The 83,610-nt window shown below is 62.5% G+C and carries 68 protein-coding genes; 37 read left to right on the top strand and 31 right to left on the bottom strand.

Translation table 11 applies throughout. The annotated features are described in order from the left end of the window. The first annotated feature begins 188 nt into the window (after positions 1 to 188). Entirely contained in the window at positions 189 to 470 is a 282-nt protein-coding gene (locus NPS29_RS18210; RefSeq protein ID WP_274134134.1) for a hypothetical protein, read from the top strand. A 70-nt stretch (positions 471 to 540) separates the two neighbouring features. On the opposite strand, the gene NPS29_RS18205 is transcribed toward NPS29_RS18210, so the two are convergent. The 5 genes from NPS29_RS18205 to NPS29_RS18185 form a co-directional block, all read right to left on the bottom strand. Further along, positions 541 to 1,158, bottom strand: coding sequence for an FKBP-type peptidyl-prolyl cis-trans isomerase (locus NPS29_RS18205; protein WP_274134133.1), 618 nt, complete (start codon positions 1,156 to 1,158; stop codon positions 541 to 543). 85 nt (positions 1,159 to 1,243) lie between these two features. Next, on the bottom strand, positions 1,244 to 1,549 hold the full coding sequence (locus NPS29_RS18200) for a DUF6482 family protein (RefSeq protein WP_274134132.1): 306 nt from the start codon (positions 1,547 to 1,549) through the stop codon (positions 1,244 to 1,246). 283 nt (positions 1,550 to 1,832) lie between these two features. Beyond that, the gene (locus tag NPS29_RS18195; protein WP_274134131.1) at positions 1,833 to 2,321 is read right to left on the bottom strand and encodes a TIGR00645 family protein; all 489 of its coding nucleotides are present in this window, start codon (positions 2,319 to 2,321) and stop codon (positions 1,833 to 1,835) included. Positions 2,322 to 2,500: 179 nt separating this feature from the next. Further along, positions 2,501 to 2,830 carry a hypothetical protein gene (locus tag NPS29_RS18190; protein ID WP_274134130.1) on the bottom strand — a complete coding sequence of 110 codons (330 nt, stop codon included), beginning with the start codon at positions 2,828 to 2,830 and terminating at the stop codon, positions 2,501 to 2,503. Between the two features lie 185 nt (positions 2,831 to 3,015). Then, on the bottom strand, positions 3,016 to 5,448 hold the full coding sequence (locus NPS29_RS18185) for a Lon protease family protein (protein WP_274134129.1): 2,433 nt from the start codon (positions 5,446 to 5,448) through the stop codon (positions 3,016 to 3,018). A 281-nt stretch (positions 5,449 to 5,729) separates the two neighbouring features. Here NPS29_RS18185 and NPS29_RS18180 point away from each other — a divergent pair, with 281 nt between their 5' ends. Both NPS29_RS18180 and NPS29_RS18175 read left to right on the top strand, forming a co-directional pair. After that, positions 5,730 to 6,218, top strand: coding sequence for a DUF3015 domain-containing protein (locus tag NPS29_RS18180; RefSeq protein WP_274134128.1), 489 nt, complete (start codon positions 5,730 to 5,732; stop codon positions 6,216 to 6,218). A gap of 75 nt (positions 6,219 to 6,293) precedes the next feature. Further along, positions 6,294 to 8,153 (top strand): DUF4105 domain-containing protein, encoded by a 1,860-nt coding sequence (locus NPS29_RS18175; RefSeq protein WP_274134127.1) that lies wholly within the window; start codon positions 6,294 to 6,296, stop codon positions 8,151 to 8,153. A 156-nt stretch (positions 8,154 to 8,309) separates the two neighbouring features. On the opposite strand, the gene NPS29_RS18170 is transcribed toward NPS29_RS18175, so the two are convergent. After that, positions 8,310 to 8,507, bottom strand: a complete 198-nt coding sequence (locus tag NPS29_RS18170; RefSeq protein WP_274134126.1) for a heavy-metal-associated domain-containing protein — start codon at positions 8,505 to 8,507, stop codon at positions 8,310 to 8,312. Between the two features lie 155 nt (positions 8,508 to 8,662). Here NPS29_RS18170 and NPS29_RS18165 point away from each other — a divergent pair, with 155 nt between their 5' ends. The 5 genes from NPS29_RS18165 to NPS29_RS18145 all read left to right on the top strand — a co-directional run bounded on the left by NPS29_RS18165 (position 8,663) and on the right by NPS29_RS18145 (position 13,801). Further along, positions 8,663 to 9,043, top strand: a complete 381-nt coding sequence (locus tag NPS29_RS18165) for a hypothetical protein (protein WP_274134125.1) — start codon at positions 8,663 to 8,665, stop codon at positions 9,041 to 9,043. An 884-nt stretch (positions 9,044 to 9,927) separates the two neighbouring features. Then, complete coding sequence (locus NPS29_RS18160) at positions 9,928 to 10,140, top strand: DUF6124 family protein (RefSeq protein ID WP_274134124.1); 213 nt, start codon at positions 9,928 to 9,930, stop codon at positions 10,138 to 10,140. 80 nt (positions 10,141 to 10,220) lie between these two features. Beyond that, a complete protein-coding gene (locus tag NPS29_RS18155; protein ID WP_274134123.1) occupies positions 10,221 to 12,431 on the top strand; it encodes a heavy metal translocating P-type ATPase in 2,211 nt (736 codons plus the stop codon). Beyond that, positions 12,428 to 12,829: a Cu(I)-responsive transcriptional regulator gene (cueR, locus tag NPS29_RS18150; RefSeq protein ID WP_274134122.1), complete on the top strand. Its 402-nt coding sequence runs from the start codon at positions 12,428 to 12,430 to the stop codon at positions 12,827 to 12,829. The genes NPS29_RS18155 and cueR overlap by 4 nt, the downstream gene beginning before the upstream one ends. Before the next feature lie 156 nt (positions 12,830 to 12,985). After that, the gene (locus NPS29_RS18145; RefSeq protein WP_274134121.1) at positions 12,986 to 13,801 is read left to right on the top strand and encodes an Ig-like domain-containing protein; all 816 of its coding nucleotides are present in this window, start codon (positions 12,986 to 12,988) and stop codon (positions 13,799 to 13,801) included. A 103-nt stretch (positions 13,802 to 13,904) separates the two neighbouring features. Here the strand turns inward: NPS29_RS18145 and NPS29_RS18140 are convergent, their stop codons facing one another. Then, positions 13,905 to 14,798 (bottom strand): PA4780 family RIO1-like protein kinase, encoded by an 894-nt coding sequence (locus NPS29_RS18140; protein ID WP_274134120.1) that lies wholly within the window; start codon positions 14,796 to 14,798, stop codon positions 13,905 to 13,907. Between the two features lie 309 nt (positions 14,799 to 15,107). Beyond that, positions 15,108 to 17,453, bottom strand: coding sequence for an autotransporter outer membrane beta-barrel domain-containing protein (locus NPS29_RS18135; protein WP_274134119.1), 2,346 nt, complete (start codon positions 17,451 to 17,453; stop codon positions 15,108 to 15,110). Between the two features lie 638 nt (positions 17,454 to 18,091). Here NPS29_RS18135 and NPS29_RS18130 point away from each other — a divergent pair. The 3 genes from NPS29_RS18130 (at position 18,092) to NPS29_RS18120 (ending at position 22,577) form a co-directional block, all read left to right on the top strand. Next, a complete protein-coding gene (locus tag NPS29_RS18130) occupies positions 18,092 to 20,083 on the top strand; it encodes a hypothetical protein (RefSeq protein ID WP_274134118.1) in 1,992 nt (663 codons plus the stop codon). Positions 20,084 to 20,229: 146 nt separating this feature from the next. After that, positions 20,230 to 22,113 carry a hypothetical protein gene (locus tag NPS29_RS18125; RefSeq protein ID WP_274134117.1) on the top strand — a complete coding sequence of 628 codons (1,884 nt, stop codon included), beginning with the start codon at positions 20,230 to 20,232 and terminating at the stop codon, positions 22,111 to 22,113. A 41-nt stretch (positions 22,114 to 22,154) separates the two neighbouring features. After that, a complete protein-coding gene (locus NPS29_RS18120) occupies positions 22,155 to 22,577 on the top strand; it encodes a hypothetical protein (protein WP_274134116.1) in 423 nt (140 codons plus the stop codon). Positions 22,578 to 22,599: 22 nt separating this feature from the next. On the opposite strand, the gene NPS29_RS18115 is transcribed toward NPS29_RS18120, so the two are convergent. Then, positions 22,600 to 23,406 carry an AraC family transcriptional regulator gene (locus tag NPS29_RS18115; RefSeq protein WP_274134115.1) on the bottom strand — a complete coding sequence of 269 codons (807 nt, stop codon included), beginning with the start codon at positions 23,404 to 23,406 and terminating at the stop codon, positions 22,600 to 22,602. Positions 23,407 to 23,590: 184 nt separating this feature from the next. Beyond that, the gene (locus NPS29_RS18110) at positions 23,591 to 24,868 is read right to left on the bottom strand and encodes an acetyl-CoA C-acetyltransferase (RefSeq protein WP_274134114.1); all 1,278 of its coding nucleotides are present in this window, start codon (positions 24,866 to 24,868) and stop codon (positions 23,591 to 23,593) included. 234 nt (positions 24,869 to 25,102) lie between these two features. Here NPS29_RS18110 and NPS29_RS18105 point away from each other — a divergent pair, with 234 nt between their 5' ends. From NPS29_RS18105 to NPS29_RS18075, 7 genes are all read left to right on the top strand, one after another. Next, entirely contained in the window at positions 25,103 to 26,458 is a 1,356-nt protein-coding gene (locus NPS29_RS18105) for a 3-oxoacyl-ACP reductase (protein WP_274134113.1), read from the top strand. A gap of 49 nt (positions 26,459 to 26,507) precedes the next feature. After that, complete coding sequence (locus NPS29_RS18100) at positions 26,508 to 27,365, top strand: MaoC/PaaZ C-terminal domain-containing protein (RefSeq protein ID WP_274134112.1); 858 nt, start codon at positions 26,508 to 26,510, stop codon at positions 27,363 to 27,365. A 156-nt stretch (positions 27,366 to 27,521) separates the two neighbouring features. After that, positions 27,522 to 27,827 (top strand): nucleotide pyrophosphohydrolase, encoded by a 306-nt coding sequence (locus tag NPS29_RS18095; protein WP_274134111.1) that lies wholly within the window; start codon positions 27,522 to 27,524, stop codon positions 27,825 to 27,827. Continuing rightward, complete coding sequence (locus NPS29_RS18090) at positions 27,824 to 28,573, top strand: methyltransferase (RefSeq protein WP_274134110.1); 750 nt, start codon at positions 27,824 to 27,826, stop codon at positions 28,571 to 28,573. Before NPS29_RS18095 ends, NPS29_RS18090 begins: the two co-directional genes overlap by 4 nt. 20 nt (positions 28,574 to 28,593) lie before the next feature. Then, on the top strand, positions 28,594 to 29,217 hold the full coding sequence (locus tag NPS29_RS18085) for a DUF4136 domain-containing protein (RefSeq protein ID WP_274134109.1): 624 nt from the start codon (positions 28,594 to 28,596) through the stop codon (positions 29,215 to 29,217). 27 nt (positions 29,218 to 29,244) lie between these two features. Further along, complete coding sequence (locus NPS29_RS18080) at positions 29,245 to 29,811, top strand: DUF4136 domain-containing protein (protein WP_274134108.1); 567 nt, start codon at positions 29,245 to 29,247, stop codon at positions 29,809 to 29,811. A gap of 259 nt (positions 29,812 to 30,070) precedes the next feature. Continuing rightward, entirely contained in the window at positions 30,071 to 32,065 is a 1,995-nt protein-coding gene (locus NPS29_RS18075; protein ID WP_274134107.1) for a pilus assembly protein TadG-related protein, read from the top strand. A 236-nt stretch (positions 32,066 to 32,301) separates the two neighbouring features. Here NPS29_RS18075 and NPS29_RS18070 read toward each other — a convergent pair whose 3' ends face one another. Then, entirely contained in the window at positions 32,302 to 35,073 is a 2,772-nt protein-coding gene (locus NPS29_RS18070; protein ID WP_274134106.1) for a PAS domain-containing sensor histidine kinase, read from the bottom strand. After that, positions 35,063 to 35,521 (bottom strand): TadE family protein, encoded by a 459-nt coding sequence (locus tag NPS29_RS18065; protein WP_274134105.1) that lies wholly within the window; start codon positions 35,519 to 35,521, stop codon positions 35,063 to 35,065. Before NPS29_RS18065 ends, NPS29_RS18070 begins: the two co-directional genes overlap by 11 nt. 75 nt (positions 35,522 to 35,596) lie before the next feature. Here NPS29_RS18065 and NPS29_RS18060 point away from each other — a divergent pair, with 75 nt between their 5' ends. Continuing rightward, positions 35,597 to 36,067, top strand: a complete 471-nt coding sequence (locus tag NPS29_RS18060) for an A24 family peptidase (RefSeq protein ID WP_274134104.1) — start codon at positions 35,597 to 35,599, stop codon at positions 36,065 to 36,067. Between the two features lie 149 nt (positions 36,068 to 36,216). Continuing rightward, positions 36,217 to 36,984: a response regulator transcription factor gene (locus tag NPS29_RS18055; protein ID WP_274134103.1), complete on the top strand. Its 768-nt coding sequence runs from the start codon at positions 36,217 to 36,219 to the stop codon at positions 36,982 to 36,984. 160 nt (positions 36,985 to 37,144) lie between these two features. Here NPS29_RS18055 and NPS29_RS18050 read toward each other — a convergent pair whose 3' ends face one another. From NPS29_RS18050 to cpaB, 8 genes are read right to left on the bottom strand one after another with little or no spacing between them, the layout of a single operon-like run. After that, positions 37,145 to 37,429 (bottom strand): DUF3613 domain-containing protein, encoded by a 285-nt coding sequence (locus NPS29_RS18050; RefSeq protein WP_274134102.1) that lies wholly within the window; start codon positions 37,427 to 37,429, stop codon positions 37,145 to 37,147. Beyond that, positions 37,426 to 38,151, bottom strand: a complete 726-nt coding sequence (locus NPS29_RS18045; protein WP_274134101.1) for a tetratricopeptide repeat protein — start codon at positions 38,149 to 38,151, stop codon at positions 37,426 to 37,428. Before NPS29_RS18045 ends, NPS29_RS18050 begins: the two co-directional genes overlap by 4 nt. 9 nt (positions 38,152 to 38,160) lie before the next feature. Next, the gene (locus NPS29_RS18040) at positions 38,161 to 39,048 is read right to left on the bottom strand and encodes a type II secretion system F family protein (protein ID WP_274134100.1); all 888 of its coding nucleotides are present in this window, start codon (positions 39,046 to 39,048) and stop codon (positions 38,161 to 38,163) included. 1 nt (position 39,049) lies between these two features. Next, the gene (locus NPS29_RS18035; RefSeq protein WP_274134099.1) at positions 39,050 to 39,934 is read right to left on the bottom strand and encodes a type II secretion system F family protein; all 885 of its coding nucleotides are present in this window, start codon (positions 39,932 to 39,934) and stop codon (positions 39,050 to 39,052) included. A gap of 36 nt (positions 39,935 to 39,970) precedes the next feature. Next, a complete protein-coding gene (locus NPS29_RS18030) occupies positions 39,971 to 41,233 on the bottom strand; it encodes a CpaF family protein (protein WP_274134098.1) in 1,263 nt (420 codons plus the stop codon). Next, positions 41,230 to 42,429, bottom strand: a complete 1,200-nt coding sequence (locus NPS29_RS18025) for an AAA family ATPase (protein WP_274134097.1) — start codon at positions 42,427 to 42,429, stop codon at positions 41,230 to 41,232. Before NPS29_RS18025 ends, NPS29_RS18030 begins: the two co-directional genes overlap by 4 nt. After that, positions 42,426 to 43,682, bottom strand: coding sequence for a type II and III secretion system protein family protein (locus NPS29_RS18020; RefSeq protein ID WP_274134096.1), 1,257 nt, complete (start codon positions 43,680 to 43,682; stop codon positions 42,426 to 42,428). The genes NPS29_RS18025 and NPS29_RS18020 overlap by 4 nt, the downstream gene beginning before the upstream one ends. 21 nt (positions 43,683 to 43,703) lie before the next feature. Next, complete coding sequence (cpaB, locus tag NPS29_RS18015) at positions 43,704 to 44,657, bottom strand: Flp pilus assembly protein CpaB (protein ID WP_274134095.1); 954 nt, start codon at positions 44,655 to 44,657, stop codon at positions 43,704 to 43,706. Between the two features lie 321 nt (positions 44,658 to 44,978). Here cpaB and NPS29_RS18010 point away from each other — a divergent pair, with 321 nt between their 5' ends. Together NPS29_RS18010 and NPS29_RS18005 are read left to right on the top strand one after the other, a co-directional pair. Then, a complete protein-coding gene (locus NPS29_RS18010) occupies positions 44,979 to 45,173 on the top strand; it encodes a Flp family type IVb pilin (RefSeq protein WP_274134094.1) in 195 nt (64 codons plus the stop codon). 49 nt (positions 45,174 to 45,222) lie between these two features. Beyond that, positions 45,223 to 45,630, top strand: coding sequence for a response regulator (locus tag NPS29_RS18005; RefSeq protein ID WP_274134093.1), 408 nt, complete (start codon positions 45,223 to 45,225; stop codon positions 45,628 to 45,630). A gap of 590 nt (positions 45,631 to 46,220) precedes the next feature. Here the strand turns inward: NPS29_RS18005 and pbpC are convergent. Beyond that, entirely contained in the window at positions 46,221 to 48,545 is a 2,325-nt protein-coding gene (gene pbpC, locus NPS29_RS18000; protein ID WP_274134092.1) for a peptidoglycan glycosyltransferase PbpC, read from the bottom strand. A gap of 98 nt (positions 48,546 to 48,643) precedes the next feature. On the opposite strand from pbpC, the gene NPS29_RS17995 reads away from it, so the two are divergent. Then, on the top strand, positions 48,644 to 48,937 hold the full coding sequence (locus NPS29_RS17995; protein ID WP_274134091.1) for a hypothetical protein: 294 nt from the start codon (positions 48,644 to 48,646) through the stop codon (positions 48,935 to 48,937). A 197-nt stretch (positions 48,938 to 49,134) separates the two neighbouring features. Here NPS29_RS17995 and NPS29_RS17990 read toward each other — a convergent pair whose 3' ends face one another. Beyond that, positions 49,135 to 54,057 carry an alpha-2-macroglobulin family protein gene (locus NPS29_RS17990; protein WP_274134090.1) on the bottom strand — a complete coding sequence of 1,641 codons (4,923 nt, stop codon included), beginning with the start codon at positions 54,055 to 54,057 and terminating at the stop codon, positions 49,135 to 49,137. A gap of 284 nt (positions 54,058 to 54,341) precedes the next feature. On the opposite strand from NPS29_RS17990, the gene NPS29_RS17985 reads away from it, so the two are divergent. Continuing rightward, on the top strand, positions 54,342 to 55,682 hold the full coding sequence (locus tag NPS29_RS17985) for an MATE family efflux transporter (protein ID WP_274134089.1): 1,341 nt from the start codon (positions 54,342 to 54,344) through the stop codon (positions 55,680 to 55,682). Here the strand turns inward: NPS29_RS17985 and NPS29_RS17980 are convergent. The 5 genes from NPS29_RS17980 to NPS29_RS17960 form a co-directional block, all read right to left on the bottom strand. Next, on the bottom strand, positions 55,673 to 56,869 hold the full coding sequence (locus tag NPS29_RS17980; RefSeq protein WP_274134088.1) for a contractile injection system protein, VgrG/Pvc8 family: 1,197 nt from the start codon (positions 56,867 to 56,869) through the stop codon (positions 55,673 to 55,675). The two genes, NPS29_RS17985 and NPS29_RS17980, sit on opposite strands and share 10 nt — an antisense overlap. Before the next feature lie 290 nt (positions 56,870 to 57,159). Beyond that, positions 57,160 to 59,073: an arginine decarboxylase gene (speA, locus tag NPS29_RS17975; protein ID WP_274134087.1), complete on the bottom strand. Its 1,914-nt coding sequence runs from the start codon at positions 59,071 to 59,073 to the stop codon at positions 57,160 to 57,162. A 194-nt stretch (positions 59,074 to 59,267) separates the two neighbouring features. Continuing rightward, positions 59,268 to 59,639: a translation initiation factor Sui1 gene (locus tag NPS29_RS17970; RefSeq protein ID WP_274134086.1), complete on the bottom strand. Its 372-nt coding sequence runs from the start codon at positions 59,637 to 59,639 to the stop codon at positions 59,268 to 59,270. A 163-nt stretch (positions 59,640 to 59,802) separates the two neighbouring features. Continuing rightward, positions 59,803 to 60,348, bottom strand: a complete 546-nt coding sequence (locus tag NPS29_RS17965) for an NUDIX hydrolase (protein ID WP_274134085.1) — start codon at positions 60,346 to 60,348, stop codon at positions 59,803 to 59,805. Between the two features lie 3 nt (positions 60,349 to 60,351). Beyond that, positions 60,352 to 61,455: a DUF2333 family protein gene (locus tag NPS29_RS17960; RefSeq protein WP_274134084.1), complete on the bottom strand. Its 1,104-nt coding sequence runs from the start codon at positions 61,453 to 61,455 to the stop codon at positions 60,352 to 60,354. A gap of 353 nt (positions 61,456 to 61,808) precedes the next feature. Here NPS29_RS17960 and NPS29_RS17955 point away from each other — a divergent pair, with 353 nt between their 5' ends. The 13 genes from NPS29_RS17955 to NPS29_RS17895 all read left to right on the top strand — a co-directional run bounded on the left by NPS29_RS17955 (position 61,809) and on the right by NPS29_RS17895 (position 78,889). Further along, complete coding sequence (locus NPS29_RS17955) at positions 61,809 to 63,467, top strand: response regulator (RefSeq protein ID WP_274134083.1); 1,659 nt, start codon at positions 61,809 to 61,811, stop codon at positions 63,465 to 63,467. A 129-nt stretch (positions 63,468 to 63,596) separates the two neighbouring features. Further along, positions 63,597 to 65,381 carry a protein-disulfide reductase DsbD gene (locus NPS29_RS17950; protein ID WP_274134082.1) on the top strand — a complete coding sequence of 595 codons (1,785 nt, stop codon included), beginning with the start codon at positions 63,597 to 63,599 and terminating at the stop codon, positions 65,379 to 65,381. A gap of 153 nt (positions 65,382 to 65,534) precedes the next feature. After that, the gene (aroQ, locus tag NPS29_RS17945) at positions 65,535 to 65,987 is read left to right on the top strand and encodes a type II 3-dehydroquinate dehydratase (protein ID WP_274134136.1); all 453 of its coding nucleotides are present in this window, start codon (positions 65,535 to 65,537) and stop codon (positions 65,985 to 65,987) included. A gap of 80 nt (positions 65,988 to 66,067) precedes the next feature. Next, positions 66,068 to 66,529: an acetyl-CoA carboxylase biotin carboxyl carrier protein gene (gene accB, locus NPS29_RS17940; protein ID WP_274134081.1), complete on the top strand. Its 462-nt coding sequence runs from the start codon at positions 66,068 to 66,070 to the stop codon at positions 66,527 to 66,529. 17 nt (positions 66,530 to 66,546) lie between these two features. Further along, positions 66,547 to 67,911: an acetyl-CoA carboxylase biotin carboxylase subunit gene (gene accC / locus NPS29_RS17935; RefSeq protein WP_274134080.1), complete on the top strand. Its 1,365-nt coding sequence runs from the start codon at positions 66,547 to 66,549 to the stop codon at positions 67,909 to 67,911. Between the two features lie 280 nt (positions 67,912 to 68,191). Beyond that, a complete protein-coding gene (gene prmA, locus NPS29_RS17930; protein ID WP_274134079.1) occupies positions 68,192 to 69,070 on the top strand; it encodes a 50S ribosomal protein L11 methyltransferase in 879 nt (292 codons plus the stop codon). 42 nt (positions 69,071 to 69,112) lie between these two features. After that, positions 69,113 to 70,531: a DUF3426 domain-containing protein gene (locus NPS29_RS17925; protein WP_274134078.1), complete on the top strand. Its 1,419-nt coding sequence runs from the start codon at positions 69,113 to 69,115 to the stop codon at positions 70,529 to 70,531. A 303-nt stretch (positions 70,532 to 70,834) separates the two neighbouring features. After that, positions 70,835 to 71,848 (top strand): tRNA dihydrouridine synthase DusB, encoded by a 1,014-nt coding sequence (gene dusB / locus NPS29_RS17920; protein WP_274134077.1) that lies wholly within the window; start codon positions 70,835 to 70,837, stop codon positions 71,846 to 71,848. Next, a complete protein-coding gene (gene fis, locus NPS29_RS17915) occupies positions 71,845 to 72,165 on the top strand; it encodes a DNA-binding transcriptional regulator Fis (protein ID WP_007907419.1) in 321 nt (106 codons plus the stop codon). Before dusB ends, fis begins: the two co-directional genes overlap by 4 nt. Before the next feature lie 72 nt (positions 72,166 to 72,237). Further along, positions 72,238 to 73,845, top strand: a complete 1,608-nt coding sequence (gene purH / locus NPS29_RS17910; RefSeq protein WP_274134076.1) for a bifunctional phosphoribosylaminoimidazolecarboxamide formyltransferase/IMP cyclohydrolase — start codon at positions 72,238 to 72,240, stop codon at positions 73,843 to 73,845. Between the two features lie 194 nt (positions 73,846 to 74,039). Further along, positions 74,040 to 75,335 carry a phosphoribosylamine--glycine ligase gene (gene purD, locus NPS29_RS17905; protein ID WP_274134075.1) on the top strand — a complete coding sequence of 432 codons (1,296 nt, stop codon included), beginning with the start codon at positions 74,040 to 74,042 and terminating at the stop codon, positions 75,333 to 75,335. A gap of 91 nt (positions 75,336 to 75,426) precedes the next feature. Beyond that, positions 75,427 to 78,222, top strand: a complete 2,796-nt coding sequence (locus tag NPS29_RS17900; RefSeq protein ID WP_274134074.1) for a hybrid sensor histidine kinase/response regulator — start codon at positions 75,427 to 75,429, stop codon at positions 78,220 to 78,222. 67 nt (positions 78,223 to 78,289) lie between these two features. Further along, positions 78,290 to 78,889, top strand: coding sequence for a MarC family protein (locus NPS29_RS17895; protein WP_274134073.1), 600 nt, complete (start codon positions 78,290 to 78,292; stop codon positions 78,887 to 78,889). A gap of 5 nt (positions 78,890 to 78,894) precedes the next feature. Here NPS29_RS17895 and cobJ read toward each other — a convergent pair whose 3' ends face one another. From cobJ to cobG, 4 genes are read right to left on the bottom strand one after another with little or no spacing between them, the layout of a single operon-like run. Beyond that, on the bottom strand, positions 78,895 to 80,589 hold the full coding sequence (gene cobJ, locus NPS29_RS17890; protein ID WP_274134072.1) for a precorrin-3B C(17)-methyltransferase: 1,695 nt from the start codon (positions 80,587 to 80,589) through the stop codon (positions 78,895 to 78,897). 14 nt (positions 80,590 to 80,603) lie between these two features. Then, positions 80,604 to 81,338, bottom strand: a complete 735-nt coding sequence (locus NPS29_RS17885) for a precorrin-2 C(20)-methyltransferase (protein ID WP_425312530.1) — start codon at positions 81,336 to 81,338, stop codon at positions 80,604 to 80,606. Beyond that, positions 81,335 to 81,961: a precorrin-8X methylmutase gene (locus NPS29_RS17880; protein ID WP_274134071.1), complete on the bottom strand. Its 627-nt coding sequence runs from the start codon at positions 81,959 to 81,961 to the stop codon at positions 81,335 to 81,337. The genes NPS29_RS17885 and NPS29_RS17880 overlap by 4 nt, the downstream gene beginning before the upstream one ends. Then, positions 81,954 to 83,306 carry a precorrin-3B synthase gene (gene cobG / locus NPS29_RS17875; protein WP_274134070.1) on the bottom strand — a complete coding sequence of 451 codons (1,353 nt, stop codon included), beginning with the start codon at positions 83,304 to 83,306 and terminating at the stop codon, positions 81,954 to 81,956. Before cobG ends, NPS29_RS17880 begins: the two co-directional genes overlap by 8 nt. Between the last annotated feature and the right edge of the window lie 304 nt (positions 83,307 to 83,610).

The following is an 83,610-nucleotide window of genomic DNA, read 5'->3' as shown; positions in this document are numbered from 1 at the left end:
GCACGGCTTGCCGGCGGGAGCGGTGGATCAGTGACAAATGTGTGTCTGACACACCGCCCCCGCCGGCAAGCCGTGCTGCTACGGGACCGCGTCAACGCTGCATCAAAATGCGAATTAATCTCAAATAGATCCTTGCTATTCTTCAGATAAGAATTATTCTCATTGAAAGCCTTTCAAGGAGAACGAACATGACTTACCTGATCGATGCGTGGCTGGATCGCCCACACCCTTACCTGCGCATCCTGCACCGTGAAACCGGTGAGGTCTGTGCCGTGCTGGAAGAAGACGCTCTGGATGAATTGCGCGACCAGGGTGACCTGGACGTCCACAGCCTCAGCTCATCGGAGCCGGGTGTGCAAAAGGAGATGGTGCGCAGCCTGTTTCTGTTCTGCTATGCCCGAGCATTGCGCCCGGCCTGCGTAGAGCAGCTACAAGTTGCAAGCTTCAAGCCTCAAGCTGTTCGTCACTGACTGAACGCTTAGCGCCAGTCAGCAAAGAGCCGCTTTGACTTGCAGCTTGCAACTTGCCGCTTAAAGCTGCTTACAGTACGTCGAGCAGCTCTACGTCGAACACCAGCACGCTGTGCGGCGGGATGCTGCCAACGCCTTGTGCGCCGTAGGCCAGTTCGCTAGGAACGTGCAGGCGCCATTTGCTGCCGGCTTTCATCAGTTGCAGGGCTTCGGTCCAGCCGGCGATCACGCCGCCGACCGGGAATTCGGCAGGCTCGCCACGATCGTAGGAGCTGTCGAACACGGTGCCGTCGATCAGCATGCCGTGGTAGTGGGTGCGCACGTTGCTTTCGCGGCTTGGCTGAGCGCCTTCGCCGGAAGTGATCACTTCGTACTGCAGGCCCGAGGCCAGAGTAGTCACGCCTTCGCGCTTGGCGTTTTCAGCCAGGTACTCTTTGCCAGCACCGGCAGCGGCTTCGGCCTTGGCGGCAGCTTCTGCCTGCATGATTTCACGAATGACTTTGAAGCTTGCAGCCATTTCTTCCTGGCTGACGCGGCTCGGGACACCACCGAACGCATCGGTCAGGCCGGCGAGGATGGCATCCAGGCTGACACCCGGTGGCGGGTTGTCGCGCAGTTGGTCGCCCAGCTGACGACCAATGCCGTAGCTGACGCGGGTTTCGTCGGTGGACAGATTGACTTCGGACATGGTGCTGCTCCGTTGAAGGGCACCCGCAGGCACCCTGAACTAAAAGGCCGAGCAGCCTAGCACAAGCTGAAAACCGAGGTAATGACTACCAGGCCGAACGAATCGACATCGGCACCCGCACGGTCTGTTCTTCGTCATCACGGATGCCGCACATCTCGTCGTGCACCACGGCGTGAACCAGATTGAACGGCATCGGGGTGATCGCGTGCAGCACATCCCGGGCGTGCTCGACCGAGCGCAAGTGCAAGGTCTTGCCGTGGGCATCGTTCAAGGGGTGCGCCGCGCCGTGCATCCGCGCTTCGAGCAGATAAATGCCGCCTTCCATGGAGATCAGATTCAGCTCGTCGATATGCCCTGCGCTGGCGTGGGCGGTGAGTTCCTGTAGATTCATGAGAGGACCCTCGTCGATCTCGGACTTCTGTGAGCGAACTACAAGTTTCGCCCAGTCTGGCCGCAGATCAAGGGGCCGGCGGTGCCGCTGGTCTATTTGGTTGGCAACACCGACCGTAGCAGCACGGCTTGCCGGCGGGGGCGTCGTGTCAGACACGCATCTGTCACTGATCCACCGCTCCCGCCGGCAAGCCGTGCTGCTACGGGACGGGGGTAGGCCAACATCAATGTGGCTGACACACCGCCGTCGCGGGCAAGCGCGCTCCTACAGGGGGCAAGCTGGATCAATGCTTGGTCAGCTTGTCCAGATAACCCATCGCAAACGCCGATACGACGAAAGTCATGTGAATGATCACGTACCACATCAGGTATTGCGGCTCGATGTTCTTGGCGTCCATGAACACCCGCAGCAGGTGGATCGACGAAATCGCAACGATGGACGCCGCGACCTTCATCTTCAACGACGAAGAGTCCATCTTGCCCAGCCAACTGAGCTTCTCTTTACCCTCGTCGATGTTCAGTTCCGAGACGAAGTTTTCGTAGCCGGAGATCATCACCATCACCAGCAGGCCGCCCACCAGCGCCATGTCGATCAGCGACAGCAGTACCAGGATCAGGTCCGATTCGGCCAGCGAAAAAACGTTGGGGATGACGTGGAAGATTTCCTGAAAGAACTTCAGCGCCAGCGCCAGCAGGCCCAGCGACAAACCAATGTAAATCGGCGCCAGCAACCAGCGCGATGCGTACATGGCATTTTCGATAAAACGTTCCATTGAAACTCACAGTTGATTGAAAGCCCGCGAGTATAGGGCGAAGGCCGTGACACACAAGCGCTCGCGACAAGACTTGAAACAATTAACTTGAGAGGAAGGCTGATGCAGTACTCGACGAATTCCACGCTACAGCCCTGCCGTGCAGGAATAACAGACGTGGCCTTCGTCGAGGCAAGTTGTCAGTGGGCGGGAGAGGTTCGCTGGTTGTGAGTCGAGCCGTTGATCCGTCGCAGCTCGCCTTGCAGGTGCAGGCTCCAGATCGGTATCTCTTCTGCGGTCTGATAGCCATGCAGCGCAAGGCTTTCTGCAATCGCGTCAAGCACCGACTCGGCAGCGACCGGACCGTGAAACGGGCCTTGGGCTTTTAACGCGGAAGGCTGCTCCCCGGACATCCCGGCGGCAAACAACAGTGTCCACATACCGTTGTCACCAGACAGAGGGCGAATCACACATTCGATACGGGTCACCAGACCCAGGCATTGGCGAGTAAGACAGAGGCTGCGCGGCATGGCGAGCTCCTCATTGATTGCAGTATTCATTTCCTTGAACAGGCCAGGAAACGCGTCAGTCCTTTTGACAACTGCTGTAACGCGACAATAACGAACAAATACCCTCAAGGAAAAGAGTGAAAACAAAAAAGGGCGCCGAATGGTCATTTGGCCATCAGGCGCCCTGTTTAGTTGACGTCAAACACTCAACTTTTCAGTTCGGGCTGTAATTGTGGCGCCTCTTTTTCGAGCTCTTTGAGGTCCTCGTCACTGAGCATTTCAGCGATGTCGCGCAGGCGATCCACCACCCGCCCGTTGACCGAGTTTTCCGGGAACTGGCCTTCCTCGTCCACCTCGCCAACCGCTTCGCCCACCAGCAGGCTGAGGGCTTCGTCCACCTGACGCACGGCGTACACGTGGAACTGCCCGGCACGCACCGCTTGCAGCACGCGCTCGTCGAGCATCAGGGTTGCCACGTTGGCCTGCGGGATGATCGCGCCCTGATCGCCGGTCAGGCCTCGGGCTTCGCAGAGCCTGAAGAAGCCTTCGATCTTCTCGTTGACCCCGCCCACCGCCTGCACTTCACCAAACTGGTTGATGGAGCCGGTGATGGCGAAACACTGCTTGAGCGGCGTTTTCGACAGGGCCGAGATCAGCGTGCACACCTCGCCAAGCGAGGCGCTGTCACCGTCCACGTAACCGTAGGACTGCTCCAGCGCGATGCTCGCGGAAATCGCCAACGGAAATTCCTGCGCGTAACGGCTGCCCAGGTAGCCGGTAAGGATCATCACACCCTTGGAGTGAATCGGCTGGCCGAGGTTGACCTCACGCTCGATGTCGACGATGCCGCTGCCGCCCGGATAGACCGTGGCGGAAATCCGCGCCGGCACACCGAACGCCGAGTCGCCGACTTCCAGCACTGTCAGGCCGTTGCACTTGCCGACAGCAGCGCCTGCGGTGTCGATGAGGATGATGCCGGCGAGCATGTCGTCCAGAATCCGCGCCGACACCCGACCGGTGCGCGTGGCCTTGGCCTTGAGCGCGCGCTCGATGTGACCGGCGTCCGTGCGCTCATCGTTAGCCAGGCTGCGAATGAAATCCGCCTCGCTGACCAACTGGAACAGGTCACCGATGCGCGCCGACAACCGCCCCTGATGCTCGGCCAATCGTGCGCTGTAGGTCGCAAGGCGCGCCACCGCATCGGCGGTCAGCGGCGCCATGCCTTCTTCGGAGGTGCGCGTCTTGAGCAACTGGGCGAACTGCTCCAGGCTCTCGTCGACCATCGGGATGTCTTCGTCGAAGTCCACCAGCACCCGGAACATCTCCTGGAAGTCCGGATCCAGGTCCTGCAGCGTGTAGTACAGCGACCGCGCGCCAATGATGATGACCTTGACCTGCAGCGGGATGGTCTGCGGGGTCAGGGTTACGGTGGCAATGCGGCCCAGCTCGCCCAGCGGCGATTCCATTTTCAGCTTGCGCGATTGCAGCGAGCGCTTGAGGGCGTCCCACACGAACGGCTCGCTGAGCATCTTCTCGGCTTCCAGAATCAGGAAGCCGCCGTTGGCCCGATGAAACGCACCGGGGCGCAGCTGGCGATAGGTGGTGTACAGCGCGCCCTGGTCGGTGCTGTATTCGATACGGCCGAACAGGTTGTCGTAGGTCGGGTGCGGTTCGAACACCACCGGCGCCCCGCCGCTGGCCGAGTGACCCACCACCAGGCTTGGGCAGTATTGCTCTTCGAGCAGCTTGCGCGCCTGGGCGTCGGTCTTGCTGTCGTCGACCAGTTGCTCGACGACGGTTTTCAGCAGGTTGACCTGCATCGCCTGCAAGTAGGCGCACACTGCCGCGTTCTCGGCGTACTGCTCCGACAGCGGCGCCAGCAGCGGCTGCAGGGCCAGGATGATGGTCTCTTCGTTGAGCTGACGCATCTGGTTATTGGACTCGCGCTTCCATTGCGGCAGGCTCGCGAGTTCCTCGTTCAGGCGTTCTTCGAGCGCCGAGATATCGGTGTGAAAACGTTCGCGCTCGGCTTCCGGCAACTGCGAAAACTCGGCCTCGTCCAGCGCCTTGCCTTCGAGCATCGGGGTGAAGGCGATGTTGCTGCTGTCGCGGTACAGGGCGATGTCTTTTTCCAGCGCCAGGCGCTCGATCACATCCAGGGCGCGGTCATAGCGTTGATTGAACGCGCGGTCGATGGCGCTTTTTTTCTGCTGGTAGGACGGATGCTCGAACACGGCAGGAAAAGTCGACAAGAGGTTGTCGACCAGCCCGTTGATGTCGGACATGAACGAGCTGGCACTGCCCGGTGGCAGCTCCACGGCGCGTGGCTCGCGGGGCTCGTCGAAGTTGTTGACGTAGACCCAGTCCGACGGGGTCTGCATGCGCTTGCCCTCGGCCTTGAGGTAGCGTTTGACGAACGAGAAGCGACCGGTGCCAGGCTCGCCCATGACGAACACGTTGTAGCCGGGGCGCGGCATCGCCACCCCGAATTGCAGGGCCTCGACCGCTCGTTCCTGACCGAGCACGCCGCGAAAGGGTTCCAGATCGTTGGTTGTCGTGAAGCTGAACTGTTCAGCGGAGAAGGGACGGGTCAGCGCCTCAGGCGCAAGTCGCAGGCTGGCAGCTACAGAATCGGGCATCGGACATCCTTACATCAGGCGGGGCAGATGGGGGCATTCTGGCGCTCGGCGCACCAGACTGGCAAGGAAGGAAACACCTGAATATGTTTTAGCTTGATGAACATTCCCACAGCCTTTTAAGACGCGGCCTGCATACAACAAAACGCAATAAATCACGGAACGTTCAGATCCTGCCTAAACTCCAACCTGCGCGGCCGGTAACAAATCAATAAACCGGCCCTCCCTGGCCCTGTTTTCGGCCAGGAATCCGACCCTTGGTTGAAACAACAGAGACTAAAGCTATGAAACGGATTCTTCTTGGTACTCTCTTCGCCGCTGTGTCCATAAACGCCATGGCTCAAGCTCCCGGCGGTCCAGACTGCGGTTGGGGCAACATGCTGTTCGAAGGGCAGCGCGGCACCCCGGCACACTTCCTCGCTTCCACCACCAACGGCACCTCCGGTAACGCCACTTTCGGCATGACCTCAGGCACCAACGGCTGCTCCACCAACGCGGCCCTGACCTACGGCGGCAAGTCGTGGCTGGCCATGAACGGCATGATGGACGAACTCTCCAAAGACATGGCCATGGGCCAGGGCGAGGCGCTCACCACCTACGCGGTCGTGCTCGGCGTGGCACCGCAGGATCGTGCCCGTTTCGCCGCAGTCACTCATGACCACTACCAACAGATCTTCAACAAGGCTGATGCCACTGCCGAGGACGTGCACACCAACACCCTCGACGTGCTGAAGAACGACCCGGCTCTGGCCAAATACGCAACCCAGGCCTAAAGTCGCGCAAACCTGCCCTCTTTCGAGAGGGCAGGCATTCACTGCTTCCGATCCCATCTGACTAGTTGCCAATCTATGCTCAAACGCCTCGCCTGGCTGGCGCTCTGTGTCTGTGCCCCGCTGTCTGCCGCACCGCAAGTCGACCAAGATCGTTTGCAGCAACTGGCCTCCTCCAGATTCTGGATTGCCATCGGACATTACGAAGCCGGCAAGCTCGGTGGCTGGCGCAGCTATGTGGACGATGCCAAATTCTTCCTCGCCAAAAACGGCGCCCATGACCCGAAGGCCGAACTGGCCGCAACCCTCGAGGCGATCTACCGCCCGGTCGTTGCAGGGCAGGAAGATGCACATCCGCAGTGCGTTTACCCTTCCCGCACCCGTTACCTGCGCGACGAGCTGAAACTGACCGACCTGCCTGCCGTCGATTGCAAGGAGTTCAACAAGTGGTTTTCTGACGTAGCGCCGGACAGTACGGTGATGATCTTCCCTGCGGCCTACCTCAACAGCCCCTCATCGATGTTCGGCCACACCCTGCTACGCATCGACCAGGCTGACGTGCAGGCCAACAAGACCGCCCTGCTCAGCTATGCGATCAACTTCGGCGCCTACATCGAAGGCTCCGACAACAGCATCCTCTATGCCTGGAAAGGCTTGATGGGCGGCTACCCCGGCCTGTTCGCGCTGGTGCCCTACCAGGAGAAACTTTCCGAATACAGCAGCCTGGAAAACCGCGACTTGTGGGAGTACCGCCTGAACCTGACCCCGGAAGAAACCCGGCGCATGGTCGAGCACGTGTGGGAACTCAAGCAGATCCGCTTCGGCTATTTCTTCTTCGACGAAAACTGCTCCTACCGCCTGCTGGAACTGCTGCAAGTGGCGCGCCCCAGCCTTGATCTCACGCCGCAGTTCCGCCTGACCGCCATCCCCACCGACACCGTGCGCGCGGTCAAGGAGGCCGGGCTGGTGGAGAAGATCGACTATCGGCCCTCCAAGGAGCGCGAGTTGCTCAGCCGCGCCGAGCCCCTGAGCCACGATGAAAAGCAGCAGGTGCTGAAAGTCAGCGCCGATCAGAAGCAGATGCAAAGCCATGATTACCTTGCTCTGCCCAAGGAGCGCCGGGCGTTGATTCAGGACGCGGCCTACCGCCTTGAGCGTTACCGCGCCAATGGCGAGGAACGTGACCCTGCCCGCTCGCAGCGCAGTTATGACCTGCTGCGCGCCATCAGCACCAACCCGCCGCCGGCCCTTGAAATCGAGCGACCCGGCCTGCCTGAAGACGGCCATGAGTCGCGCACCTGGCAACTGGGCGTGGGCACCCGTGATGACAAGGCCTTTGCCGAATATGGCCTGCGCATGGCCTATCACGACCTGAACGACAACGCCTATGGCTTCCCCCTGGGCGCGCAGATCGAGATCCTGCAGCTCAAGCTGCGCCAGTACGAAGACAGCCACTGGCAAGTGCAGCGGCTGGACCTGGCAACCATTCGCTCGCTGACCCCGCGCAATGAGTTGCTCAAGCCCTGGTCATGGCAAGTGGCTGGCGGCCTTGAGCGAGTGCTGGGCAAGCACGGCGACGAAAATCTGGTCAGCCACGTCAACGGCGGCGCGGGCGGCACCTGGAAACTGGGCGACGACGTATTGGGCTTTGCGCTGGGCACGGTGCGGCTGGAGCACAACAATGACTTCTCGGCCCTCGTCTCACCGGCAGCGGGCTTCAACACCGGCGTGCTGTGGCGCAATCCACTGGGCAATTTTAGCCTGGAAACCAAGGGCGACTACTTCACCAACGGCGAGGTGCGTCGCACGATCAGTCTGAATCAGCAGTGGGAATTGTCGCGCAACCTGGGCGTGCGCCTCAGTGCGCAACGGGATTTCAGCCAGATGAGTTCCCCGGTGAACGAGGTGATGCTTGAGTTGAAGTGGTATCACTATTGACCAGATCGTTCCCGTATCGCGGGCAAACACAAAACCTGTAGGACCGCGCTTGCCCGCGACGGCGGTGGGTCAGCCAACCAATCTGTCACTGACACGACGCTATCGCGAGCAAGCTCACTCCTACAGGAGATCGGTTGCAGACCCTTCGTGTGATGGTCACGCAATCTGGACGCTGTAACCCTCTTCTTCGATCAACCCGATCACTTGTTCCGCCGCCAACCGGCTTTGCACGGCCACTTCGCCTTTGGGCAGGTCAACCTGCACCTCGGCGGCCGGATCTTCGCCCTTGATTGCATTGGTCACCGCGCGAACGCAGTGGCCGCAGGTCATGCCTTGAACGTTGAATGTTTGCATCGGATGACTCCTCGCTGGAAGAAATGTGACCAGATGTCGTGATCTTCCACCTTCCCACCATGGCAAGGTCAAGTTTGTGGCGTTTCTGCCGGGCTGGTATTCCATGGAAAGCTGAGCCAAAGTGTTTCATCAACGTACATCAGGAGACATCGGCCATGGGCTGGTCAGCCTTTCGCATTGCAGGTTTTATCGGTCTGGTGGCCTGCGCATCCTGGGCACAGGCCGATCAGGATTATGGGGTGCTCATCATTTCTCGCGAGCGGCTGGAAGTGGCGACGTCCTGTGAGATTGGCATTTACATGCAGGATCAGTTGGTAGGCCGGCTGTTTCAGGAGGAGTCGCGTTCGTTCAATCTGCCGGCGGGGGATCTGTCGGTGCGCCTGCGGGTGTTGCCGGGGCAGGCGCCGGGGTGTTTGCCGGGGATCGAGGCGCAGAACAATACGCGGCTGCATATTAATGCGGGGGACGTGTTGAAGTATCGGATCGCGTCGGGGCCTAATGGGATGTATCTCAAGCGGGCTGAGTTGAATTATTGATGGGTGAGGCTGCGCCCTGTGGTTCGGCGGTTTGTGAGCATATCCGTTTATGATTTTGACCCGGAATCAGCCTTCCGCCCTTACGGCGGGTCACTTTTGGCATTCGCCCCAAAAGTAACCAAAAGGTCTTGGCGACAGGCTGGGGTCCTTCGGACTTCCCTCGACTCCGGCGCCGTTCCGGGGGCACGCCGTGATGGGCCGTCCCTGGCCCGCACGGCTTTCGCGGCATCCATGCCGCTCATCCCCCTACACAACGCCTGCGCTCGGCCTGGCGCCTTAACGTCGCATTCGGCGGCGCCTGTGCCATCGCGCACAAAGATCAAGAGCAAGATCAAAATCTAAAGCACACCACCGTCCCGTAGCAGTCCGGCTTGCCGGCGTCAGCGTCTTCGAAATCGCCGACGCCGGCAAGCCGGACTGCTACGGGCGGGTTACCTCACTCCTGTAGGAGCGCGCTTGGTCTGGGCCGCATTCGGACGACGGCGCCCTTGAGATCGCCCCCGCCGGCAAGCCGTGCTGCTACGGGGGTGTGGTGAGATTGCGCTGGCGTTCGGAATCGCCATTTCCTGCAACACATCTGACGGTTTGTAGCCCCTTTCTGACAGGCTTCTCCCTTTCTTATGCAGGACATTTCCTAGAAACTCTCAGGCGCTTGTGCAGCGCGATCTGAGTGCTAATCTGCGGCCGTCGCTGGGAATCAGCGATCGGGTTTAGCAGCCTGAATCAACTCAGATCAACGCACTCCATCCTATGGTGGCTTTGCGCGGGGCACCTTCGGGTGCGCCGGGTTCTGAGGTCCCGGTCTGCTAACCCGTTGTCAAAGCCGCCACCCTTCATTTGTTTAGCAGCGAAGATGCCGGTGGTCCCAGACCTCAGGATGAAAAATGCTAAAAATCACCCCCGACCCACCCAACCCCACACTTGAAGACTCCCTCGCCCAGATCTCCGGGCTGTTACGCTGCGCCAAGGCTACCGCCTACGAAAGCGCCGACGCTCAGAGCGGCAGCAAGCGCGATCTGGCGTTTTCCGTAGTGCATCTGATCGACATGGCGCGAACCATTGCCGAGCAGTCGCTGGACCAGATCGAAGTGCGTTGATGCGCTGAAAAACGGGACTTGACCTTGCCAACGTGGCAAGGTTGATCCTTGCTGGCAATAGCCTTCAAGGAGTGTCCGCGATGCCCAGTCCTCAGACGTTTGATCTGCCCATCACCGGCATGACCTGCGCCAGTTGCGCAGGCCGTGTCGAGCGTGCGTTGCGCAAGGTGCCCGGCGTAACGGTTGCGACAGTGAACCTTGCCAACGAACGCGCCCACGTCGAAGTGCAGGAGCGTATCGACCCCGCCAGCCTGATCGCGGCGGTGGACAAGGCCGGTTACGGCGCAACCCTGGAGCAGGACCGTGCCGCGCAGCAGGCCGATCAGCTCAAGCGCCACGACAGCGAGCGCTGGCATCTGCTGCTGGCGATCGTCCTGGCCTTGCCGCTGGTCCTGCCGATGCTGTTGCAACCCTTCGGTATCGAGTGGATGCTGCCCGCCTGGGTCCAGTTCGCCTTGGCAACCCCGGTGCAATTTTTCCTCGGCGCGCGCTTCTATGTCGCCGCTTACAAGGCCGTGCGTGCGGGCGCGGGCAACATGGATTTGCTGGTGGCGCTGGGCACCAGTGCCGGTTATGGCCTGAGCGTCTATCAGTGGCTGGCCAGCGCCCATCACGACATGCCCCACCTGTATTTCGAAGCCTCGGCGGTGGTCATCACTTTGGTATTGCTGGGCAAATACCTGGAAAGCAGCGCCAAGCGCCAGACCGCCAGCGCCATCCGCGCCCTCGAAGCCTTGCGGCCGGAACGGGCGATTCAGGTGGTCGACGGTCAGGAGCAAGAGGTAGCGATCAGCGCGCTGAAGCTGGGCGATCAGGTGCTGGTCAAACCCGGCGAACGCTTCCCGGTGGACGGCGTCGTGATCGACGGCCAGAGCCACGCCGACGAAGCGCTCATCAGCGGCGAGAGCCTGCCGGTGCCCAAGCAGCCGGGCGACAAGGTCACGGGCGGTGCGATCAACGGCGAAGGTCGTCTGCTGGTGCGCACTGAAGCCCTGGGCGGCGAAACCGTGCTGGCGCGGATCATTCGCCTGGTCGAAGATGCGCAATCGGCCAAGGCCCCGATCCAGAAGCTGGTGGAAAAAGTCAGCCAGGTGTTCGTGCCGGTGGTCCTGCTGCTTGCCCTAGCCACGCTGGGCGGCTGGTTGTTGGCCGGAGTGCCACTGGAAACTGCCATCATCAACGCCGTGGCCGTGCTGGTCATCGCCTGCCCTTGCGCACTGGGGCTGGCCACGCCGACCGCGATCATGGCCGGAACCGGCGTCGCGGCGCGCCATGGCATCCTGATCAAGGACGCCGAAGCGCTGGAGCGTGCCCATCAGGTGAGCGCAGTGGTCTTCGACAAGACCGGCACATTGACCAGCGGCACACCACGCATCGCCCACATGACCGCCATCGATGCCGATGAGAACACATTGCTGCTGATGGCCGGAGCGCTGCAACGGGGCAGCGAACACCCACTGGCCAAGGCCGTTCTGGACCTCTGCGCTGAACGCAACCTCAAGCCCGAAGACGTCAGCAACAGCCGCTCCCTCGCCGGGCGCGGTATCGCCGGCACGTTGCATGGGCGCGAACTGGCGCTGGGCAACAAACGCCTGCTGGACGAAAGCGGCCTGGCTGCCGATGCCCTCGCAGGCACCGCAAGCGATTGGGAAGCCGAAGGCCGTACGCTCTCCTGGCTGATCGAAACCGCTCCGCAGCCCCACGTGCTCGGCCTGTTCGCCTTTGGCGATACCCTCAAGCCCGGCGCCGCGCAGGCCATCGTGCAACTCAAGCAACGGCACATCAGCAGCCACTTGCTGACCGGCGACAATCGCGGCAGCGCCAGAGTGGTCGCCGAGGCGCTGGGCATCGATGACGTGCACGCCGAAGTCCTGCCCGGGGACAAGGCCGCCACTGTGGTTGCATTGAAGAAAACCGGCGTCGTGGCCATGGTCGGCGATGGCATCAACGACGCCCCGGCCCTGGCCGCCGCCGACGTGGGCATCGCCATGGGCGGCGGTACCGACGTGGCCATGCACGCTGCAGGCATCACCCTGATGCGCGGCGACCCGCGCCTGATCCCCGCCGCCCTGGACATCAGCCGCAGGACCTACGCCAAGATCCGCCAGAACCTGTTCTGGGCCTTCGTCTACAACCTGATCGGCATCCCGCTGGCCGCCTTCGGCCTGCTCAACCCGGTGCTTGCAGGCGCAGCCATGGCGTTATCCAGCGTCAGCGTGGTGAGCAATGCACTGTTGCTGAAAACCTGGAAACCAGACGGGCAAACGCAAAATCACGGAGACCCACAATGAACATCGGCCAAGCCGCAAAAACCAGTGGCCTGAGCGCCAAGATGATCCGCTACTACGAATCCATCGGCCTGCTGCAGGCCGCCCATCGCACCGACAGCGGCTACCGGCTGTACGGCAAGGACGACCTGCACACCCTGGCCTTCATCAAGCGCTCGCGGGACATGGGGTTTTCACTGGAAGAAGTCGGCAAGCTGCTCACACTCTGGCAAGACAGAGGCCGCGCCAGCGCCGATGTAAAGGCCCTGGCCGGACAGCATATCGAAGAACTCAACCGCAAGATCGCCGAGCTGACAGGGCTGCGCGATACCTTGCAGGACCTGGTGCAGCATTGCCATGGAGATGACCGGCCGGATTGTCCGATATTGAAGGATCTGGAGTCGGGCGGGTGTTGTGCGTGACGTTTAAACCAGGCATCGACGTTCGCAACCGATCCTCGCGATATGCCGACACACCTTGATCGCGAATCAATATAACTTCGCCCGGAAAAACCCGCTTCACTTTACAAGGTGAATAACGACGCTCCCCATCATTGGACAACATGAAAAGGAATTCCCATGAGCGACAATTCCCTGCGCGCGACCACGGTGGAAATTCGTGACAACAACATCGTGCTCGCCAACAACGTACGCATCCAGGCTGACGGTTCCTGGAGTTTCCTGACCTCCACCTTGGCCCCGGGCGCTCATACCTTTACGGCCCATGCCGACGGTCAGATGTCCAACAACTGGGTGATCAGTGTCGGAACGAGTCAGATGGATCTCAGGGCGCCGCATTTCCGGGGCGCAACAGGCGTGGGCCAGAACCGTGAAGAAATCAATTACTATGCCCAGGAAGGTGACGGCTTCGTCGAAATTCCCGATTACGGGATGAACCCAGGGGACACGGTGCGCCTGACGTGGGTGGGCCGAAGGGTGACGGTGCAATCTGAAGTCCAGCCTGTGGCCAATCCTCCGAGGCCCTTGGTGTTCAAGATCTCCATGTACGAGATCATCGACTGCATTGGGGTCAACGCGACCATGACCTACACCGTGGTGAGGGCACCGGCCGGCCCTTCCACATCACAATCCATGTCCCTTTCGGTGTTTGGACATGTCGGCGCCATCGATGCGCCCACCATCAACTCGCCGAACAATAACAACATCCGCGTGCAGTTCGCTCAGAACTATTACTCCGCACAAGTGCGGTTCATCGGGCTGACCACCGTTGAAAGCGCGGTACGGGAATTCCATGGCGACTACATCAACTTTGCCATCAACGAAACATGGCGCGCTCAGAACCGGGGTAAGCCCGTGCTGTTCAACTACAGCTTGAAAAGGTTCGACAACACCCAGATCTTCTACTCACAGATTCTGAGGGTCAATAATCTTTAACGCTCAGCGCCTTCGCGATTGCAATCGCCGGCAAGCCGGAAGCGGCGAAGCGGGTAAAAAAAACGCCGGGGCATGGATCCCCGGCGCTTCATTCACTGCTCGATCACTGCATCCACGGCGGAGGCGGTTCCTCGGTCTTGTCACGCGGGGCATCTTCTGCCGCTCGCGCTGCCTGCCTGCGGGCTTCATCCCGTTGCGCCGCCTCGATCTCGCGCAGCACGCTGTTCACGTCGGCGACGTCGTCGGGGTCAGCGAACTCGCCGGTCAGCACCGTGGCCGGCGAGAGCGTGCCGGCTTCGTAGTGGGACCACATCTCCCTGGCATAGCGGGTTTTTTTCAATTCCGGCGCAAAGTGGCCGAAGTAAGCGGCCATGTTGCCAACGTCGCGCTCCAGCATGCTGAAGGCGTGGTTGTTGCCTGCGGCGTCCACCGCCTGCGGCAGGTCGATGATGACCGGACCTTCGGGCGAGAGCAGCACGTTGAACTCGGAAAGGTCACCGTGCACCAGTCCGGCACACAGCATCAACACGATTTGCTGGATCAGGAAGGCGTGGTACTCGCGCGCCTGATCGGGTTCCAGGGTCACGTCATTGAGGCGCGGCGCCGCATCGCCGTAGCCGTCGGACACCATTTCCATGAGCAGCACGCCTTCGAGGAAGTCATACGGCTTGGGAACACGCACCCCCGCGTTCGCCAGGCGGAACAGGGCTGCAACTTCGGCGTTCTGCCACGCATCCTCGGCTTCCTTGCGCCCGAATTTGGAGCCCTTGGCCATGGCGCGGGCATCGCGACTGTTGCGCACCTTGCGGCCTTCCTGATACTCGGCCGCCTGACGAAAACTGCGTTTGTTCGCCTCCTTGTAAACCTTCGCGCAGCGCAACTCTTTGCCGCAGCGCACCACATAAACAGCTGCCTCTTTACCGCTCATGAGCGGGCGCAGCACCTCGTCTACCAGACCGTCTTCGATCAGCGGTTCAATGCGTTTTGGAGTCTTCATCAGCTTTTATTGTGGGTCCTTCGTGGCCAGACACGCGATTGTTGCTCGTTATACGGCAATCCTCAGCCTGCGAGTAGTGGTGCGGTGAATGCAGTCATGGATTCGATTGCAGATCATAGGTTCCGCCGATAATGGCAAGCACCTTTCATGCCGCAGCGCAGCATAGACCAATGTAGGCACCCGAAGGCCGGCCAGCTGTGAGCGAATATGACCACCCATGGGGTCGATCAGGCACCCGGCAGCGAACGCCAGACACAAGAAAGGGGCCTGTCACGGCCCCTTTCATTACCGCAAATGATTGCCTCTTCGTTACCAGCTGTAGCGAACCCCCACGTTCACGCCCCAAGGCTGCTCGATATTCTTGCCATTGCTGTAATCGACATCGGCATGCAACTGCAGCACGTCGGTCAGTTGCGCAGCAATACCTGCACCCAGCTCGCCACGGCTGCCGGACAGATCGTTGCTGAAAGTGTTGTCGTTGACCTTGACCCGGTTGCTGTTGGCGAATTCATGGGCCAGCGCCACCTTCACGTAGGGTTGCACGTAGCCGCCCTTGTCCAGCGGGAAGTTGCGGCCCACGGTGGTGCCGACCTTGCCCAGGAAAGAGTCGGCCTTGTTGCTGTCGGCACGCATGCCGTTGTCCAGCGAGTAGTCGGCGCCCTGTACCCAGAGGCTTGAGAGTTGCGCGTAGGGCTCGACGAACCAGTCGTCCTGCAGCTTGATGTGCTTGCCTGCTTCGACCGAGGCACCGATGCCGTTGGTGTTGTAGTCGCCACCGGTCTTGGCGCCATCGCTCATGCGCACGTCCGAGGTGTTCTTGAAGCGGTTGGCCTTGATCACGGCGTCGATGTAGTAGCCGCTGTCGGACAGCCAGGTGGTGTAGGCACCCAGGTAGTAGCTGTCGACGTGGCCGGAGGTGCCTGCGGCGATGTCCAGGTCAGAGCGGCTGTAACCGGCCAGCACACCCACCAGCCACTGGCCGTCGGACACCGGCAACGGTGCGTCGGCACCGAAGGAGATACCGTGCTGATTCTGCTGGTAAGCGGTGCCGCCAGCTGCGGACATGTTGTACTTGTTGCCGTAGGCGCGGGTCCAGGCGCCGCCCTGGCTCTGGCCGTAGCGCAATTCGCCCATGCGGCTGCGCAGGGTGCTCAGTTCGCCATACCAGACGGTCGGCGCGGCGCTGAACAGGCTGATGACCGACTCGGTGCCGGGGGTCACGATCGGGTTGCCGTCGTCATCGAATTTCTGCACCAGGAACCAGTCGGTGCCGCGCTGCTCCAGGTCATAGGCGAAGGTCCCGAAATCCACCTGCCCGCCGACCACCGCAAAACCTGCGGTGCTGCCTGTACCGGTGTGCACCACCTGTTGATCCGGGCCGCCCTTGACCGGGTCCACGCCGGTGTTGCGGATCAGCAAGTCATAGCTGCCGCTGGCTTGGCCGGAGACGCTCACCAGGTCACCCTGCTGTGCGCCAAGGTTGGTGTCCATGATGAACCGGCCATTACCCGACAGCGTGCCGAGGTTCAGGGTTTCGAAGGTGCCATCACCCGAACCCAGCTTGACCGTGCCGGCATTCATGGCGAGATTGGTCACGCCCTGGCCGTCGTTGGTGGTCCAGGTGGAGTTGTCCAGGCTCAGGTTGGTGACGTTGCTCAGGTTACCGGTGACCGACGAGTTGCCGGTCAGGTTGAAGTTCTCCACATCACTGACGTTGCCGCTGACGCTGGAATTGTTGCTTGCGGTGAGGTTGGTGGTGCGGGTCAAGTTGCCTGAAAGGCTGGAGCCGTTGTTCAGGGTGAAGTCCGCGACGTTGGTAATGTTACCCGTCGCGCTCGAGTTGTTGTCCAGCAGTACCGTGGCACTGGAGCCGTCCTGCACCAGGATACCGCCGTTCAATCTGCTGCTGTCTACGGTGACCTGAGCGGTGCTGTCTGCGCCGACCTCCAGCGCCAGGCCGTTGCCGCCATTGAGTTGCGCACCATTGGCGATGATGATGTTGGCGCTGACCGGCGTGCCGGCATCCAGCGAGCCCAGGAACAAGGCGCTTGAGGCCGTACCCGTCACGGTCGATCCATCGATCAGCAGGGTGTTGTTACCCTCCCCCACGCCACCGATGCTGTCGTGTGTCATGTACACGCCGTAGTTCGCCCCCGTCACGGAACTGCCAGCGAGCACCGTGGCATTCCCGCCTGTCAGGAGAATCCCGGTGCCATCGACCAGTGGGTCGAGGGTTCCAGACGCAGCTCCGTTGACCACCGTTCCATTGAGCACCACCGAGCTTTCGAACGTCGCAAAGATCCCGGCGCCGGCGCCACTGATGCTGCCGCCGGTGACACTGGCGCTGGAAGGAGGGCCGAACAGGGCGTTGCGGTTGATGAGCAGCCCGAAGCTGCCGGTGCTGGTCACGTTAGTGTCGACGAGTGTGGCGGTGGAGCCGAACAAGGTGATGCCCTCGCCCGCTCCCCCGGTCACGGTCGAACCCTGCATGTTCAGCGTCCCACCGTCGAACGAGGTAATGTTCAGCGTATTGGTGCCCGGCAAGGTGTTGAGGATCGATCCACTGTTGAGCGTCCAGGTCTCGACTGGATCGTCGGGGCCGATGGTGACTTCCAGATCGGGGATTATATTACCGGCTTGGGCGTATGAATTCATTGCGAGAAATACAACCGCTGCCGCTAATGAATGGTTGAAAGACTGAAAGACCAGTTGTTTTTTCACATTAAGATCCTTGACTGCCGCGAGTCATGAACCGGGCAGTTATCGGGAGGCAAGAAGCGCGGTAGTAGACATGAACTTGTCTGTAAGATCTGTAGGATGTGTCCGCGCACGGCGTAGGAGACTTCCTACATTGCAAGCTCACCCCTCAATGCCGCCAACCATCATCCATTTGTACGCACTCATTCGAGCAGCAAGTTCAGCGGGCAACCCCGCGCCACCTTGCAACACAGATCAAAACCGCATTAAACACGGCCTTCCTATGCCAACATAGCTCTTAACGCTTGGCGAGTTAGTTTGATTCGCGATAGAGATTACTTCGAATAGCTATAACTAATGTAGTTAGAGCCCATCGCTATTGTCTCAATTGCCAATCAATCTAAATGGCGCCAAATGCCTGAACTAGCCTTCGAATGCGGTAAATTGAAACCTGACGCGAATGTCCATGGATGGAACGAAGTCATGTTCCCCTTCCCATGCTCAGGATTGAAGCGGCTCTATGGGCAATGGCCCGTAGAGCCAACACAGACACGTCAGCGTTATCGAACATGACTCCAACCTCGAGGATGAGAAAGATGGACAATTCCCCCCTTCCCCTGAAAACCAGGCTCAAATATGGAGACAAACTCTCCGTTGCCGTGGCACGGCCCCAGCCCGTGACCCCAGCCGGTGCGCCCGCCCCGAAAGCCGTAGATCCGGCTCTGAGCGCGCCAACCGTCGCCGGCCAGTTCGCCAGCAAGAAAATCCCGGTGGCCGAAGCCGATGCTGGCATCAGAGTCGAGGTTCCTCGCTGGCCGACAATGCTGGCGACGTACCGCATCCGGATCACCTGGGATGGCAATGATGCTTCCAACGTGGTGCCCACAGTGCCGCCGTTTTACGAAATCACGGCCGCCGATGTGATGGACCCCAACTTCAAATGGACCGTTCAGCTACCGGCGTCACTCACCGCGCAGGAAGGCACTCACGTGGTCAGCTATCGGGTGACCACCCGTCTGGGCGGAAACGCAACCTGGCCGACTGCCGGCACAACGATCATCGTTGATCGCACCGCTCCCGGTGGTGAGTTGCTGCCGATTCTGTTGGGTGACGATGAACAACAGCTTCCTCCTTTGATCACCGCCGCAAACTTCATCAACGACGAGTTCATCACCACTGTTTCCGACTACGACGGGATTGAACTCAACGATGTGCTGGTTCCATGGATACAGCGAGGCACGGACCCGATTGTGCGCCTGCCGGGATCCGCCGAACTTGTCGATGCCGACGAAGTGCATACCCGCAAGGTCAAGCTGCGCTTCAAGAGGTCGGACGTCGAAACCCTGGCCGATGGCGTGATCAACTTCGGCTATAACATCACCGACGAGCCGGGTAACGTTTCTTTCGACTCTCCGGCGGCGAGGATTCGAGTCATTCTTCTCGACGTTCCCTCCCAGCTCGAAGCACCGATCGTGCCGGCCTTTCTCAATGACGGCGTGGTGAGCTATAGCGATGCGGTGGCAGGGGTGGATGTGCAGATTCCGATCTATCGTGATCCTCATCTGGCCGACGTTATCGTGGTCGACTGGGGCGGGCAGAAATCGGCGCCGTATTCGTTGACCACCGCCGACCTCACTCAGGACCCCGTGACCACCATCAAGCTGCTGTTTCCTGTGGTCGCGACGGCCGGTTCCAATCCACGGCTTCCCGTGTCGTACACGGTCTCGCGTGAAGGTTTGCCTTATCCATCTCCTGTGCTGGAGGTTAATGTCGACCTTCGAGTACCGGGCGGACCCGATCCCGAGACGAACCTGAAGCAAATCGTGATTGAAAGTGGCACCGGAGACATCGACCGCATCTCCGAAGCGGCCTTCAGCCTGACGGCATTCGCCATCGTCAGTAACCGGACCAACGATACTCCCCCTCAACCTTCTTTCGTTGCCGGCGACATCATCACCGTCACTTGGGGTGGAACGGACGTAGCTCCTCCTTATACTGTTGCCACGGGTGACAATGCTCAACCATTGCGCCTGGCCGTACCTCCTGGATATTTCCAGGCGACGGGAAATATCCCGGTGAACTACCGTATCTCGCGCGAACTGCAACCGCCTTATACACCTCCGGTACGCGAAGAAGGAGCGCCGCTGCCGAAACTGATTCCGGTGGAGTCCAGCCAGGGCAAACCCAACGATGGCCAACCCTTCTCCGGCCCGACCTATCCGGACAAGAACGCCGATGACATCATTGACCGTGAAACAGCACAAAGACCGGTGCGCGTACGGACCCAGGTTGCATTGACGAACATGGCCGCAGGAGACGACGTCGAACTCACACTCAAAGGTGTCGACTTTGATTCAGGGGCGGATCTGCCCGTGCCACCACTGGTGCAAGATCATACGATTTCCCCTGAGGAGTTTGCGCGGGGTTATTACGACTTCATCGTGAATAGAGACTTCCTGCGCAGCATTTGCCAGGGCTACATGGTGGGGACCTACAAACTGACCAACAGCAGAGGGTCGGGTATCTCGGACGCCTCCAGCGTGATCGTCGACCTGGCCAACACGGAGTTTCCGTTCTGCGAAGCGTAACCGCGCAGTGACTCGACCAGGGGCGAATCCTGACCCAGGAATCGCCCCGCTTTTACACTCAATACTGAATCGGCCATGTTCAACCATGGCCGATTCTGCAGGGTGGATGTGCCACGGCGCAGGCCGCCCAAGGAAGGGTATACAACATGGACGCACTCTCTGACATCGGCATACTGGCGCTGTTTCGCCCCAGCATTCCCGTGGTCGATCAGGCAAACAAAGGCGGGCTCGGCGTACTGGAACTCAGGAAAAACCCACCGGAGCCGGTGGTTGTCACAGCCCCTATCGCGCTGGGGATGCAGCCCAACACCACGCTGGTCCTGTACTGGGACAACCGAGTGGTGGACTCCTACAAGATTTCGCCAGAACAATTGGGCACCGGGCTGATCGTTTTCAGAGTGCAGCCACACCTGATACTGGACAACGACAATGCCGTCCTCTACTACACCTCCGCCTCGCCGATAGGTGGAAACCCGGACACATCGCCCACCAGGACGGTCATCGTCAATACCCAGGTGCCTGGCAATCCTCCCCTCAACCCCACCGACCCGATCAATACCAACCTGCAACCGCCGCGCAACATTCCCAATCCTGTGACGGATGCCAATTCGGCCAACGGCATCACAGTGACGATTCCCAACTGGGTGAACATGGAGGTGGGTGACATCCTTACCCTGACCTGGGGACAAACCCGCATCCCCTTCGGTCGTCCGCTGGTGCAGTCAGACCTGGACCGCCCTTTGACGATTCATGTGAGCCAGGCGACGGTTCTGGCGAACTCCAACATGCTGGGCCTCAAAGTCTTCTACGACATACGCGACATCGTCGGTAACTGGTCGCTCAACTCCCGGGCGTTCGTTACCGATATCGAGGCGGGCTCGAACATCATGCCTGCGCCCAGGATCAACGAAGCCGATGCCAATGGAGATATTGATCTGGCGAGACTGGGCGCCGGCAATGTGCATGTCGTGGTACCGGTCTACTCGCCGTGGACGGCCCAAGACCACGTCGCCATCCGCTGGCACGGGCTGACGGCCGGTGGCAGCAGCGTCGATGAGACGGTGGAATTCGACATGACGCCCGGCGATGAAGGCTTTCCGGTTACCAAAGAGATCCAGAACCCGACCGTGACGGCCATCGCCGGTGGCACCGCGGTGGTCTACTACGAAGTGAACAATGTACGGCGCTCGCGACGTCGGTCGCTGACGGTCAGTGGCACTGTTCCTCCGCTGGCAAGGCCGCAAGTGCTCGAGGCGCAGAACGGGGTGCTCGACCCCGCTATCCTTCCCGGCACCGGTGCGACCGTGGTGGTGCCGCAATATGCGGGGATGGACAAAGACGACAAGATCTATCTGTATTGGGAGGGCACGACAGCAGCAGGTGACGCGACCCATTACTCCGCCGAACATACCGTCGGCACCATTGGCTTCGTACAATTTTCTGTCCCGACTGCCGCCAACGTCACGCCTCTGGCAGGGGGCAGTGTGAAGATCTACTACACGGTGGTGGTCGGACTGGTGAGCAGAACCTCCGATACCCTGCAACTGAGCGTGAGCCGCAACCAGCCGGTAGAACTGACCGAGGCTTTCGACATGGTTGGCAACAATATCATTCGCGCAGGCAACTCGATCCGGCCGCCTCACACGCTGATCTCGTTCGCGAGTGGCGCAGGCACTGCAGGTGTCAACGACGTGTACGACCCGGTGAGCCAGGGCGGTGACCCTGCATTGTTCCAGCGCCCGGCGTTGCAGGTGTGCATTGCCGATGTGGGGGTCCAGACGATCCTGATCGACCTGTTGCAGACATGGGATAGGGTCACGATCAACGTACTCGGCGCAGTACACGGGCGAACAACGCTCGAATTCCGGGATGAGCTCGACCGCTTTCTTTACGGCACCACGCCGCCTTCCGGAAGCCCGAGGAATCAGACACTGCAGTATTCAGCCAATGGCGGCACACCGATCCGCTACTTGCGGATCTTCGGCCAGCAAAACTGGACCGTGTGGGACAACATCAAAATGATCCGTTAACCCAAGCTCGTATCCTTGACTGCAAACGGGAGAAACACACCATGGCCAGTAACTTCAGAGCGCCCACATCGCCGGATGCGAACAACGGCTTTTTAAATCCTGCCGTTCTCACCAATGGCGCTCGTATCGATGTGCGATATGACGATATGTCAGTCAATGACTACATCATCGTGCATTGGGGCGCAGGCTACGAGACCGATCCGCAACCCGGCAGCAATGGCCCCGTAGTGCAGATTCTCATTCCCGCAGCCGAGGTGGTGAAGACCGCAGGACAAACCTTGCAGGTCACTTATACCGTCATTTTTCCGGGCGGCCCTGGCCTCTCGAACGCAAGCACGTTCATCGTGCCGGCGAATGCGACGGTGGTGGCGATCACCCAGGTGCTGGACAGCAATAACGTGTCGATTCCCAACGGTGGAACCACGACGTCTACGCGGGTGACTGTAAGAGGCTTGGTATCCTGATCGCTGTGCGTGTTCACTTCGGCTACGCCCGAAAAAGCTCCCCCGGCGTGAAGCCGAACAGGGTCTTGAAGGCGGCAATGAACGCCGACGTCGAGTCATAACCGCAATTGAGGGCGGTGCTGGTCACGCTGTCGCCCTCCTCCAGCGCATTGAGCGAAGCCAGCAGTCTCGCTCGTTGGCGCCAGCCTCTGAAGCTCAGGCCGGTTTCGCGCTGGAACAGGCGCATCAGGGTTTTTTCCGACATGCTCAAACGTGACGCCCACTCGGTGAGCGTGATGTCCTGGCCGGGTGCTTCGACCAGTTCCTGACACAGTGCCAGTAGCCGGGCATGGCGTGGCAGTGGCAGGGAGAAGCCGACTTCGGGGAGGTTGGACAGTTGGTCGAGGAGCACCTGCACCAGGCGGGCTTCCTGGCTGTCTTGCTGGGGGTAATCGGGGGGCAGGAGGCAGAATGCCTTGATGAGTTCCCGGGCCAGGGGCGTGACTTCCAGCACCCGGCAACGGCCCGGCGCCCAGAGCGAGTCCTGGGTGCGCACGTAGAGGCTGCGCATTTCGGCGCGGGTGGAGGTGACCACCTCGTGATCCAGCCCCGCCGGAATCCACACGCCCCACTGCGGCGGCGCGAAGAAACTGCCCTGCTCGGTGTGCACGCCGAGTACGCCGCTGATGGCGTAGGAAAACTGCACCCAGTCATGGCGATGGGTCGGCGTCCATGACCCGGCGCTCAGGCTTTCGGCACGGGCATACAGCGGCCGGGGCAGGTCGGTCAGCGCAGGGATCGAGCGCAGCGTTTCGGGGCTGCGCGAGGGGGAATGTCCGTTGCTCGGCATGGGCGGGCCTTTTGTCGTGAATAAGCAGTTTATCCAGAACGACATCAAACCTGTAGGTGCGCGCTTGCTCTGGGCCGCATCCGGACGATGGCGGTGGGTCAGGTGTGAATATGTATCTGACACACCGCGGTCGCGGGCAAGCGCGCTCCTACAGGGCAACGTCCGCCTTGGCGGCGGGGCGATTTCAGCGTTCGAGGATGGCCGTCACGCCCTGGCCACCTGCTGCGCAGATGGAGATCAAGCCGCGACCCTGCCCTGCCACGCTGAGCAACTTGGCGAGGTTGGCGACGATCCGCCCGCCGGTGGCGGCGAAGGGGTGGCCGGCGGCCAGTGAGCTGCCTTTGACGTTGAGCTTGCTGCGGTCGATCGACCCGAGCGGCGCACCCAGGCCCAGGCGGGTCTTGCAGTAATCGGCATCTTCCCAGGCCTTCAAGGTGCACAGCACCTGGGCGGCGAAGGCTTCGTGGATTTCGTAGAAGTCAAAGTCCTGCAAGGTCAGGCCGTTACGCGCCAGCAACCGGGGCACGGCGTATACCGGTGCCATCAACAAGCCCTCCTCGCCGCGCACGAAATCCACGGCCGCCGCCTCGCCATCGCGCCAGTACGCCAGCACCGGCAAGCCACGTTCCCGGGCCCAGTCTTCGCTGGCGAGCAACACCAGGGAGGCACCGTCGGTGAGGGGCGTCGAGTTGCCAGCGGTCAGGGTGCCCTTGGCGCTGCGCTCATAGGCCGGCTTGAGCGAGGCGAGCTTTTCAAGGCTGGCGTCGGGGCGCAGGTTGTTGTCCCGGGTCAGGCTGTGGAACGGCGTCAGCAGATCGTCGTGCCAGCCTTCGGCGTAGGCATTGGCCATCTTCTGATGACTTTCGAGCGCCAACTGATCCTGCGCCTGGCGCGGGATCTGCCAGGTCTGCGCCATCAGCTCGCAATGCTGCCCCATCGAGAGCCCCGTGCGCGGCTCGCCATTGCGCGGCAACTCGGGCTTGAGGTTATGCGGACGCAGCTGGGTGAGCGCCTTGAGCTTGTCGCCGGTGCTCTTGGCGCGATTGACCTGCAGGAGGATCTGGCGCAGGTCTTCATTCACCCCAATCGGCGCGTCGGAGGTGGTATCGACGCCACCGGCGATGCCGCATTCGATCTGCCCCAGGGCAATCTTGTTGGCCACCAGCAACGCCGCTTCAAGCCCGGTGCCGCAGGCCTGTTGCAGATCATAGGCGGGGGTTTGCGCCGACAGCCGCGAGCCCAGCACACACTCGCGGGTGAGGTTGAAATCCCGTGAATGTTTGAGCACGGCCCCCGCCACCACCTCGCCCATGCGCAGGCCGTGCAGGTTGAAGCGCTCGATCATCCCCTCCAGCGCGGCGGTCAGCATGTCCTGGTTGCTGGCAGTGGCGTAGGCGCCGTTGGAGCGCGCGAAAGGAATGCGATTGCCACCTATGATTGCCACGCGGCGTGTCTGATTCATGGAAAACTCCCTTTTTTGAGTGGGTGGTGCATGCAGATCCTGTAGGAGTGAGCTTGCTCGCGATGGCGATCTGTCTGACACATCTACAGTGACTGAACTGACGCTATCGCGAGCAAGCTCACTCCTACAGGAGCGCGTGAGAGCGTAGGACAGTGGATGCCAGCCAATAGCGTAGGACCTTCTACCTGACAGTGTGGTCCACTGCTTTGAACCCAGCCTCAAGGAGAGTGTTCCATGGCATCTGATCGCTACATTGACTTCGCCAACTCGGATATCGGTCGTCGGTTGGTCGGGGCAGTCGGGCTGCCGGCTCCCGTGCGCCTGGAGCGCTGGCAGGCCGGGCGGTTGCGGCCGGTGGAGGGCGCGCTGCTGCTCAGCAGTGGTCCGTTGGCCGAGCAGGTCGCAGGTTTTGCCCCGCGCATGACCGACCTGCTGTTCAGCTCTGGCGGCGAGGTCAGCGGCGCACACCCATGGAGCGCCGAGCAGGGTTCGAAGATCAAGGCCGTGGTGTTCGACGCCAGTCACCTTCTGCACACGTCTGAACTGGCGCAGTTGCGGGACTTCTTCCAGCCGGTGCTGCGCAGTCTCGATCACAGCGCGCACATCGTGATTCTGGCCCGCGATCCCGCCACCCAGAGCGATCCGCTCGCGTCGAGCACGCAACAGGCCATCGAAGGTTTCAGCCGCTCGCTGGCCAAGGAAATGCGTAACGGCGGCACCGTGCAACTGTTGCAAGTGGAAGACGGCGCAGAAGATCAACTCGAAGGCGCGCTGCGGTTTTTCCTCTCGCCCAAGAGCGCGTTTATCTCCGGGCAGGTCATTCGCCTGAGCGCCTGCGCCAGCAAGGTTCAGGACTGGAGCCGCCCGCTGGCTGGCCGCAAGGCGCTGGTGACTGGCGCCGCACGTGGCATTGGCGCTGCCATCGCCGAAACACTGGCCCGGGATGGCGCAGAAATCGTGTTGCTGGATGTGCCACAGGCCAAGGCAGACCTCGAAGCCCTGGCCGCGCGGCTTGACGGCCAGGCGCTGGTGCTGGACATCTGCGCCCCGGACGCGGCCACGCAGTTGATCGAGCAGATCCCCGGCGGGCTGGACATCGTGGTGCACAACGCCGGCATCACTCGCGACAAGACGCTGGCCAACATGACCGCCGATTTCTGGGATCAGGTGCTCAACGTCAACCTCAACGCCCCGCAGGTACTGACCCAGGCACTGATCGACGCCGGCGCCTTGCACGATAACGGCAGCGTGATCCTCATGGCCTCCATCAGCGGCCTGGCGGGCAATCGCGGGCAGACCAACTACACCACCAGCAAGGCCGGGTTGATTGGCCTGGCCCGGGCCATGGCGCCTGTGCTCAAGGCGCGGGGCATCAGCATCAACGCGGTGGCGCCGGGCTTCATCGAAACCAGCATGACCGCGCACATGCCCTTCGCCCTGCGCGAGGCCGGGCGGCGCATGAGCTCGCTGGGCCAGGGCGGCCTGCCGCAAGACGTCGCCGAAGCCGTGGCGTGGCTGAGCCAGCCGGGCAGCGGTGCCGTCAGCGGCCAGGTGTTGCGAGTATGCGGGCAGAGCGTGATCGGCGCCTGAACCAGCCTGTGGATGAAATGCACATGAGGATTAGCGCGGGAGAAAGTCGATGAGTGCGCATTGGCGTTATCTGGATACCCCACCGGCGTTGCCGGGCCTGTTCATGCAAGCGGCGCTGCGGCGCAAGGTCAGCGGTACGCAGTTGCCCGATCAGGGGCTGCGCTGCTGGGTCTCGGTGGATCCGCAGAAGGTCGAGGCCTTCGCCAAGGTCTGTGGATATGTTCCGGGCAGCCTGCTGCCGCCGACTTATCCACATGTGCTCGCCTTCCCGTTGCAGATGAAGCTGCTGACCGACAAGGACTTCCCCTTCCCGCTGCTGGGCCTGGTGCACCTGCAGAACCGGATCAGCATCCGTCGCCCGCTGGGCAACGTGATCAAGGCGCAGGTCAGCGTGCGCGTTGCCCGTCTGCGGCCCCACGCCAAGGGCGCGACGTTCAGCCTGATTACCCAGATCGAGGACGCGCTAGGCCTGCTGTGGGAAGAAGACAGCACCATGCTCTGCCGTGGCGTGCAGATACCCGGCGACGTCGAAGGCGCCTACGAGCCCGCGCCACTGCCCATGACCGAGCTGGCGACCTGGTACGCGCCGTCGGACATAGGCCGGCAATACGCCAAGGTCAGCGGCGATTACAACCCGATCCACCTGAGCGACAGCAGCGCGAAGCTGTTCGGCTTCCCCAAGGCCATCGCCCACGGCCTGTGGATAAAAAGCCGCACCCTGGCCGCGCTGGACGATCACTTGCCGGCGTCGAATGTGGATATTTCGGTGGAGTTCCAGAAGCCCGTGCGCCTGCCCAGTGAGGTGACGCTGTCGGCCAGCGCGGCAGGGTCTCATGGGCAGTTGAAGGTCCAGGGCAAGGAAGGGATCGTGCATATGATCGGGACATGGCAGCCTGCGGCTGATTGATAACCTGTAGGAGCGCGCTTGCCCGCGACGCGATCTTTCTGCCGGATATGTATCGAGTGACACGCCGCCGTCGCGGGCAAGCGCGCTCCTACGGGGGGCGGGGCTTGATTCCGCCATCCATCCCCCTGAAGCTACGCACCTTCAGGAGACCTGCCCATGAACCTCGACGAACTCACCCAACGCCTGCATCGCATCCGCGATACCAACGACTGGCGGCAATTCCACAGCCCGAAGAACCTTGCCATGGCCGCCAGTGTGGAAATGGCCGAGCTGGTGGAGATCTTCCAGTGGAAAACCGAGGACCAGTCACGCCAGTTGCCCGCTGACGAACTGGCTCATGCCGGACAGGAAGTGGGTGACATCGTGCTGTATCTGCTGCTGATGTGCAGCGAACTGGGGCTGGACATGAACGAAGTGGTAAGCGCCAAGCTGGCCGACAGCGAGCGGCGGTTCGCCAAATGAGTGATCGTCATTTCGACCAGTTGGCGACCCGTTTCGCCGAGAAGATCTACGGCGGTGCCAAGGGCGCGATTCGCCTGGCAGTGTTGCAGGCGGATTTGTCCGAGTGCTTACCGGATCGCCCATTGAAAGTGCTGGATATCGGCGGCGGATTGGGCCACATGTCGTTGTGGCTGGCTGAACGGGGCCACGACGTTACGTTCACCGAGCCTGCCGAACCGATGCTCGAAGGCGCGCGCCAGCGCTTTGCCGAAGCCGGGCAGACCGCGACCTTCATCCAGGCGCCTTGGCAGGATCTGCCAAGCCTGTTGAGCGAGCCCTATGACCTGGTGATCTGCCACGCAGTGCTTGAATGGCTCGCCGAGCCGTTCACCATCCTGCCCGTGCTACGCCAGTTGACCCGCGCCGACGGCTGGTTGTCTCTGGCGTTTTACAACCGCGACGCGCTGATCTACCGCAATCTGCTCAAGGGCCATTTCCGCAAGATGCGCAAAAACACCATGGCCGGTGAAAAACAGAGCCTGACCCCGCAACAACCCCTTGATCCGCGCGAATTAGCGGCGCAACTTGAAGGTATGTGGCGAGTCGAAAGCAGAAGTGGCGTTCGGGTTTTCCACGACTACATGCCCGTGGAATTCCAGGCCAAAGCCGAGCTTGCCGACCTGCTGGAGATGGAACTCGCGCACCGACGTCACCCAGGCTTCGCCGGATTGGGACGCTATCTGCACTGGATGTGCCGACCTGTTTGAGGCTACTTGCGGAGACCATCATGAAACGCCGTCTTGCTTTGCTCGCCCTGTGCGCAGGCCTTGCTGCCTGCCAGAGTCAAAACCCGTACCGTGCCGTCTCCGCCGCGATCCCGCCTGCCCCGCCGCAAGCGGCCAACGTCCTGGACATGAGCGCCTACCCTGCCGCGCCCCGGGATTTCGGCCGTTATCGCAACTGGACCTGGCTCAACAATCAGTTGCCGCCGGGTACCCAATGGGCCGATTCGGCGCAACTCGCCGAGGCGGTGAGCAACGGGCTGGATCAGCGTGGCTTGCGGCCTTCGCGCAATCCCCAGGCGGCCGACCTGAGCATCGCCGCCGACACCCGCGTGGAAACCCGGCTGCGCCAGGTGCGTGACGATTATTACGACCCGTACTATGGCGGCACGGGCGTGGGCTGCTACAACGGCTATCGCCACGGCTGCGGCGGTTACGCCAGCGTGCCCATCGTCAGAACCTATCAAGAGCAAGTGGTCGTGGTGCGCATCAGTATGTTCGATGCCCGCAGCGGCCAGCCCGTGTGGAGCGCCAGTGCCGAGACCGGCAGTGGCGGCGATCAGTCCGATCGCGCCAAAGCCCTGCGCCAGGCGGTACAGCAGGCTTTGACCGCCTACCCACCTACGTAATACTCGTTACGGTATCGGAGAGCCATCATGTTCCGCTGCATCGCTGTCGTGTGTGTTGCCCTGCTGCTCAGCGCCTGCCAGACCGATCGGGTCAATCGTGACTTCGACGCGCAGCGGGACTTCGGCGGGTATCGAACCTGGGCCTGGAAAGAGCCTGGCCTGCAATATCAACCCAATGATCCAAGGATCAAGAGCGACCTGACCGAGCAGCGCATTCGCCAGTCGGTCGGCGATCAGCTCGACCAGCGCGGCCTGCGCCCTGCCGCACCCGGCACCCGGGCCGATGTGCAGGTGCAGGCCTGGCTGATCGTCGAGGACCGCCAGCAAATGGTCACCACCAACTACGGCGGTGGCGGCTATTGGGGCAACCCGTGGGGCGGCTACTGGGGCGGCCCGATAGGCACCGAGACGCGTAATGTGAGCTACAAGGTTTCGACCTTGCAGATCGACCTGCTCGACGGCAAGGACGGCAAGCTGGTCTGGCGCGGCAGCACCGAACAGAGCGCCACCGACGGCAGCGCCAACCCCGCAGCCCGCGAACTGGCGCTGCGCCAGACAGTGCAGAAAATCCTGCAGCAATATCCGCCGCATTGATAAGGCACCTGTAGCAGCACGGCTTGCCGGCGGGCTGGCGCGCAGCGGCAGTAAACCCTGACAACAAGGTTTATCTGACACTCCCAAGGCGTCTGATTTTACTGCCGCTACGCGCCAGCCCGCCGGCAAGCCGTGCTGCTACGGGGCGATGTCACCCGCAGGATGATTGCCCAGCCAATGTCCGGCACGCACGCAAAGCCTCAGCTAGACTCCTCCACAACTCGGGTGAGTAGCGACGGCTTTGCCGAAGGAGTGCTGGATGTCTCCCCTGATGTACCCCTGCGCCCGCCGGGACCGGCAGCGTGGTGCCATAGGATTGATGGCAGCGCTGACGATGGCCCTGGCCCTGTTGTGCACCCTGGTCGTAGTCGACAGCGGTCGGCTGTACATGGAAAAACGCACCTTGCAGCGGGTCGCCGACATGGCCGCGCTGGAGGCGGCGAGCCTGAACGGCAACTGCACCGGCGCAAGCTCCGCCAAGGCTTACGCCACCCAGAGCGCGACCCGCAACGGCTTCACCGTCACCGACGCCAGCCGCACCCTGACCACCCTGTGCGGCACCCTCGCGGTGGGCGCCAACAGCCGCCGGGCGTTCACCCTGGACGCCAGCAGATCCGACGCCATCCAGGTCACCGTCAGCCACTCCGTGCCGCGCAGCATCGCCGCCGGCATCGGCGCGATGTTCGGCAGCGCCACACCTGCCGATGTCGCACTCACCGCAGTGGCAGTTGCCTCCAAGCCGTCGCCGCCCATGGCGCAACTGACCATCCGCAGCTCGCTGCTGAGCGTGAACGTTGATCAGAGCCGCGCCAACTCACTGAATTCGGCCCTCAGCGCCCTGCTCGGCTCCACCGTCAACCTGAGCCTGGCCAGTTGGAAAGGGCTGCTGGACACGGACGTGAACCTGCTCAAGTTTGCCGATCAACTGGCCATCGCCCTGAACGTGAAGGCAGGCGACTACACCCAGTTGCTGGCCACCAACACCACGCTGACCAAGCTGATCGGCGCTTCCATCAGTGCCCTGCAACAGAGCGGCGCCACGGCAACCATCACCGCCGCCATCAACGGCCTGACCAGCCTGCAAACGGCGGTGGCGGGATCGGGCGCCGGGTCTTCGCTGGTCAAGCTGGGGGACCTGCTCAACGTGCAAAGCGGCACGCCCAGCGCGGGGCTCGACGCCGGGCTTCAGGCGTTTCAACTGGTGCAGACCCTCGCGCAACTGGCTAACAGCAAGAACGCCGCGGCCATCACCCAGTCGATCAGCGTGCCGGGCCTGGCGCTGATTTCGGCCAAGGTCAAAGTGATCGAGCCGCCGCAACTGTCGGCGGTGGGCAACCCGCTGCTGGCCAAGGCAGACCCGATGGGCGCCAACCGGATCTACGTGCGTACCGCGCAGGTCCGGGCGCTGGTCACGGTCGATCTGCCGCTGCTGACGGGCGTGGTCGGCCTGGTCAACACAGTGGCGGGGCTGACCGGCCCGCTCACCTCCACCCTCAACGGCCTGCTGAACCTGAACCTGAGCGCGGTCGGTTGCCTGCTGGGCACCAAATGCACCCAGACCGATCCGCAAGTGCTGCCCAATGGGGTGAAGGTCTCGTTGGGACTGGAACTCGCGGCCGCCAATGCCCACGTCACCGACGTCAACTGCACCACCGACGCCACCAAGACCCTGACCACCCAGACCAACACCGCGCTGGCGACGGTCAGGGTCGGGACCATCGACGAGACCACCTTCTTCTCGAGCCTGACGCCGACCAATGCCGACCCGCTGGCCATCGTGGACATCGGCACCAAGGCCTGCAGCAATCTGCTGCTGATTCCGCTCACCTGCGATCCGCGCAAGCCCTTCGCGGCCGGTGGGCTGGGGCTGACGCTCAATACCTCGCTGGTCGGCAACGCCGCGCCATACACCTACGTGTTCAATCAGCCGCCTGAATTGACCAAGCCGCCGGCCATGCAACCCGCGCCGCCCAACGACATCGTCAACAGCCTGAGCACGACGCTGTCGGGGATCAGCATCAACCAGTTCGGCCCCAACGCCAATGCCACGGGGCTGGGAGCGCTGCTCAATACGGTGGCCAGTACGTTTAGCGGCGTCACCAATCTGGTCGGTGCGCTCATCAAGAGCACCCTGAGCCCGCTGCTCGATCCGTTGCTCAACAGCCTGCTGAGTAATTTGGGGATTGATGTGACCAACATCGATATCGGCGCCAACCTCAGTTGTCATCCAGGGCAGGCGCAGTTGGTGATTTGAAACTGCCTACCTGTAGGAGTGAGCTTGCTCGCGATGCGCTGTGTCAGGCATTGACGCTGTGACTGATACACCACATCGCGAGCAAGCTCACTCCTACAGGAATGGGGGCACGCGGAACCGTAGCAGCACGGCTTGCCGGCGGGAGCGTTGTGTCAGTCAACTCATCTGTGACAGACACACCGCCGTCGCGGGCAAGCGCGCTCCTACAGGTGGTGGCGCATGTTTCGGGGTAGGTGTCAGACCAGCGCGATGGGCAAGGCGATGCGGAAACAGGCGCCTTCACTCGCGTTGCTGACGCTCAGCCGCCCGCCCATCTGTTCGACGATGCCATAACTCACCGACAACCCCAGCCCGGTGCCCACGCCCACCGGTTTGGTGGTGAAGAACGGCTCGAAAATCCGCTCCAGCAACCTTGGGTCAATACCGCCGCCGTTGTCCTCGACCACCAGCCACAGCGTCTGGTCATCCTGTTCCACCCGCAACGCGATCCAGGGTTCGAAATCGCGGTCCTTGTCGCGCTTGGAGAGCAATGCATCCCGGGCGTTGACCATCAGGTTGATCAGCACCTGTTCAAGCTGATCCACATGCCCGCGCACCTGCACCCGCTCACCGTACTCGCCCACCCGCAGGTCGACGCCCTTGCCTTTCATGCCCTCGGTGAGCATGTTCAGGGTGCCTTCCACCGCCTCGATCGGGTCGAACAATTGCTGCTCGATTTCCGAACGCCGGCCGAACACGCGCATATGATTGACCACCCGCGCCGCGCGCTGGACCTGGGCGTCGATGCGGTTGAGTTTGTCGGTCAGGTAGTCGATTTCCACCTCGCCGTTGCTCAGGCGCTTGAGCACGTTGACCACCGCCATGCGCATGACGTTGAGCGGCTGGTTGATCTCGTGGGCAAGCCCGGTCGCCATCTCGCCCAGCGTCGCCATTTTCGCGCTCTGGTTGAGCTGCATGCGGGTGCGGCGGATTTCCGTGTTGTCGCGGCCCACGGCCTGGATTTCGATCAGTTCGCCGGCATCGTTGAACACCCCACGGTCGGCCCAGATCCACCAGGCATGCTCGCGGCCCGGCAGTTCGAGGCAGATCTCCGCCGTGCTCATCGGCGATTCAGGCGTCAGGTCGTCGATGCGCCGCAGGAAGGCCTCTTTCTGCTCGGCAGAAAACCATTCGCCCAGATTGACCCCTGGCAGTTGCGCGGGGGTGCATTCCAGGTAATCGGCCAGGGGCCGGTTGCCGAAGTTCAGGATCAGGTCCGGGGTGTAGCGGCAGATCATGGCCGGGGAATCTTCCACCAGAATCCGGTAGCGCTCCTCGCTCTCACGCACGCGCTCGGTGGCTTGGGTGGCGTCGGTCACATCCAGCCACAATCCCACCGCTTCCACCGGCATGCCGAGGTCATCACGCAGCAGCCGCGCCTCGTCCAGCAGCCAGTGGTAGCTGCCCTTTTTATCGCGCAGACGATAACGGCAACTGACCACGCCCTCGCGCAGCAATTGACGCGTGCGCTGGAACCAGATGTCGCGGTCATCGGGGTGAATGTACTGGGTGAGCTGGCCATCGCTGCACTCGGCCTGGGTCCAGCCCAGCAGCGGCGTGAGGCTGGCGCTGAAGAACGTAGGCTCGAGGCTGCCATGGTCGTAGCCCAGCACATAAATCACCGCAGGGGAGCTGGCGATCAGGTTATCGAGACGGGCGTGGGCGGCAGCGGCCTGGATTTCCTGGTTCTTGATATCGCTGACATCGAGCATGAAGCCCAGCACCCGACGCACCTGCCCGCTGACCAGCACCTGCCCCTGGATCCGCAGCCAGACCGGCGCCTGACCCGGATCGTCCTGACGTAACCTCACGCAGGACAGCATGGCGGTGCCGTGGTCACGCAAAAGGCTGAGGCGGCTTTCCAGTTCGTGGCGGTCAGCCGGGTGAATCAGTTGCAGCCAGGCGTCCAGCGCCAGCACATCGCGAGTCTCGGGCAAGCCCAGGGTGCGCGCCAGTTGCGGGGCCAACTGGATGTCTTCGCCACCGGGCAACAATTCCCACCAGCCGGTGCCCAGCAGATCCTGCAACACCGCCAGGCGCTCCAACTGGTGGCGGTGCACCTGATCGGCCTGGCGGTAGAGAATGGGGCCGGCCAGCGCCGCACACAGGTTCATCCACTCGCGATCACCCAGCTCGGGGGCCTGATGCGCGGCGTTGTAGAAACCGAACAGCAGCCAGGCCTTGATCGAGCCTTCCTTGTGATGGGGCAACAGGAAACCCTCGGCGTTGCCGAAGGCACTTTGCAGGTGAACCTGGGCGACAGGTGCGCCAAAGTCGATCTGGTGGGTGACGGTGCTGTTCAGTGAATCGAGATCGGTGCCCAGGCGCTGGCCGTCCTGCCACAGCTGCGGCGCGGTCTGGGCGTTGTAGTGGGCATAGATGCGCCAGCCCACGCCGCCGGGCTCGGCCAGGGCCAGGGCCAGGCAAGGCACGCGGTAGTTCTGCGCCAGTTCTTCGAGTTGCTCGGCAGTCACCGCCTGCAACCGCTCCAGATGACACCCCCGGACCTTCTCGGCCAACTGCCCGGCCAGGCGCAGGCACTGCTGACGGCTCTGGGCCGCGCTGGCCTGCTCTATGAGGTCGCCGATATCCAGCAGTTGCAGCAGCCAGTCACTGCCCTGCGCCTGCACCCAGCCACGGGTGTGCAGTACCTGACCGTTGGGGCGCCTGAAATCCAGGTCGAGCATGTGGCCCAGCCAGTCCTGCGGGGTGCCCTCCACCACCAGTGCGCTGCTGGGCATCAGGTAGCCGAGCAGGCGCTGCGCCGGCGTCACGGCCCCGCTCACCCCCAGCGCCGTACGCAGCGCCTTGCTGATGCCCGTGACCCGCCCCTCTTCGTCCAGCTGCATGTTCCAGTCGGCACTGACCGACGCAGGCTCGCTCACCTGAGGCAGGCGTTGCGGCGCGGGCTCGGCGGGCGCATCGGTTCGCCCCAGCCAACGATTGAGGATTTCGTTCTTAAGGGGCAAGTTGCAGGCTCGCTTCGGCTGAAAGGTAGGTCGGCAGATTCGGCACGTTGCCGATTCCGGGCAGGGTCATGACCGGCATGACCTGGGTCAGCTTGCTTCGCGGGTAATTGATGCGGACACTGAGCAGTTTGCCGTCGAAGGTCACCACGGCATCGGTGGCCACATTGAAGGCGAAGGCCGCGGGTATCCAGGCCAGTTGGCCGCTCAGCACCGAACTGGCCTGGGTGGTGACCACGCTGTTGTAGTTGTTCACGCTGGGGCTGATGGCGACGCTCTGGCGCACGGCTTCGGCGGTGGCGTTGTTGAATGACTGCATCATCAACAGCGGCAGGCTGTAGGTCACCAGGCCATAGAAAATGCCGAAGAAAATCACGAACGCCAACGCAAACTCGATGGCAGCGGCGCCGTTTTGTCCTGCGGGGGAAAAGTTGCGTGAGGTCCTTCGCATGCCGACGTCTACCCTGACAGTGCTACCTTGCATGGAGCATAGATTCTTTCCGGAAAACAGGACGTTTTTTACCCGATGAATTTACTTTTCCTACTCATCTGGTTTGCCGTTTGCGCGGACCAGGATGCGCGCAGCAGAAGGGTTTCCAACTGGCTGACATTCGGGGCCGCGTTGTTCGCCCTGATCTACCTGCTGAGCACCGGCACCAGTTGGCTGGGTGTGCCCATGGCGCAAACGGGCTGGGGCGTGGCCGTGGCGCTGCTCCTGACATTGCCGGGCTATGCACTGAATCGCCTCGGGGCCGGTGATGTGAAACTTCTCGTCGCACTGGCCCTGGCCAGCGGGCATCTGTACATACTCGGCACCTTCATCGGCGCCGGAGTGGCCAGCCTGGCCTGGCTGCTGGCGCGTCAAAAAGCCTGGCCCCTGCTCGCTCAAGGGCTTAGCAATCGCTACTCCAGGATGGCGCCGCAGGCGTCAAGCAAACAGCCCTTCGTGCCCTTTCTGTTCGCCGGTTTTCTGGTGATGGCGCTATGGCTCCATTAGTCGCATTGCCCGCTCTATCTATGTACATAGTCAGAAAGTGAGACTAGGTTTAGCCCTACGTCCGGACAGTGATAGTCCTACGAGGATTGCCGTGAAGGATTACATGGCGCCGGACCCGGTTCAGTTGTATTCGCAGCAGGGAGTAGCGGGTGAACAAGCATTCGGCAGTAAAGGTCCTGGTGGTCGACGATCAACCCCTGATCGTCGATGAGATCACTGAATTTCTGGAAGGCTGCGGCTATCGCTGCGCGCCTTGTTATTCGAGCCGCGAGGCGCTGGAGCGGTTCCGCGAGGACCACAGCATCGCCATTGTCCTGTGCGATCTGGACATGCCGGGCATGAACGGCATCGAGCTGGTGCAGGCGCTGAAAGTGCTGGCCGGCAAGACGCGCATCTTCGAATCCATCATGCTCACCGGGCGCGCCGAAAAGCAGGATGTCATCAAGGCCCTGCGTGCGGGCATCGCCGATTATTATCAGAAACCGGTCGATCTGAACGAGTTGCTCCAGGGCGTGCAGCGCCAGGAAGAGTCGCTGGAAGAGCGGGTCAAGAACGTCCAGCACCTGGGGCATCTGAACGACAAATTGCAGTTTCTGGCGGCGTCGATCGATGACCTCTGCCAGGACCTGGACAAGTCGCGCCAGGCCGCCCAGCCCGGTTTCGCCGAGGGCAACGGCGAGTTCGTGATTCCGGCCATCTTCGAGCAACTGTCGCCGCGTCAGCTGGACGTGGCCAAGCTGGTCAGCCAGGGCAAGACCAACTATCAGATCGCCTGTGAACTGGGGATTACCGAGAACACGGTGAAGCTCTATGTGTCTCAGGTGTTGCGCCTGACCCACATGCACAACCGCACGCAACTGGCGCTGGCGTTATCGCCGACCAACGCGGCGGCCCGGGGGCGGGTGACCGCGCACTAGGTTCCCGGCTTTGTGGGAGCGGGCTTGCCCGCGAAGGCGGTGTGTCATACCGCCCTGATGGTGACTGACCGAACGCCTTCGCGGGCGAGCCCGCTCCCACAGGAATCGGCAAGCACAGGAACGGAATGGGTGTGCCAGCAAGAATTTGATCACACAGGCTTTAGTTGCCGCCCGAGCCGCCACTGCCTGACACGCTGCCGCCCTTCTTCTGCTCGAAGAACTCCGGAATCTGATGCTGATAACTGTCCAGCCAGCGCTGCATGCTCAGGTCGCGTTCAATGGGAGCGGCCGCTTGCGGGATGGGGGATGCGGCGTGGCCGCTGGCTTGCAGGTTGAGCCAGGTTTCGGTCTGCTTTTGCGAGGGCGAGGACGGCCCCGGCTCTATCCCCAGCGCCGTGCCGCAGATCACTGAAAGGCCCAGTGCACTGATGATGAACCGGTTCATGGCTGTCTCCCTGTGTCAGGCACGTCGCTCACCGCCGCCACCTTGACGGCCTTGATGGTCAGCCCTGCGGGGCTGGCCCTGAGTTTTTCCGCGCGGGCCTGGGCATCGTTGACCTGATCGGGCGTCAAGCCGCTGCGGGACACAAGCTCGGCGGCCTGGGTCCATTCATCCTGATAGATCAGCAAGGTCACCAGGTTCAACGCCGCCAGCGTGTCGGACTGCTTGAGCTCCATGGCCGTCAGAAACTGGAACCGCGCCTGATCGAGCTTGAGCTGGTTGAGATAGACCACCCCCAGATCGTTGCGAATCTTCTCGTCGGTGGGCGACAGCTTCACGGCAGCCTGCAAATGCATCAGCGCCTGATTGTTATCGCCCCGCGCCGCCGCCAACTGGCCCAGACCATGTTCGCCCTCGGCGGCCCGACAGGTGCCCAGCAGGCTCCTGTACAGCGGCTCGGACTCGCGACTGCCCAACAGGCGCAGCACCCGCGCCTTGCGCAGGCGCACCTCGGGGAGCGTCGGCGGCAAGCTCTCCAGATGCGCCAGGCTCGCGTGCAGGCGGCCTTCGTCGGCCATGTCCTGGGCCATGTTCAACGCCAGCTCCTGATCGGAGCTAGGCTTGGCGCAACTGCCGCCACCAGCTTGGGCCAGCCACGGCGCCGAGCCGTCAGTGGCGCAGCCGCTCAGCAGGATGAGGCTCAACGCTGCAATCATTGCTTTCATTCAAACTCCCTAATGCGAAGTCAACGCCTTGCTGATCGCCATAAACCCGGGCCCCGCCAACACGATCAGCAAGGCCGGAAACAGAAACACCATCATCACCACCGACATCTTCGCCGAGAGCTTGGAGATGTACTCCTGCAACCGGGTGAGCCTGCGGTCATCGATCAATTGCTTGAGCGACAGCAGCGACTTCATCGCGCCACCGCCCTGATGAATCAACTGGTTGAGAATCACGCAGGTGTCGCTGAACTCATCCACCGCCAGCAGCGTGGCGACCTTGTTCAACTCGTTGCCCAGTTCCAGCCCCGAATCCACACGCACCAGCATCGCCCGCAGCTCCGATGCCAGCACCGGCAACAGCCGCCCGCCTTCATTGCTGAGCACCCGCAGCGCCTGCTCGACCGCCATGCCGGACTCGAACAGGATCCGCAGCAGCGGGATAAAAGTGGAAACCTCCACCACTACGCGTTTCTGCCGTGCAGAGGCCGCCGCGGCCAGAATCCGCTTGGGCGCCAGATAGCCCAGGCCCAGGGCAAATGCCGGTGCCATGATCGGGTAGGCGGTGTCACTGAAGAACAGCGTCTGAATCAACACCACCACACTGAACGCCAGCACCGGAACACCCACCTGGCAAGCCGCGAACATTGAACGCTGGCTCGCCCGGCGCCAGCCGATGCGGTTGAGCAGTAGCTGGGTTTCGCTGTCCAGGCTCACCGAGCGCTGCCCGAAACGGCTGTCGCCCAACAGCCGCAGCAGGATGCCGACACGGCTGTCGCGCCCCACCCGCCCCTGCAGACGCGACAACGCCAGGCGCTCGGCGCGACGCTGGCGGGCCAGAGTCAGCAGCAGGAAAAACCCGGCCAGGGCGAACAGCAGCGCACTCAGCATCAAGGCCATCTCAGACGCTCCGCAACATGCGCCACAGCGCAAGGCAACCCAGGGTTTGCATCACGAACGCAACCGCAAGCATTTTCCATCCTGACTCGTCATTCCACATGTGCAGCAAGTACGTCGGGTTGACCACCATGAAGTACCCCACCATGCCCACCGGCAACAGCCCCAGGACCACCGCCGTCATGCGCGTTTCCCCGGTCATGGCCCGCAACTGGCGCGCACCCTGCTCACGCTCGCGGATCAACCGGATCAGGTTCTCCAGCAGCTCGCTGGCATTCCCGCCGTAACGGTGGTTGACCCGCAGCCCCAGGGCGAACAGCTGGAATTCGTCGCGCTCATACAACTCGGCGAAGTCCTGCACCGCATCGGGCAGGGTGATGCCCAACTGCACATTGCGCTTGATCCGCGACATGGCCTCGCTCAGCGGACGGTCCGCGGCGTCGATGCTATTGAGCACCGCATCGCCCAGGGTGCGTCCGGATTTGAGGCTGCGCACCGTGTGATCGAGCAACTGCGGCAACTGGGCAATCATGCGCTGCATGCGCCGCCGGTAACGGAAGCTGACGTAAAAGCGCAGCACGATAACCGGCAGCAGAATGCCCAGCGCCAGACCAAAGCCGTCGTACATCGCATAGCCCAGCAGCATGGTCATCAGCCAGATCGTCAGGGCCAGCGGCAAGCGCTCGGTGGGACGACCCAGACCGGCTCGCAGGAACGCCCGCTCGATGGCCGCCAGAGCGGGTCTGGCAGCGACTTTCTCGGGCTGCCCCAATGCCAGCCGGGCCATGATCCGTTCGTTGGCGCCCTTGTTCAGGCCGCGATAGAACAGATACAGCGACAGCCCTGTCAGCAGCATGAATATCAGCCCGAGGACGATGGCTCCCTTCACTGTCGGATCTCCCTGAGCTGCGCCTGTGAGCGGTGCCTAGTAATCGAGCTGGCGCAGCTTGTCGCCCGCCGGGTTGATCGCCTCGCGCAGGAAGCCAAACCCGGTGCGCCGGTCCAGGCGGAACAGGGTGTTGGTCACGTACACGTCTTCACGGGTGCCGACCACCTCCACCACCTCGCTGACACAGCGGCGTCCGTCGGGCATGCGGGTCAGCTGGATGATCACGTCCAGCGCCGCGCAGATCATCTGGCGCAGGGTCTTTTCGGCGATCTGCCGCCCGGTCAGGCCCACCAGGGTTTCCAGGCGCAGCAGCGCGTCCTGGGCATTGTTGGCGTGCACCGTACTCATCGAGCCATCGTGGCCGGTGTTCATGGCGGTCATCACATCGAGCACTTCGACGCCGCGAATTTCCCCCAGGATGATGCGGTCCGGGCGCATCCGCAGGGCGTTGCGAATCAGGTCGCTGGCGCGCACCTCGCCATGACCTTCGGCATTCGGCGGACGGGTTTCCAGGCGCACCACGTGGGGGTGGCCCAGCTGCAATTCGGCGACGTCTTCGATGGTCACCAGCCGCTGATGAGTGTCGATCATCTGGCTCAAGACGTTGAGCATGGTGGTCTTGCCGGTGCCGGTACCGCCACTGATGAGGATGTTGCAGCGCTTGTTCACGGCGCTGGCGAGGAAGTCATAGATGGGCTGGTCGATGGTCTGCATGGCCACCAGATCGGAGCTTCTGAGCATGTCCTTGCGAAATTTCCGGATCGACACGCAGGGGCCGTCCAGCGCAATCGGCGGGATAATCGCGTTGACCCGGCTGCCATCGGGCAGGCGCGCATCGACCATCGGCGAGGACTCGTCCAGCCGCCGGCCCAGCGGCGCAAGAATGCGCTGGATGACGCGCTCGACGTGATGCGAGTCGATGAAACGCAGGTCCGAATGGTGCAGCACGCCTTCGCGCTCGATGAACACCTTGTTGGGGCCGTTGACCAGAATCTCGGTCACCGACTTGTCGCGCAGCAGCACTTCCAGAGGGCCGAAACCGGTGAGCTCGTCCACCAGTTCCTCGGCCAGGCGCTCCATCTCGTAGCGGGAGATCGCAAGCTTAAGGCGGGCGACATATTCGGCCACCTTGTCGGTAACGAACTGCGCCAGCGCCGGGCGCGTGCCTTCGAGCAGGTTGCGCCCGCTCTCTTCGATGGCGTCGATGATGTAGCGATGCAATACCAGCTTCAGGCCCTGCCCATCGCCGCCGCTTTCCGTTGGCCGGGACGACACGCCAAAGAGTTTTTCATTCTTCATTTGTTGGCCCTCAAGAGCCGGCCCAGCCAGCCATCACGCGGCTTGCTGGCGGTATCGGACTGACTGGCCAGGCGCTCGCCCAGATTGCGCAGGCCCGCGCTCAACGACTCCCGTGGCGACAGCTCGAACAGCGACAGGCCCTGATTCTTGGCGTTCAGGCGCACCTCGGGGCTGAGTGGCAGCACCACCATGGCAGGCAGGCCGAAGGTCTTCTCCAGCGCCTCGGAATTGGGTGTGACCTGGCGCAGGTATTTGTCCACCAACAGCCCGGCCTGCTGCAGCTTCAGGCCCTTTTCCCGCCACAGATTGAGGATCGCCAGATTGCGCCGGCACTCGATGACGTTCTGGTCCACGTACCACAGCAACTGGTCGCAATGGGCGACGAAGGTGCGCAGCGATTCGCTGTCCGGCTGGCCCACGAGATTGACCACCACGTGCTGGAAATGCTGGCGCAAGGCGCTGAGCAGCATGTACAGCTCGGCGGCGCTGGTGTGCTCCAGCGGCATGTCGTCCTCGCCGTAGGCCAGGATGCGCAACTGGCTGGGATGGACGGTGAAGGCGCTGTCGATCAGGGTCGAGTCGAGCCTGCGCAAATGACGCACCGAGTCGCCGAAGGTGAACGACGATTCCAGGCTGAGCATCGCCAGGCTGTCGCCGCGCGGGGTGCCCAGGTCGAGCAGCAGCGTGCGCTGGCCTTTCTGTTGCGCCACCAATGCCAGGTGCGCCGACACCAGGGCGCCATCGCCGTCGCACTGGGCGCCGTAGATCACGGTCAGGCCACCCATGTTCGGGTTGGGCGCCACGGCCGGCAGGCGCTTGCCAAGGCGCCGCACGAGCCCGGCCACTTCGCTCGAGCGTGAACCGTAGGCCACGAAATCCCGAGCCCCGGCGCGCATGGCGTTGAGCACCAACTGGTTGTCCATGCCGTCACCCAGGGCGACGATGGCCAGCATCGGCTTGGCTTCCAGGGCACCTTCAATCAACGCGCTCTGGTTCATCAGGTGCTCGCGGTCGAGCCCCACGAACACCACGCTGGCAAAGGTCACGTCCACCAGCGCCAGCAGTTCGTCGAGGCTGCCGGTGCCGGCACTGACCACCTGGCCCAGCGGCGCCAACGCGCCTTGCAGCCATTCAAGGTCGGTGGTGTTGCGCGTGATCGCCAGAAACGTCTGGCTGAGGCTCGGTCCCTGGCTCATTGCGATAACCCGCTGCGGCGATCGAAGCTGCCGTTTTCGAGGAAATACATCTTGTAGAAATTCGGGTCGTAGTTGCGCAGCGCCTCGCCCGGCAGCGACGGCAACTGCGCGTTGGCGGCCAGTGGCTGCACCAGGTGCGGGGTGACGATCATCAGCAGTTCACGTTCGTCGCGGTTGATCTGCGAACTGCGAAACAGCGCGCCCAGCACCGGGATATCGCCCAGGCCCGGAAACTTGTCCACAGACGCAATGTTGCTGGTGTTGATCAGGCCGCTGATGACGAAGCTCTCGCCATCGGCCAGCGACACGCTGGTGTCGGTGCGTCGCACATTCAGTGCCGGCACGGTGGTTCCGGCGATGGTCACGCCGGCGGTGAAGTCCAGCTCGCTGACCTCCGGCGCCACTTTCAGGGAGATACGGTTGCGCCCGACGACGGTGGGCGTCAGGGTCAGGCGCACGCCGTATTCCTTGTACTCGATGGAAATACCGTTGCTTTCGCCATTGGGCACCGGCACCGGGAACTCGCCACCGGCCAGGAAACTTGCGCTCTGTCCGCTCAAGGCCACAAGACTGGGTCGCGCCAGGGTGTAGGCGAAGCCGCTGCTTTCCATCGCGTTGAGCATACCCAGCACCTTGCTGCTACCGCCGCCCCAGACGATGTTGAAGTTGTTGTTGTTCAGCGGAATATTGGGCCGCGTACCGCCAACCGTGCCGGGGGTCACGGTCACGCCCGGCACTGTGCCGGGGGACCCGAACAGGAAGTTGTTCGAGCCTCTGCCGAAGATCGAGGTGCTGGCTTCCTTGAGCTTGGTGCGGCTGACTTCGACGAAGCGGATGTCGGTCTGCACCTGGCTGGGCAGCAGCGGGTCTTCCGAGGGTGGCAGCAAGGTGTCGGTCATGGCCGCCTTGGCCGCACCGCGCACGAAGACCATGCTCTGCCGAGGGGCGGTGGAACAATTGGTCCAGATCATCAGGCTGGTGGTGCCCGGCCCCACGCCGGTCAGCAGGAAGGCGCCGTTGTCGTTGCCGTTGACCTGCACGTCAGCGATCTTCGGCTCGCCTACCGCCAGGCGCGTGATCGCCACCGGCGAGCGCATTTCCTGCTGCACGCCCTGCCCGATCTCCAGCGCAGCCGGCATCGCCGACAACGCGGAACAGTTGCCCGCAGCGGCTTCGACAGTCCCCTGATACAACCCCGCAGCCAAAAAGGCCGACACGATACGGTTCAAAACCGGCTTGAAACGGTTACTCATGAATGTGCGGTCCTTGCTCGGTCAGGGGGTTTGCGCGGTGGCCTGGCTGCCACGAATGACTTCGATGGGCTTCGGTCCGCGCGGTGTGCTGCTGCCTGCCGGCTGGACGCGGGCGGCTGTGCTTTGCATGCTCAGCTGATTGAAATGCACGAGGTTGCGATTGACCGTGTCCAGTTGCGTGGCGATGTCGCTGTCCCCGGCCCAGTAGCGTTCCAGGTTCTTCTCCTGGGCACTGCGTACGGCCAGCCGCAAGGGACCTGCCTGGGACGCCAGCATCAGGCGGCTCAACAGTTGCTCCGGCACCGCGAGCACGACGCTGCGCGCATTGACCTTGAGTTTCTGCTGCTGCAGACGCTCATCGCGGCTGACGTTTTGATCGTCCTGCCCCTGGTTCACCGGACCCAGCAATGCGCCAACGCTGAGTACCCGCAGGGCAGGCACGACGGTCTGGGCGCTGCGGTCCGTGGAGGTCTGATCAGACGGGAGGTAAAGCAAGACGTCTACGTAATCGCCGGGGCTGATCTGGCCGCCGGCGCCGATGATTTCGTCGGTGGACAACGCCAGCGCCCGTTCGCCGGGACGAATCATCCGCGCCAGGCTGCCACCGGCTTCGAAGCTGTTCTCGGTAAGCCAGGTGCCCGCCGCAAGCGGGCGCCAGGACATGCGCCCCACGGCCTCTTCAGTGCGGGAAAAACTGCCGGGCGGCGCGACCTTGAGGCGCTCGACGATCAGGTCGTCGGCCTTGATGGGCTCGTAGGCGGGAATGTCCCGGGCCAGCACCACGACGGGCTGACGGGTGGGGTCCTGGGAAGGCTGTTCAGCGGCCGCGGGGACGGCTGCAGGCGCCTGAGCCTGGCTGACGGGCGCCACCGCTGCCGGCGCAGGCTGACGACTCAACACCAGCCCCCAATACCCGGCAAACAACGCCCCCAACAGAAAAAACACGGCCAGCCCCATTGTGACGCGACTGCTCATGACGGCCCTCCCGTGCCTGACTACAACCTCGAAAACGTTACGAGACAACCTGTCATTCAGTTGGCTATGAACATTCATCCTTTTCGCTATTAGAAGGTAGTCGAGGTCATCCAAAACGCCATCAGTTGTCGGAAATTTCCGCGCATTCACTCCGTTCGGGTGTCAGGGTGCAGAGCGGCCCATGCGGCTGCCACTACTACTTTCCGACTAATGCTTTCTTGTGATTGTGGAGTACGGGTTTGGGGTCAATGCTGTGGGTACGAAGGATTGTTCAACGCTGCAAACGCGTAGTAGCGCTCTAGGGCGCTGAGGAGAAGTCAGATGTACCTAACCTACCTGTCGGCCCTGTTACGTCGCTTCGTCAAGAACGAGGAAGCCGCATCGGCCATCGAATATGCCGTGATCGTGGCGATGGTCGCCCTGGTGCTGTTTGCGATGATCACGCCTATGGGCACTGCCATCAGAGCCCGGTTCAACGAAATCATTGTGGCCCTTGGAGGCACGGCAGCAACGTGACTCAGCGCGAGTTGGCAATTCTTTTGTTCAATCAGCCAAGGCCGTGAAAATGCCCGCTCCTACACGCCAACAACTGCTGCTCGTTGACGACGAAGAGGACGCCAACGAAGAACTCGCCGAATTGCTCGAAGGTGAGGGTTTCTGCTGCTTTACCGCGCCGTCGGTCAAGGTGGCGCTGAAGATTCTGACCGAGCACCCGGATATCGCACTGGTGATCACGGATCTGCGCATGCCCGAAGAAAGCGGCATCTCGCTGATCAAGCGCCTGCGCGAGCACACGTCACGCCAGCACCTGCCGGTGATCGTCACCTCAGGCCACGCCGACATGGAGGATGTCAGCGATTTGCTTCGCCTGCAGGTGCTGGATCTATTCCGCAAACCCATCTACCACGTACGGCTGCTGGAAACGCTCAACAATCTGTTTCCAGAGCCGAAGGTGTACAAGGTCGGGCAGTAGTCCCGACCTTCCCTCGTTCGCCTTCAGGACACCCCCGCCGGCAAGCCGTGCTGCTACGGGAGATCGGGCGTGCGCACCCTCGTCGCTTATCCCCGATCCGTAGCAGTCCGGCTTGCCGGCGTCCTGGCGCAGCGGCATTGCCCAGGCAAAAAAAAGACAGGGGATCATCCGATTCCCCTGTCTGAACAGGCGCAGGCGTTGAATGAAAAGCCGCGACCAAGGCACGCCGGAGAAAGAACACTGCATCGCAGACCACTTGCTTGCGATAGTTCTCACACTGCCCGGCACTGCATGCCTCCAGTTCGCTGCCACTCCATTCAAACCACCGCCCAACACGCCTGTTACCCCGTTGAGCAACCCACCGATACCACCGGTGGATGTGCCTCATGGCTCCATGACACGCCTTGGGAAGGAATGGGGCAATCCGTAACTTGGTATTAACCCCTTGGATAACTGAGCGATCAGGCGCCAAACCCACGAATAAATTCCATACATATCAACGACTAAATCTCTCCAAGCCGACAAGCCAGACGAAAGTTGTATAGTCGCAATTGACTAGCGCACACGGAATTGGCGTTTTTACGGCGACCTCAATCCACCACACTGAACTCCACGCGCGCGGTCTGGCCGCTTTCGTCGAGCACGCTCAACTGATAGCGACCAAGGCGGCTGAAGGTGTGGCTCCAGATCTCCTGATTGCCCGTGTCCCCCAGCGGCGCGCCGTCGATGAACCACCAGCGGCGCCCGTTACCGCCCAGTGCCGACAATTGCAGCCGCAACTGCTGCTGGCTGCCCGCAGGCAAACGCAACTGATCGCCGTCGCGCACGCCGACGATGGAAATCGGCGCCGCGAGGCTCAAGCCCTGTGGCGCACAACCGGGGTCGATGGCGGGCAGGCGCGCTTCTCGTCGTTCGGCCTTCGGCAGCCAGGGTTCGAGCGGTGCCGGCCAGAGCGCTATCTCACGGGCCTGCGCCTGCGGACACGTGGCATCGACGCGCAATCCCTTGTCGTTGACCCAGATTTTTTCCAGCAGCCCCAACCCCAGCGGTTGGTCGGTGGCCTGCAAGGTCGGCGGCGTGGTGCCATCCAGCGTCCAGGCAAAACGCTGGCGGCGGCAGTTGGGGTCGCTCTTGCTCATCGGCTGACCCAGCGGCCAGCAGATGGCCGCTACGCCCACATTCAGCGGCACCGGCAACACCGGCGGCAGGATGTTGCGCTGGGCGTCGCGGTTCACCAGCAGGTCATGCACCTGAATCATCAGCGGTGCGGCAGAGGCCAGGCCGAACTGTCCCGGCACCGGCGTGCCGTCGGGGCGACCGATCCACACCCCGATCAGGAAACGCGGCCCCACGCCAATCGACCAGGCATCGCGAAAGCCATAACTGGTGCCAGTCTTCCAGGCCAGTTGCGGGCGCTGCACCAGTTCGGCGTGAGGGTCCAGATCGGGCCGCGACTGGCCACTGAGGATGCGCCGGATGATCCACGCCGCCCCCGGCGACATCATCGGCCGGTCGCGCAGGCGGTCATCGGGTTGCAGGCGAATATCGGCGCTGCGCCCGCCTCGGGCAAACGCGGCGTAACCACCTACAAGATCCTCCAGGCGACTGCCCGCCCCACCCAGAATCAAGGCCAGGTTCGGCTGGGCCAGTGGCGGCAAGGTCAGCGGCACCCCGCCGTTGCGCAGTTCGGCGGCGAAGCGTTTCGGGCCGTAGGCTTCGAGCAGTTGCACCGCCGGCAGGTTGAGCGACATCGACAGCGCCGAGCTGGCCGCCACCGCGCCATTGAAACCCGATGAAAAATTCCCCGGACGGTAATCGCCATAACGACGCGGCACGTCCTGTAGCAGCGATTCGGAGTGAATCAGCCCGGCGTCCAGCGCCTTGCCGTACAAAAACGGTTTGAGGGTCGAACCCGGGGAGCGCATCGCGCTGACCATGTCCACGTGCCCGAAGCGTCTGGCATCGCCGATGTCCACGGAGCCGACGTACGCCCGCACCGCCATGTTCTGCGCCTCGACCACCAGAATCGCCGCCGAGGTGCGCTCCGGCAGACGCGCTCTCCAGCCCAGCAGCAGGTCTTCAAGACGACGTTGAAGGCTGGCGTCCAGCGTGGTGCGGATCAATGGCGGGCTGTCGGGCCGGTTCAGGCGACGGGCCAGCAGCGGGGCCAGGCTGGGCTCCTGTCGCGGCGCCAGCAACAACGGTTCTTCCAGCGCTTCGGTTACGGCCTGCTGCGGCCAGACGTCAAACTCGGCCAGGCGCTTGAGCACCTTGTCCCGTGCGGCCTGGGCTCGCTGTGGGTGGCGGTCGGGGCGCAAGCGGCTCGGTGCCTGGGGCAACACCGCCAGGAGCGCTGCGTCGGCGCGGGTCAGTTGCTGTGGAGACTTGCCCAGATACGCCCAACTGGCGGCCGCAACGCCTTGCAGGGTGCCGCCAAACGGTGCGCGGTTCAGATAAAGTCCGAGGATCTCGGGCTTGGACAGATGCCATTCCAGTTGCGCCGTGCGCCAGAGCTGGCGCAGTTTGCCCGCCAGTGTGCGCGAATGCGGATCGAGCAGCCGCGCCACCTGCATCGACAACGTGCTGCCGCCGGACACCACATGGCCGCCACTCAGGTTCTGCCAGGTCGCGCGCACCAGCGCCATGGGGTTCACCCCCGGATGCTGATAGAACCAGCGGTCCTCGTAGGTCAGCAGCGCTTCGAGGTAATAGGGCGACACCTGATCCACCGTCACCGGATAGCGCCACACGCCATTGGCATCGGCAAAACGCCACAACGGCGTGCCATCTTCGGCCAGCACTACGCGGGCCAGATCATCCCTGGGCAAAGGCAGCGGCCAGATGCGGTCAGCCAGCCAGAGCGCCAGGCACAGGAGCAAAATGCTGGCAGCGATCCAGCGAACGAGCCGTTTCATGCCAGACTGCCTCTACCGGTCAGGGAACTCGCTCTGGCCTGTGATAGCCCAAGTGAACAATCCCCTCTCCATTCAATGCCCGTCATCAGGAAAAACATATGCAGGTAGAAAGCGTTTTCGAATGGCTCGGCCAGGTCATCGGCGCAGTGATTCGTTTCGTCGTCGACGGTTTGAGCTGGTTGTTCAACATGTTCACTCATGCGGGTGGCAATTTTGTCGACGGACTGGCGCGCACGCTGGGCATGAACACCTCGATCGTCAGCATCGCCGGGCTGATCGTGGGGCTGATGCTGCTGTACTCGGCGATCCGCGCGTTCATGCGCGGCTCGATCATCATCGGCATTATCTGGTTGTTTCTGGGGTTGTGGTTGTTGAGCTGGATTATTCATTGATCCGGGGTGAATCCGCCTTAACGGGCGCCCTCAAGATCGCTCCCGCCGGCAAGCCGTGCTGCTACGGGACTGGGGACACCTCACACCCGTAGCAGCACGGCTTGCCGGCGGGGGCGGTAGGTCAGACACCCTCATGGGTACAGACCCACCGCCATCGTCCGGATGCGGCCCAAACCAAGCGCGCTCCTACAAGCTGCCTATTTCTTCGCTTTCACGACCAACTGCGCAGGCGCGTCGCCCAGGGCTTGCCAGTTCGGGCGGTACATCGACTCGACCTGCGGCGGCGGTACGCGGTAGGTGCCTGGGGTCACGGCCCGGGCCAGGTACAACAGGTGCACGGTGTTGAACCCTTGCAGGTCCACCGCCGCCACGTAGCGGTCGCCACGGAATTCCTGATGCTTGAGCCCGGCGTTCTCCATCGATTCGCGCCACTGTTTCACCGACTCGCTGGCGTCTTCCAGGCTGGCCGCGCTCTGGGCCAGGTTCTGGTTCTCGATCTCGAGCCCGGCAGGCAACAGGTCAACCACCAGCGCATCCGGCACGCGCTCCTTGGACTTGAGTTCAAGATGCACCAGCACCAGCTCGCCGCTCTTCAAGGCATTGAGGTTCAGCGCCTCGCCGTCCATTCCCAGGTACTCGCGACGAATGCTCAGGTTCTCGCCACCGGCCACAGGCGGCTGCGACGGATAACCCGAAATGGTCATCTGCTGATACAAAGTTTCGCCACTGCTGCTCTGCACCGTCAGCGGTGAAGCCAGCACCGAACTGTCGAGCTTCACCCCCGGCTGGTCGTTGCTCAGTTCGCGATTGCTGCTGCCGCTGGACAGCGTCGCCGCCCACTTGGCCTCGGGTTTGCCCAGCAGATCACGCCCGGCGAGGAACAGCGAGTTGCGCTCCTGAGTCGACAGATAGCGGCTGGCCGCCACCTGATCGGACAGCGCAAACAGCCGCTCCTCGACCTTGTCCTGGGCCAGTTTGTTTTCTTCAAGCAGCGACAGGATCAACGCCTGGTCGCGCAGCGGGCTGCCATAGTCGGCCAGCCAGTCATTGGCCTTGCGACCTGCAGCAAGCCCGGCCAGCAACGCTTGATCGGCACGCGGCTTGTCGCCCATTTTCTCCAGCGCGATGGACAGTTGCACCAGCGGCAAACCGGAGCGCGCATCGCTGCGACGGTCGAACAGGCTGCGCAGCGCACCCAGCGGCGCCTGCTGGCTGCGGGACAACACCAGCCCCGCGTAGGCCTGCACGGCGAAGCGGGTGTGGTCGGCGTTTTCGCTGTAGTTGACCTCGATCTGGTTGCGCTCCTGCAAGTAGCGCAACAGGCGTTCGCTGGCCCTCTTCAGCGCGTCCGGCGGCACAGCGTAGCCCTGGTCGCGGGCACGCAGCAGGAAGTCGGTGACGTAGGCGGTCAGCCAGTACTCCTCATCGCCGTCCGCGCCCCACAGGCCGAAGCTGCCGTTGTAGCGCTGCATGCCGAGCAGGCGCTCGATACCCACCTCGATCTTGCGCTTGCGCACCGCGTCGGCCTCACCTTCCAGCCCCAGGCGCTTGAGGGTTGCGGCGTCAGCGTAGAGCGACGGATACAGGCCGCTGGTGGTCTGCTCCAGGCAACCGTAGGGGTAAGCCTTGAGCGCACGAATCTGCTCGCCCAGGTTCAACGGAGGCCGGCTCGACACCGACAGCATCGCTTCGCGTCCCGCAGGTTCGAAGGCGTCCAGCGCGCCGTCCGGCAGGCTCCAGGCCTGATCCTTGAGCACGGCGCGATACTGCCTGAGCATGGCCGGATAGGCCGGGCGCACGCCGATGGTCCACTCGCGACTGAACGCTGGCAGGTTCTCGCCCGGCAACTCCAGGCCATTGACCGTGACCTTGATCGTGCCCTGACCGAAACCGCCCTGGGCCTTGACCGGAATCTGCAAGGTGGTGCGCTGCCCCTGGGTCAGATTGATCGCCTTGCCAGCATCCGGCTGCGCCAGGTTCAACTGGCCCTCGGCACTGACCTGAACATTGAGCTTCTGCGCCTGCCCCGACAGGTTCGACACATCCAGCGCCACGCTGGTCTGGTCACCACCGGCCAGAAAGCGCGGCGCCGACAACTCTGCAATCAACGGCGCGGCCACCCTGGTCTTGGCCTCGGCCATGCCGTAGCGCTCGTCGGTCCAGGCCTGGGCCATGATCCGCAGTTCGCCGTTGAAGTCCGGAATATCGACGCTGACTTCTGCATCGCCCTGCTCGTTCAGGGTCACCGGCGCGCTCTGCAGGGCGACGATGGTGACGCTGGTTTCCGGACGCTTGCCGCCCTTGGCCAGGGCTGCGTCACCACCAAATGCCAGGCTGGCCAGGCGATTGCGCCCCGCCTCGATCAACTGGCCATAGATGTCGAGCTGGTCGGCGCCGTATTCCTTGCGCCCGAACAGGCTGGCGAACGGATCGGGGGTGGCGTATTCGGTGATATTGAGGATCCCAACGTCCACCGCCGCAACCAGCACGTGCACGTCTTTGGGGATCGAACCGTCAGCGTTCTTCGCGTTGACCTTTAGCCTGAGCGGCTGCTTGGGCCGCATCTTCTCAGGGGCGGTCACGGTCAGTGCCAGTTTGCGTTCCGAGCGATCCAGCGGCAGGTGCAGCACGCCCACTGCGCGCTTGGGCGTGACGTTGGCCTTGCGCTCGCCGGGGCGGATCACCAGCGCGCTGACGTAAAGGTCATGCCGCGCCCACTTTTTATCCACAGGCACGTCGAAGGTCTTGCCCTCGGCCGGGACGTCGATTTCCTGCCACCACAACGGCCCTTCGCTGGACTCCACCAGCAGGTAGCCCTTGCCCGCGCTCGGCGGGGTGACCGTGACCTTGGCCGTGTCGCCATCGGCGTAGGCCGGTTTGTCCAGCGCCAGCTTGACCTGATCCGGACGCACCGCACCGCCTTCGGCGTTGTCCTGCCAGCGGTAACCGGCCCAGAAACGCACGCTGCTGATCAGGCCCGTTTCCGGATCCTCGACCTCGACGCGGTACGGGCCCCACTCCACCGGGAAGCTGACCTTGGCGGTGGAATCCTTCTTCACGCTGAGGGTTTCTTCGGACAGGTTCAGAAACTTCTCGTTGTAGTGATAGCTCCAGCCGTCGCTGTCCGAGTAGTTCCAGTAGTAGTCACGGCGCTCGCGAATCAGCCGGACCTTGAGATTCTCGGCCGCCAGTTTGTGGCCCTCGGCATCGGCCATCAGCACTTCGAATTCCACCGGGCCATCGCCATCGGTGGCTTCACCGTCGAACAGGCCACGCAGGCCCGGCAGTTTTTCCGCCGGCCACACCGGCTGGGTCAGGCGGCGGGTGATCGGCCGCCCGCCCGACTCCTGCAAGCTGGCCTGCAACACCAGTTGCAGCGGCGACCTGGCCTTGGCCCACTGGCTGTCGATGCTCAGGTCCAGTTCACCGTTGGCGTCCAGCACGCTGTCTTCGACTTCCAGATCCTGCTTGAGGTCTTCTTCGGTAATCGAACCGAACTGATAACCCGGCAGCCCTGGCACCGCTTCACGCAGCGGACGCACGTACAACTGGCCGGTCAGGCGGTTGCCCGAAGCGGGGGCGCCATAGAGGTAACGACCGTTGATGGACACATCCAGCGCTGCATCGGGGGTGATGGGCGTGTCGCTGCCCTTGAGTTCCAGCGCCATGCGCTCGGGCAGGAAATCCTCGACCTGGAATTCATACAGCTGCGGTTTGCCGTCGCCCAGGTCGAACACCAGTTGCCAGCGCCCGGTTGGGGCTTCGTCTGACAGTTGCAGTTGGTATTGATACAGCCCGCTTGCATCGGCATCCCACACAAACTTGCGACTGACCTGATCGTCTGGCCGACGCACTTCCACGGTGATGGGTTGAGCTTTCACACGCTTGCCGTCGTTGTCGCGCAGCAGGCCGTTGAGCAGCACCACTTCACCGGGGCGATACAGGTCGCGGGGGCCGAAGATGAAGAACTGCAACGGGTGGGCCTGGGGCCCGGTGATGTCGAATTCGGCCAGGTCCAGGGCGGCGCTGTTCAGGCGCAGCAGGCTGGTCTGTTCGGCCTGTTTGGCCAGCAGCACTTCGGCCTTGGCAGGCAGCGGCAGTTCGGCGTGACCGGCGTTGTCGGTCTTGCCCTGACCGACCATGCGGCCCTTGTCGTCGTAGAGTTCGAGATCGATGCCGTTGAGCGCCTTGCCGCCCTCCAGCGCCTGAGTGAACACGTCGAGGCGGTTGGCGTAGCGGTGCACCGACAGGCCGATGTCGCTCAAGGTGAACAGCGTTGCAGGCTGGGAGTAGTTATAGGTGCCCGAGGCGCGCATCACTGCCAGGTACACGCCCGGTTGCTGCAACTGCTTGAGCCCGGCGATGGGCAGCAGCACGGTTTCCCGGGTGTTACGCGCAGGGTTCAGGTCGAACCGGCCGCCGTAGACCAGATCGGCCATGGGCAGCAGCTCTTTGGATTCGTAGCTTTGCAGGCTCGACGAACCTTCCCAGGAACTGAGAAATGCAGGGAGCGAGTCAGGCTTGATGCGGAAGAATTCGACATCGACCTTATCGACGTTCAGCGCAATCACCGGCAAGCCTTCCGCCAAGCGGGTCGGCAGCAGGCTGCCACGGCTGGCGAAGCCTACCGTGGCTTGCAGGTCCGAGGTTTCCAGGCGCGCGGAATACTCGGCCGCCAGGGTGTTGTTGTTGACGGCCGCCAGGCCAGGGTCGATGGTCAGCACCAGTTTGCGCTTGGGCTCCAGATGACGCAGGCGCAACTCCATGAGGTTGTCCGACAGCTCCCACGCGCCATCGACCTTGCCGTTGACGCTGTCCACCAGATGCACTTTCTCGGCGAATTTCTGATCGGGATTGAGCGGCACCGAGAAACTCAGCGACAGCGTGCTGGCGCCGTCGAGCTGGATTTCCGAGACATCCACCACCGTCAACTCGCGCCCTGCATAGCGCTTGCTCAGCGCGGGAATGTCCACCGCAGGCTTGGGCTTGGCCGCTTCCACGGCAGCAGCTTGCGGCGCTGCAGGCTGCGCGGGGGCAGGCGCGGGTTTGTCGGAGGTAGAGGAATCGCAGGCACTGAGCAGTACCAGCGCACAGGCCAGGAACAATCCTTTGTTAAGCATGAGGCACTCATTGGCGGCAGTTGTGATGAGAAGCAGCAGTTATAGCATCGCAACGCTGAACGTACAGCGCAGCGCGGGAATAGACCTTGGGTTTGTGGGTTTGTTCGCAGCGGCGTGACGTTGCACACGGTCCACGAATGCACACAAAACCTGTAGGAGTGAGCTTGCTCGCGATAGCGGACTGCCAGACAACTCTGCTGCGACAGACCAAACGCCATCGCGAGCAAGCTCACTCCTACAGGTGCCCGGTACCCGCTACAATGCCGCCCTTCCCCGGGAGCCTTATGTCCAACTTCTTCGCAGACTGGCGTCAGCGTGCCACCCACCGGCAGGTGTGGGCGCTGGCTGCGCCGATGATTCTGTCCAACATCTCCGTGCCGCTGGTGACTCTGGTCGACAGCAGCGTGATCGGCCATCTGCCCCACGCCCACCAATTGGGCGCGGTGGCCGTAGGTGGCACCTTGTACAGTTTTCTGGCCTGGGCGATGAGTTTCCTGCGCATGGGCACCACCGGCTTTGCCGCTCAGGCGGCCGGGCGCAAGGACGGTGCGGCGCTGCGCCAGGTGCTGCTGCAAGGCCTGCTGCTGGCCATGGGCTTCGCGGTGCTGCTGGGGCTGATCGGGCTGCCCTTCCAGCATCTGGCGCTGCAACTGATGCAGCCCTCGCCGGACCTCAACGAACTCACCCAGGATTTCTTTCATACCCGGCTGTTTGGCTTGCCCGCAGCGCTCGCCAGTTATGCCTTGGTCGGCTGGTTCCTGGGCCTGCAAAACGCCCGGGCGCCGCTGGCGATTCTGCTGACCACCAACCTGGTCAACATCGCCCTGAACCTGTGGTTCGTGCTCGGCCTGGACTGGGGCGTGGTCGGCAGCGCCCGGGCGTCGGTGGTGGCCGAGTGGATTGGCGCGCTGCTGGGCCTGGCCCTGACCCACAAAGGCCTGCGCGATTACCCCGGACACCTGGCTTTGGCCGCCCTCAAGCGCTGGCAAAGCTGGCGACCGCTGCTGATGGTCAACCGCGATATCTTCATTCGCAGCCTGGTGCTGCAATCGGTGTTCTTTCTCATCACCACCCAGGGCGCACGGCTGGGCGATGCCACGGTGGCGGCCAACGCGCTGCTGCTCAACGGCCTGCTCCTGACCGCCAACGCGCTGGATGGCCTGGCCCATGCGGTGGAAGCCCTCTGCGGCCACGCCATCGGCGCGCGGGACCGCAACGCCCTGCGCCGTTCGTTGAACGTGGCCGGGGGCTGGTCGCTGATTTGCAGCCTGGGGTTCGCCGTGCTGTTCCTGCTCTGCGGGCACCTGTTCATCGCAATGCAGACCGACATCGTTCAGGTGCGGGAAATCGCCTTCATCTATCTGCCTTATCTCGCCGTACTGCCGCTGGTGGCCGTCTGGAGCTACCTGCTCGACGGCCTGTTCATCGGCGCCACCCGGGCCCGGGAGATGCGCAATGCGATGGTTGTCACCGCGTTGCTCACAGCGCCCTTTGCCTGGGTGGCGGGCGGCTTGGGCAACCACGCCCTGTGGTGGGTGTTCTTGCTGTTCATGGCGCTGCGGGCCGTGACGCTGGGCGTGATCGCCAGGCGCCTGAACCGCAGCGATGGCTGGTTTCACGGCTGATCGGGCTCGCCTGGCTGCGCTTGCGCCTCGGCCCTGGCAATGGACGAGAGCATGACCTTCAGGCCGCTCAGTGACAGGGTCCGTGAATCGATGGTCACCAGGCTCGCGCCCACCCTGAAATGCAGCTCGTTGTTGCGGGCCAGGCGCACGATCAGCTTGTCGTCAACGGAGAACTGCCGGGACTCGTCCAGAAACAGTTCCTTGTCGATGCGAGTGGTGATCACCCTGCGCGGAACCACGGCCGGGTCGGGCTTGGCGCGCGGGTTGATGTCCGGATCCCACAACCGGTGGCTGACGTAGGGATAGCTGGGGTTACCGTCACGGAAGTTCACCACCACCTCCATACCGCCCCACCATGGGTTCTTGCCGTTGATGAGCGCAGGATCGATGGGCACCCAGCAGTCGTTGAACCGTGCGCCATCACCCTGGTGCCCCCATTCGAAGCGCACCTTCAGCCGGCCCCTTGCATCCAGCTTCACCGGTTCGAACAGCCCGCCCACCACACAGGCGCGCTGCATGTTCATGGGCGCGTCCTTTGCCGGATCGATCTTGCGCGGCTCGCTGGGGAGTTGCGTCGCCTGGGCGACAGAGGCTTCACGCGCCTGTGGCGACTGGTCGGTGAACACCACGACATGCCGCTTGCGGGTGTGCAGGAAGTAATAGTGCATGCCTTCCTCGTCACACAGGCGTTGCAGCAGGGACAGATCGCTCTCGCGGTACTGGGCGCAGAAGTCACGCTCCACGCACGGCTGGCTGCGTTGCCAGACGTAGCCCGCGTCGTCGATGCCGTGCTCGCTCAGCACCTGGTTGATGATCTGGTCGGCGTTCATCCCCTGGAAGATGCGCTGGTTGTGCCGGAAGGCCATCAACCCCAGCCGGGGGCCCAGGGTGATAATGAAACGCGTGGGCCGCATCTGCGCCAGGTTGCTGGGCGCAGGCTCCGTAGTGCTGCGCACGATACTCTGGATATGCCCGTGGATGCCCCAGGCCAGGTCATGGGTATGTAAGTAGGCGCCGCTGAACAGTAATTCATGGGCGTCCAGATCGCCGCCGGGATGGACGATTTCCAGTTCATAGGAATAGGGCTGATTGAAGACCTCGCCCCCCGTGCATGTCAGCACTTCGAACGAGCGCTTGGGGCGACCGGTTTCCAGACGCAGGGGCTTTGAGTCGGCGAACTGAAGCATAAAGCGGATGACCTCTACGGGTAGTTGCGAGAGGCCAGCGATTCTGGGGCAGAAGATCCGCCAAGTAGAGGGGGTAAAAGCAGAACAGGAAATAGCCTACAACCGTGGGCGGCAGGTTGTGGCGAATTGTAGGAGAGGCGCGTGCCAGCAGGGCCGCACCGTGCCAGCAAGATCGCTCCCGCGGGCAAGCCCGGCTGCTACGAAGAGCAGGCGCGCCCTCATCCCGTAGCAGCACGGCTTGCCGGCGGGGGCGTCGTCGGGGGCGCCATCGCCGGCAAGTCAGGCCGTCATCACGAAGACAGGTACGAAGACCGTGTCAGCCCCAGGCGCAACGCGTCCAGGTACTGGGTGCGCTCACGTGGGGAAATCCGCGCGCTGGCCACCTTGTCGCGGTAGTGCGTCATCAACTCCTCCGGCGACAGGTGCACATAGCGCAGCATGTCTTCGATGGTGTCGTGGGTTTCGATGCCTGCGTGGTAAACGCTGCCGTCGGCGTTCTGGTAGATGTTCACCGAATCGGTGTCGCCGAACAGGTTGTGCATGTCACCCAGGATTTCCTGGTACGCGCCCACCAGGAACACGCCCAGCAGGTAATCCTCACCCTCGTTCAGCCCGTGGACCGGCAGGCTGGTCTCGATGCTTTGCTCGTCGACGTACTGGTTGATCTTGCCATCCGAGTCACAGGTCAGGTCCTGCAGCACGGCGCGACGGTTCGGCTCTTCGTTCAGACGGTGCAGCGGGATGATCGGCAATACCTGATCGATCGCCCAGGTGTCCGGCAGGCTCTGGAACACCGAGAAGTTGCAGATGTACTTGTCGGCCAGCTTGTCGTTGAGTTCGTCCAGAACCTGACGGTGCGAGCGCTGACGGGCCTTCAACGAGTTGTGCAGGCGACGGCACACGGCGAAGTAGCACTGCTCGCCCAGCGCTTTTTGCGCCAGGGTCAGCTTGCCGTCCGAATACTGCGCGGCCAGGTCGCTCATGTAGTGGGTGGCGCGCCAGTAGGTCTCGGTGACCATCTCGATGTCGGTCGGGCCGAGAAGATCGACCAGCCATTGCAGGGTTTCGGGCAGGCTTTCCTTGTCCTCGATTTCCGGCACTTCGTCGTTGTGACGTTCCACGTCGGTGACCTGGATCACCAGCATCGCGTGGTGCGCGGTCAGCGAGCGGCCGCTCTCGGAGAAAATGTGCGGATGCGGCAGGCCCTGGGCGTCGCAGAACTCCTTGAGCATGCCGACCACGACACCGGCGTAATCGTCCATGTCGTAGTTGATCGAACTGGCATTACGCGAATGGGTGCCGTCGTAGTCCACACCCAGACCACCGCCGACGTCGATGTGATCGACCGGCAGGCCCAGGTTGCGCAGCTCGCCGTAGTAACGGATGGCTTCCTTGAAACCGTGCTGGTAGTCGGCCAGGTTGGCGATCTGCGAGCCCATGTGGAAGTGCAGCAGGCGAATGCCCTGGTCAAGCCCCGCCTTGGTGAAGCGCTCGACCACCGACAGCAGTTGCGCGGCAGACAGACCGAACTTGGACTTCTCGCCACCGGTGTCCGCCCACTTGCTCGACGCCAGCGAAGACAGACGAACCCGCAGGCCCACCTGTGGCGCGACTTTCAGCTCGGCGGCCTCTTCGATCACCAGTTCGACTTCGGATTCTTTCTCGATGACGATAAAGACGTTGTGGCCCAGCTTCTGGCCCATCAGCGCCAGACGGATGAACTCACGGTCCTTGTAACCGTTGCAGACGATGGTGCCGCCCTTCGGCGCCAGTGCCAGCACGGCCATCAGCTCGGGCTTGGAACCAGCCTCAAGGCCGATGGAAACGTTCTGCGTGGCGATGATGTTTTCCACCACCGCTTCCTGCTGGTTGACCTTGATCGGGTACAGCGCGGTGTACTTGCTCTGGTATTCCAGGCGCGCGATATTGGCGTCGAACGCACCGGTCAACTGACGCACACGGTCTTGCAGGATATCGGGGAAACGCACCAGCAATGGCAGGGAAAGGCCGCTCTTGCGCAGCTCCTCTACCTGCTCGTAGAGATCGATGGGCGAACTGCCTGGCCCGTTGGGGCGAACTTCAACACGGCCGGCTTCGTTGATTGCAAAATAACCAGCCCCCCAATGGCGAATCCCGTAGACACTGCGGCTGTCCGCCACGGTCCATTGGCTACCATCGTCTTTGCGTGTGCGTCGTACGGACATCGAAGTCCCCTGTATAAAAGTCAATAAAGCCCCGGCCTGACCGGCTGGGCGCAGTGTATAGAGTGCAAATGACGGTTTGGCACCCGCCTGCCGTGGGTAATAGACCCGAGGTGCAGACCGGAGTTTGTTTTGAACGTGAATGCCAGACCGAAGGGGCAATGCCAGGCATGAGCCCAAGAGCGAAAAGTGGCGACTCAGCCGCCGGACTTTTTCGCCTTGAAGCCCTGCTTGACCAGTTCTGCCAGCAGCGTCTCGACGTGATCGCCCTGAATCTCGATCACGCCATCCTTGAGCGCACCACCGGTTCCGCAACGACGCTTGAGCGTAGTCGCCAGTTCCTTGAGTGCATCTTCAGGCAGCGGCACGCCGGTGATGGTGGTGACGGTCTTGCCGCCACGGCCCTTGCTCTCGCGACGAACGCGGGCAATGCCATCACCTTCGGGGATAACCGATTTCTTGCAGATGCAGGCATCGACAGGCTGACGGCATTCGGGACAATGCCGTCCTGCGTCGGTGGAAAATACCAGGCCGCCGAGGGCAGCGAAGGATGCGGCTTTTTTGGCCACGGGCAATCCTCTTCTTGAGGACCAAAGTCTAGCCGACGGGAGCCGACCGCGAAGCCCCACTCAGGCAGGGGCAGCGCTACCGGACCGTGAAGACAGTCCGGCTTGAAAAGTCGCGCAGTGTAACGGCAAAAAGCGCTGCTGCTAAGTGCAAATATGCGCCAATTTACGGGCGTTTTGCGACGTCGCCCAGATAGCGCTTCAACGCAGCCAGAGAGTCCGGGCAATAAGGCTTCTCGACGGTTTCGCGCAGGACCTGATCGATGCTGATGAAACGCGCTTCGAGCACCTCTTCAGGCTGCAGTTTCAAGGGCCCGTCCCAGACGGCGGAGAAGACTGCACACCACAGGCGGTTGTCCGGCTGATCGAAGAAAAACTGCTCATGGGCGGTCAGCTCGACGCCAGCCACCCCCAGTTCTTCCTCCAACTCCCGCGCCGCCGACAGCTCATAGCTTTCATCGGCCTGGACCATGCCGCCCGCCGCCACGTCCCAGTAGCCCGGGTAGATGGCCTTGCTCAGGGTGCGCCGATGCACGCACAGCTCACCGGCGGAGTTGAACAGCAGGATATAGGTGCCCCGCCCGATCAGGCCGCGCTCGCGCAATTCGGCCCGCGGCATCGAACCCAGCAGTTGATCCTGACGATCGACCCAGGCGATCTGCTCGGCATCGGAAGCCGCGCGATGCGCGACTTCGTTTTCAGAGACGGCCACCGATCAACCCTGCGACAACAACTGGCGCAGGTCGATGACTGCGGCGTTGGCGCGGGACAGGTAGTTGGCCATGACCAGCGAGTGGTTGGCGAACACGCCGTATGGGCTGCCGTTGAGGATCAACGGGCTCCACATCGGTTCCTGCGAGGCCTCCAGCTCACGGATGATCTGACGCACGCTGACGGTGGCGTTCTTCTTGGCCAGTACATCGGCGAAATCGACTTCGATGGCCCGCAGCAGCAGGGACAGCGCCCAGGCCTGACCGCGCGCTTCATAGAACACGTTGTCGATCTGCATCCACGGGGTTTCGACGATTTCTTCGTCTACCTGCGGCACTTCACCCGGCTTCACGGTCACCGTGGACTGGGCTTCGGTCTTCAGGGTGCTGTTGAGCTTGACCCGACCGACGCTGGCCGACAGGCGCTGCGACAGCGAGCCCAGGCGGGTCCCGACATCACCCAGCCAGTTGTTCAGGTTGTCGGCACGGGTATAGAACAGCGCGCCGCGCTGGTTCGGATCGGACAGACGCGCCTGATAACGGGTCAGGGCAGCGATACCGTCGCGGTACTGGGATTCGCTCGACGGCAGGATCCAGCTCTTGTTGTCGAAGTTGAACAGCGGCTCGGCGCGGCCCAGATCGCCGTCTTCGGCCGACTGCGACTGGGAGCGGGCGAAGTCCTTGCGCAGGGCGCGGGTCAGGTCACGCACCTGGACCAGCACGCCGTATTCCCAGCTCGGCATGTTGTCCATCCACAGGCCTGGCGGGAAGCGGTCGTTGGAAATGTAGCCGCCCGGCTTGTCGAGCAGGGTCGAGACGACAGTCTTGAGGGTCTCGACGGTGGTGTAGCCAATCACCATCGGCTTGCCGTCACGCTCGGCGGCCGCCTGGGCCTGCTGCTGGACCGGAAACAAGGCCGGCTCGCTGCTCCACCAGATGCCCAGGACGACGGTCACCAGCAGGTAGATCGCCACCACCGCGCCCACCGCCCGGCTGAACAGCAGCCCGCTCCAATACCCGCGCGCGGCACGAGGTGCCTTGCCCACAGGTTTCCCGTCTACGCGCTCGCCCCCGCCCGCAGTGTCCGAGCGCTTCTTCCAATCCAGCATGGCCTTGTCCTTTCAATCACGGAATTCAGTGCTTAGGACCGCAACCTTACAGCAAGGTGCGTTTGGCAGGAACGCGAGGGATGGTCCATTTGCGTAATCCAGTGGTCCGTCTGCGCCATCCTTCGGCACCATGCCCTGTGCATGCATCGGGAAAACCCTGACTGGCCGGTCGCGACGTGAATCTTTGGCCACTGAAAATCCATCGCCTCAACACGCTTGAGCGGTGAAAATTTGACGCAAAAAAACCCTGAAAAAATGACAACTAAATGACTTGCGGCGCACTTGCGTCATAAAAGTAGTGCTAGCATAGCGCCAGCATTTGTATCAGGGTTTCCCCGATAAGTAGTCAGGACATGACCGAGCCAGAAGATTCGAGCCCAGACCGTCTCAAACACCACTTCGCCCAACGCGTCATCCACCAGGCCAGGCAGATCCTGGAGGTGTGGCAGCGCTTGCAGCAAAGCGAATGGTCGGTTGCGGATATGGAAGAACTCAGCGACGCCAACCAGCGCCTGCTGCGTTTTGCCGAACGCTTCGAACAGGCCGAGCATGCGCAACTGGCGCGCGGCATCAACCGCTCGCTGGAAGAGGTCCACGCCAACCGTGGCCGACTGAGCAGCGCCCTGATTACCGACCTCAACCGCTTGATGCAGCGCTTGTCACGTACCGGCCTGCGCCACGGCGACCGTCTGGAACACACCTCCCTGCCGCCCCTGCGCAAGCCCATCTACGTGATGCTGCAGGATCACGATCGCGGCGAGCGGCTGGCCAAGCAGCTTGAGTTCTTTGGACTGAGCGCCCAGGCGCTGAACACGGTCCAGGCCTTCCACGCGACCCTGGCCGAGCGCCTGCCGGCGGCGGTGGTGATGGACGTGGACTTCGGCGGGATCGGCGAAGGGCTGAAACTGGCGGCCAAGATGCAGGAAGGCCTGGAGCAGAAGCTGCCGCTGCTGTTCTTCAGCCATCACGAAACCGATACGCCAACCCGCCTGGCGGCGGTGCGTGCCGGTGGCGAGGAATTCCTCACGGGCACCCTTGAAGCGTCGAGCCTGCTGGAAAAGATCGAGATCCTGACCCGGGTTGCGCAGTACGAACCCTACAAGGTGCTCATCATCGATGACTCCCGCGCCCAGGCCACCCACACCGAGCGGCTGCTCAATAGCGCCGGGATCGTCACGCGCACGTTGTTCGACCCCATCAAGACCATGTCCGAACTGGCCGAATTCCAGCCCGACCTGATCATCCTCGACATGTACATGCCCGGCTGCACCGGTACGGAGCTGGCGAAAGTGATTCGCCACAACGACCGCTACGTCAGCGTGCCGATCATTTACCTGTCTGCCGAGGACGATCTGGATAAACAGCTGGATGCGATGAGCGAAGGCGGCGATGACTTCCTGACCAAACCGATCAAGCCTCGGCACCTGATCACTACCGTGCGCAACCGCGCGGCCCGGGCGCGCAACCTCAAGGCGCGGATGGTGCGCGACAGCCTGACCGGGCTGTACAACCACACCCACATCCTGCAACTGCTCGAAGACTGCAGCTTCCGCGCACGCCGCGAGAACAAGCCGCTCAGTTTCGTCATGCTCGACATCGACCACTTCAAGAAGGTCAACGATACCCACGGCCACCCCATGGGCGACCGCGTCATCAAGAGCCTGGCGCTGTTTCTCAAGCAACGCCTGCGTAAGACCGACTACATCGGCCGTTACGGCGGCGAAGAGTTTGCGGTGGTCATGCCCGATACCGACCTGGCCGCAGCCCACAGCGTACTCGACGAAATCCGTCGCCGCTTCGCCGAAATCCACTACCCCGCCCAGCCAGCAGACCTGTTCTGTACCTTCAGCGCAGGCGTGGTCGAACTGGGTGAACACGACGACGCACTGCTCATGGCCTCCCACGCGGACGACGCGCTGTACCGCGCGAAGAAGGCCGGGCGCAATCAGGTGCATTCAGCGCGCGATGAGATCGCGAAAGCGAAGATGGAGACGATGGCAACCATCCCGTAGCAGCCCGGCCGGGCGGCGCTCCGCTTGCCGGCGGGGGCGTACTGATGATCGCCCCCGCCGGCAAGCCGTGCTGCTACGGATCGCGTCATGTCCGTTATGATGCGCGCATGTTCGAGATGCGAGATCGCCATGCGCCGCCTGCTTTTTCTGATACTGCTGACCTTTGCCCTGCCCGCCTTCAGCGCCAGCCTGCTGGACAATCGCCCCGCCGGCGGGCTGGGCAGTGCCGCAGTCGATAACAGCAAGGATTTCCTGCCGGTTCGCCAGGCCTTCCAGCTCAACCTGATCGACTCGACGCCCGAGGCGATCAAGCTGCAATTCGTCGCCACCGAAGGCTATTACCTCTATCGCCACCGCTTTCAATTTCGCACCGAGCCTGCCGACATCGGCCTCGGCGCCGCGCAATTGCCTGATGGGGAAAAGAAGCACGACGAGTACTTCGGCGACGTCGAGGTGTACCACGGCATTCTCGACGTCACCCTGCCACGCAAGGCAGGCGATAATCGCGCCTTCACCCTGGTCGTGACCTACCAGGGCTGCGCCGACAAGGGCCTGTGCTACCCGCCAGAAACCGAGCGGTTGAAGATCGATGGCGGCGCCCCCGGCGCCACGGCCACAGGCGAACCCGGTGTCACCAAAGCCGTTTTCAGCTGGAAACAACTGGCGCTGTTCTTCCTCGCAGGCGTCGGCCTCACCTTCACGCCTTGCGTGCTGCCGATGCTGCCGATCCTCTCCGGCGTGGTTCTGCGCGGGCAAGTGGGCGGCATGCGCGGCTTCTCGCTGTCACTGGCCTACGTGCTGCCCATGGCGATCTGTTTCGCCCTGCTCGGCGCCCTGATGGGTATGTTCGGCGCCAGCCTGAATTTGCAGGCACGGTTGCAATCGGCCTGGGTACTGGTGCCGTTTTCGCTGTTCTTCGTGGTGTTCGCCATCGCCATGTTCGGCGTCTTCGAGCTGCGCCTGCCCCGGGCGCTCAACGACCGGCTCGAACGCATTGCCGGCAACACCCAGGGCGGCTCGTTGTGGGGCGCTGCGGTGCTGGGCGCCGTTTCCAGCCTGGTGGTGTCGCCCTGCGTGTCTGCGCCGCTGGCCGGTGCCTTGCTTTATATAAGTGCCAGCGGCGATGCATTGGGCGGCGCCTTGAAGCTGTTCGTGCTCGGACTGGGCATGGGTGCGCCCCTGGTGCTGGTGGCAACGGGCGGCGCGGCCTGGCTGCCGAAAAGCGGCCCTTGGCTGGTGACGGTGAAGAACATCATCGGCGTGTTGCTGCTGGCCCTGGCCATCGGCCTGTTGAGCCGGGTGATTCCCGGGCAATTCACCCTGATGCTGATCGGCGCGCTCTGGGCCGGCGTTGCGCTGTTTCTCGGCGCGCTGGAGTTCGTCGAGAAATCCACTCGCGGGCGGCTCAATCAACTGCTCGGCATTCTGTTGTTGGTCTACGCTCTGTGCTGCTGGTTCGGCGGCCTCGGCGGGCAGACCGATCCGCTGCGCCCACTGGGCGGCTCGCAAAACGCGCAACTGGCCCGGCAAGGCGGTAGTGAGGCATCTGCCTGGCAAACCGTGACCGATGCCAGCGAGCTGGACCGGATTCTGGAAACATCGGGCAACACAGGCCAACCGGTGCTCGTCGACTGGTATGCCGACTGGTGCATCAGCTGCAAGGTGATCGAGCACCAGGTTCTGCCCGATCCGAAAATTGTCAGCCAACTCAAGGGGTTCCGGTTGATTCGTTTCGACATGACGGCCAGCGGCGCCGAACAGCGCGCCTTGCTCGATCGCTACAAATTGTTCGGTCCACCGGCGCTGCTGTTCTTCGGAAAAGACGGGAACGAGCTGACAAATGCGCGTGTCGTCGGCGAAATCGACGCTGAGGGCTTCTCTGAGCACATAACTAGAGCAAATGACCAAATTTAGCTGCATAGTCACAAACTTTGCGCGAACATCGGTCATCGTGCTAGGTATTGTCGGTAACTGGACAGTCCATTGCGCTTTCCGGCATAGTCGCTGCGCATCAACGGCTCATACCTATGTATGAGCGTCGACAACGCACCTAACCAAGGACACACGATGGCGACTTTTCTGGTTCTCCACGGACCTAACCTGAACCTGCTGGGCACCCGCGAGCCGGGCATCTACGGCGCGGTCACGTTGGCCGATATCAACCAGGACCTGGAAAAGCGTGCGCGCGAAGCCGGTCACCATCTGATGTATCTGCAGAGCAATGCCGAGTACGAGTTGATCGACCGCATTCACGCAGCACGCGACGAAGGCGTGGACTTCATCCTGATCAATCCGGCTGCTTTCACTCACACAAGTGTCGCAATACGTGACGCGCTGCTTGGAGTGAGCATCCCATTCATCGAAGTGCACCTGTCGAACGTGCACAAGCGCGAACCTTTCCGCCATCACTCCTACTTTTCAGATGTCGCTGTAGGAGTGATCTGCGGCCTTGGCGCCAGCGGATACCGACTGGCCCTGGAGGCTGCCCTGGAACAACTGGCCACCCGTTCGAAGGCATGAACGGCGCAGTTTCGCACTGAGCCACATAGCCCGAACCGGCTACCCAATACCCCTGACCGTCCCCTGGGAGTTGATGATTAATGGATATCCGTAAAGTCAAGAAACTGATCGAACTGCTGGAAGAGTCCGGCATTGACGAACTGGAAATCAAAGAAGGCGAAGAGTCCGTACGGATCAGCCGCCACAGCAAGACCCCGGCACAGCAGTACTACGCGCCAGCTCCAATGGCCGCTCCGGCCGCAGCCCCTGCTCCAGCCGCCGCGCCTGCAGCAGCTGCCCCGGCAGAAGCTTCCGCGCCAAAACTGAACGGCACCGTTGCCCGTTCGCCAATGGTCGGTACCTTCTACCGCAAGGCTTCGCCTACCTCGCCGGCCTTCGTTGAAGTTGGCCAGACCGTGAAGAAAGGCGACACCCTGTGCATCGTCGAAGCGATGAAAATGATGAACCACATCGAAGCTGAAACCAGCGGTGTGATCGAGTCCATCCTCGTTGAAGATGGCCAGCCGGTTGAATTCGACCAGCCGCTGTTCACCATCGTTTGAACCGCGAGGAGCCAATGATGTTGAAACCTGCGAAGCTGGAAAAAGTCCTGATCGCCAACCGCGGTGAAATCGCTCTGCGAATCCTGCGCGCTTGCAAGGAACTGGACATCAAGACTGTCGCCGTCTACTCCAAGGCCGACAAAGAACTGATGCACCTGGGCCTGGCTGACGAATCCGTTTGCATCGGTCCGGCATCGGCTGCGCAGTCCTACCTGCACATCCCGGCGATCATCGCGGCAGCGGAAGTCACCGGCGCCACGGCGATCCACCCTGGCTACGGCTTCCTGGCCGAAAACGCCGACTTCGCCGAACAGGTCGAGAAATCCGGCTTTGCCTTCATCGGCCCGAACGCCGAGACCATTCGCCTGATGGGCGACAAGGTGTCGGCCAAGGACGCCATGATCAAGGCAGGCGTGCCAACCGTTCCAGGCTCTGACGGCCCGCTGCCTGAAGACGAAGAAGAAGCCCTGCGCATTGGCCGCGAAGTCGGTTACCCGGTGATCATCAAGGCCGCTGGCGGCGGCGGTGGTCGCGGCATGCGCGTGGTGCACAAGGAAGAAGACCTGATCTCGTCGGCCAAGCTGACCCGTTCGGAAGCCGGTGCAGCCTTCGGCAACCCGATGGTCTACCTGGAGAAGTTCCTGACCAACCCGCGTCACGTGGAAGTTCAGGTGCTGTCCGACGGCCAGGGCCAGGCGATCCACCTGGGCGACCGTGACTGCTCGCTGCAACGCCGCCACCAGAAGGTGCTTGAAGAAGCGCCGGCGCCTGGCATCGACGAAAAAGCGCGCCAGGAAGTGCTGGCTCGCTGCGTCAAGGCGTGCATCGACATCGGTTACCGCGGTGCCGGTACGTTCGAATTCCTGTACGAAAACGGCGCGTTCTATTTCATCGAAATGAACACCCGCGTTCAGGTCGAGCACCCGGTTTCGGAAATGGTCACCGGTATCGACATCGTCAAGGAGATGCTGAGCATCGCCGCTGGCAACAAATTGTCGTTCACCCAGGACGACGTGAAGATCCACGGTCACGCGCTGGAATGCCGTATCAACGCCGAAGACCCGAAGACCTTCATGCCAAGCCCTGGCACGGTCAAGCATTTCCACGCACCAGGCGGCAACGGCGTTCGCGTCGATTCGCACCTGTACAGCGGTTATGCGGTTCCACCGAACTACGACTCGCTGATCGGCAAGCTGATCACCTGGGGCGCAACCCGCGATGAAGCCATGGCTCGCATGCGCAACGCCCTGGACGAAATCGTGGTCGATGGCATCAAGACCAACATCCCGCTGCACCGTGAACTGACCCGCGACGAAAGCTTCTGCAAAGGCGGCGTCAACATTCACTACCTGGAACACAAGCTGGCCGGTGAGAAACACTGATCCGTCAGTAAATGTTGCAGACCAACAAGGCCGCTTTCGAGCGGCTTTGTTGTTTTTGATCCATCAGATGCCGCAATTCCTGTAGGAGTGAGCTTGCTCGCGATAGCATCCTTACAGGTGCCATAGTATCGACTGGCAAATCGCAATCGCGAGCAAGCTCACTCCTACAGAGACATGCGCATGCATGCTCTTTGTTGTTTCCCCCCGAACCCCGTAAACTTGCCGGTCTTTCGCGGCATTTGCGCCGCCTGTCATTTTTTCTATTCGAAGGTAATCCGCCATGCCTTGGCTGCAAGTCCGTCTCGCCATCAGCCCAGAACAAGCCGAAACCTACGAAGACGCGCTTCTTGAAGTCGGCGCCGTGTCCGTGACGTTCATGGACGCTGAAGACCAGCCCATCTTCGAACCGGAACTCAACACCACGCCGCTGTGGTCGCACACCCACCTGCTGGCCCTGTTCGAGGCCGACACCGACGCCGACATGGCGCTCAATCACCTCAAGCTTCTGACCGGCGCCGAGCTGCCGGAGCACTCTCACGAAGTGATCGAAGACCAGGATTGGGAACGCAGCTGGATGGACAACTTCCAGCCAATGCGCTTTGGACAGCGCCTGTGGATCGTGCCGAGCTGGCACGCAGCGCCGGAGCCTGATGCGGTGAACCTGCTGCTCGACCCGGGCCTGGCTTTCGGCACCGGTACCCACCCCACTACCGCCCTGTGCCTGGAATGGCTCGATGGCCAGGACCTGAACGACGCCAACGTCCTGGACTTCGGCTGCGGCTCGGGCATCCTGGCCATCGCCGCGTTGCTGCTGGGCGCAAAGCACGCCGTCGGCACCGACATCGACGTGCAGGCGCTGGAAGCCTCCCGCGACAACGCCGGGCGCAACAATGTGCCGGCCGAGAAATTCCCGCTCTACCTGCCCGAAGATCTGCCAAAAGAGCCGGCCGACGTATTGGTGGCTAATATTCTGGCAGGACCACTGGTTTCGCTGGCACCTGTGCTCGCAAGCCTGGTCAAACCCGGTGGACGCCTGGCGTTGTCCGGCATTCTTGCCGAGCAAGGCGATGAAGTGGCCGCTGCCTACGCCGACACATTCGACCTGGACCCGATCGCCAACCGCGACGGCTGGGTACGGATCACCGGCCGTCGTCGCTGACACTCCCCCAGTTTTCAGGCGCTCTACTCTCCGGATACCCGAATGACCGACAGTTTCGTCACCCAGTGCCCCCACTGCCAGACCAGCTTCCGCGTCAGTCACGCTCAACTGAGCGTGGCCCGCGGCATGGTTCGCTGTGGCTCCTGCCTGCAAGTGTTCAACGCGGCAAAACAGCTGCTGGAGCAGCGTGCCGAGGAAATCGCTGCACAGTTGCCCGAGGCTGCGCCAAGGGTCATCGAGCTTCCGGCGGAGTCCGCGCCAACTGTCGCCCCGCAAGAGCAGTTGCCCATACCGGTGCCTGTACCTGTGAAACGGGAGAAGGCCCCCGTCGATCTCGACAGCCTGGATCTGGACGATCTTGACGTGGAACTGGCGCGCCTGGAGCAGCGGGAGATTCAACTGCCCGAATCCTTCGGCCGCGCAGGTCACCCCACCGAGCACGAGCACGAGCGGGTCGAGTCGTTCAGCGCCAGCCGGGACGAACCGCAAGTCAGCAGTGAGAAGTGGGACCACGGCCTGAGCGACGACGATGTCAGCCAGTTGCCCGAGTTGCGCGCCGAAGCCACCTACGAGGGCAACGACGAACGGGACGAGCCGGCGCTGCTGACCGAGACGGCTAACGAGGATGTCGATCACGACGATGACCACCGCACCGAGCCTTCGCTGTCGATGGCTCCGGTGGATCTGGACGACGAGCCGGCGCACGGGCAACGCCTGAGCGCCGATTCGCGCCACGACGAGGAGCATCACGAGCACCACGCGCATCACGATCACGAACACCGCGGCGAGCGGTTTTCGGCGCTCGACGGCGACGAGGATCAGCGCCATCGCGATCACGACGACCTGGACGACGATGACGAGGACGACCGCCGCCACAATCACGGCAAGCGCGCTCGCAGCGAACCTGCCCTGCGCGACCCGGCCCTGCATGATCTGATGGACGACCCGCTGCAACTGTCCTGGCAGAAGCCCAAGCCACGCTGGGGCCGTCGGATGCTCTGGCTGTTGCTGGTGCTGATCGCTCTGGGCGCATTGGTCGGCCAGTACGTCTGGTATCACTTCGACGAACTGGCCCGCCAGGACCAGTACCGCCCCTGGTTCCAGGAACTGTGCCCACAAGTGGGGTGCAAAGTCCCCTCCCGCGTGGACATCAAGCTGCTGAAAAGCAGCAACCTGGTGGTCCGCACCCATCCTGAATTCCAGGGGGCGCTGGTGGTGGATGCGATCATCTACAACCGCGCGTCGTTTTCCCAACCTTTCCCGTTGCTGGAATTGCGCTTTGCCGACACCGGCGGTCAGTTGATTGCCAGTCGTCGGTTCAAGCCAGGCGAATATCTCTCCGGAGAACTGGCCGGCAAGGACGAAATGCCGCCCCAGACGCCTATCCACATCGCGCTGGACATTCTGGACCCGGGTCCCAAGGCAGTGAATTACAGTTTGAGTTTCCGCTCTCCGGAGTAAACTCCAGAACGGACCCGGCTGAACCGCCCTACCTGCAGCAGCATTGCAAATGCACTGATATGCGGCACAGAGCGGTCGATAATCCGACGACAGTTTAATGACAGCGCGAACCTGCACCTTACCGTTCGCGATAAGAAAGCAACTGTTCAGATTTTATCCAATTCAGCCTTTATCCGGTCATCGAGAGCGGGTATCATGCCAACCCTTTTTCATACTCCGGGTCCTGTCTGAAAAGTGCCATACCTGATGGGCAAGCACTTTTCGGACCCGACCTCGTGATACGGCCCCACAACAGGTCACCCTATGTCGGCGGTACGCATCGGCCCATATACATTGCAGAACGGCTTGATCCTCGCCCCCATGGCGGGCGTCACCGACCAGCCTTTCCGCCAGCTGTGCCGCCAACTCGGCGCCGGGCTGGTGGTATCGGAAATGGTCACCAGTGACATGAGCCTGTGGAACAGCCGCAAGTCGCGGCTGCGCATGATCCACGAAGGTGATCCCGAGCCGCGCTCGGTACAGATCGCCGGTGGAGATCCGCAGATGCTTGCGGATGCAGCACGTGCCAACGTCGAATTTGGCGCGCAGATCATCGACATCAACATGGGCTGTCCGGCAAAGAAGGTCTGTAACAAGGCCGCAGGTTCGGCGCTGTTGAAAGATGAGCAGTTGGTGACCGAAATCCTGCACGCGGTGGTCGCGGCAGTCGAGGTACCGGTCACCCTGAAGATTCGCACCGGCTGGGACCGGGCGAACAAGAACGGTCTGACAGTCGCCCGTATCGCCGAACAAGCCGGCATCCAGGCGCTGGCGGTTCACGGACGGACCCGTGCGGACCTCTACACCGGCGAAGCCGAGTACGACACCATCGCCGCGATAAAGCAGGCGGTGTCGATCCCGGTGTTCGCCAATGGCGACATCGATTCACCCGAGAAAGCCCGGCACGTGCTGCACGCGACCGGCGCCGACGGACTGTTGATTGGCCGGGCCGCCCAAGGGCGCCCATGGATTTTTCGCGAGATAGAACACTACCTGCGCACCGGGGAAAAACTCCCTGCGCTTGCGCTGCATGAAGTGGAACGCATTCTGCTAGAGCATCTGGCAGCACTTCATACGTTCTATGGCGACGTGATGGGTGTGCGAATCGCACGCAAGCATGTCGGCTGGTATCTCGCAACCTTGCCGGGCGCCAGGGAGTTTCGCGCCCTTTTCAATCGTTTGGAAGATACGGAAGCACAGTGCGCCAACGTTCGGGAATTCTTTGCCGAACGCATAAAAAGCCCGAAGTCAGGGACCGAACAAGAGGTGGCCGCATGACGATGATGACAGAGACTTTAGTGAGTGGAACAACACCCGTGAGCGACAACGTCAATTTGAAACAGCACCTCAACACGCCAAGCGAAGAGGGTCAGACCCTGCGCGGAAGCGTCGAAAAGGCGCTGCACAATTATTTCGCTCACCTTGAAGGTGCTGCCGTCACCGATGTCTACAACCTGGTGCTCTCGGAAGTCGAAGCCCCGTTGCTCGAGTGCGTGATGAACTACGTCAAGGGCAACCAGACGAAGGCGTCCGAGCTGCTGGGCCTGAACCGTGGCACCTTGCGCAAGAAACTCAAGCAGTACGACCTGCTGTAAGCATCCAAAACACAAAAAGCGACCTCATTCCCTGCGGTCGTTTTTTTTGCTGAATTGATAATGGAAGTTGAGATGACCGACCAGACTACCCGCCTGCCGATCCGCCGCGCCTTGATCAGCGTTTCCGACAAGACCGGCATCCTTGAATTCGCCCGTGAACTCGAAGCCCTGGGCGTCGAGATCCTGTCCACTGGCGGCACCTTCAAGCTACTCAAGGACAACGGCGTTGCAGCGGTAGAAGTCGCGGACTACACAGGCTTCGCAGAAATGATGGACGGCCGGGTCAAGACCCTGCACCCGAAAATCCACGGCGGCATCCTGGGCCGTCGCGGCACCGACGACGCCATCATGGCCGAGCACGGCATCAAGCCGATCGACCTGGTTGCGGTGAACCTCTATCCATTCGAAGCCACTGTTTCCAAGCCAGGTTGCGACCTGCCGACCGCCATCGAAAACATCGACATCGGCGGCCCGACCATGGTCCGTTCGGCAGCGAAAAACCATAAGGACGTGGCCATCGTGGTCAACGCCAGCGACTACGGCCAGGTGCTGGAAAGCCTGAAAGCCGGCGGCCTGACCTACGCCCAGCGCTTTGACCTGATGCTCAAGGCGTTCGAGCACACTGCCGCCTACGACGGCATGATCGCCAACTACCTGGGCAGCGTCGACCAGAGCGCCGAGACCCTCTCCACCGAAGGCCGCAGCGAGTTCCCGCGCACCTTCAACACCCAGTTCATCAAGGCCCAGGAAATGCGCTACGGCGAGAACCCGCACCAGAGCGCGGCGTTCTACGTGGAAGCCAAGCCTGCCGAAGTCGGCATCGCCACCGCGACCCAACTGCAGGGTAAAGAGCTGTCCTACAACAACGTGGCCGACACCGACGCCGCGCTGGAATGCGTGAAGAGCTTCGTCAAGCCAGCCTGCGTCATCGTCAAGCACGCCAACCCGTGCGGCGTGGCCGTAAGCCCGGACGCCGAAGGCGGCATTCGCCAGGCCTACGAGCTGGCCTACGCCACTGACAGCGAATCGGCATTTGGCGGCATCATCGCCTTCAACCGCGAGCTGGACGCCGAGACGGCGAAAGCCATCGTCGAGCGCCAGTTCGTCGAAGTCATCATCGCCCCAAGCGTCAGCGCCGAAGCCCAGGCCATCGTTGCCGCCAAAGCCAACGTGCGCCTGCTGACCAGCGGCCAGTGGGCTGCCGACCGCGCCCCGGCGTGGGACTACAAGCGCGTCAACGGCGGCCTGCTGGTACAGAGCCGCGATATCGGCATGATCAGCGCCGATGACCTGAAAGTCGTGACCAAGCGCGCCCCGACCGAACAGGAAATCAACGACCTGATCTTCGCCTGGAAAGTGGCCAAGTACGTCAAGTCCAACGCCATCGTCTACGCCAAGAACCGCCAGACCATCGGTGTCGGCGCCGGCCAGATGAGCCGCGTGAACTCCGCACGCATCGCTGCAATCAAGGCCGAGCATGCTGGCCTGCAAGTGGCAGGTTCGGTGATGGCATCGGACGCGTTCTTCCCGTTCCGCGACGGCCTGGACAACGCGGCCAAGGTCGGTATCACTGCGGTGATCCAGCCGGGTGGTTCGATGCGTGATGCTGAAGTGATTGCTGCCGCTGACGAAGCGGGGATTGCAATGGTGTTCACCGGCATGCGCCATTTCAGGCACTGATACGACGTCAGCCGCGTGATTACACGCGGCCGATTGATTCGACCGAAATACCCTGTGGGAGCGAGCTTGCTCGCGAATGCGATCTGCGATTGATATCAACGTCGCCTGACACACCGCCTTCGCGAGCAAGCTCGCTCCCACAGAAAAGCAGCTTTGATGCTGCATACAGAATTAGCGTCATCGAGGTTTTAGACATGAACGTACTCATCATCGGCAGCGGTGGCCGTGAACACGCGCTGGCCTGGAAGGTCGCGCAGGATCCTCGCGTGCAGAAGGTTTTCGTCGCGCCGGGCAACGCCGGTACCGCCATCGAAGCCAAGTGCGAGAACGTCGCTATCGACGTGCTGGCCCTCGAGCAACTGGCCGACTTCGCCGAGAAGAACGTTTCGCTGACCATCGTCGGTCCAGAAGTGCCGCTGGTGGCGGGCGTGGTCGATCTGTTCCGCTCCCGTGGCCTGGACTGCTTCGGTCCGACCAAGGGCGCAGCGCAACTGGAAGGTTCGAAAGCCTTCACCAAGGACTTCCTGGCGCGTCACAAGATCCCGACTGCCGACTACCAGAACTTCACCGAGATCGAGCCGGCCCTGGCGTACCTGCAAGAGAAAGGCGCACCGATCGTCATCAAGGCCGACGGCCTGGCTGCCGGTAAAGGCGTGATCGTCGCCATGACCCTGGCCGAAGCCGAAGAAGCCGTACGCGACATGCTCGCCGGCAACGCATTTGGAGACGCCGGTTCGCGCGTGGTCATCGAGGAATTCCTCGACGGCGAAGAAGCCAGCTTCATCGTCATGGTCGACGGCAAGAACGTACTGCCAATGGCCACCAGCCAAGACCACAAGCGTGTCGGCGACGGCGACAGCGGCCCGAACACCGGCGGCATGGGTGCTTATTCCCCGGCGCCAGTGGTCACCGCCGACGTGCACCAGCGCGTGATGGACCAGGTCATCTGGCCGACCGTCCGGGGCATGGCCGAGGAAGGTAACGTTTATACCGGTTTCCTCTATGCTGGTCTGATGATCGACAAGGCCGGGAACCCGAAAGTCATCGAGTTCAACTGCCGTTTCGGCGATCCGGAAACCCAACCGGTGATGCTGCGCCTGCAATCGAGCCTGGTCTTGCTGGTCGAGGCTGCATTGGCGCAAGCTCTGGATAAAGTGGAAGCCCAATGGGATCCGCGTCCGAGCCTGGGTATCGTGCTGGCCGCCGGCGGCTACCCTGGCGACTACGCCAAGGGCGCGGCGATCGGCGGTCTGGACGCAGCAGCGAGCCTGCCGGGCAAGGTGTTCCACGCCGGTACCGCACTGAAAGATGGCCAGGTCGTCACTTCCGGTGGTCGTGTGCTCTGTGCGACCGCGCTGGGCGACAGCGTAGGCGATGCACAGAAACACGCGTACGAACTGGCTGCAAAGATTGACTGGCAAGGCTGTTTCTACCGCAAGGACATTGGCTACCGTGCCATTGCCCGGGAACGCGGCGAACATCTGGAGTAAGTCCAGGCCGGGCAGTCATCCACTGGATGGCTGCCCGATCATCCTGTGCCGCCCCAGAGTAAACTGGCTTCATTCACGAAGGGATTTCGCCGTGCGCTGGCTCAGGATTGCCACTTGTTTGATCATCACGATGATGACACTGCTCTGTGTACCCACGGCAAACGCCGAGGTCAGTGCAGGCTGGTCGACGCTTGTCGACGATCAGGCCAACCTTCAGCTCAGCGACATTCGCTCACCCCATTACGATTCCCAGTTCAGCCCGGTCGAACTCGACCAGGTTCGCGCCATCAATCGCGATTCCGCGTTGTGGCTGCATTACCGCCTCGCCCCCACCGACCACGAACAGCTGGTGCGCATCTTCGCCCCTGACCTGGCCACGGTGGACATGTACGTGCTGGACGGCGAGAACCTCGTGGACCATTCGCGCTCCGGCAACAAGGTCCCGCGCGCCGCGCAACCCTTGCCTTCCATCGACTTCCTGCTGCCCGTGCCCCAGAGCGAACGGCCGCTGGATCTGTATCTGCGGCTCAAGTCCGAACAGGAACTGCGCCCCAACATCTCGCTGGAAGCAGCCGTGGATGTTGCCGCCGATGAGCGTCGCCCGCTTTTGCTGGGGTTGTTCTTCGGCTCGCTGATCATGCTGATCGTGCAGAACATCACCCGCTACGCCCAGTCACGCTCGGTCAGCAGCCTGTGGCTTGCCGCCTGCGAGGCATTTCTGGGGCTCAGTGCGCTGCTTCTGCTCAACCTGCAGGCGCCCTGGCTGCCTCACTGGCATCTGGCACAAACCCCAAGCGCGCACCTTGCGCTATTGCTCGCGGCCGCCACGGGCCTGATCTACACCTACTGTTTCTTCATTCAGCGGGGGGTCGAGTCGCTCAACCGATTGCTGATGAGCGTGCTGCTGGTGGTCGGCTTTGGCGGGCTGCTGGTGCTGTTCGTCAACACCCTGCCGCTGAACATCCTGACGTTCCTGTTGGTGGCCCTGACGACGCTGACCATCACGCTGGTGTCGATCTACCACCTGCAAAAAGGCTATGCGCCGGCGCGTCCGTTCGTCATCGCCATGATCGTCTTCAACATGGGCAATCTGGTGATCCTGCCCGCCATGCTCTGGCTGACCACCATTGCCGCGCAGACCCTCATCATCGCGGTGCTGGGCATGTTCTGCCTGTGCGGGCTGCTGATGAGCATCGCCCTGAGCGAACGGCATCGCAGCATCACCGAAGACAACTTCAGCATCAGCCGCGAGCTTGCCGCCAGCACCGCCGAGATCAACGCCAAGGCCGAGTTCCTGGCCAAGATCAGCCACGAAATCCGCACCCCCATGAACGGCGTACTCGGCATGACCGAGCTGCTGCTGGGCACCCCGCTGTCGGTCAAGCAGCGCGATTATGTGCAGACCATTCACAGCGCCGGCAATGAACTGCTGACGCTGATCAACGAAATTCTCGACATCACCAAGCTCGAATCCGGGCAGATCGAACTGGACGACGTGCAGTTCGACCTCAACGCGATGATCGAAGACTGCCTGAACATCTTCCGCGCCAAGGCCGAGCAGCAGAGCGTGGAGCTGATCAGTTTCATCCAGCCGCAGGTGCCTCGGGTCATCAGCGGCGACCCTACGCGCCTGCGCCAGACGCTGCTGAGCCTTCTGGAAAACGCCCTGAAGAAGACCGACGAGGGCGAAATCCTGCTGGTGGTGGCGCTCGACTCGCGGGGCGGCAAACCCCGGCTGCGCATCGCCGTGCAGGACAGCGGCACGCCGCTGACGCCCAAGGAACGCGATGCGCTGCTGCACGCCGAACTGCACAGCAAGAACTTCCTGGCTGCCAGCAAGGTGGGCGGACACCTGGGCCTGGTGATCGCCCGCCAGTTGATCCTGTTGATGAATGGCGAATTCGGCATCCAGAGCGGCAGCAATCAAGGCAGCACCCTGTGGCTGAGCCTGCCGCTGGACCCGGAGCGCCTCGAACAGCCGCCGTCGGATCTGGACAGCCCGCTCAAGGGTGCGCGGGTGCTGGTGGTCGACGACAACGACACCTGTCGCAAGGTGCTCGTGCAGCAGTGCAGCGCCTGGGGCCTGAACGTCAGCGCCGTGCCATCGGGCAAGGAAGCGCTGGCGCTATTGCGCACCAAGGCGCACCTGCGTGACTACTTCGACATTGTCCTGCTCGACCAGAACATGCCCGGCATGACCGGCATGCAGCTGGCCGCCAAGATCAAGGAAGACCCGAGCCTGAACCATGACATCCTGCTGATCATGCTCACCGGCATCAGCAATGCGCCGAGCAAGGTCATCGCGCGCAACGCCGGGGTCAAGCGGATCCTGGCCAAGCCGGTGGCGGGCTACACCCTCAAGACCACGCTGGCCGACGAGTTGAACCAGCGCAACAAGGGGCAGGCGCCGTTTCCGCCGGCACCGAACCTGATCCCCGAAATCGACGTGCCCAGCGACTTCCGCATTCTGGTGGCCGAAGACAACAGCATCTCCACCAAGGTGATTCGCGGCATGCTGGGCAAACTCAACCTGCAACCCGACACCGCCAGCAATGGCGAAGAAGCCTTGCGCGCCATGAAGGCCCAGCGCTATGACCTGGTGCTGATGGACTGCGAGATGCCGATCCTCGACGGCTTCTCGGCGACCCAGCAACTGCGCGCCTGGGAGATGGGCAACCAGCGGGTGCGCACGCCGGTGGTGGCGTTGACCGCGCACATCCTGGCCGAGCACAAGGATCGCGCCCGCCAGTCAGGCATGGACGGGCACATGTCCAAACCTGTCGAGCTGTCGCAACTGCGCGAGCTGGTCGAATACTGGGTCGAGCAGCGAGCCCTGCAGCAGGCAGGCATCGCCTCGGATGACCAGGACCGCTACCAGCAAAACTGACACCGCCCTCAAGCGCGGCGCCTGATAGACTTGCCCCGTCCCGAGTCTGCCGCCAAGAGCCGATACCATGCTGCATGTGCTGTTCAGCGTTTACCTGAAGATGCTGGTGCTCTATAGCCCGTTCTTCGTCCTCTCCTGCTTCATCAGCCTGAGCCGCGGTTATTCGCGCAAGGAACGCCGCTACCTGGCCTGGAAGATCGCCTTCGCGACGCTGGTGTCCAGCGTGCTGCTGTACCTGTTCGGGCGAGTGATCTTCGGCGTGTTCGGCATCACCGCCGACGCCTTCCGCATTGGCGCGGGCAGCGTGCTGTTCATTTCGGCGCTGGGCATGGCCCAGGGCAAGTCAGGGGTTCAGACCGACAACGTGCAGCAGGATGTCGCCATCGTCCCCCTGACCATCCCGATCACCGTCGGCCCCGGCACCATCGGCGCCTTGCTGGTCATGGGCGTCAGCCAGCCGCACTGGGATGACAAGCTCACGGCAATCGTCAGCATCGCCCTGGCCAGCTTCACCGTTGGCGTGGTGCTGTACCTGTCCAACAGCATCGAGCGAATCCTGGGCGACCAGGGCCTGCAGATCGTCAGCCGGTTGATGGGGCTGTTCGTCTGTGCCCTGGCCGCGCAGATCATCTTTACCGGCATCAAGGGCTACCTGCTGCCGGGCTGACTTCACTAGGCAGGCTTGGCGCCGTACCACCTTGGCGTGTAGACCCACGCAGTGCCGTCGGCACGGGGGAACACACAGGTGAGCGAAGACCCCACCAGCACCATGGTGCGCATGTCGACCATCTCCGGCGTGAGCTCACCCAGGGTGACGACCCGTAGCGTCTGGCCCGGACGACCGATGTCACGCCCCAGCGTCACGGGTGTTTCAGGGGAGCGATGCTGACGCACGATTTCCAGCGCACGGCCCAGTTGCCAAGGGCGAGAGCGGGAAATCGGGTTGTAGAAGGCCAGCGCCAGGTCAGCCTGGCAGGCCAGGTCCAGACGCTTTTCGATGATGTCCCAGGGCTTGAGATTGTCCGAGAGTGACATTACGCAGAAGTCATGCCCCAGCGGTGCGCCCGCCTGAGCGGCCGTTGCCAGCGAGGCTGAAACGCCGGGCAAGATCTCCAGATCGACTGCGTGCCAGTGCGGATTGTCGGACTCATGCAGCGCTTCGAGCACCGCAGCGGCCATGGCGAATACCCCGGGGTCACCCGACGACACCACCACCACCGAACGACCTTGGGCAGCCAGTTCGAAGGCGTGCCGGGCGCGCTGCATCTCTTCGCGGTTGTCGGTGCAATGCAGCACCTGGTCCGGGCGGAAAGGTCCGGCCATGCGCACATAGGTTTCGTAACCCAGTACGTCATTGGCGCGGGCCAGTTCAGCCTTGACCGCAGGAATCATGAACTCGGTAGCACCCGGGCCCAGGCCGATAACGGCCAGTCGCCCACGAGGGCGTCCGATCCGCTCGATGTCCAGCGGCTGTTGCGCGACGGCAATCGCAATGCCTTCGACCGGCGTGATCGGCAACAGCAACTGCGGCAAAGCTTGCTGCGCCATCTCGCTCGCCGATGCCGCAGCGGTGAAGCGCACAGGCACGCCCAAGTCTTCAGCCGCAGCGCGCAATGCCGGGTCGGCCATGTGCTGCTCGCTCGCCAGCAGGCAGGCGAGCGCCTGCACGGCGATGCGTGAATCGTGCAGGGTGGCCCGGACCACCTGCGCCAGGTTCTCCAGCGTGCCGTCCACCGCCACCAGCACATTGCGCGGGTAGATCAGCAGCTCATGGGCTGAGGGCTCGCGCTCGGCGTAGCCCACGTGAATCGCCAGTTGCGCCTGATCGCTTTCAGGCAGTTGCGCCTGGGCCAGCCACGGCGCGGCACCTTCGATGCGCACGCTCTCGCCAGACAGCAGATCGGAGACGAAGCGCTTGCCGAGTTCCAGGTCGCCCAGCGCGTAGCCGGCCGGAGGGTTGAGCAGGCAGGTGCCAAAGCGCAGCTCGCCGCTGGTGGTAATGGCTGGCGCAGTATCCAGCCCGGCGCCGATTTCCCGGGCCATGACATTGACCCCGCCAAGCCCGCCGAGCAGCGGCACCACGGCGCTGCCATCTTCGGCCACGGCCAGCACCGGCGGCTCGGCGCCCTTCTCCAGCAACACCGGCGCCAGGGTACGAATGACGATGCCCGCCGCGCACAGAGCGATGATCGGTGTGTCCTGCTGGTACAACTGGCGCAGGGTTGCACCGAAATCGGCATAGCTGCGATCCGTCCCTTCGACGCGCTCGGCCAAGCCGTGAATCAGCGCCTGTGGGTAGATCTGCTGGATCCGTCGCGCCGTCGCCAGCGCGCCCTTGCCCAGAATGACGATGGCCGGCTCTCTCATGTTCGAAGCCCCCATCAGCCCTGCCACCTTTCACCGGGAACGATGATCAGCGAAAAGTAGGGTGAAGACGTCGGATCGACCTCGGCCAGCGGCACGATCTTCTGATTGCTCATGGTCGCGCGTTCGACGTACAGCGCGCGTTCTGCGAGGCCAGTGTCCACCAGCACCTGACGCACCTTGGGCAGGTTGCGCCCCAGCTTCATGATGACCGCAGCATCGGCGTCCACCAGCTTGCGCTTGAGTTCGTCAGCCGAGAGCACGCCAGACAGCACCGACAGGCTCTGGTTGCGATACACCAGCGGCGCACCGAGCACCGAAGCGCCACCCAGCATCGAGCAGACGCCCGGAATCACCTGGGCCTCGTAGCGCTCGGCGAGGCGATCGTGCAGGTACATGTAGGAGCCGTAGAAGAACGGATCGCCTTCGCAGATCACCGCCACGTCGCGCCCGGCATCCAGGTGCGCGGCCACGTCCAGGCTGGCGGTGTCGTAGAAATCACTGATGATCTGCTCGTAGGACATGGGCTCGGGCAACACCTCGGTGGTGACCGGGTACACCAGCGGCATCAGGGTTTGCGCGTCCTGCAAGTGTCCTTCGATGATGCCGAAGGCGTTGCCTTTCTTGCCCTTGGCGACGAAGTAGGCCACCACCGGCGACTCGCGCAACAGGCGCAGCGCCTTGACGGTAATGAGTTCCGGATCCCCGGGCCCGACGCCCAACCCGATCAGACGACCACGAGCCTGCATCATTCGACCTCCGTGGCCAGTGCGTTGACCGCCGCAGCCGCCATCGCGCTGCCGCCGCGACGGCCCTGCATGATGACGTAGGGCACGCCGCGGCTGTCGGCAGCGAGCATGTCCTTGGACTCGGCCGCGCCAACAAAGCCCACCGGGAAGCCCAGAATCAGCGCGGGCTTGGGCGCGCCGGCGTCGATCATTTCCAGCAGGTAGAACAGCGCCGTCGGCGCGTTGCCGATCACCACCACCGCGCCTTCCAGATGCGGGCGCCACAGCTCCAGCGCCGCCGCCGAACGGGTGTTGCCCAGCTCCTGGGCGAGTGCCGGCACGCCTTCGTTCTTGAGGGTGCAGATCACCTGATTGTTGGCCGGCAGCCGTGCCCGGGTCACGCCCTCGGCGACCATGTGGGCGTCACACAGGATCGGCGCGCCGGCGGCCAGCGCCTGGCGCCCCGCAGTACCCGCGCCAGGGGAGAACCGCAGGCCGTCGACCGCATCGACCATGCCGCAGGCGTGAATCACCCGCACGGCGAGCTTTTCCAGATCGGCCGGGATCCTGTCGAGGTTGGCTTCGGCGCGAATGATCGCGAAGGAGTTGCGATAGATCTCCTGGCCGTCGCGGATGTAATCAATCATCGGTGTTGCTCCGTGAGTCGGCGGTCAACAACGCACCGACTGCTTCAATAGTGAGGTCTCGCCCACGCAACTGGCCGAAACCCGGCGCGTCTGCGTGGTGAAAATAAAGGTCGTAACGCCCGGCGCTCACCGCAAGCAGGGTGATCGGCGCGGTATGGGCAGCGGCGCAGGAGCGCTCGCAACCGGAAAGGTGTACAGCCCGGGCCACCGAATGTCGTTGCAGACAGTCGGCCAGTTGCAACGCGTCGGCCTTGGTATCGGCCAGGCCCTTTGCGCACGCAGCGGAACCGGTACAGGCGATCACCTGCGCCAGGGCCTGGCCGGCATCGACCAACAGGCCGGCGCGGGCCAAACCCTCCAGCGCCAGCGCGACCCGAGCGGTGGGCACATTGCGCAGCATCAGGCTCTGCCAAGGGGTCATCACCAGCGCGCCGTCGCCCAGTTCCTCGGCAAGCCTCGCGGCACCGCGCAACATGGACGGCGTCAGACGGCCCAAAGGCACGACACCACCGACACAGGCCAGATTGGCCTGCACCTGAGGGTAAACGCCGATATGCGCATTGGCCTTGTCGGGCGCTCGCTTGCGAGTAGTGACGGCAGGGCCGGTCATCAACGGCACCGACAGCCGCGAAGCCAGATCTGCGAGCAACTGCTCGACAGGGACTTCCTGCAACAGATGCCGCATACGCGCCTGATCGGGCCGGGCACGATCAAGGAACAGCTCAAGCACGGCGACCACCAACTCATGGCCTGCCGCAACCGGCACCGCCGCCAGCGGCGAATCCCTGGCAGGACAACCGGCCAGGCCGAAGCCCAGCAGCGTATCGCCCTCGACCTGCAATGCAGACAGCCACAAATCGTGCGGGTGTTCGAGCATCGCCAGGCCTTCGCCTGCGTCCAGCGACAGGGCGAACTTGGGCGACAGCTCGTGAAAACGGGGGTGATTTTCCAGCGAGTGCAGAATCTGCGCAGCAAGCGGCCGAGCATCGAACAACTGCTGCGGATCGACGCCAGCGGCAGGGCTGAGCATCAGATTGCGCACGTCATCGCTGGCAGGATTTTTCGGGCCCAGGCCCGCATCGACTAGGGCTGCGATCAAGCCGTCATGATCGGCCCCGATGCCACGAATCTGTAGATTGCCCCGATTGGTCGCCTCGATCACGCCGCCGGCAAAACCCTCGGCAGCATCGGCCACCGCAAGCGCCTGGCTGGCCGTGATGACACCACCTGGCAACTTGATCCGGCAGATCCCGCCGTCCAGCGCCGGCACGATACGCAACAACCCCGGACAAGCCGAAGGGCGCAGAGGCGTAGCAGACGGGCGAGCGGACAACGGCTCGGACAAGGGATCACCTGACAGGGACGGGCTGGAAAGCGCCATATTATGCCTGCTTTGACGCCGGGCATGAAAAGGCGGTTGGTCGGGTGGTTACGCCTGCGCTGAATCATCCGCTGGTCAAGCGCCTTTACCAGAAAAATACTTAAGCGTTGCCCGCATCGCTGATGCCCCCACTGACTGCTCAACACATTTGCTCTGGTGCACCCCGATCATGTCACAGGAAGCGTCCTTCAGACTTCCGCGACTCGTCCTACATACCCCGCCCGACCGTTCCGTTAGCGTTCGCCTCCCATAGCGGTTTACCAAACCG

Origin of the sequence: Pseudomonas putida, assembly GCF_028682175.1 — a bacterium.
Taxonomy (GTDB): Bacteria; Pseudomonadota; Gammaproteobacteria; order Pseudomonadales; family Pseudomonadaceae; genus Aquipseudomonas; species Aquipseudomonas putida_AD.
This window is presented reverse-complemented; position numbering and strand designations above follow the sequence as displayed.

What these genes read in the sequence shown, in the direction of transcription:
- NPS29_RS18210 (WP_274134134.1), top strand. Translation starts at nt 189, where the DNA reads ATGACTTACCTGATCGATGCGTGGCTGGATCGCCCACACCCTTACCTG.
- NPS29_RS18205 (WP_274134133.1), bottom strand. Translation starts at nt 1,158, where the DNA reads ATGTCCGAAGTCAATCTGTCCACCGACGAAACCCGCGTCAGCTACGGC.
- NPS29_RS18200 (WP_274134132.1), bottom strand. Translation starts at nt 1,549, where the DNA reads ATGAATCTACAGGAACTCACCGCCCACGCCAGCGCAGGGCATATCGAC.
- NPS29_RS18195 (WP_274134131.1), bottom strand. Translation starts at nt 2,321, where the DNA reads ATGGAACGTTTTATCGAAAATGCCATGTACGCATCGCGCTGGTTGCTG.
- NPS29_RS18190 (WP_274134130.1), bottom strand. Translation starts at nt 2,830, where the DNA reads ATGCCGCGCAGCCTCTGTCTTACTCGCCAATGCCTGGGTCTGGTGACC.
- NPS29_RS18185 (WP_274134129.1), bottom strand. Translation starts at nt 5,448, where the DNA reads ATGCCCGATTCTGTAGCTGCCAGCCTGCGACTTGCGCCTGAGGCGCTG.
- NPS29_RS18180 (WP_274134128.1), top strand. Translation starts at nt 5,730, where the DNA reads ATGAAACGGATTCTTCTTGGTACTCTCTTCGCCGCTGTGTCCATAAAC.
- NPS29_RS18175 (WP_274134127.1), top strand. Translation starts at nt 6,294, where the DNA reads ATGCTCAAACGCCTCGCCTGGCTGGCGCTCTGTGTCTGTGCCCCGCTG.
- NPS29_RS18170 (WP_274134126.1), bottom strand. Translation starts at nt 8,507, where the DNA reads ATGCAAACATTCAACGTTCAAGGCATGACCTGCGGCCACTGCGTTCGC.
- NPS29_RS18165 (WP_274134125.1), top strand. Translation starts at nt 8,663, where the DNA reads ATGGGCTGGTCAGCCTTTCGCATTGCAGGTTTTATCGGTCTGGTGGCC.
- NPS29_RS18160 (WP_274134124.1), top strand. Translation starts at nt 9,928, where the DNA reads ATGCTAAAAATCACCCCCGACCCACCCAACCCCACACTTGAAGACTCC.
- NPS29_RS18155 (WP_274134123.1), top strand. Translation starts at nt 10,221, where the DNA reads ATGCCCAGTCCTCAGACGTTTGATCTGCCCATCACCGGCATGACCTGC.
- cueR (WP_274134122.1), top strand. Translation starts at nt 12,428, where the DNA reads ATGAACATCGGCCAAGCCGCAAAAACCAGTGGCCTGAGCGCCAAGATG.
- NPS29_RS18145 (WP_274134121.1), top strand. Translation starts at nt 12,986, where the DNA reads ATGAGCGACAATTCCCTGCGCGCGACCACGGTGGAAATTCGTGACAAC.
- NPS29_RS18140 (WP_274134120.1), bottom strand. Translation starts at nt 14,798, where the DNA reads ATGAAGACTCCAAAACGCATTGAACCGCTGATCGAAGACGGTCTGGTA.
- NPS29_RS18135 (WP_274134119.1), bottom strand. Translation starts at nt 17,453, where the DNA reads ATGAATTCATACGCCCAAGCCGGTAATATAATCCCCGATCTGGAAGTC.
- NPS29_RS18130 (WP_274134118.1), top strand. Translation starts at nt 18,092, where the DNA reads ATGGACAATTCCCCCCTTCCCCTGAAAACCAGGCTCAAATATGGAGAC.
- NPS29_RS18125 (WP_274134117.1), top strand. Translation starts at nt 20,230, where the DNA reads ATGGACGCACTCTCTGACATCGGCATACTGGCGCTGTTTCGCCCCAGC.
- NPS29_RS18120 (WP_274134116.1), top strand. Translation starts at nt 22,155, where the DNA reads ATGGCCAGTAACTTCAGAGCGCCCACATCGCCGGATGCGAACAACGGC.
- NPS29_RS18115 (WP_274134115.1), bottom strand. Translation starts at nt 23,406, where the DNA reads ATGCCGAGCAACGGACATTCCCCCTCGCGCAGCCCCGAAACGCTGCGC.
- NPS29_RS18110 (WP_274134114.1), bottom strand. Translation starts at nt 24,868, where the DNA reads ATGAATCAGACACGCCGCGTGGCAATCATAGGTGGCAATCGCATTCCT.
- NPS29_RS18105 (WP_274134113.1), top strand. Translation starts at nt 25,103, where the DNA reads ATGGCATCTGATCGCTACATTGACTTCGCCAACTCGGATATCGGTCGT.
- NPS29_RS18100 (WP_274134112.1), top strand. Translation starts at nt 26,508, where the DNA reads ATGAGTGCGCATTGGCGTTATCTGGATACCCCACCGGCGTTGCCGGGC.
- NPS29_RS18095 (WP_274134111.1), top strand. Translation starts at nt 27,522, where the DNA reads ATGAACCTCGACGAACTCACCCAACGCCTGCATCGCATCCGCGATACC.
- NPS29_RS18090 (WP_274134110.1), top strand. Translation starts at nt 27,824, where the DNA reads ATGAGTGATCGTCATTTCGACCAGTTGGCGACCCGTTTCGCCGAGAAG.
- NPS29_RS18085 (WP_274134109.1), top strand. Translation starts at nt 28,594, where the DNA reads ATGAAACGCCGTCTTGCTTTGCTCGCCCTGTGCGCAGGCCTTGCTGCC.
- NPS29_RS18080 (WP_274134108.1), top strand. Translation starts at nt 29,245, where the DNA reads ATGTTCCGCTGCATCGCTGTCGTGTGTGTTGCCCTGCTGCTCAGCGCC.
- NPS29_RS18075 (WP_274134107.1), top strand. Translation starts at nt 30,071, where the DNA reads ATGTCTCCCCTGATGTACCCCTGCGCCCGCCGGGACCGGCAGCGTGGT.
- NPS29_RS18065 (WP_274134105.1), bottom strand. Translation starts at nt 35,521, where the DNA reads ATGCGAAGGACCTCACGCAACTTTTCCCCCGCAGGACAAAACGGCGCC.
- NPS29_RS18060 (WP_274134104.1), top strand. Translation starts at nt 35,597, where the DNA reads ATGAATTTACTTTTCCTACTCATCTGGTTTGCCGTTTGCGCGGACCAG.
- NPS29_RS18050 (WP_274134102.1), bottom strand. Translation starts at nt 37,429, where the DNA reads ATGAACCGGTTCATCATCAGTGCACTGGGCCTTTCAGTGATCTGCGGC.
- NPS29_RS18045 (WP_274134101.1), bottom strand. Translation starts at nt 38,151, where the DNA reads ATGAAAGCAATGATTGCAGCGTTGAGCCTCATCCTGCTGAGCGGCTGC.
- NPS29_RS18040 (WP_274134100.1), bottom strand. Translation starts at nt 39,048, where the DNA reads ATGGCCTTGATGCTGAGTGCGCTGCTGTTCGCCCTGGCCGGGTTTTTC.
- NPS29_RS18030 (WP_274134098.1), bottom strand. Translation starts at nt 41,233, where the DNA reads ATGAAGAATGAAAAACTCTTTGGCGTGTCGTCCCGGCCAACGGAAAGC.
- NPS29_RS18025 (WP_274134097.1), bottom strand. Translation starts at nt 42,429, where the DNA reads ATGAGCCAGGGACCGAGCCTCAGCCAGACGTTTCTGGCGATCACGCGC.
- NPS29_RS18020 (WP_274134096.1), bottom strand. Translation starts at nt 43,682, where the DNA reads ATGAGTAACCGTTTCAAGCCGGTTTTGAACCGTATCGTGTCGGCCTTT.
- cpaB (WP_274134095.1), bottom strand. Translation starts at nt 44,657, where the DNA reads ATGAGCAGTCGCGTCACAATGGGGCTGGCCGTGTTTTTTCTGTTGGGG.
- NPS29_RS18010 (WP_274134094.1), top strand. Translation starts at nt 44,979, where the DNA reads ATGTACCTAACCTACCTGTCGGCCCTGTTACGTCGCTTCGTCAAGAAC.
- NPS29_RS18005 (WP_274134093.1), top strand. Translation starts at nt 45,223, where the DNA reads ATGCCCGCTCCTACACGCCAACAACTGCTGCTCGTTGACGACGAAGAG.
- pbpC (WP_274134092.1), bottom strand. Translation starts at nt 48,545, where the DNA reads ATGAAACGGCTCGTTCGCTGGATCGCTGCCAGCATTTTGCTCCTGTGC.
- NPS29_RS17995 (WP_274134091.1), top strand. Translation starts at nt 48,644, where the DNA reads ATGCAGGTAGAAAGCGTTTTCGAATGGCTCGGCCAGGTCATCGGCGCA.
- NPS29_RS17990 (WP_274134090.1), bottom strand. Translation starts at nt 54,057, where the DNA reads ATGCTTAACAAAGGATTGTTCCTGGCCTGTGCGCTGGTACTGCTCAGT.
- NPS29_RS17985 (WP_274134089.1), top strand. Translation starts at nt 54,342, where the DNA reads ATGTCCAACTTCTTCGCAGACTGGCGTCAGCGTGCCACCCACCGGCAG.
- NPS29_RS17980 (WP_274134088.1), bottom strand. Translation starts at nt 56,869, where the DNA reads ATGCTTCAGTTCGCCGACTCAAAGCCCCTGCGTCTGGAAACCGGTCGC.
- speA (WP_274134087.1), bottom strand. Translation starts at nt 59,073, where the DNA reads ATGTCCGTACGACGCACACGCAAAGACGATGGTAGCCAATGGACCGTG.
- NPS29_RS17960 (WP_274134084.1), bottom strand. Translation starts at nt 61,455, where the DNA reads ATGCTGGATTGGAAGAAGCGCTCGGACACTGCGGGCGGGGGCGAGCGC.
- NPS29_RS17955 (WP_274134083.1), top strand. Translation starts at nt 61,809, where the DNA reads ATGACCGAGCCAGAAGATTCGAGCCCAGACCGTCTCAAACACCACTTC.
- NPS29_RS17950 (WP_274134082.1), top strand. Translation starts at nt 63,597, where the DNA reads ATGCGCCGCCTGCTTTTTCTGATACTGCTGACCTTTGCCCTGCCCGCC.
- aroQ (WP_274134136.1), top strand. Translation starts at nt 65,535, where the DNA reads ATGGCGACTTTTCTGGTTCTCCACGGACCTAACCTGAACCTGCTGGGC.
- accB (WP_274134081.1), top strand. Translation starts at nt 66,068, where the DNA reads ATGGATATCCGTAAAGTCAAGAAACTGATCGAACTGCTGGAAGAGTCC.
- accC (WP_274134080.1), top strand. Translation starts at nt 66,547, where the DNA reads ATGTTGAAACCTGCGAAGCTGGAAAAAGTCCTGATCGCCAACCGCGGT.
- prmA (WP_274134079.1), top strand. Translation starts at nt 68,192, where the DNA reads ATGCCTTGGCTGCAAGTCCGTCTCGCCATCAGCCCAGAACAAGCCGAA.
- NPS29_RS17925 (WP_274134078.1), top strand. Translation starts at nt 69,113, where the DNA reads ATGACCGACAGTTTCGTCACCCAGTGCCCCCACTGCCAGACCAGCTTC.
- dusB (WP_274134077.1), top strand. Translation starts at nt 70,835, where the DNA reads ATGTCGGCGGTACGCATCGGCCCATATACATTGCAGAACGGCTTGATC.
- fis (WP_007907419.1), top strand. Translation starts at nt 71,845, where the DNA reads ATGACGATGATGACAGAGACTTTAGTGAGTGGAACAACACCCGTGAGC.
- purH (WP_274134076.1), top strand. Translation starts at nt 72,238, where the DNA reads ATGACCGACCAGACTACCCGCCTGCCGATCCGCCGCGCCTTGATCAGC.
- purD (WP_274134075.1), top strand. Translation starts at nt 74,040, where the DNA reads ATGAACGTACTCATCATCGGCAGCGGTGGCCGTGAACACGCGCTGGCC.
- NPS29_RS17895 (WP_274134073.1), top strand. Translation starts at nt 78,290, where the DNA reads ATGCTGCATGTGCTGTTCAGCGTTTACCTGAAGATGCTGGTGCTCTAT.
- cobJ (WP_274134072.1), bottom strand. Translation starts at nt 80,589, where the DNA reads ATGAGAGAGCCGGCCATCGTCATTCTGGGCAAGGGCGCGCTGGCGACG.
- NPS29_RS17885 (WP_425312530.1), bottom strand. Translation starts at nt 81,338, where the DNA reads ATGATGCAGGCTCGTGGTCGTCTGATCGGGTTGGGCGTCGGGCCCGGG.
- NPS29_RS17880 (WP_274134071.1), bottom strand. Translation starts at nt 81,961, where the DNA reads ATGATTGATTACATCCGCGACGGCCAGGAGATCTATCGCAACTCCTTC.